The sequence below is a fragment of the Pseudomonas sp. P1_C12 genome, assembly GCF_056406435.1.
Genome location: NZ_JBFUAE010000008.1, coordinates 1 through 114,897 on the forward strand (window position 1 = coordinate 1; position 114,897 = coordinate 114,897).

At 59.8% G+C, this 114,897-nt stretch carries 100 protein-coding genes, 1 tRNA gene, 2 rRNA genes and 2 pseudogenes (1 of these 105 only partly in view); 62 read left to right on the top strand and 43 right to left on the bottom strand.

The genetic code is table 11. From position 1 onward, the window contains the following. Together rrf (AC1D19_RS15445) and rrf (AC1D19_RS15450) are read left to right on the top strand one after the other, a co-directional pair. Positions 1-109 (top strand): 5S ribosomal RNA (gene rrf, locus AC1D19_RS15445); the annotation flags it as partial. 108 nt (positions 110-217) lie between these two features. Beyond that, positions 218-333 (top strand): 5S ribosomal RNA (gene rrf / locus AC1D19_RS15450). Positions 334-438: 105 nt separating this feature from the next. On the opposite strand, the gene AC1D19_RS15455 is transcribed toward rrf (AC1D19_RS15450), so the two are convergent. The 5 genes from AC1D19_RS15455 to AC1D19_RS15475 all read right to left on the bottom strand — a co-directional run bounded on the left by AC1D19_RS15455 (position 439) and on the right by AC1D19_RS15475 (position 7,506). Beyond that, positions 439-906: an SRPBCC family protein gene (locus AC1D19_RS15455; protein WP_477763711.1), complete on the bottom strand. Its 468-nt coding sequence runs from the start codon at positions 904-906 to the stop codon at positions 439-441. 23 nt (positions 907-929) lie between these two features. After that, positions 930-4,349 (bottom strand): non-ribosomal peptide synthetase, encoded by a 3,420-nt coding sequence (locus AC1D19_RS15460; protein WP_477763712.1) that lies wholly within the window; start codon positions 4,347-4,349, stop codon positions 930-932. A 13-nt stretch (positions 4,350-4,362) separates the two neighbouring features. Further along, a complete protein-coding gene (locus AC1D19_RS15465; RefSeq protein WP_477763713.1) occupies positions 4,363-5,292 on the bottom strand; it encodes a diiron oxygenase in 930 nt (309 codons plus the stop codon). After that, positions 5,289-6,065 (bottom strand): DUF3050 domain-containing protein, encoded by a 777-nt coding sequence (locus AC1D19_RS15470; RefSeq protein ID WP_477755375.1) that lies wholly within the window; start codon positions 6,063-6,065, stop codon positions 5,289-5,291. The genes AC1D19_RS15465 and AC1D19_RS15470 overlap by 4 nt, the downstream gene beginning before the upstream one ends. A gap of 730 nt (positions 6,066-6,795) precedes the next feature. Next, positions 6,796-7,506 carry a GntR family transcriptional regulator gene (locus AC1D19_RS15475; protein ID WP_477763714.1) on the bottom strand — a complete coding sequence of 237 codons (711 nt, stop codon included), beginning with the start codon at positions 7,504-7,506 and terminating at the stop codon, positions 6,796-6,798. 195 nt (positions 7,507-7,701) lie between these two features. On the opposite strand from AC1D19_RS15475, the gene lapG reads away from it, so the two are divergent. Both lapG and lapD read left to right on the top strand, forming a co-directional pair. Beyond that, positions 7,702-8,394 carry a cysteine protease LapG gene (gene lapG / locus AC1D19_RS15480; RefSeq protein WP_477755373.1) on the top strand — a complete coding sequence of 231 codons (693 nt, stop codon included), beginning with the start codon at positions 7,702-7,704 and terminating at the stop codon, positions 8,392-8,394. A gap of 14 nt (positions 8,395-8,408) precedes the next feature. Next, positions 8,409-10,355: a cyclic di-GMP receptor LapD gene (gene lapD / locus AC1D19_RS15485; RefSeq protein WP_477763715.1), complete on the top strand. Its 1,947-nt coding sequence runs from the start codon at positions 8,409-8,411 to the stop codon at positions 10,353-10,355. Between the two features lie 56 nt (positions 10,356-10,411). Here the strand turns inward: lapD and AC1D19_RS15490 are convergent, their stop codons facing one another. Next, entirely contained in the window at positions 10,412-10,750 is a 339-nt protein-coding gene (locus AC1D19_RS15490; protein WP_477763716.1) for a tryptophan synthase subunit beta, read from the bottom strand. Continuing rightward, a complete protein-coding gene (locus AC1D19_RS15495) occupies positions 10,653-10,949 on the bottom strand; it encodes a hypothetical protein (protein WP_477763717.1) in 297 nt (98 codons plus the stop codon). The genes AC1D19_RS15490 and AC1D19_RS15495 overlap by 98 nt, the downstream gene beginning before the upstream one ends. Here AC1D19_RS15495 and AC1D19_RS15500 point away from each other — a divergent pair. From AC1D19_RS15500 to AC1D19_RS15545, 10 genes and pseudogenes are all read left to right on the top strand, one after another. Next, a pseudogene (locus tag AC1D19_RS15500) lies at positions 10,905-11,264 on the top strand (HlyD family type I secretion periplasmic adaptor subunit); the annotation flags it as partial. The gene AC1D19_RS15495 and the pseudogene AC1D19_RS15500 overlap by 45 nt on opposite strands. A gap of 506 nt (positions 11,265-11,770) precedes the next feature. Then, positions 11,771-12,658, top strand: coding sequence for a TauD/TfdA dioxygenase family protein (locus AC1D19_RS15505; RefSeq protein ID WP_477763718.1), 888 nt, complete (start codon positions 11,771-11,773; stop codon positions 12,656-12,658). Positions 12,659-12,676: 18 nt separating this feature from the next. Then, complete coding sequence (locus AC1D19_RS15510) at positions 12,677-13,702, top strand: ABC transporter substrate-binding protein (protein ID WP_477759885.1); 1,026 nt, start codon at positions 12,677-12,679, stop codon at positions 13,700-13,702. A 5-nt stretch (positions 13,703-13,707) separates the two neighbouring features. Continuing rightward, the gene (locus AC1D19_RS15515; RefSeq protein ID WP_477763719.1) at positions 13,708-14,568 is read left to right on the top strand and encodes an ABC transporter ATP-binding protein; all 861 of its coding nucleotides are present in this window, start codon (positions 13,708-13,710) and stop codon (positions 14,566-14,568) included. Between the two features lie 21 nt (positions 14,569-14,589). Beyond that, a complete protein-coding gene (locus tag AC1D19_RS15520; protein ID WP_477763720.1) occupies positions 14,590-15,456 on the top strand; it encodes an ABC transporter permease in 867 nt (288 codons plus the stop codon). Between the two features lie 52 nt (positions 15,457-15,508). Continuing rightward, positions 15,509-16,429 carry a LysR family transcriptional regulator gene (locus tag AC1D19_RS15525; protein ID WP_477763721.1) on the top strand — a complete coding sequence of 307 codons (921 nt, stop codon included), beginning with the start codon at positions 15,509-15,511 and terminating at the stop codon, positions 16,427-16,429. Between the two features lie 220 nt (positions 16,430-16,649). After that, complete coding sequence (locus AC1D19_RS15530; protein ID WP_477763722.1) at positions 16,650-18,182, top strand: MFS transporter; 1,533 nt, start codon at positions 16,650-16,652, stop codon at positions 18,180-18,182. A 26-nt stretch (positions 18,183-18,208) separates the two neighbouring features. Further along, positions 18,209-19,273, top strand: coding sequence for an HlyD family secretion protein (locus tag AC1D19_RS15535; protein ID WP_477763723.1), 1,065 nt, complete (start codon positions 18,209-18,211; stop codon positions 19,271-19,273). Then, positions 19,270-20,853, top strand: coding sequence for an efflux transporter outer membrane subunit (locus AC1D19_RS15540; RefSeq protein WP_477763724.1), 1,584 nt, complete (start codon positions 19,270-19,272; stop codon positions 20,851-20,853). Before AC1D19_RS15535 ends, AC1D19_RS15540 begins: the two co-directional genes overlap by 4 nt. 117 nt (positions 20,854-20,970) lie before the next feature. Then, a complete protein-coding gene (locus AC1D19_RS15545; protein WP_477759882.1) occupies positions 20,971-22,554 on the top strand; it encodes a glycosyltransferase family 39 protein in 1,584 nt (527 codons plus the stop codon). A gap of 18 nt (positions 22,555-22,572) precedes the next feature. Here AC1D19_RS15545 and AC1D19_RS15550 read toward each other — a convergent pair whose 3' ends face one another. Continuing rightward, entirely contained in the window at positions 22,573-23,331 is a 759-nt protein-coding gene (locus AC1D19_RS15550) for a slipin family protein (RefSeq protein ID WP_477759881.1), read from the bottom strand. A 2-nt stretch (positions 23,332-23,333) separates the two neighbouring features. Continuing rightward, the gene (locus tag AC1D19_RS15555; protein WP_477755334.1) at positions 23,334-23,867 is read right to left on the bottom strand and encodes an NfeD family protein; all 534 of its coding nucleotides are present in this window, start codon (positions 23,865-23,867) and stop codon (positions 23,334-23,336) included. A gap of 199 nt (positions 23,868-24,066) precedes the next feature. On the opposite strand from AC1D19_RS15555, the gene AC1D19_RS15560 reads away from it, so the two are divergent. Together AC1D19_RS15560 and AC1D19_RS15565 are read left to right on the top strand one after the other, a co-directional pair. After that, the gene (locus AC1D19_RS15560) at positions 24,067-24,528 is read left to right on the top strand and encodes an aminoacyl-tRNA deacylase (RefSeq protein ID WP_046040686.1); all 462 of its coding nucleotides are present in this window, start codon (positions 24,067-24,069) and stop codon (positions 24,526-24,528) included. A gap of 131 nt (positions 24,529-24,659) precedes the next feature. Continuing rightward, complete coding sequence (locus AC1D19_RS15565; RefSeq protein ID WP_150716084.1) at positions 24,660-24,905, top strand: DUF2789 domain-containing protein; 246 nt, start codon at positions 24,660-24,662, stop codon at positions 24,903-24,905. Between the two features lie 4 nt (positions 24,906-24,909). On the opposite strand, the gene AC1D19_RS15570 is transcribed toward AC1D19_RS15565, so the two are convergent. Continuing rightward, positions 24,910-25,191, bottom strand: coding sequence for a type II toxin-antitoxin system RelE/ParE family toxin (locus AC1D19_RS15570; RefSeq protein ID WP_477763725.1), 282 nt, complete (start codon positions 25,189-25,191; stop codon positions 24,910-24,912). Then, positions 25,188-25,466 carry an antitoxin of toxin-antitoxin stability system gene (locus tag AC1D19_RS15575; protein ID WP_477763726.1) on the bottom strand — a complete coding sequence of 93 codons (279 nt, stop codon included), beginning with the start codon at positions 25,464-25,466 and terminating at the stop codon, positions 25,188-25,190. The genes AC1D19_RS15570 and AC1D19_RS15575 overlap by 4 nt, the downstream gene beginning before the upstream one ends. A gap of 199 nt (positions 25,467-25,665) precedes the next feature. On the opposite strand from AC1D19_RS15575, the gene AC1D19_RS15580 reads away from it, so the two are divergent. The 7 genes from AC1D19_RS15580 to AC1D19_RS15610 all read left to right on the top strand — a co-directional run bounded on the left by AC1D19_RS15580 (position 25,666) and on the right by AC1D19_RS15610 (position 33,212). Next, positions 25,666-26,094, top strand: a complete 429-nt coding sequence (locus tag AC1D19_RS15580) for a MarR family winged helix-turn-helix transcriptional regulator (RefSeq protein WP_095945024.1) — start codon at positions 25,666-25,668, stop codon at positions 26,092-26,094. Beyond that, positions 26,091-28,163, top strand: a complete 2,073-nt coding sequence (locus AC1D19_RS15585) for an FUSC family protein (protein ID WP_477763727.1) — start codon at positions 26,091-26,093, stop codon at positions 28,161-28,163. Before AC1D19_RS15580 ends, AC1D19_RS15585 begins: the two co-directional genes overlap by 4 nt. After that, positions 28,160-28,369: a DUF1656 domain-containing protein gene (locus AC1D19_RS15590; RefSeq protein ID WP_046040693.1), complete on the top strand. Its 210-nt coding sequence runs from the start codon at positions 28,160-28,162 to the stop codon at positions 28,367-28,369. Before AC1D19_RS15585 ends, AC1D19_RS15590 begins: the two co-directional genes overlap by 4 nt. Continuing rightward, entirely contained in the window at positions 28,366-29,253 is an 888-nt protein-coding gene (locus AC1D19_RS15595) for an efflux RND transporter periplasmic adaptor subunit (RefSeq protein ID WP_008002380.1), read from the top strand. Before AC1D19_RS15590 ends, AC1D19_RS15595 begins: the two co-directional genes overlap by 4 nt. Beyond that, positions 29,250-30,698 carry an efflux transporter outer membrane subunit gene (locus tag AC1D19_RS15600; protein ID WP_477763728.1) on the top strand — a complete coding sequence of 483 codons (1,449 nt, stop codon included), beginning with the start codon at positions 29,250-29,252 and terminating at the stop codon, positions 30,696-30,698. The genes AC1D19_RS15595 and AC1D19_RS15600 overlap by 4 nt, the downstream gene beginning before the upstream one ends. 92 nt (positions 30,699-30,790) lie before the next feature. After that, positions 30,791-31,426 carry an NADH:ubiquinone oxidoreductase subunit N gene (locus tag AC1D19_RS15605; RefSeq protein WP_116264423.1) on the top strand — a complete coding sequence of 212 codons (636 nt, stop codon included), beginning with the start codon at positions 30,791-30,793 and terminating at the stop codon, positions 31,424-31,426. Between the two features lie 280 nt (positions 31,427-31,706). Further along, positions 31,707-33,212, top strand: a complete 1,506-nt coding sequence (locus AC1D19_RS15610; protein ID WP_477763729.1) for a YdgA family protein — start codon at positions 31,707-31,709, stop codon at positions 33,210-33,212. A gap of 72 nt (positions 33,213-33,284) precedes the next feature. Here AC1D19_RS15610 and AC1D19_RS15615 read toward each other — a convergent pair whose 3' ends face one another. Beyond that, positions 33,285-34,814 (bottom strand): FAD-dependent oxidoreductase, encoded by a 1,530-nt coding sequence (locus tag AC1D19_RS15615; protein WP_477763730.1) that lies wholly within the window; start codon positions 34,812-34,814, stop codon positions 33,285-33,287. A 140-nt stretch (positions 34,815-34,954) separates the two neighbouring features. Here AC1D19_RS15615 and AC1D19_RS15620 point away from each other — a divergent pair, with 140 nt between their 5' ends. From AC1D19_RS15620 to AC1D19_RS15635, 4 genes are all read left to right on the top strand, one after another. Then, entirely contained in the window at positions 34,955-35,515 is a 561-nt protein-coding gene (locus AC1D19_RS15620; RefSeq protein ID WP_477763731.1) for a YbhB/YbcL family Raf kinase inhibitor-like protein, read from the top strand. 55 nt (positions 35,516-35,570) lie between these two features. Then, positions 35,571-35,840 carry a hypothetical protein gene (locus AC1D19_RS15625; RefSeq protein ID WP_223457256.1) on the top strand — a complete coding sequence of 90 codons (270 nt, stop codon included), beginning with the start codon at positions 35,571-35,573 and terminating at the stop codon, positions 35,838-35,840. A 118-nt stretch (positions 35,841-35,958) separates the two neighbouring features. Then, positions 35,959-36,258, top strand: a complete 300-nt coding sequence (locus AC1D19_RS15630) for a type II toxin-antitoxin system prevent-host-death family antitoxin (protein WP_223550123.1) — start codon at positions 35,959-35,961, stop codon at positions 36,256-36,258. Further along, positions 36,255-36,563, top strand: coding sequence for a type II toxin-antitoxin system RelE/ParE family toxin (locus tag AC1D19_RS15635; RefSeq protein WP_477763732.1), 309 nt, complete (start codon positions 36,255-36,257; stop codon positions 36,561-36,563). The genes AC1D19_RS15630 and AC1D19_RS15635 overlap by 4 nt, the downstream gene beginning before the upstream one ends. A gap of 71 nt (positions 36,564-36,634) precedes the next feature. Here the strand turns inward: AC1D19_RS15635 and AC1D19_RS15640 are convergent. Then, a tRNA-Arg gene (locus AC1D19_RS15640) sits at positions 36,635-36,711 on the bottom strand. A gap of 349 nt (positions 36,712-37,060) precedes the next feature. Between AC1D19_RS15640 and gabD the strand changes: the two genes are divergently transcribed. From gabD to AC1D19_RS15655, 3 genes and pseudogenes are all read left to right on the top strand, one after another. Further along, a complete protein-coding gene (gabD, locus tag AC1D19_RS15645; RefSeq protein WP_218429539.1) occupies positions 37,061-38,503 on the top strand; it encodes an NADP-dependent succinate-semialdehyde dehydrogenase in 1,443 nt (480 codons plus the stop codon). A 189-nt stretch (positions 38,504-38,692) separates the two neighbouring features. Continuing rightward, complete coding sequence (gene gabT, locus AC1D19_RS15650; RefSeq protein ID WP_007899625.1) at positions 38,693-39,970, top strand: 4-aminobutyrate--2-oxoglutarate transaminase; 1,278 nt, start codon at positions 38,693-38,695, stop codon at positions 39,968-39,970. Between the two features lie 127 nt (positions 39,971-40,097). Beyond that, positions 40,098-41,313: pseudogene (locus tag AC1D19_RS15655) on the top strand (HDOD domain-containing protein). A 100-nt stretch (positions 41,314-41,413) separates the two neighbouring features. Here AC1D19_RS15655 and AC1D19_RS15660 read toward each other — a convergent pair. After that, positions 41,414-42,403 carry a GGDEF domain-containing protein gene (locus AC1D19_RS15660; RefSeq protein ID WP_477754286.1) on the bottom strand — a complete coding sequence of 330 codons (990 nt, stop codon included), beginning with the start codon at positions 42,401-42,403 and terminating at the stop codon, positions 41,414-41,416. 231 nt (positions 42,404-42,634) lie between these two features. Next, positions 42,635-43,819: a delta-9 fatty acid desaturase DesA gene (gene desA / locus AC1D19_RS15665; RefSeq protein ID WP_223550135.1), complete on the bottom strand. Its 1,185-nt coding sequence runs from the start codon at positions 43,817-43,819 to the stop codon at positions 42,635-42,637. A gap of 146 nt (positions 43,820-43,965) precedes the next feature. Here desA and AC1D19_RS15670 point away from each other — a divergent pair, with 146 nt between their 5' ends. The 6 genes from AC1D19_RS15670 (at position 43,966) to AC1D19_RS15695 (ending at position 49,597) form a co-directional block, all read left to right on the top strand. Next, positions 43,966-45,204 (top strand): putative bifunctional diguanylate cyclase/phosphodiesterase, encoded by a 1,239-nt coding sequence (locus AC1D19_RS15670; protein ID WP_477763733.1) that lies wholly within the window; start codon positions 43,966-43,968, stop codon positions 45,202-45,204. 290 nt (positions 45,205-45,494) lie between these two features. Beyond that, complete coding sequence (gene oscA / locus AC1D19_RS15675) at positions 45,495-45,677, top strand: sulfur starvation response protein OscA (protein WP_007975618.1); 183 nt, start codon at positions 45,495-45,497, stop codon at positions 45,675-45,677. Between the two features lie 143 nt (positions 45,678-45,820). After that, complete coding sequence (locus tag AC1D19_RS15680; RefSeq protein WP_223463259.1) at positions 45,821-46,834, top strand: sulfate ABC transporter substrate-binding protein; 1,014 nt, start codon at positions 45,821-45,823, stop codon at positions 46,832-46,834. 69 nt (positions 46,835-46,903) lie between these two features. Further along, positions 46,904-47,722 (top strand): sulfate ABC transporter permease subunit CysT, encoded by an 819-nt coding sequence (cysT, locus tag AC1D19_RS15685; RefSeq protein ID WP_007972956.1) that lies wholly within the window; start codon positions 46,904-46,906, stop codon positions 47,720-47,722. Positions 47,723-47,734: 12 nt separating this feature from the next. Next, positions 47,735-48,604: a sulfate ABC transporter permease subunit CysW gene (gene cysW / locus AC1D19_RS15690; protein ID WP_150726413.1), complete on the top strand. Its 870-nt coding sequence runs from the start codon at positions 47,735-47,737 to the stop codon at positions 48,602-48,604. Between the two features lie 3 nt (positions 48,605-48,607). Further along, positions 48,608-49,597, top strand: coding sequence for a sulfate/molybdate ABC transporter ATP-binding protein (locus AC1D19_RS15695; RefSeq protein WP_085717793.1), 990 nt, complete (start codon positions 48,608-48,610; stop codon positions 49,595-49,597). A gap of 115 nt (positions 49,598-49,712) precedes the next feature. Here the strand turns inward: AC1D19_RS15695 and AC1D19_RS15700 are convergent, their stop codons facing one another. Next, positions 49,713-50,237 carry an Mpo1 family 2-hydroxy fatty acid dioxygenase gene (locus tag AC1D19_RS15700; RefSeq protein ID WP_477763734.1) on the bottom strand — a complete coding sequence of 175 codons (525 nt, stop codon included), beginning with the start codon at positions 50,235-50,237 and terminating at the stop codon, positions 49,713-49,715. Positions 50,238-50,320: 83 nt separating this feature from the next. Here AC1D19_RS15700 and AC1D19_RS15705 point away from each other — a divergent pair, with 83 nt between their 5' ends. The 3 genes from AC1D19_RS15705 to AC1D19_RS15715 all read left to right on the top strand — a co-directional run bounded on the left by AC1D19_RS15705 (position 50,321) and on the right by AC1D19_RS15715 (position 52,596). Next, on the top strand, positions 50,321-51,007 hold the full coding sequence (locus tag AC1D19_RS15705; protein WP_477754291.1) for a Crp/Fnr family transcriptional regulator: 687 nt from the start codon (positions 50,321-50,323) through the stop codon (positions 51,005-51,007). 115 nt (positions 51,008-51,122) lie between these two features. After that, positions 51,123-51,371, top strand: a complete 249-nt coding sequence (locus AC1D19_RS15710; protein WP_477754292.1) for a helix-turn-helix domain-containing protein — start codon at positions 51,123-51,125, stop codon at positions 51,369-51,371. Next, entirely contained in the window at positions 51,364-52,596 is a 1,233-nt protein-coding gene (locus AC1D19_RS15715) for a type II toxin-antitoxin system HipA family toxin (RefSeq protein WP_477763735.1), read from the top strand. The genes AC1D19_RS15710 and AC1D19_RS15715 overlap by 8 nt, the downstream gene beginning before the upstream one ends. Before the next feature lies 1 nt (position 52,597). Here the strand turns inward: AC1D19_RS15715 and AC1D19_RS15720 are convergent, their stop codons facing one another. Continuing rightward, positions 52,598-53,602, bottom strand: coding sequence for an AraC family transcriptional regulator (locus AC1D19_RS15720; RefSeq protein ID WP_477754294.1), 1,005 nt, complete (start codon positions 53,600-53,602; stop codon positions 52,598-52,600). A 100-nt stretch (positions 53,603-53,702) separates the two neighbouring features. Between AC1D19_RS15720 and AC1D19_RS15725 the strand changes: the two genes are divergently transcribed. After that, positions 53,703-54,776 (top strand): fatty acid desaturase, encoded by a 1,074-nt coding sequence (locus tag AC1D19_RS15725; RefSeq protein WP_477763736.1) that lies wholly within the window; start codon positions 53,703-53,705, stop codon positions 54,774-54,776. A gap of 90 nt (positions 54,777-54,866) precedes the next feature. Here AC1D19_RS15725 and AC1D19_RS15730 read toward each other — a convergent pair whose 3' ends face one another. The 3 genes from AC1D19_RS15730 to AC1D19_RS15740 are packed head-to-tail and all read right to left on the bottom strand — an operon-like array spanning position 54,867 to position 58,903. After that, the gene (locus AC1D19_RS15730; protein ID WP_477763737.1) at positions 54,867-56,477 is read right to left on the bottom strand and encodes an arylsulfatase; all 1,611 of its coding nucleotides are present in this window, start codon (positions 56,475-56,477) and stop codon (positions 54,867-54,869) included. 15 nt (positions 56,478-56,492) lie between these two features. Then, positions 56,493-57,308, bottom strand: coding sequence for an ABC transporter ATP-binding protein (locus tag AC1D19_RS15735; RefSeq protein WP_477759877.1), 816 nt, complete (start codon positions 57,306-57,308; stop codon positions 56,493-56,495). Beyond that, positions 57,305-58,903, bottom strand: coding sequence for an ABC transporter permease (locus tag AC1D19_RS15740; RefSeq protein WP_477763738.1), 1,599 nt, complete (start codon positions 58,901-58,903; stop codon positions 57,305-57,307). The genes AC1D19_RS15735 and AC1D19_RS15740 overlap by 4 nt, the downstream gene beginning before the upstream one ends. A gap of 393 nt (positions 58,904-59,296) precedes the next feature. Here AC1D19_RS15740 and AC1D19_RS15745 point away from each other — a divergent pair, with 393 nt between their 5' ends. Beyond that, positions 59,297-60,310 (top strand): ABC transporter substrate-binding protein, encoded by a 1,014-nt coding sequence (locus tag AC1D19_RS15745; protein WP_477763739.1) that lies wholly within the window; start codon positions 59,297-59,299, stop codon positions 60,308-60,310. Between the two features lie 78 nt (positions 60,311-60,388). Here the strand turns inward: AC1D19_RS15745 and AC1D19_RS15750 are convergent, their stop codons facing one another. Further along, positions 60,389-61,309: a LysR family transcriptional regulator gene (locus AC1D19_RS15750; protein ID WP_477763740.1), complete on the bottom strand. Its 921-nt coding sequence runs from the start codon at positions 61,307-61,309 to the stop codon at positions 60,389-60,391. A gap of 183 nt (positions 61,310-61,492) precedes the next feature. Here AC1D19_RS15750 and AC1D19_RS15755 point away from each other — a divergent pair, with 183 nt between their 5' ends. The 10 genes from AC1D19_RS15755 (at position 61,493) to AC1D19_RS15800 (ending at position 75,708) form a co-directional block, all read left to right on the top strand. Then, entirely contained in the window at positions 61,493-62,413 is a 921-nt protein-coding gene (locus AC1D19_RS15755; protein WP_477763741.1) for a TauD/TfdA dioxygenase family protein, read from the top strand. Between the two features lie 134 nt (positions 62,414-62,547). After that, positions 62,548-64,908, top strand: coding sequence for a TonB-dependent receptor (locus AC1D19_RS15760; RefSeq protein ID WP_477763742.1), 2,361 nt, complete (start codon positions 62,548-62,550; stop codon positions 64,906-64,908). A gap of 18 nt (positions 64,909-64,926) precedes the next feature. Next, positions 64,927-65,742, top strand: a complete 816-nt coding sequence (locus AC1D19_RS15765; protein WP_477763743.1) for an energy transducer TonB — start codon at positions 64,927-64,929, stop codon at positions 65,740-65,742. Positions 65,743-65,786: 44 nt separating this feature from the next. Next, complete coding sequence (locus AC1D19_RS15770) at positions 65,787-66,512, top strand: MotA/TolQ/ExbB proton channel family protein (RefSeq protein WP_477763744.1); 726 nt, start codon at positions 65,787-65,789, stop codon at positions 66,510-66,512. 1 nt (position 66,513) lies between these two features. Next, positions 66,514-66,915, top strand: a complete 402-nt coding sequence (locus tag AC1D19_RS15775) for an ExbD/TolR family protein (protein ID WP_477755164.1) — start codon at positions 66,514-66,516, stop codon at positions 66,913-66,915. Positions 66,916-67,184: 269 nt separating this feature from the next. Next, positions 67,185-67,766, top strand: coding sequence for an alpha/beta hydrolase (locus AC1D19_RS15780; protein ID WP_477755163.1), 582 nt, complete (start codon positions 67,185-67,187; stop codon positions 67,764-67,766). Between the two features lie 55 nt (positions 67,767-67,821). Then, positions 67,822-68,748, top strand: coding sequence for a sigma 54-interacting transcriptional regulator (locus AC1D19_RS15785; RefSeq protein ID WP_477755162.1), 927 nt, complete (start codon positions 67,822-67,824; stop codon positions 68,746-68,748). A 195-nt stretch (positions 68,749-68,943) separates the two neighbouring features. Then, positions 68,944-70,008, top strand: coding sequence for a hypothetical protein (locus tag AC1D19_RS15790; protein ID WP_477763745.1), 1,065 nt, complete (start codon positions 68,944-68,946; stop codon positions 70,006-70,008). 32 nt (positions 70,009-70,040) lie between these two features. Beyond that, positions 70,041-74,747: an RHS repeat domain-containing protein gene (locus AC1D19_RS15795; protein ID WP_477763746.1), complete on the top strand. Its 4,707-nt coding sequence runs from the start codon at positions 70,041-70,043 to the stop codon at positions 74,745-74,747. A gap of 178 nt (positions 74,748-74,925) precedes the next feature. Beyond that, complete coding sequence (locus AC1D19_RS15800; protein WP_477755447.1) at positions 74,926-75,708, top strand: MetQ/NlpA family ABC transporter substrate-binding protein; 783 nt, start codon at positions 74,926-74,928, stop codon at positions 75,706-75,708. Positions 75,709-75,820: 112 nt separating this feature from the next. Here the strand turns inward: AC1D19_RS15800 and AC1D19_RS15805 are convergent, their stop codons facing one another. After that, complete coding sequence (locus AC1D19_RS15805) at positions 75,821-77,017, bottom strand: AAA family ATPase (protein WP_477763747.1); 1,197 nt, start codon at positions 77,015-77,017, stop codon at positions 75,821-75,823. A 175-nt stretch (positions 77,018-77,192) separates the two neighbouring features. Between AC1D19_RS15805 and AC1D19_RS15810 the strand changes: the two genes are divergently transcribed. The 3 genes from AC1D19_RS15810 to AC1D19_RS15820 are packed head-to-tail and all read left to right on the top strand — an operon-like array spanning position 77,193 to position 82,404. Then, positions 77,193-78,296 carry an efflux RND transporter periplasmic adaptor subunit gene (locus AC1D19_RS15810; RefSeq protein WP_477763748.1) on the top strand — a complete coding sequence of 368 codons (1,104 nt, stop codon included), beginning with the start codon at positions 77,193-77,195 and terminating at the stop codon, positions 78,294-78,296. Beyond that, the gene (locus AC1D19_RS15815; RefSeq protein ID WP_477763749.1) at positions 78,293-79,357 is read left to right on the top strand and encodes an efflux RND transporter periplasmic adaptor subunit; all 1,065 of its coding nucleotides are present in this window, start codon (positions 78,293-78,295) and stop codon (positions 79,355-79,357) included. Before AC1D19_RS15810 ends, AC1D19_RS15815 begins: the two co-directional genes overlap by 4 nt. Continuing rightward, on the top strand, positions 79,354-82,404 hold the full coding sequence (locus tag AC1D19_RS15820; protein WP_477763750.1) for an efflux RND transporter permease subunit: 3,051 nt from the start codon (positions 79,354-79,356) through the stop codon (positions 82,402-82,404). The genes AC1D19_RS15815 and AC1D19_RS15820 overlap by 4 nt, the downstream gene beginning before the upstream one ends. A gap of 205 nt (positions 82,405-82,609) precedes the next feature. Here the strand turns inward: AC1D19_RS15820 and AC1D19_RS15825 are convergent, their stop codons facing one another. Together AC1D19_RS15825 and AC1D19_RS15830 are read right to left on the bottom strand one after the other, a co-directional pair. Next, complete coding sequence (locus tag AC1D19_RS15825) at positions 82,610-83,239, bottom strand: class I SAM-dependent methyltransferase (protein WP_477763751.1); 630 nt, start codon at positions 83,237-83,239, stop codon at positions 82,610-82,612. Positions 83,240-83,412: 173 nt separating this feature from the next. Next, a complete protein-coding gene (locus tag AC1D19_RS15830; RefSeq protein WP_477763752.1) occupies positions 83,413-83,769 on the bottom strand; it encodes a DUF6124 family protein in 357 nt (118 codons plus the stop codon). Positions 83,770-84,275: 506 nt separating this feature from the next. Between AC1D19_RS15830 and AC1D19_RS15835 the strand changes: the two genes are divergently transcribed. After that, complete coding sequence (locus AC1D19_RS15835) at positions 84,276-86,936, top strand: RHS repeat domain-containing protein (RefSeq protein ID WP_477763753.1); 2,661 nt, start codon at positions 84,276-84,278, stop codon at positions 86,934-86,936. On the opposite strand, the gene AC1D19_RS15840 is transcribed toward AC1D19_RS15835, so the two are convergent. From AC1D19_RS15840 to AC1D19_RS15890, 11 genes are all read right to left on the bottom strand, one after another. Continuing rightward, positions 86,933-87,577 (bottom strand): methionine ABC transporter permease, encoded by a 645-nt coding sequence (locus tag AC1D19_RS15840; protein ID WP_108216106.1) that lies wholly within the window; start codon positions 87,575-87,577, stop codon positions 86,933-86,935. The two genes, AC1D19_RS15835 and AC1D19_RS15840, sit on opposite strands and share 4 nt — an antisense overlap. Further along, entirely contained in the window at positions 87,567-88,688 is a 1,122-nt protein-coding gene (locus AC1D19_RS15845; RefSeq protein WP_477763754.1) for a methionine ABC transporter ATP-binding protein, read from the bottom strand. Before AC1D19_RS15845 ends, AC1D19_RS15840 begins: the two co-directional genes overlap by 11 nt. Before the next feature lie 2 nt (positions 88,689-88,690). Then, complete coding sequence (locus AC1D19_RS15850; protein WP_477763755.1) at positions 88,691-89,500, bottom strand: MetQ/NlpA family ABC transporter substrate-binding protein; 810 nt, start codon at positions 89,498-89,500, stop codon at positions 88,691-88,693. A gap of 119 nt (positions 89,501-89,619) precedes the next feature. Beyond that, positions 89,620-90,972, bottom strand: coding sequence for an LLM class flavin-dependent oxidoreductase (locus AC1D19_RS15855; RefSeq protein WP_477763756.1), 1,353 nt, complete (start codon positions 90,970-90,972; stop codon positions 89,620-89,622). Then, positions 90,972-92,165, bottom strand: a complete 1,194-nt coding sequence (locus AC1D19_RS15860; RefSeq protein ID WP_477763757.1) for an SfnB family sulfur acquisition oxidoreductase — start codon at positions 92,163-92,165, stop codon at positions 90,972-90,974. The genes AC1D19_RS15855 and AC1D19_RS15860 overlap by 1 nt, the downstream gene beginning before the upstream one ends. A 23-nt stretch (positions 92,166-92,188) precedes the next feature. After that, complete coding sequence (locus tag AC1D19_RS15865; RefSeq protein WP_477763758.1) at positions 92,189-93,421, bottom strand: SfnB family sulfur acquisition oxidoreductase; 1,233 nt, start codon at positions 93,419-93,421, stop codon at positions 92,189-92,191. A 295-nt stretch (positions 93,422-93,716) separates the two neighbouring features. Then, on the bottom strand, positions 93,717-94,481 hold the full coding sequence (locus tag AC1D19_RS15870) for a hypothetical protein (protein WP_477763759.1): 765 nt from the start codon (positions 94,479-94,481) through the stop codon (positions 93,717-93,719). A gap of 490 nt (positions 94,482-94,971) precedes the next feature. Further along, the gene (gene tcyN, locus AC1D19_RS15875) at positions 94,972-95,727 is read right to left on the bottom strand and encodes an L-cystine ABC transporter ATP-binding protein TcyN (RefSeq protein ID WP_477753105.1); all 756 of its coding nucleotides are present in this window, start codon (positions 95,725-95,727) and stop codon (positions 94,972-94,974) included. Positions 95,728-95,731: 4 nt separating this feature from the next. Further along, a complete protein-coding gene (gene tcyL, locus AC1D19_RS15880; RefSeq protein WP_046040764.1) occupies positions 95,732-96,397 on the bottom strand; it encodes a cystine ABC transporter permease in 666 nt (221 codons plus the stop codon). Continuing rightward, complete coding sequence (gene tcyJ / locus AC1D19_RS15885) at positions 96,397-97,197, bottom strand: cystine ABC transporter substrate-binding protein (protein ID WP_223457337.1); 801 nt, start codon at positions 97,195-97,197, stop codon at positions 96,397-96,399. The genes tcyL and tcyJ overlap by 1 nt, the downstream gene beginning before the upstream one ends. A 296-nt stretch (positions 97,198-97,493) precedes the next feature. Next, entirely contained in the window at positions 97,494-98,486 is a 993-nt protein-coding gene (locus tag AC1D19_RS15890) for a D-cysteine desulfhydrase (RefSeq protein WP_477763760.1), read from the bottom strand. 190 nt (positions 98,487-98,676) lie between these two features. On the opposite strand from AC1D19_RS15890, the gene epsC reads away from it, so the two are divergent. Then, positions 98,677-99,603, top strand: coding sequence for a serine O-acetyltransferase EpsC (gene epsC, locus AC1D19_RS15895; protein ID WP_477753107.1), 927 nt, complete (start codon positions 98,677-98,679; stop codon positions 99,601-99,603). A gap of 377 nt (positions 99,604-99,980) precedes the next feature. After that, positions 99,981-101,936: a choline transporter BetT gene (gene betT / locus AC1D19_RS15900; protein WP_477763832.1), complete on the top strand. Its 1,956-nt coding sequence runs from the start codon at positions 99,981-99,983 to the stop codon at positions 101,934-101,936. A 24-nt stretch (positions 101,937-101,960) separates the two neighbouring features. On the opposite strand, the gene AC1D19_RS15905 is transcribed toward betT, so the two are convergent. After that, positions 101,961-102,221, bottom strand: coding sequence for a hypothetical protein (locus AC1D19_RS15905; RefSeq protein WP_477753108.1), 261 nt, complete (start codon positions 102,219-102,221; stop codon positions 101,961-101,963). A gap of 215 nt (positions 102,222-102,436) precedes the next feature. Between AC1D19_RS15905 and AC1D19_RS15910 the strand changes: the two genes are divergently transcribed. The 3 genes from AC1D19_RS15910 (at position 102,437) to mgrA (ending at position 104,276) form a co-directional block, all read left to right on the top strand. Beyond that, complete coding sequence (locus AC1D19_RS15910) at positions 102,437-102,619, top strand: type II toxin-antitoxin system HicA family toxin (protein WP_477763761.1); 183 nt, start codon at positions 102,437-102,439, stop codon at positions 102,617-102,619. Then, entirely contained in the window at positions 102,616-103,080 is a 465-nt protein-coding gene (locus tag AC1D19_RS15915) for a type II toxin-antitoxin system HicB family antitoxin (RefSeq protein ID WP_477753109.1), read from the top strand. Before AC1D19_RS15910 ends, AC1D19_RS15915 begins: the two co-directional genes overlap by 4 nt. A 158-nt stretch (positions 103,081-103,238) precedes the next feature. Next, positions 103,239-104,276: an L-glyceraldehyde 3-phosphate reductase gene (gene mgrA / locus AC1D19_RS15920; protein WP_477763762.1), complete on the top strand. Its 1,038-nt coding sequence runs from the start codon at positions 103,239-103,241 to the stop codon at positions 104,274-104,276. A 117-nt stretch (positions 104,277-104,393) separates the two neighbouring features. Here mgrA and tauD read toward each other — a convergent pair whose 3' ends face one another. The 7 genes from tauD to AC1D19_RS15955 all read right to left on the bottom strand — a co-directional run bounded on the left by tauD (position 104,394) and on the right by AC1D19_RS15955 (position 112,730). Next, a complete protein-coding gene (gene tauD / locus AC1D19_RS15925) occupies positions 104,394-105,230 on the bottom strand; it encodes a taurine dioxygenase (RefSeq protein ID WP_477763763.1) in 837 nt (278 codons plus the stop codon). Positions 105,231-105,362: 132 nt separating this feature from the next. Further along, a complete protein-coding gene (gene tauC, locus AC1D19_RS15930; protein ID WP_477763764.1) occupies positions 105,363-106,196 on the bottom strand; it encodes a taurine ABC transporter permease TauC in 834 nt (277 codons plus the stop codon). Then, positions 106,193-106,987 (bottom strand): taurine ABC transporter ATP-binding subunit, encoded by a 795-nt coding sequence (tauB, locus tag AC1D19_RS15935; protein WP_477763765.1) that lies wholly within the window; start codon positions 106,985-106,987, stop codon positions 106,193-106,195. Before tauB ends, tauC begins: the two co-directional genes overlap by 4 nt. Before the next feature lie 15 nt (positions 106,988-107,002). Further along, positions 107,003-107,980, bottom strand: coding sequence for a taurine ABC transporter substrate-binding protein (gene tauA, locus AC1D19_RS15940; RefSeq protein ID WP_477753114.1), 978 nt, complete (start codon positions 107,978-107,980; stop codon positions 107,003-107,005). Positions 107,981-108,206: 226 nt separating this feature from the next. Then, complete coding sequence (gene gshA / locus AC1D19_RS15945) at positions 108,207-109,790, bottom strand: glutamate--cysteine ligase (protein ID WP_477753115.1); 1,584 nt, start codon at positions 109,788-109,790, stop codon at positions 108,207-108,209. Positions 109,791-110,022: 232 nt separating this feature from the next. Continuing rightward, on the bottom strand, positions 110,023-110,406 hold the full coding sequence (locus AC1D19_RS15950; protein ID WP_477753116.1) for a PaaI family thioesterase: 384 nt from the start codon (positions 110,404-110,406) through the stop codon (positions 110,023-110,025). After that, positions 110,406-112,730 (bottom strand): Tex family protein, encoded by a 2,325-nt coding sequence (locus tag AC1D19_RS15955; RefSeq protein WP_477763766.1) that lies wholly within the window; start codon positions 112,728-112,730, stop codon positions 110,406-110,408. Before AC1D19_RS15955 ends, AC1D19_RS15950 begins: the two co-directional genes overlap by 1 nt. 362 nt (positions 112,731-113,092) lie before the next feature. Between AC1D19_RS15955 and ompR the strand changes: the two genes are divergently transcribed. Together ompR and AC1D19_RS15965 are read left to right on the top strand one after the other, a co-directional pair. Next, entirely contained in the window at positions 113,093-113,833 is a 741-nt protein-coding gene (ompR, locus tag AC1D19_RS15960) for an osmolarity response regulator transcription factor OmpR (protein WP_007972873.1), read from the top strand. Between the two features lie 115 nt (positions 113,834-113,948). Continuing rightward, positions 113,949-114,897, top strand: partial view of an ATP-binding protein gene (locus AC1D19_RS15965; protein WP_414876977.1) — the 5' portion only. 365 nt of this gene lie beyond the right edge of the window; the window shows 949 of its 1,314 coding nt (coding positions 1-949); its start codon is at positions 113,949-113,951; the stop codon falls past the right edge of the window.

Consider the following 114,897-nt stretch of genomic DNA (forward strand, 5'->3'; position numbering starts at 1 on the left):
ACCATAGAGCATTGGAACCACCTGATCCCATCCCGAACTCAGCAGTGAAACGATGCATCGCCGATGGTAGTGTGGGGTTTCCCCATGTGAGAGTAGGTCATCGTCAAGATTAAATTCCGAAACCCCTATCTGCGCATGCAGGTAGGGGTTTTGTTTTAGTAGAAGTCACCAATTTTCACTGGCGCGTTGGAGTTTTAACGGGCTGGTCACAGAATTTCTTGACGACCATAGAGCATTGGAACCACCTGATCCCATCCCGAACTCAGCAGTGAAACGATGCATCGCCGATGGTAGTGTGGGGTTTCCCCATGTGAGAGTAGGTCATCGTCAAGATCGAATTCCGAAACCCCTGTCTGCTAACGCAGACAGGGGTTTCGTCGTTTCAGGGGTACTGAAAAGCCCGTTGCGGAGCCTCTCCACAACGGGCTTTTTCACGTCTTACGCAAACAGTTTCAGTACATTGTTCATCGCATCATCGGCAAAACCCTGTACGAAATCCTTGAATGCCGGCAGCACCTCGGCGCCACCCTGTGCCGGGTCGGCAATGATGGTCCAGGTTGCTCGGGACTTGCCCGCATACAGTGGTTCAACACTCATCGCTGCCCACAGATTGGCCACACCCAGGGTGTTGTAGAGGGTGGTCCAGGTCATGTGCCGTGCCTGGTCGTCCCGAGAGTTGAGTTGTTCGACCACCAGGTTGCCGTCCTTGAAAAACTTTTTACGAAGCGATGACACGCCTTCACCGGTCATTTCGATGTGCGACAGTGCCGGGATGAAGCGATCGAAGCGGGCAAAGTTACCGACTACGGCCCATACCTGCGCAGCGTCGGCGGGAACGTCCACCGAGGACACCACGTGGCAGCCTTGAGGGTTTTTGATCAGTGTATCGGGTTGCAGAGTACTCATGGTTTTGCTCCGTTGGGGTTGAGTCAGATGAAGTTGATTTCTTTGAGGTAGTCGCAGCCGCGACGCAGCAGCGCCGGGGACTTTTGCGGGTAGTGCGCACCCATCAGCCGAACGCCGGCCTGGGCGTTGTCGTGCCCGATCATCGAGATGTCGCCGATGTCCTCCTCAAAGCCGTTGAGGTAGAACCCCAGCACGCCGAACAACGCGTTGTCGCTGTCGACCCGACCCAGTTGCTGTTGCCAGTCGGCGACGCTGACCATCGCGAACTCACGCCCTGCCTCGCGGAAGGACGCCACGTAGTTGTCCCAGCTCAGGGGCTCGGGGTTGTGCAGGTTGAACACAGCCTGTTCCGGTTGATAACGACTGGCGTGGAAGGCGATGAATCGGGCGAGAAAGTCCACCGGCATCAGGTCGAAGTTCAAGGCGAATTCCGGCACCTGGCCAAGCTGGATCGAGCCCTTGAGCATCAGCATCAGGCGGTTCTTGTGCGGCTGGCACACACCCGTGAGGCTGTTGAAGCTGATGTTGCCGGGACGGTAGAGATTGACCCGAACCCCAAGCCCCCGCGCCCGTTCGAGGATTCGCTCGCCGACCCATTTGGACAGGTTGTAGCCGTTCTTGATGTAGATGGGTGGTGTCGGGGCGGCTGGCAACTCAAGCACTCGGCCTTCGGCGGATATCGTGCTGGAGGCTGAGAGCGTCGAGACGAAATTGAAGATTTTTTTGCTGCGCCCTTCGCACAGGCGCAAACATTCGAAAATCGGCTCGACGTTGTCCCGCGCCAGCGACTCGTAATCGAGGACGTGATTGACGTTGGCCGCGTTGTGCACCAGTGCGCCAAATTCTCGATCCAGTCGCTGGTAAGCCTCGGGCGCCAAACCGAGTTGCGGCCGCGTTATGTCCGCCGCGTAAACCCTCACCCGGCTCATCTCCAGATGCTCCAGACGGTTCTCCCGCAGCGCCTGGGCAAAGCGTTCGTCCGCCGATTGCCCATTGCCGTCACGAACCAGGCAGGCGACTTCGCTGGCCCCCCAGGCCAGCAACGCCTCGACGATATGTACACCGACAAAACTGTTGGCGCCGGTGACGATCACCTTGTGCACATCGCCCATGCGGCTGATGGGCAACGGCTGAATATCCAGTTCGCGGAAGGCATCGCGCAGGGCCTGTTCGCTCAGTACCTCTTCACTGCCGGAGCCGCGCACCAGAGTCGCCAGTTTGGTGATGGTGGGCAGTTCGATAAAGCGGTTGATCGATATGCTGCGCCCGAATTCCTCGCGCAGTCGCAGGAGCATGCGCGACAGCAGGATCGAGTGCCCGCCCAGATTGAAGAAGCTTTCGTCGGTGGAAATGTCGCTCGCCGGCAGCTCCAGCAACTTGGCCCAGATGTCCAGCAGCAGGGCCTCATCGGCGTTGACGGGCAGGCGCCGTGAAGGGTTATCGGTGACGCTCACGGGCAGATCCAGCAACGCCTTGCGGTCGACCTTGCCATTGCTGGCGTAAGGCATGCTTGCCAGCTCGGTCCATGCAACGGGGTGCATGTAGTCCGGCAGGTGCTGTGTCGCGTGGGCCTTCAACGCTTGGCGAGCGGTGCCGGGGAGGTCTTCCTGAGGTTGGGCAAGGAAGGCCAGAATCCGTCGCTGGCTATCGATGACCACGGCAACCTGGCGGTACAACTGGCTGTCGCGCAGACAGCGCTCAATCTCTTCCGGCTCGACCCTGAAGCCGCGAATCTTCACCTGATTATCACGCCGACCGCAGAGTTCGATCCCATCAGCCGTCCACTTCGCCATGTCCCCGGTGCGATAGACGCGCAGGGTCCGGCCGTCAGGCAAGTTCAGGTCCAGATAGCGCTCGGCGGTTTGCTGCGGGTTGTTCAGGTAACCCAGGCACACACCCGGGCCGGCGATGTACAACTCACCGACGGTCTGTTCGGCCACCGGTTGAAAGTCATCATCGAGAATCAACACCTGGCTGTTGGCGATCGGCGCACCCAGCGAGCGGTTGTTGTCGCCCGCCTGGAGCCGCCGCGCGGTAATCAGCACCGTGGCTTCGGTCGGCCCGTAGAGGTTGTAGAGCTTGCCCTGACGGCTCAGTTGCTCGATGACCCACGGCTCGCAGACATCGCCGCCGGTCATCACATGATCCAGGCACTGCAACTGCTCCAGTGGCAGGATGCTCAACAAGGCGGGCGGTAAAAAGGCGTGGGACAGTTGTCGATGACGAATCAGTTCCACAAGTTGCAGCGGATCGCGGCGTTGGTCATCACCGGGCACGATCAGCTCGGCGCCTTGTAACAAGGTCGGGAAGATGTCGATCAGCGATGAGTCGAAACTCAACGAAGAAAACTGCAACACCCGGCTCTGTCCGGTCAACTGCATATAGTCGGCGTACCAGTGGGTGAAGTGCGCGAGGTTGGCCTGGCTGAGCAGCACGCCCTTCGGATGGCCGGTGGTGCCCGAGGTGTAGAGCGCCACGCAGGGTGCATCGAGGTCGGGGCGTTGGCGCATCAACGGTTGAGTGAGGTCTGCGTCATAGACGTCGATACTGCTGATGTCCAGCCCTGGCATCTCGCTCGCCAAGGGATGCTCGCCGTCATGCAGCAACAACACCGCGCCGGCGTTCGACAGGATGTACTGCTGACGCTGCATCGGATGGCTCGGCTCCAGCGGCAAGTACACCGCGCCACTGCCCAGGATCGCCAGGATTCCCGCATACAGCGCACTGCATTTGGGCAGGCAGATTCCGATGACTACCGGGCCTTGATGCTGATCCAGCAGCGGTCGCAAACGTTGCTCGATGGCGCGGCTATGGGCGTGTAGCTGGCGATACTCGAGGGTATTGCCAGCGATGCTCAAGGCCGGGTGGTCGGCGCTCTGGATGAATTGTTGTTCCAGCCTTTCGATCATCGGCGTTTGCGCCAGTTGCTGCAGCCGTGGGTCGGCGGTGCCATTGAGGCGATGCACGAACGCAAGGCTGTCCAGGAACCGCAGGCTCTCGATGCGCTCGAAGCGGGCGGGTACGGCGGGTACGGCGGGTACGGCATGTCGAAAATAGTCGGCATCGCGCGAGTAGCGGCTGACCAGCAGCGCCACGTGGTCAACCAGTGCTGTCATCGCCTGCATACGCAAAACCTGACCGTTACCCGACGGTTCATCGGCAATGGGTACACGGGTCAGCAGCGTTGAGCCGTGGCAGCACAACACGTCCAGCGATGGCAGACCGGAGGCCTGTGGCAGGCCGAGACCCAATTGCAATGTCAGTCGTTGCGCATCCCCGATGTACTGAAACGGTGTGCCATCGTCGATCAGCAGATCAGCCTGTCCAGGCATATCGTCGAGCGCGCAGATCCGCGTCAGTGAGTGACCGTGTTGTTCGAGTTCCAGCGCCAGGTCGGTCAGGGCCTGGCTTTTTCCGGTGAGCAAAATGTCGAGACGTCTCATGATGGGCTCCTCGTCAAACCAGATAGTCGCTGAGGGCGGTTTGTACGCACGGCGAATCGAGCAGCGAACTGCTGTGGAAAAACCGCACAATGTTGGCCACCAGCGGGTGATGGCGATTGATCGGGAAGGCCATTGCCGACACTTCGCTCTTGAGTGCGTGACGCGCCGCGTCGTTGATCTGCAGTGCGTCGATCAATCGGAAGTCGAAGGATTTCTGGATGTCGTTGGTCAGGTAATGGCCAATGAATACCGGCAGGATCTGCGCGATGTACTGGCGGTCATCTGCACTTGCGGTATGCCAGTAGATGCGTACCAGTCGCGCCCAAAAACCGGAGTGACGGCCCTCGTCCAGCAGGTGATCGGCCATCAGGCCCTTGATCGATTGCTTGACCGTGTCGTCCTTGGCGAACGCAGCGACATCACCGGTCACGGTGTTTTCGGCGATGGCCACGCAGATCAGCTCTACAGCGCTGCGCAGGTGCTCCGGTGCTAGCGCCACGGCCGCCGGTATCGCCCGGCTCAGCTCGATCTCATCCGGCAATTCAATGGGGGGGATGCCGGTCAACGCGATGGTCTGTTGCATGAAATCCATCGCCACCAGTGCGTGGTAATCCTCGTCCACCACGACCGTCATGGCGTCGTAGCGGCAGGCGAACGGGAACTCGAACGCGAAGCGATTCTTGGCGATGCTGCGGGCGGTTTTGTCGACGATCTCGGTTTCGAAAATCACCACATCGTTGATGAACTTGTAGAGCGTCTGCACCAGGGCGAAGTCGCGCTGTTCCGGGCATTCGCGCAGAAAGGTTTCGCTCAGCACCAGCGGTTGGCGGCTCAAGGGGTAGATCAGTTTGTCGTCGTTCTCCAGAACGCGGCGCGGGCGAGTGCGGATGGTCGCGCGACTTTCCCAGGCGTCGGCGAAGGATTGGTAGTCGGCGGCGTTCATGCGCTCACCTCCGTGACGGATTCGTTCATGCTCAGGCGCAACCCGTCCCACAGGGCGATACGACTTTCCACGGCAGCGATGGCGCTGGCGTACACGTCTTCCTGCCGTTGCGGGTCGCTATCGACCAATCGCGACAGGAGCTTTTCCGCTGCCGGGCCGTGGTCCTCGGAGTCGACTTCTATGTGTCGTTCGAGGTAGTAACGGAAGGTCGGCGCCTGCTCGATGCCGATGCCCCAATCGTCGAGGATGCGCTGGAACATCCGCGGGATAACGCTCTCGCGACCGTGCAGAAACGCCGCCGCCACACTGTGACCCGGCGCATGCAGTGCTGTGTGTAGCGTATGGCGAACGAAATTTGCGGCCGCCGGATCGACGTTGACGCTCTGCAAGGCCACGTCGTAGCTCACGCCTTCTTGCTGCAGGGTCACGAAGCGTTCGATGGCAACGGTGCAGGCGCCGACCTCGCGCATTGCATCCAGGTACAACTCGAAGTGGCTGTAATGACCTTGGGCCGGGCGGTCATCCGACTCCTCACCCAGCACGATCTCGTTGATCAACCGCGCTGCCTGGGGATCCTGTGGCGGCAACCAGGGCAGTTGCACGCAAGTCAGCTCCTGTTGCAGGCGCTTGGTCAGCGACATGAAGTCCCATACGGCAAACACGTGGGTTTCCATGAAGCGTCGCAGGACCGCAAGCGAATGTATTTCAGAGAAAATCGGATGTTCGCTAAGTTCGGATTTTTTTTGAAGCAGACGTTCTTTAGTTGGTTTCATGGATGAGCCTGTAAGTGATCTGAGGTGAGAAGTAATCAAGCACTGAAGTTCGCTGGAAGTTTTCTCCTGGCGAACGGGTACCTCAAACGAATTGATCTTTTTCAGTGCTATAGATGCCGAGTAACCAAGGCATTGCTGTCACTTGTGGCTGGCGGCGAAGAAAAACTAATACACATATAAAGTGTTGATCAAGTTGTTTTGCTATTATTTTAATATTCAACTTTTTGAAAGATGACAAGTTCCAATAAAACTTTTTATATTGGTTTTATTTGAGCGTAGTTACTCCTTCCAATCTATATAAGTCAGAATTGAATAAAGAGTGAATGCCTCACTCGAAGTAACTTTTTATCGGGCGTCGTTGGGGGTGTCTGAGGGGGTGGAAGCAGGTCGCGAGTGATGCCGATCCTTCCGTTCCCGTAATGAGGCTCCTTCCTTCGCTTCTTGGGGCGGGGGCTACGCCATTCGCACGGCGAGTCCCCCGTTTTATTTTGTCTTGGTTACCCAGAGTGGGCGCAAATCAAGGCGGCCGCCATTACTGAGGCATCACGCAATCGTTGCGATGGTCAGGTTTGAAGGTGGCAAGGCATTGGGTTGCGGTATGGCGTCGCGAGGGTGGTGTGGTATGAGCACAGGGGGGGTTGTAATCAAATTATTCGCATGCACATTCGGAGGAATGTGCGGCAAGCGAGGCGAACCTTTCGGTGTGCCTCCCCGGGCTTGCCACTGCAGGTTACTTCGACGTGTTTTTGGTCTGTACTTCAGGGCTGTTGAGGTAGCGCGTAATGACCTCGACCCCTCGGTTCAGGTGATGTTCGAGCAGTTTCATCGAGCGTTCGACGTCCCGGTCTTCGGCGGCCCGCAACAGTGCCCGGTGGTCGTCCTGGGACAATTTGCCCAGGCCCATGGCTTCCAGGTTGAAACGCAGGAACCGCTCTTCTTCGATCAGGCCGTCTTCGACCAGTTTCAACAGCCGGCGATTGGGCGCCCGGCTGTAAAGCGCCATGTGGAACAGGCGATTGAGCCGTCCGATTTCGGTGTAGTCGTTTTGCGTTTCGAGTTCGTCGATGTAACGGGCAGCCTGTTCGAGATCTCTGTCCTGGAGCAGTGGCACCGAGAGACGCAGGGCTTCGGATTCCAGCAGGATGCGCAGCGCGTAGGTTTCCACGGCGTCGCCCTGGACCAGCGGCGCGACCACGGCGCCCTTGTGGGCAATCACGTTGAGCAACGATTGAGCTTCGAGCTGGCGCAAGGCTTCGCGTACGGGCATGCGGCTGACGCCGAACAGGTCGGCGAGGTCTTGCTGGCGCAGGGCCGCACCGCAAGGAATGCGCCCGTCGAGTATGGCTGCGCGCAGGGTTTCTTCGATCACCGAGCGTGCCATATGAGCGGGAATCGGCCCGTTGACCTTGATACTGCTGAGAGGGTTGGGCTTTTGTGTCACTAAACGCACCCTGATTGATGGAATTTTTTGGATCCAAGCGACACTAGTAATTGACTGACGGCTTGTCAAACAAGTTCACGAGTGCCTTTCTTGCAGTTTAGCGCGCCGCCAGTGATTGCAATGTGCCATTGTCTTTTTCCGGTCTAACCTGCACCATTCAAATGACTCCCTCCTGCCTATCCAGGATGCCTCGCATTGGCGGCAAGTTTAACGATCCCGCGGATTTTACGCTGGCTGTGCAGCGCATTGCTGCTGGCTGGCGTGATGCTGGGCAGCTTGAGCGCCGATTGGGACTTTTCCCTGATCAGCCGGCGGGCGCAGGCATTGTACGGACCTTTGGGAGAAGGTCAGCAGCGCATTAATGATTGGCAACACTTGTTGGCCAGCCAGAAGCAGATCGGCGAGTTGGAACAACTCAATGTGGTCAATCGCTTCTTCAATAAACAACTGCGATACGTCGAAGACATCGACCTGTGGCACGAAGTCGATTACTGGGAAACCCCGATCGAAGCCCTTTGGAAAGGCGCCGGAGACTGTGAAGACTACGCGATTGCCAAGTACTTTAGCCTGCGTCACCTCGGTGTAGCCAGTGAAAAGCTGCGCATTACCTATGTCAAGGCACTGACCCGGAATCGCGCGCACATGGTGCTGACCTACTACTCAAGTCCGGAAGCAGAGCCCCTGGTGCTCGACAGCCTGATTGATGCAATCAAGCCGGCCAGCCAGCGAAAGGATTTGCTGCCGGTCTACTCTTTCAATGCGGAAGGGGTGTGGCTGCCGGACGCCAAGGGCAATAAAAAGGTCGGCGATACCAAACGCCTTTCGCGTTGGCAGGATCTGCTGAAAAAGATGCAGGCCGAAGGATTCCCGGTCGAGACGACCAACTAGGAGCACACGCTCAGATGTCTTTGTTCAAACAGCTGTTGATTGCTATCTGTCTGTTCCTGGTGGTCGCCTTCACCGGCAGTTTCATGGTCAGTCTGGAGAGCTCGCGCACACAGTACGTCAACCAGTTGCGCTCCCATGCCCAGGACGCCGCGACGGCGCTGGCACTTTCCCTGACACCGAATATCGACGACCCGGCGATGGTCGAGTTGCTGGTCAGCTCGATTTTCGACAGCGGTTACTACGCGAGCATCCGCGTGGTCGATCTCAAGACCGGCCAGACCCTGGTTGAGCGCACGGGTATCCCGGCGGTGAACAACGTTCCGGACTGGTTCGTCAAACTGATCGGCCTGGAACCCGCCGGTGGTGACGCGATCGTCAGCCGCGGCTGGGAGCAGGCTGCCCGGGTCGAGGTGGTCAGCCACCCGATGTTCGCGCTGGCCAAGTTGTGGCAAAGCGCTTTGGGCAGCCTGGGCTGGTTGCTGCTATGTGGCGCGGTCAGTGCGGTACTCGGCGCGCTGTTGCTGCGTCAGCAATTGAGGCCACTGGATTACATGGTCCAACAATCCCACGCCATCGCCCGGCGGGAATTCCTCAGCCTGCCGGAACTGCCGCGCACCCCCGAACTTCGCCGGGTCGTGCAGGCCATGAACCAGATGGTCGAGAAGCTCAAGGCGCTGTTCCAGGAGCAGGCCGAGCGCAGTGAAAAACTACGGGTCGAGTCCTATCAGGACTCATTGACCGGGTTGGCGAACCGGCGTTATTTCGAGATGCAACTGAATGCGCGGGTGAGCAACCCGGAGCAGGCCAGTTCGGGTTACCTGCTGCTGTTGCGGGTCAAGGATCTGGCCGGTCTCAACCAGCGCCTCGGCGGCCAGCGCACCGATGAAGTGCTCAAGGCCGTCGGTGAGCAACTGTCTCGCGAGTGCGCCAAATATCCGGAAACCCAGAACCTGGTGACCCGTATCCGCGGTGGCGAATTTGCCGTGCTTGCGCCGGGGCTGGTACGTGAAGAGGCGCTGCAACTGGCACAGAACCTCGATAGTGCCTTGGCCAGTCTGCACGCTACCGGCGCCACCGATGTGGCTGCCGTGGCGTCTATCGGCCTGGCGCCTTTTGCTCACCGCGACTCGCCGCAAGCCGTGCTCAGCCTCGGCGATCAGGCGCTGGCGCAGGCCGAAGGTCAGGGCGAGCAGAACTGGGCCTGTATCGAACACAGCCTCTCGGCCAGTGTCGGCGACGATCACCACGCCTGGCATCGCATGCTCGACCAGGCGCTGACTCAGCAACGTTTCGAGCTGTATTTCCAACCGGTAGTGGCCGCCCAGGACACGCAACTGGTACTGCATTACAAAGTACTGTCGCGACTGCTCGACGAACACGGCCAGACCATCCCCGCCGGGCATTTTCTGCCATGGCTGGAGCGCTTCGGCTGGACTGCGCGTCTGGATCGGCTGATGCTCGAACGGGTGTTGGAGCAAATGAGCGAGCATGAGGAGTCTCTGGCGCTGAATCTGTCGTCGGCGACCCTGGGCGACCCGCAGGCGCAAAACAAAATCTTCGAGATACTGCGTGCGCATTCCAACCTGGGCCCGCGCCTGACCCTGGAGATTGGCGAAGAGCAACTGCCTGACCAGGCGGTGCTCGAGCAGTTGACCCGGCGCCTGCGCGAACTCGGCTTCTCCCTGAGCCTGCAACGTTTTGGTGGCCGCTTCAGCATGATCGGCAACCTGGCACGGCTGGGGCTGGCGTACCTGAAGATCGATGGCAGCTACATTCGGTCGATTGATCTGGAGAGCGACAAACGCCTGTTCATCGAGGCGATCCAGCGAGCGGCGCACAGCATTGATTTGCCGCTGATTGCCGAGCGGGTCGAGACTGAAGGCGAGTTGTCGGTGATTCGCGAGATGGGGCTGTACGGTGTGCAGGGCCAGTTGTTCGGCGAGCCCAGGCCCTGGAAGTAACTCTTTAGAGCTGGGTTGCCCGCGATGAGGTTGGAACAGTCACTGAAGATCAATGATCAGATCAACCCGGTCTCTTCATCATCGATCAATTGGCTCAAGCCACCCAAGGCTTCACGGGCCAGGTTACGGTCCATGAGCTTGGCCTGGGCCGCCGTTGGCAGGTCGGTGACGCGGATCACGCCTTTCTGGGTCAGCACCTGAATCAAGTCATCGAGTACCCGGATCATTTCCAGGTCACTTTGCTTGAGCTGCTTGAGGCTGTTCTCCACAGCCGCGTTGGCAAACCAGGTCTGGATTTCATGATGGTCGGCCGGCAGCGTTTCCGTGGCCTCGGCGTAGGCGGCGGGTTCCACGCGTACCAACAGACCCTGCGCATCGCGTTGCACGTAAAACATTGAGCACCCCTCGGATTTGAGCCAGCGTCATGCTGTCAGCAGCATAGGTCAACTGCACGCCAGTATGTGGCCCGGTGACGAAATCGTCACCGGGCAGTGGATGCAAACGTGACGGCCACCCCATCAGCGTGTCGTTGCCAGTGCCGCCGAGCAGGATGTCATTGCCCGCACCTCCAAGCAGGCGCAGTATCGCCAGCAATTGGGCTTCCAGCGTCAGGAAATCAGCATGTCCGAGCCGTTGGTGGCCCAGGGCGCGGTATCGCCGGTGGAAGTCCTGCGGCTAAGGCGTGCCGAAGCGGAGACCCATGGTCGGCTCGACGCCACCACCCTGGCGATTCCGCGAGCCGAATCGGCAATCAAGGAAATGCAGCGCAAGGTCGATGAAACCCGTGGCAAATTCCGTAGCGAAGCCCTGACCCAACTCAACGAAGCACGCACCGAGCTGAACAAGGCCCAGGCCACCGGCAAGGCCTTGGAAGACCGGGTCAGCCGGACGCTGGTCACTTCGCCGGTCTGGAAACCGTACTACCAGAGCTATCTGACCAGAGGCCTAAAAGGCACTCAAGCCTTGGTTATCCTGGCACGCAAGCTGGCCAGAGTGATGTTCGCGCTGATGAAAAACCAAAGTGAATACAGGCCAGATTCTATGCTTGGGGTTCCCCCCAAACATAGAATCTCCCACATTGGATTTTTGCTGGAGCACAATCTTGTGCCCAACGGAGAACCCCTGTGGTAGCGAGCTTGCTCCGGGCGGCGTTCCGACGATGGTGTCAGTGGAAACACTCAATCCACATCAATAAGTGACATAAAACGTCACTCATCATCCCCGACCATTCCTGATCAATCGCCATATCGTTATTCATTAACGGTATTTAAATTTCAATTCTTATATCTATAAAGTCAATCTCCTGCGTACCTGCCGATCAATCGGCGCGCCGCACGACACGAACCAACACGGGATCTCCGTGAGTTTCTGATCGACGCGCGCGCCTTTGAGCGTGCCGTGCGTGGGAGTGATTTATGTCTGCAGCTTCAGCTTCGCCAAGCATCGCGCCACAGTTCTTTGAAATCCGCCCGTTCAGCGGTGCGGTGGGGGCCGAAATCATCGGCCTCGACCTGTCCCGTCCGATCAATGATCAGGACTTCGCACGCATTCACCGCGCGCATCTGGACCATCATGTGGTGGTGTTCCGCGACCAGCGCATCACCCCCGAACAGCACATCGACTTCAGCCATCGTTTTGGTGTGTTGCAGATTCACGTGCTCAAGCAGTTCCTGCTGGCAGGGCATCCGGAAATCCTCATCGTTTCCAACATCGTCGAGAACGGCCAGAACATCGGCTTGGGCGACGCCGGCAAGTTCTGGCATTCAGATCTCTCCTACAAAGAACTGCCGAGCCTTGGCTCGATGCTGCATGCCCAAGAGCTGCCAGCGGAGGGCGGCGACACGCTGTTCGCCGATATGCACAAAGCCTGGGACAGCCTGCCCGACGCGTTGCGCAAAGCGGTGGAAGGTCGATCGGCGGCACATTCCTACACGGCGCGTTACAGCGAGACCAAATTCGAAGGCAACTGGCGCCCGACCCTGACCCCGGAGCAACTCGCCCAGGTCGCCGAAGTGGTGCATCCGGTGGTGCGCACCCACCCGGAAAACGGTCGCAAGGCGTTGTTCGTCAGCGAAGGGTTCACCACCCGTATCGTTGGTCTGCCGGAGGACGAGAGCCAGCAACTGCTGACCGAGCTATATGCCCACAGCGTGCTGCCGCAAAACATCTATCGCCACCAATGGCAAGCCCATGACCTGGTGTTCTGGGACAACCGTTCGCTGATCCACCTCGCTGCTGGATGCCCCAGCCATCTGCGCCGCAAGCTGTATCGCACCACCATCCAGGGCGACACGCCTTTCTGATTTGTCGGAGATTTGATCATGTCCAAACGTCTTCCATTCGCGCCGCTGGCCGCAGCCATCGGCCTGGGTTTCAGCCTGATCGCCGGCAGCCTGGTGGCGCCGACCGTGGCCCACGCCGAAGGTGAAATCCGCATCGCCGAACAGTTCGGCATCGTCTACCTGCTGCTCAATGTGGTGCGCGATCAGAACCTGATCGAGAAATACGGCAAGCAGGAAGGTATCGACATCAAGGTCGACTGGACCCAGCTCTCCGGCGGTGCAGCGGTCAACGATGCGTTGCTGTCGGGCTCGATCGACATTGCCGGCGCAGGCGTCGGCCCGCTGCTGACCATCTGGGACCGCACCCATGGCAAGCAGAACGTCAAGGCCGTGGCTTCCCTGGGCAACTTTCCGTACTACCTGGTGAGCAATAACCCCAAGGTTAAAACCATCGCTGACTTCACCGAGAAGGACCGCATCGCGGTGCCGGCGGTGGGCGTGTCGGTGCAGTCGCGCTTCCTGCAATACGCGGCGGCCAAACAGTGGGGTGACAAGGACTTCAATCGCCTCGACAAGTACACCATCGCCGTTCCACATCCTGATGCCACGGCTGCGCTGGTGGCCGGCGGCACCGAGCTGAGCGGGCACTTTTCCAACCCGCCATTCCAGGATCAGGAACTGGCCAATCCCAATGTGCACGTGGTGCTGAACACCTATGACTTGCTCGGTCCGAACTCGCCGACGGTGCTGTTCGCCACCGAGAAATTCCGCGACGAGAACCCGAAAACCTACAAGGCATTCATTGATGCGCTGACCGAAGCGGCCGCGTTCGCCCAGAACGACAAAGGCGCGGCGGCGGACACTTACATCCGCGTTACCAAGGCCAAAATCGACCGCGCCGCATTGCTGAAAATCATCGACAACCCGCAGTTCGAATTCAGCGTCACGCCGAAAAACACTTACCCGTTGGCCGAGTTCCTCTACCGCGTCGGCGCGATCAAAAACAAACCGGATTCATGGAAGGACTACTTCTTCCAGGACGCCAAGCCGCTGCAAGGGAGCTGACCGAAATGAACGCCCCTTTGCAAGGCCACACGGTCAGCAAACCGATCGCGGCAGCCCAGGCGCTGCTGTCGGTCGATAACGTCAGCCTCGAATACCGCACGCCGCAGCGTGTGGTGCGGGCGACCCATCAAGTCAGTTTCGAGATCGATCCGGCGGACCGCTTTGTCCTGCTTGGGCCGTCCGGCTGTGGCAAGTCTACGTTGCTCAAGGCCGCCGCCGGCTTAATCCAGCCCGTGGAAGGCGAGATCCGTCTGCAAGGTCAGCGCGTCGATGCGCCGGGACCGGACCGGATCGTGGTGTTCCAGGAGTTCGATCAACTGCCGCCGTGGAAAACCGTGAAACAGAACGTGATGTTCCCGCTGCTGGCCTCGAAAACCCTCAAGCGCAAAGAGGCCGAAGAGCGGGCGCTGCACTATCTGGAGAAGGTCGGTCTGGCGGCGTTTGCCGATGCTTATCCGCATACCCTGTCGGGCGGGATGAAGGCGCGGGTTGCTATTGCCCGGGCACTGGCGATGCAGCCGAAAATCCTCCTCATGGACGAACCCTTCGCCGCCCTCGATGCGCTGACCCGACGCAAGATGCAGGAAGAGTTGCTGCTGCTCTGGGAGGAAGTGCGTTTCACGCTGCTGTTCGTCACGCACTCTATCGAAGAGGCGCTGGTGGTGGGTAACCGCATTCTGTTGCTGTCACCCCATCCGGGCCGGGTGAGGGCGGAAGTCCACAGCCACCAATACGATTTGCACAGCCTTGGCGGTGTGGCGTTTCAGGAGTCGGCGCGACGTATTCACCGGCTATTGTTCGACGAAGGTCAATCACCGCAAGCCGAGCAGGAACTGGATTTCGCCGACATCCGCATCGCTTATTGAGCCAGTTGAGAGGAGGGCCCGATGAGCCATTTATCATCCCCGCGTGAAGAGTTTGAAACGGTTTTGCAGCCACTGACCAGCGTGCCGCTGGAGCGGGAGCTACCCCTAGGCCAAAGACTGTGGCAGCAAGGTTGGCTGCGCAAAAGCCTGATCCTGATTCTTCTCGCGGTACTGTGGGAAGCCATTGCTCGCTATCAGAACAACGACCTGCTGTTGCCGAGTTTTGTACAGACCGCTCACGCACTGTATGACGGCCTGCTCAGCGGTGAATTGCTGGGCAAGGTGTGGATATCACTGGTGGTGTTGCTCAAGGGGTACCTGATCGGCATCGTCCTGGCGTTTGCCCTGACGACGTTGGCGGTGTCGACACAATTCGGTCGAGATCTGCTCAGTACCCTGACCTCGATGTTCAACCCCTTGCCAGCCATCGCCCTGCTGCCGCTGGCGCTGCTGTGGTTTGGATTGGGCCAGAACAGCCTGATTTTCGTGCTGGTGCATTCGGTGCTCTGGGCACTGGCGCTGAACACTTACGCTGGCTTCCTCGGTGTCTCGGAAACCCTGCACATGGCCGGGCGCAACTACGGCCTCAAGGGCATTCGCTTTGTGCTGTTCATTCTGATTCCGGCGGCGCTGCCGTCGATTCTCGCCGGGCTGAAAATCGGCTGGGCGTTTGCCTGGCGTACGTTGATTGCTGCTGAGTTGGTGTTTGGGGCTACCAGTGGCAAAGGTGGGTTGGGGTGGTACATCTTTCAGAATCGCAATGAGCTGTATACCGACAAGGTGTTTGCCGGGTTGGCGGTAGTGATTCTGATTGGGTTGCTGGTGGAAAATCTGGTGTTTGATTCGTTGGAGCGGGTGACGGTGAAACGGTGGGGGATGGTTCGGTGATGTTTGCTAGCATTGCGTCTGAATCAACCCTGATCAGACACGAGTGCTCGCAATGCAATTGCCAGACATGAACCTGTTGTTCGCCCTTGACGCCTTGCTCGACGAGGGCAGTGTGGTGGGCGCGGCGCGGCGGATGAACCTGAGCCCGGCGGCCATGAGCCGGACGTTGACACGTATCCGCGAAGCCCTTGGCGATCCGATTCTGGTGCGCGCCGGCCGGGGCCTGGTGCCGACCCCCAAGGCGCTGGCGTTGCGTGAGCAGGTGCGCAGTGTGGTGGAGCAGGCCGGGTTGCTGTTTCGTTCGGCCGATACGGTGGAACTGAGCTCGCTGCGGCGGCGGTTCAGTATTCGCGCCAACGATTTTTTTGTCGGCGTCTACGGCGGCAAGCTGTTCGACACCCTTGACCGGCAGGCACCGCACTGCGAATTACGTTTCGTCCCGGAAGGCGATGGCGATGATGAGGCGTTGCGCGAAGGGCGGATCGATCTGAGCGTCAGCAACACCCGGCCGTTGACCCCAGAAGTGAAGATTCAGAACCTGTTTTCCACCCACTTCGTTGGCCTGGTGCGTGAGGATCATCCGCTGCTGGACGAAGAGATCACGGCAGAGCGCTATGCCGGTTATTCCCATATCAGCATGTCCCGGCGCGGCATTGCCCGAGGTCCGATCGATACCGCACTCAATGCCCTGGGGCTGGAGCGGCGGGTGGCGGTGATCGCGCCCAGCTTTCATGCGGCAATGTTTGCCTTGCCCGATTCCGACCTGATTCTGCCGGTGCCCAAAGAGGCGCTGCTGAGCGTGCGACGGCTCGGGCTGAAGCTGCGCTCGTTCGACCTGCCGATCCCTTTGCCGACCCTGATGCTGACCCAAGCCTGGCATCCGCGTTTCGACAAGGACCCGGCACATCGCTGGTTGCGTGAAACCCTCAAGGCCTGTTGCGATGAAACCTGGCTGGCTGCGCAACCGGACTGAAGTCGAACGCATTTCCCTGTGGGAGCGAGCCTGCTCGCGATGGCGGCGGCCCAGTCGAAGTAGATGTCGAGTCTGTCGGCCTCATCGCGAGCAGGCTCGATCCCACAGAGGCCTCTCATCATTGCGTATAACGCACTTATAACCTGTCAATAAGTTGATTTTCGTCAGGCATCACGCGTCCTAGAATGCTTCGGTCTTTCCACGACGGAGCTTGCAGTACATGACTTCCCTTACGGTCACGGCACCTGTTGCTGCGGCCAGCCCGGCAGCCGCTCCACCCGTCTTCGGCCCGCGGATCATCATCGGCCTGGTGGGCGTGCTGCTGGCGGTGCTGGTGTCGGGCCTGAACGAGATGGTGACCAAAGTCGCCCTGGCTGACATCCGTGGTGCGTTGGCCATCGGCTACGACGAAGGCACCTGGCTGGTCGCCTGTTACACCGCGACTTCGGTGGCGGCCATGGCGTTCGCACCGTGGTGTGCGGTGACGTTCTCGTTGCGGCGTTTCACCCTGTGCGCCATCAGCCTGTTCACCCTGCTGGGCGTGTTGTGTCCCTTCGCCCCGAATTACGAAAGCCTGTTGTTGCTGCGCACCTTGCAAGGCCTGGCGGGCGGCGCATTGCCGCCGATGCTGATGACCGTGGCCCTGCGGTTTTTGCCGGCCAATGTGAAGTTGTATGGCCTGGCCGGTTATGCCCTGACGGCGACGTTCGGCCCGGGCCTGGGCACGCCATTGGCCGGGTTGTGGACCGAGTATGTCGGCTGGCAATGGACCTTCTGGCAAATCATCGCGCCGTGCCTGATTGCCATGGCTGCGGTGGCGTATGGCTTACCCCGGGACCCGCTACGTCTGGAGCGCTTCAAGTCCTTCAACTGGCGTGGTGTGTTGCTGGGCTTTCCCGCCATCTGCATGCTGGTGATCGGCATTCTGCAGGGCAATCGCCTGGACTGGTTCGAGTCGAACCTGATCTGCGGATTGCTCGGTGGCGGGCTGTTGCTGCTGGTGCTGTTTTTGAGCGGCGAGTGGTCGCAGCCGATGCCGTTTTTCAAGATGCAGATGCTCGGCATCCGTAACCTGTCTTTCGCCCTGCTGACCCTGGCGGGTGTGCTGGTGGTGTTGCAGGCGGTGATCATTATTCCGTCCAGCTACCTGGCGCAGGTCCAGGGTTATCGTCCGGTGCAGACCGCGCCGATCATGCTGCTGGCGGCGCTGCCGCAATTGATTGCGCTGCCGTTGGTGGCGGCGCTGTGCAACTTTCGCTGGGTCGATTGCCGCTGGGTGTTGGGCATCGGCCTGAGCATGCTGGCGCTGTCGTGCGTCGGCGGCTCGCAACTGACCTCCGCGTGGATTCGCGACGATTTCTATGTGCTGCAATGGTTGCAGATTTTCGGTCAGCCCATGGCGGTGTTGCCGCTGCTGATGCTGTCCACCGGCAGCATCAACCCGATGGAGGGGCCGTTCGCATCGGCCTGGTTCAACACCGTCAAAGGCCTGTCGGCGGTCATCGCCACCGGGGTGATCGAAGCACTGACCACGGCACGTTTGCATTTTCATTCGACCATGCTGGTCGACCGCCTCGGCAACTCGCCGCTGGCCGAGCGCGACAGCGCAAGCCTCGCTCATCGTCTGCATGAGCAAGCGGTGGTGCTCACTTCCTCTGATCTTTACCTGTGCATGGCCGGTATCGCCGTGACCTTGATCCTGCTGATTTTCTGGCTGCCGACGCGGATCTATCCGCCGCGCGCACCGACCTGAATGCTCCACTGATACAGAAGGTTTTTATGAACACTCAAGCAAAGCAGAAAGTCGCGGTTGCCGTGGCCGCCGCAGTGGCCGTCGGCGTATTGCTGTACCTGGCGATGCCCGGCCTGTTCGGCAAGCGCACCCAACAGAACACCAACGATGCTTATGTCTCGGCGGATTTCACCCTGGTCGTGCCGCGGGTCGCCGGGTTTATCAAGCAAGTGCTGGTCGAGGACAACCAGCAGGTCAAGGCCGGGCAGTTGCTGGCACTTATCGATGACCGGGATTTGCGCGCAGCCGCCCAGGCCGCCGATGCCGAAACGCTGGTGGCCATGGCGCAACTGCAAAACGCCCGGGCGACCCTGGAGCGCCAGGCGTCGGTGATTGCCCAGGCGCAATCCTCGGTGGTCTCGGCCAAGGCGGAAATGGCGTTTGCCGAACATGAGTTGAACCGTTACAACCACCTCGCCGGAGTGGGCGCCGGCACAGTGCAAAATGCGCAGCAGGCGCAAACGCGCATCGACCAGGCCTCCGCGCGGCTGGCCAACGCCACTGCAGTACTGGCGGCGGAACGCAAGCAGGTGGAGATCCTCACGGCCCAGCGCGATGCCGCCGAAGGCGGTCTGAAACGGGCGCAAGCGAAGCTGGAAATGGCCAGCTATGAGTTGTCCTATACGAGGATTGTCGCGCCACAGGACGGTATGGTCGGCGAACGCGCGGTGCGGGTCGGCGCCTACGTCACTCCGGGCAGCAAAATCCTCGCAGTGGTGCCGCTGGCGCAGGCTTATGTGATGGCCAATTTCCAGGAAACCCAGCTGACGGATGTGCAGCCGGGGCAGGCTGTACAAGTGCGCGTTGACAGTCTGGGCGGTGCGGCACTCAAAGGTCGTGTCGAAAGCATTGCGCCGGCTACCGGGGTGACGTTCGCCGCGGTCAAACCGGACAACGCCACCGGCAACTTCACCAAAGTGGTGCAGCGGATTCCGGTGAAGATCGTGCTTGAGCCGGGGCAGTCGCTGGCCGAGCGCTTGCGGGTGGGGATGTCGGTGGAGGCGAGCATCGATACCGCAAGTGATGTATTGCGTGAGGTGACTCAGCGATGAGCGTGGGCCAATCCTCATCCCTGTGGCGAGGGAGCTTGCTCCCGCTGGGCCGCGAAGCGGACCCAAAATGGACGAGCGCTGCGCGCTCGAACGGGACGGTGCGGCGATCCGAGAAGCTCCCTCGCCACAGGTACTGCATTCGGACATTTGCTGTCGGGCTGGGTTTGCTTTCATTGAGCGCCTGCACCGTCGGCCCGGACTTTCAAAAACCTCAGGCCACACAAATCACCGAATGGGCAAAACCGGCCAAATCCGCCGCCAGCCAGGCCGTCGCCGAAACAATGGCCGAGCGCTGGTGGGAGGTGTTCCACGACCCGAAACTCTCGGCCCTGAGCCAGCGCGCCCTGACCGACAACCTCGACCTGAAACTGGCCGGCAGCCGCTTGCAGCAAAGTCGTGCCGTGCGTCAGATCATCACCGCCGAGCGCTACCCCAACACGGCTGCCAGCGGCCGTTACGGACGCAACCGTAACAGTAGTGAAGGCCTGAACGACCCGTCAGGACACAACGGTCAGTCCGCCTTCAACCTGTGGGATGCCGGCTTTTCCGCCTCCTGGGAGCTGGATTTCTGGGGTCGTGTGCGTCGGGAAACCGAAGCGGCCGACGCCAACCTGGAAGTCGCCGAGAACGACCGGCGCGGTGTGCTGCTGTCGGTGCTGGCCGAAACCGCCCAGGACTACATTCAACTGCGCGGTGTGCAGAACACCCGGCTCGTCACCGAACAGAATCTCGACGTTGCCCGCCATAGCCTGAAGCTCTCGCAGTTGCGCCTGGCCGACGGCGTCGCGACGGACCTGGATGTCGCCGAAGCCGCCGCACAAGTGGCGGCCATCGAATCGCGCCTGCCCGCACTGGAGCAGCGCCAGTGGCAACTGATCAACGCCTTGAGTCTGTTGATGGGCGAACCGCCCCAGGCATTGGCGGCGGAGTTATCCACAGACGCACCGGTGCCACAAACGCCGCGCCAGGTCGCCATCGGCTTGCCCTCGCAACTGGCTGCACGTCGGCCGGACATTCGCCAGGCCGAAGCACGGCTGTATGCCGCCACGGCCAGCATTGGCGTGGCCAAGGGCGATTTCTATCCGCGAATCACCCTGTCGGGGAACATCGGTTCCCAGGCCATGCAACTGAGCGATTTCGGCTCCTGGGGTTCGCGTTCGTTCGGCATCGGCCCGCAATTCACTTTGCCGTTGTTCGACGGCGGCCGCTTGCGTGGCGTGCTCGAGTTGCGTGAAGCACAGCAGCAGGAAGCCGCTATCGCCTATCAGCAAACCGTGTTGCGCGCCTGGCATGAAATCGATGACCAATTGACCGCCTACAACGCCAGCCAGTTGCGCCGCGACAGCCTGGCCGAAGCCGTGCGCCAGAACCGCATTGCGCTGGACACCGCGCAACAGCAGTACGTTGAGGGCGTGGTGGATTTCGTCACCGTACTCACCGTGCAAGGGGCGTTGCTGGCGACGCAGGAGCAGTGGGTCGAGAGTTCGACCGGCGTGTCGCTGGCGGCCGTCGGGTTGTACAAGGCGTTGGGAGGGGGGTGGGAGTCGGTGTATCCGTTGGTTGAGACGGCGCAGCGCTGACGGTGCAGCCGCCGGCTATCGCTTCATTATCGGGTCAGCATCGACGTTGCTCGGCTTGAAGGGCTAAAGTGATGCACAAACAATCTGGCTCTTCACTCAACGTCGCAAGGGGAGGCAATGGAGGCGCGCAGAGAAACGCCGATGGGCGACACTCAGGGACCGCACGCCAATCCTGGTTTCGCCAGGGGCGCGCAACCGTTGATCCGCTGGGCGCGAGAGCATTGGCTGGTGCCGATTCTGGTATTGGCCGCGCTGGTGCGCTTTTACGATCTGACCGCTGCCGCGATTTGGGGCGACGAGGGTTCCAGCCTGCTGCTGGCCCGTTACTCATTACCTGATATCTGGGTGCACGCCGCCTACGACGTGCACCCGCCGCTGTATTTCATACTGCTGCACGGCTGGATCGCGATGTTTGGCGACGGCATATTGTCGATCCGCTGCCTCAGTGTCCTGCCGGGGATTGCCTCGGTCGGGCTCGGTGTGTGGCTGGTCGATCGGCTCGCCACCCGCCGTGCCGCGATCTTCGCCGGCCTCCTGCTGGCCCTGCTGCCCACGGCGGTGCGCTACAGCCAGGAAGTGCGAATGTATTCGCTGCTGGGACTGTGGTTGCTGGGGGCAACCATTGCGCTGGTGTACTGGATCCGCAAGCCACAGCGTCGGCGCTATCTGGTGATCTATGTCGTGCTGATGAGCGCGGCGTTTTACACCCATTACTTCACGGCCCTGTGCGTGCTCTGCCATTGGTTGTACCTGGGGATCATCCGCGTGCAGCCGGGGCATCGTCTGCGGCACATCCAGCGGGGTGACTGGTGGCTGGCCAATGTGGCTATCGTGGCGCTGTATCTGCCGTGGCTGCCGGGGTTTGTCGACCTGCTACGGCACCTGGACCAACTGAAGGCCAATGGCGATGTTGGCTGGGAACTGCCCGTCAGCCTGGATTCCTTACCGTCGATGGTCTGGTCGTTGCTGACCCAGGACGACGGAGAAACCCTGCCTCCCCTGGTGTTTATTGCCTTGCCGGTGACCTTGCCGGTGTTGGCGTGGGTGGCGCTGGCACGTGATCGCAGTGTGTTCCGTGGCAGCGCGTTGCTCGCGATCTACACCTTTGTCCCGATGCTGCTGGTGTTTGCGGTGTCGTTTTTTTCGCCGATATTCATCGAGCGCTACCTCACCGCGTATGCCCTTGGCCTGCCGCTGTTGGCAGCATTGGCAATCGACCGCTTGTACTCCGGTTCCCGGGTGCTGGCCCTGACGGTGCTGGTCCTGTTTGTCGGTGTTGAACTGGTGGGCCTGAAAAACAACGCGACGGTGGACGTCCATGATCAGGTCAACGTCCTGGTGGAAGACGTCAATCTGCATTTTCAGCCGGGGGACCGGATCGTTACCAGTGACATGCTCTGGTACTTGAGTTACGTCTACTACAACCGCACCAGTACCCAGCCCCTGCTCTACACCCCGCCACGGGCCGATGGCACTTCGAGCCGGCCGAACGACTATGGTTTCGGTACCTTGACGATGCCAGACGTGTATCTGGACCACTTGAGCGACCTGCCAAAGGGCACGGGACGAACCTGGCTGATCAGTACCGCCGACGTACCTGACGAGTTCGCACCGTTGCCGGCGCAATGGCAGATCGCTCGTCAGATGAAGGCTGGTGGTGTTGCCGCGAGGTTGTACCTGTCCGGCAATACCGGACAATGAGTGGCGTCATCGCAACCTTCAAGGTTTCGACGACAAGTCCGCCATGCCCTTGAGCAACTCGATTGGCAGCGGAAAGACGATGGTCGAACTCTTGTCGCCGGCAATCGAACTCAGGGTCTGCATGTAGCGCAGCTGCATGGCCCCCGGTTGGCGGCCAAGCATTTCGGCGGCCTGCATGAGTTTTTCCGAGGCCTGCAATTCGCCTTCGGCGTGGATCACCTTGGCTCGCCGTTCCCGTTCGGCCTCGGCCTGCTTGGCAATGGCGCGGATCATCGATTCGTTGAGGTCCACATGTTTGATCTCGACGTTGGCAACCTTGATGCCCCAGGCGTCGGTCTGGGCGTCGAGCACTTGCTGGATGTCCAGGTTCAACCGTTCGCGTTCGGCCAGCAGTTCGTCCAGTTCGTGTTTACCCAGCACCGCCCGCAACGTGGTTTGCGCCAATTGGCTGGTGGCCATTAGAAAGTCTTCGACCTGGATGATGGCCTTTTGCGGATCGAGCACACGGAAATACAGCACCGCGTTGACCTTGACCGACACGTTGTCGCGGGTGATCACGTCTTGCGGCGGAACGTCCAGCACCACGGTGCGCAAATCGACCCTGACCATTTGCTGGACCACCGGAATCAGCAGGATCAGGCCGGGTCCCTTGACCTGCCAGAAGCGCCCGAGCTGGAACACTACGCCGCGCTCGTACTCGCGCAGGATGCGAAACGTCGCCCCCGCCAGCGCGATGAGCAATAGCAGTAGCGCGACAAGACCCAATTGCAAACCCATGACTATTCTCCGCCCGACGCCGCGTCAGCCGCGGCCACTTGCAGCAGCAAACCCTTGCGCCCCACCACCCGTACCCGTTGTCCGGGTTGCAGTGGCGTCGCGCTGAGCACTTGCCATCGTTCTCCTTGCAGATGAACCCAGCCGCCATAGGCGTTGCCGAGCTGCACTGACGTGACCGGCGTTTCGCTGCCGACCAGCCCGGCATCACCGCTGACGGTGTGGCGCGGTCGGGTCTTCAGGGCGTGAAACACCAGGTAGATCAGCAACAGCGCGCTGACCAGTCCCAGGCCGATCATTAGCGGCTCGGGCACATCGGTATTGGTCAGGATCACCGCGCCGATCACGAACATCACGATGCCGCCCAGGCCGATCACACCGTAATTGGGCAAGGCAGCCTCGGCGATCAGAAACGCGAGGCCGAAGGTGATCAGCCAGATCCCGATGGGGTTGGGCACCAGCAACACAACCGTGTCGGCGGCGCAGGCCGATCCGCTCAACGCCAACAGCAACGCAACTGCACACCAACGCGTGTTCACTTGACCCTCCGGGAGAGTCGTGGAGTGGCTCTGCATACAGTTTAGTTGAGCCTTGGCCGGTATGAATTTTGCTCAACTGCCGTCGACATCCGATGGGCGGATTTCCCGCCGGATCGCGCGGACGGGCCTAGACTTTTACTACGCAAGCAAAACTTTAACCATCGTCCGCCGGCGGTCATGGCGGACACCGAGGTGCATCATGCGTATGGCAAGAACCGTGCAGCGAAGCCTGGAAAAGGCTCAATGCGAGTATGACATCGTCAGCCACCCACACTCGGCCAGCAGCCTCGAAACGGCACGGGTCGCAGGTATTCCTGCCGAACGGGTGGCCAAATCGGTGATCCTCGACGATCACCATGGGCATTACCTGATGGCCGTGCTGCCCGCCAGCCGTCACCTGGACCTGAGTAAAGTCCGCAGCAGCGGTGAGTGGCAGGTTTCCCGCGAAAGCAACCTGGCGCACCTGTTCGATGATTGCGAACGCGGTGCCGTACCGGCGCTGGGTGAGTCCTATGGGTTGGAGGTGGTGATCGATCCGATGCTGACCCGGCAGAAAGACATCTATCTGGAGGCCGGCAACCACGTCAATCTGGTGCGCATGGACATGCCCGAGTTTCTGAAAATGGTGCCGCATGCCGAGGTGCGGGAGTTGAGTCATTGAGTTTTGTTTCGTCAATGCTGCCGTCTTCGCGGGCAAGCCCGCTCCCACAGGGACTGCGATTAACCTGTGGGAGCGGGCTTGCCCGCGAATGACCGCGTAGCGGTCCCTAAATTGGTCATCAGGAGTTCGTCATGGAAAACCCGACCCACAACCTTCCATCCCTGTTCAAGCAACTTGGCCTGCCGGACGATGCCGAAAGCATTGATAAATTCATCGCCACCCATTCACCGCTCAAACCGGAGCTGCACCTTGCGGATGCATTTTTCTGGAACCCCAGTCAGGCGGAGCTTCTGCGTGAGGAGATACTCGATGACGCGGACTGGGCCGAAGTGGTGGATCAGCTGGATGTGCTGTTGAGGAAGGGGCGGGGGGTGTGAATCGTCATCGTCCGGGCGGCCACTGTCGGGAGGTATGGACCAAGGCGAGTATCCAGATGGCGTCCAGTCCCTGTTCATAAACAATGCGGTAACTCTGATGTGGGATCAGCTCGCGAGTGCCTGAAATGATCCCGGCAGGGCCGCTTTCCGGGTATTGGGCAAGCCGGGATAGCGCATCGCTGAACCGGTAGTCCATGTCGATGGCTGCTTTTGGGTTAACGGCATGCAGGTAATCCCAAATGTCTGCACGGTCCTGTGCTGCTTCTTTCGTCCATATTATTTTCATTCCTGTAGTTCGGCCCGCCTGCGCCTGGCAGCGAACTCTGCCTCGATTTCATCATTTGTCAGCCCGTCGCCGGCGCGCATCGAAGCGCGTGCGGTGTCGACCTTGCGCTGCAGGAATGCTTCGTACTCGCGAGCCTCCCGCTGCGTTTGAACAAACTGACGCATCATTTCCCGAACGATTTGCGAGGCGGGGCGATGAGCGGCTTCTGCCTCTGCCATGAACTGTTCACGCAATTCAGACTCAAGTTTCATTGTAAAAACGGCTGGTTTCGACATGGCTGCCTTCTCGGTTGTAATACTGACAAAGTATATACATCTTCAGTACGGTGGCTGGTTCACCCCCTATGGCTTCGCGACGGATGGAAGCCAATATGTTTCAAAACTTGACGGAAAATCCTCTCCAATGCCATATTGATAGTTAGCAAACTAACAGTGTGTGTTTTCCCTCGTGCCGAATAACCTCGACGTTCTCCAGATGAACATCAGCAGCGCCATGGTGGTGGCCGCCAGGCATTGGCGCAAAATCTGCCAGACCACGCTGGCCAACTATGGAATCTCCGAAGCCTGCGCCGTTCCGCTGCTGATGATCGGGCGTCTGGGCGAGGGTGTGCGCCAGGTGACGGTGGCCCAGGCAGCAGGGATGGAGAGCCCGTCGCTGGTACGCTTGCTCGATCAGTTGTGTCATGGCGGCTACGTTTGCCGCACCGAAGATGCACAGGATCGCCGCGCCAAATGCCTGAGCCTGACCGAAACCGGTCGGGAGCTGGTGCAGGCGGTCGAAGTGGAACTGGTGCGCTTGCGCCACGAAGTACTCGAAGGCATTGCCCCGAGTGATCTGGAAGCTACGCTGCGGGTACTGAGAGCTTTTGAAGCGGCCACGCCGCCATCGGTGGCCAACTCTTGAACGGATTTTTCTCTGGCATGCCCACGGCGCGGGACTGGTTCTACGGAGTCCGCACTTTCGCCGCATCGATGATCGCGCTGTACATCGCCCTGCTCATGCAAATGCCGCGTCCGTACTGGGCGATGGCCACGGTGTACATCGTTTCCAGTCCGTTTCTCGGCCCTACCAGTTCCAAGGCGTTGTACCGGGCGGTTGGCACCTTTATCGGCGCTGCGGCGGCGGTTCTGTTTGTGCCAATGTTCGTGCAGAGCCCCTACGTGCTGGTGGTGGTGATTGCGCTGTGGACCGGGACGCTGCTGTTTCTGTCCCTGCATTTGCGCACGGCCAACAACTACGCGTTGATGCTCGCCGGTTACACCTTGCCGTTGATCGCCCTGCCGGTGGTGAATAACCCGCTGGGGGTGTGGGACGTGGCCGAAGCGCGGACCGAAGAAATCTTACTCGGCATCGCTGTGGCGGCGGTGGTCGGTGCGATGTTCTGGCCCCGGCGCCTGGCGCCGGTGTTCAATGATTCGGTGAGCAAATGGTTTGCCGATGCCTCGACCTACAGCCTGCGCTTCCTCAGCCGCAACGTGCAGCCTGAAGAGGTCAGCGCGTTGCGGGCATCGATGGTCGCCACGTTCAACTCCCTGGAGTTGATGATCGGTCAGTTGCCCCACGAAGGCTCGCGTCCGCAGACAGTGCGCAATACCAAGGAATTGCGCGGACGGATGATTCACCTGTTGCCAGTGATCGATGCCCTCGACGACGCGCTTTACGCCCTGGAACGGCGCACCCCCGAGCTTGTGGACAAGTTCGCGCCATTGCTGACGGCCACCACCGAATGGCTCGAACACAAGGATGCCGATCTCGTCCGCTGGCAAGCCCTTAAGTATCAACTTGAGGCCCTGCAACCGGCTCCCGAAGCGCTGGATGACCGCAAGCAACTGCTGTTCTCCAACGCCATTTACCGTCTCGGCGAGTGGATCGATTTGTGGCAAGACTGCCGCAGCCTGCAATACGCCATTCAGTGCGAAAGCCAGGACAGCTGGCGCGCGATGTATCGGCACTGGCGGCTGGGACGGCTATCCCCTTTTCTGGATCGCGGCCTGATGTTCTATTCCGCTGCTTCCACCGTCACCGCGATAATCGTCGCTTCGGTGTTGTGGATTCTGCTCGGCTGGACCGATGGCGGCAGCGCCGTGATCCTGGCGGCGGTGGCGTGCAGCTTCTTTGCCTCGATGGACGACCCGGCGCCGCAGATTTACCGGTTCTTTTTCTGGACGGCGATGTCGGTGGTGTTCGCCAGCCTTTATCTGTTTCTGGTGCTGCCCAACCTGCATGACTTTCCGATGCTGGTGCTGGCGTTTGCCGTGCCTTTCATTTGCGTCGGCACCCTGACGGTCAAGCCGCAGTTTTACCTGGGCATGCTGCTGACCCTGGTCAACACCTCGTCCTTCATCAGCATTCAGGGCGCTTACGACGCGGACTTCCTCAGTTTCGCCAACTCCAATCTGGCCGGCCCCATGGGTTTGCTGTTCGCATTCATCTGGACCCTGATCGCCCGGCCGTTCGGTGCCGAACTGGCAGCCAAGCGCCTGACCCGTTTCAGCTGGCGTGACATCGTCAGCCTCTCCGAGCCGGCGACGTTGTCCGAGCATCGGCTTCTGGGCATACGGATGCTCGATCGGCTGATGCAGCATCTGCCGCGCCTGGCCATGACCGGCCAGGACTCCGGCGTGGCGCTGCGGGAAGTGCGGGTGGCGCTGAATCTGTTGGACCTGCTCGCGTATACGCCGCGGGTCCTCGGTGTGCCGCAGGTGCTGCTGCGCCAGGTGGTGGCCGAGGTTGGCGAGTACTTCAAGGCCTGTCTCAAGGCCGGTGAGCGCTTGCAGGCACCGAGCCCGTTGCTGATGACCCTCGACCGCACGCGTCGTGCCCTCAGCGGTGCCGGCGATGATGAAACCCGTCGGCATTTGCTGCACGCCCTGAGCGGCCTGCGCCTGGCATTGTTGCCCGGCGTCGAATTCGTTGGTGCCGCCGAGCCCGAAGAACCGCTTCCCCATGGCATTGATGGAGCACCTTTATGATCGGTGACCTGGATATGAGCGGGGTGTTCCTGCCCACGCTGCTGGTGCTGATGGGCATTACGTATGTGTTGTACCTGTTGGTGCACGGGGTGCTGACGCGCCTGCACTTTTACCGTCTGGTCTGGCACCGGGCATTGTTCAACGTGGCCCTCTACGCCCTGCTGCTTGGCGCCGTGGACTCACTCAGTCGATACCTGATGACATGAAAAAACCGTTTCTAACCCTGGGTCGCGTGGTGTTGACCCTGCTGATCGTGAGCTTCGCCGTTGTCGTGGTCTGGCGCATGGTGATGTATTACATGTTCGCGCCCTGGACCCGCGACGGGCACATCCGTGCCGACATCGTGCAAATAGCGCCGGACGTGTCCGGGCTGATCCAGCAAGTGGAGGTGCGCGACAACCAGTTGGTCAAGCGCGGCCAGGTGCTGTTCAGCATCGATCCTGACCGCTTCAAGCTGGCCCTGCGCCAGGCGAAAGCAGCAGTCGCCGACCGCGAAGAAACCCTGGCCCAGGCCCAGCGCGAGGCCAAGCGGAACAAGGGTCTTGGCAACCTGGTGCCGGGTGAGCAACTGGAAGAAAGCCAATCGAAAGTGGCCCGCGCCCAAGTGGCGTTGATGGAAGCCCAGGTGGCGGTGGACAGTGCGCAGCTCAACCTCGACCGCTCGGTGATCCGCAGCCCGGTGGACGGTTACGTCAACGACCGCGCGCCGCGGGCCCAGGAGTTCGTCAGTGCCGGGCGACCAGTGTTGTCAGTAGTCGACAGCAACTCGTTCCACATCGATGGTTATTTCGAAGAAACCAAACTGAACGGCATCCATATCGGTCAGAGCGTCGACATCCGGGTGATTGGCGACAATGCGCGCCTGCGCGGGCATGTGGAGAGCATCGTTGCCGGTATCGAAGACCGCGACCGCACCAGCGGCAACAACCTGTTGCCCAACGTCAACCCGGCATTCAGCTGGGTGCGGCTGGCCCAGCGGATTCCGGTGCGCATCGCCTTCGATGACGTGCCGGAAGACTTCCGCATGATCGCCGGGCGCACCGCCACGGTATCGATCATCGACGACCAACAACGGGAGCCGGCGCAATGAGCAAGGCCTCGGGTTTGGCGGTCGCCGGATTAGGTTTGCTGCTGTCGGCGTGTCAGATGGTCGGGCCGGATTATCATTTGCCCGAAGAGGCGGCGGTCCATCGTCCAGACTTCCAGGGCGATCTGGCGGTCGACGGCAAAACGGTGGTTTCCGCACCGGTGCCGGCCGATTGGTGGCGCCTGTATAAGGACCCGCGACTCGACCAGCTGGTGCAGCAGGCCATGGCCTCCAACACCGATTTGCGCGTGGCGGCGGCCAGTCTGTCGCGGTCTCGCGCTCAGGTCGATGAGGCGCAAGCGGCGGGCGGCTGGAGCGGCGGCGTGCAGATGGGGGCCCAGCGCTTGCAGGAGTCCGGCCAGGCGTTCCTGCTGCCGGAAAAAGTGCCAGTGGCCAACATCGGTGATATCGGCATCAGCGCGTCGTACCAGTTCGACTTGTTCGGCACTTTGCAACGTGGCATCGAAGCGGCCAAGGCCAATGCCGATGCGACGCAGGCCGCCGCCGATACTGCACGCATCACCGTGGTGGCCGATGTAGTTCGCGCCTACACACAAGTGTGTGCGGCCAATGAAGAGCGGGAAATCGCCCAGCATTCCCTCGATCTGCAAGCCCAGAGCACCACGCTGATCCAGCGCCTGCGCGATGCCGGACGTGGCGATGAAACCCAGGTCACCCGCTCGCAAACCCAATTCAAATCCCTGCGCGCCGACATGCCGCGTTATGAGGCCGCGCGTCAGGCCGGGCTGTACCGCTTGTCGATGTTGCTGGCCAAACCGGTGGATCAACTGCCGGCCGGCACCGCCACCTGCGACGAGCTGCCGAAAATCGCGCAATTGATCCCGGTCGGCGATGGCGCAGCATTGCTCAAGCGTCGTCCCGATGTGCGGCAGGCCGAACGTCGGCTGGCGGCCGCGACGGCCGGTATCGGCGTCGCCACTGGCGAGCTGTACCCGAACATCAGCATCGGTGCGACCATCGGTACCGTCGGTATCCTGGACGATCTCGGCGACCCGTCTACCAACCGCTGGGGCTTCGGCCCGTCGCTGACCTGGAAGGTGCCGACCAACGGCGCCCGGGCGCGCATCCGCGAGGCCGAGGCGGTGACCCAGGCGACGCTGGCGCATTTCGATGGGGTGGTGCTCAACGCCATTCGTGAAACCCAGACCGGCCTCGCCCAATACACCGCGTTATTGCAACGTCGCGATGCCTTGGCGGACGCCGAGCAATCGGCGAAACTGGCGGCCGACCAGACCCACCGCTTCTTCCAGGCCGGACGCGCCTCGTTCCTGGCCGACCTGCAAGCCACCCGCACCTACATCGACGTCACGGCGCAATTGGCTGCTGCCAACACCCAGGTTGCCGCCAGTCAGATCGATTTGTTCCTCGCCTTGGGCGGCGGTTGGGAAAGCGGACGAACGCAAGCGTCGAACTCCGGCAAACCCTGAGGCCGTTGCTATGCTTTGAAGTGTTGGACGGGCGCCCGTGCAAAGCGCCCTTTCTTCGCACAAGGCACGCGCAGGTCAGGGGGAAACCAAGAATGAAAAACCCTTATGCTCTCGGCTTCTGGTGCGCCATCGTGGCATTAGTGCTGCTGTCGGCCACCTATTTCTACGGCATCATGCTGGCCCACCAGATCGACAAGGCTCTGGCGTTCCTCGACAGTGCCGTCGCGCTGATTGCCGTGATGTCCATTGCGGTGGTGGCCTGGGCCTCGGTCCAGAATCAACGCATCAAGAAAAGACAACTCGAACAAGGCAAGACCCTGGTCCTGATCTGGGACACCAAGGTGGCATTGCGTCGTGTCGAAACGGTGTTCGACCGTTATTTCTGGGGCAGTTACTGGCAACCGGGGCGCACGTTTCAGGAAGTCATGGGCGAATTGACCGGCACGCCACTGGAAAAAAGCCTCGAGAGCCTTAAAAAACAATGCCTGGCGCTGGACCGGCAGGTGGCTGACGACGGTCGGCACTGGCTCAGCAATGCTCGGGAGCTGGCCGATGTCGCCACGGCCATGGCCCGCGAACGTTATCAACTGGATGTCTGCGACCCGCGTGCGGAAGTGACGGGCGGGGCGGTGATCAACCGCGACTTCGAAGTGCTGGTGTACACCTGGACTGCGCGGCTCAAAAGCTTCGATCATCAGCTTGATGAGATCGAGGTCCAGTATTCCTGATTTAGTGGTGGCAAGACTGACGCCTTCGCTGGCAAGCCAGCTCCTACGGTACAAGGTGATCCCTGTAGGAGCTGGCTTGCCAGCGAACGCAATAGTATGACCGCCGAAAATCTTGAACCGTGCGAACTACCCCAAGACACTCTTTCACCTTTAATCATTGGGCCGTTCGTCGCGCCCGGTGCTAACCTGCATTCCACTTTCAGCACAGTCGAGCTGCAATCCGTCATGGGTTCAGGGAAGACGACCTCACTTTCAACAACGGACATTGAACGGGTCATACATGAATAAATCAGCAGGCGTGCTACTGGGAATCGTTGTCGCAATCGGTGCCATCAGCGCAGGCGGAGCCTGGTTCACCGGCACCAGGCTCGAAGGTGTGTTGAACACCTCGATTGCCAATGCCAACAAGGAATTGCAGGCGGCCATGGTCGGTTCCAACGGCACAGCGTCGCTGGAGCTGGTATCGCTGGAACGTCATGTATTCAGCAGCACCGCGCACTACCGCCTCAAGGGCGAAGGCGAAATGTTCGGCGAAGCGCCGGTCGAGTTGCTGTTTGTCGATCATATCGAACACGGCCCGTTGCCGTTCTCGCGGCTGATGTCGCTGAAGTGGTTGCCAGTCTTGGCGACCAGTCACTATGAACTGGAAAAGACCCCGTCCACCGAGAAGTGGTTTGCCGCCGCCAAGGACAAATCCCCGCTGACCGGCGTGGTCAACATCGGCTATGACAACGCTACCAATGGCACCTTCGAGTTGCAGCCGCTGGAAATGGCGCTGGATGACAAGTCGAGCATGAAGTTCTCCGGCTTGAGCATGGACGTCGATGCCAGCGCCCAGGCGCAGAAGGTCAAGGCCAACGGTTACATGGACAGCCTGAAAGTGACCACCGTGTCCGAAGACCAGGCACCGGTGCAGGTTGAATTGAACGGCCTGACCCTGGCCAGCAACCTGACAAAAAGTACCTACGGTTTCTACACCGGCGAGAACGTCCTTGAACTGGCCAGCGGCAAATCGACCTTTGGCGCCAAGCAGTCGGTGCTGGACTTCAAGAAATTCGAGATGAAAAACCTGACCGGAGAATCGGGCAGCAACGCCTCCGGGCGTGCCGATTACAAGGTTGGCGAAGTGTCCCTGAACGGCAAGACCATCGGTTCCGGTGCGCTGGCCATGAGCCTGAAGAACCTCGACATTCCGGCCACCCTGTCGTTGATGCAGGTTTATCAGAGCAAACTGCAGCCGTATGAAAGGGCGGCAGCGGAAGCGACGGCGGCCGGGCTGCCGGCACCGGAGCTGAAACTGACCGAAGCCGAAGAAGCACTGCTCAAGTCCAGCCTGGAAAAACTGCTGGCGGCCGGTCCGCAAGTGGCCCTGGAAAACCTGTCGTTCAACACCGTCAACGGTGAGAGCCGCGCCAATATGGTGCTCGACCTGACCAAGCCGCAAGCCATCGATCTGCCGACCGATCAGTTGGTCAGGCAGCTGATTGCGCTGCTGGACTTCAAACTGCAAGTGTCCAAGCCCATGCTGGTCGATGTGCTTACCGTGCAATCGCAAATCGACGGTCAGACCGATGCCAAGCTGATTGCCGACCAGGCCACGGCCACCGCAGACATGTTCAGCAGCATGGCGGTCGGCAGCCAACTGGCAAAACTGGACGGCAACAACATCGTCACCAACTTGCATTACGCCAACGATCAGGTGGACTTCAACGGCCAGAAAATGACCGTCGAAGAGTTTGCCGGTTTTGTGATGAGCAAGTTCGCGGGGGCTAATGCCACCGAATAACGGTGGTCGTGTACCCGGCAACGCCCGGCCTTTGCATCGTGCAGACGCCGGGCGTTTTGCTGTCCGGCATCCCTAGGGAACATCACGGATCAGTCGCCATGCCTCTTCCCATGGCAACGGCTGTTTCATCCGCTCGGCGAGCATCGCCATGGCCCGGTCCATCTCGCAGGCGACCGCCGCCGACACCACGCCGTTTTTTCCAAACAGGCCAATGAAGGGCGGATCGCAAGGGTCGCCCTTGAACTCGACTTCGTCCCAGTTCTCGGCGTGACCGAGGTAGTCGTAGGTTTTACCGAAATGCCAGGTCCAGAAAAATGGCACGTCGAGGTAATGCTCGTCACCACCCAGCATATTCGCCGCGGCGATCCGCGCTTGCTGCTGGGCCAGTCGCCAGTGTTCGATGCGCAGGTATTGGTTGTTCAGCGGGAACGTGGCGATATCGCCAGCCGCCCAGAGGCCGTCGGCCACGCGCATTGCGCCGTCGACACGCAGCGAGTGATCCTGCTCTTTCGGCAGCCCGGTGAAGGCGGCAGTGGCGGGTGTGACGCCAATGCCGACCAGCACCAGATCGGCCGCCAGGCGTTGGCCGTTGTCCAGGCGCACGGCTTCGACCTTGTCCGTTCCTTCGATCTGTACCGCATTGCCCTGGGTGTGAAACACGACGCCATTGGCTTCATGCCGCGCGCGAATGGCCTTGCCGACCGTGTCACCGAACTGCTTGGCAAACGGCACTTCGTGGCGGGCCAGCACTGTCACATTCAGGCCAAGCTGGCGCAGGGACGAGGCGGACTCCATGGCAATGAAACTGTCGCCGATGATCACGACTCGCTGGCCGGCGCTGGCGCTGTCCAGAATCTGTTGCGCATGGGCTTTGGAGCGTAAGACGAACACTTGCGGCAGGTCGGCGCCCGGCAGCGTCAGCGGGTTGGGCACGCCGCCGGTGGCCAACAGCGCGGCGTCGTATGTCAGTGTTTGGCCGTCAGTCAGCCGCAGCGTCCTGTTTGGCGCATCCAGGCTTGCCACTTCGCCTCGCAGGCGCTCGATCCGCTGCTCGCGGTAAAAATCCTCGTCGCGCAGCGGCGGGACTTCGTCCAGCGGCATCTCCCCGGCGATCACGTATTTGCTCAGCGCGGTACGGTCGTATCCAGCTTCGGCTTCGCGGTCGATCAACAGTAACCGGCCGCCGAAACCTTTCTCGCGCAAACACGCTGCCGCCGCCGTGCCTGCCGCGCCAGCGCCGACAATGATGAAGGTTCGTGGATCGTCGGCCGGTGGCGTGTGGGCGTCCGGCAACGGCTGGTCGCCGACCCAGATGTCGCCGTCACGGACTTCGAGGGGATAGCGCTTGAGACTGTCCAGGGCTGGTGGTTCACACAGCCCGCCATCCTCGATCCGAAACTGCGCCTTGTGCCACGGGCAGGTCAGGCGCCCATTGCATACCGCACCGTCGGCCAGCGGGGCGCCGGCATGCGGGCATTCGGCCTGATAAGCGCGCAGTTGTTCACCGGCCCGCAACAGCAGAATCTTGCTGTCCTGGACCTGCACTTCCAGACCCCGGTCTTCGGGCACATTGGCGACACGCGCAACGCGATGCAGAGTCATGATTGCTCTCCAGACAGACGTTTCACTTATGAGTCTGGCGCTTATCGCGAGGTTCAGCCAATTCCCCCCTGCCACGGCGTGAACGGTCCGGCTATAGTTTGCACGCCGACGACGGCCCAACACGCACAAGGTGCTCCGGTATGACCCGATTGACCTCAATCAACACTTGGCTCGCGGCCTTGGCAGTCGCCCTTTGCGTGCAGTTCCCGGCGCAGGCCCAGGAACGTTTCACACTGAACATTCCCGGTGTCTCCGATGACCGCCTGTTCACGTCCGCCGCTGCCGGCGATTCCGCGGGCTGTGGCGGACATAACATTTCCCCGGCATTGAACTGGAACGCCGGCCCGGCAGCCACCCAAAGCTACGCCATCGTCATGCACGACCCGGACGGCCAGAAAGGCCAGGGCGTCGATAATTGGGTGCATTACGGCATCAAGGCCGCTACCCACCAGATCCCGGCCGGTGCCGGGACCAAACCAGGCCTCGAGGGCGTCAGCGGTACCAACAGCAAGGCAACCACCGGCTACATTGGCCCTTGCCCGCCCGTTGGCGACAGCGCGCACCACTACATCATCCAGATCTACGCCCTGGACCTGGCCCCGGACGCCTTGCCCGCCGGCCTGACCCGTGCGCAGCTGTTGGAAAAAATCAAAGGCCACGTCCTGAGAAACAGCAGCGTGGTGCGGCGCTATCACCGCTAAGGCTGATCGCCTCAGCAGATTTGCAGAAAACTGAAGTGCGCGGCATTCCGGGGATTTGGCATCCACCCCCGAAAGCGCGCACTATCAGGCTATAGCCGATGCGTTGGAGGATGCCGTGGCAAAAAAAATCGACCGCATCGCCCAAATGCTCAACTGCCCGCAAAAGGGTGAGGAACTGCGGCGAGCAATTACCGAGAGTCGCAAGGATTTTCTGCTGAACCAGCCGGAAGAGGACATTGTTGAAGACGACGACCTTGAAGAGGAGTTCTTCGAGGACGACGAGGACGATGATGAGTACGACGAGTTTGACTGGACCACAGAATGAAAAAAACCGCTTCGGCGGTTTTTTTGTGGGCCAGGGCAGCACCTGTCGGAGATTCGTTGACCCTCATGCAGGGAATGGAGCACTATAAGGTACTTTTTTTCGTACCTTTGGAGCCGTCATGGAGCAGCTACTTGCCAGCCGTTCGGTCAGTATCACCGAGCTCAAGCGCAGCCCGAGCACTGTCATCGAGCAAGCGGGTTCCGAGCCTGTTGCCGTGCTCAACCACAATCGCCCTGCCGCCTATCTTTTACCGCACGCGGCCTATCAACAGCTGCTGGATCGGCTGCAGGCTGCCGAACTTCGTGAAGCCATTGCTGCCAGCCGCAACGATCCGCGTCCGGCCATTGCTGCCGATACCGTGTTTGCCGAGCTTGATGCGCTGATTGATGAGGTAGCCGCAGAGCAAAACCGTCCATGAGGCAATTGCTTTTCTCTGCATTGGCACGGGACGATCTACTGCAAGTCGCTCGTTTTATCGCTCGAGACAACCCTGAACGAGCCCGGACGTTTGTGGGCGAGCTACGCATGCAGTGCACACGATTGATCGAACAACCGAGTTTGGGTGTTTCAAGAGACGATTGCGCCAAGGGATTGCGAATGCTTCCCCATGGCCGATATCTGGTTTTCTACTGTTTGGTGGACGACGGGATCAAGGTCGAACGTGTGCTGCATAGCGCGAGAGACATTGGCCGGCTGTTTGAAAAAAACAGCATTGATCATTAGGCGCTTAGCCTTCAAACACCCACAAAAAAGCCCCAGACCCATAAGACCTGAGGCTTTCTCGTTACAGCGTATGGTGCACCAGGCGGGATTCGAACCCACGACCCCTGCCTTCGGAGGGCAGTACTCTATCCAGCTGAGCTACTGGTGCAATGCGGGCGCCATGATACTCATATGCACTGCGGGCGTCCATGCTGCTGATTCGCCTGCGTTTATTACAAGCGTAACGGACGTTTGCTACGTTGATCAGAAAAAATAGGCAAAAGCGTCGTTTTCGTTCTTTTTTTCGAACAGGCTATTGTCCTTTACCCCCTTTGATCCTAGGATTCGTTTGAGATTTCAAACGCTCTTGTCTGGGTGCTGAACCGCACGATTTGAATCAGTGCGCTATTTATGTGCTTCAGCCCGGTGAATGATTTCCCTGACGGCAGCCTATCGAGGCGCCTTTCTACAATCATAATTTGCTCCGCGCGTGCGCGGTGCTGTTAAGGAAAGCCGACATGCAGCTTAAAGACACCCAGTTGTTCCGCCAGCAAGCCTTCATCGATGGCGCGTGGGTTGATGCGGACAATGGTCAGACGATCAAGGTCAACAACCCGGCAACGGGCGAAATTCTGGGCACCGTGCCGAAAATGGGTGCTGCCGAAACCCGCCGTGCGATCGAAGCTGCTGACAAAGCGCTGCCGGCCTGGCGTGCACTGACCGCCAAAGAACGTGCGACCAAGCTGCGTCGCTGGTTCGAGCTGATCATCGAGAACCAGGACGACCTGGCTCGCCTGATGACCCTGGAGCAAGGCAAGCCATTGGCCGAAGCCAAGGGTGAAATCGTTTACGCCGCTTCCTTCATCGAGTGGTTCGCCGAAGAGGCCAAGCGCATCTACGGTGACGTGATTCCGGGCCACCAGCCAGACAAGCGCCTGATCGTGATCAAGCAGCCAATCGGCGTGACCGCTGCCATCACCCCGTGGAACTTCCCGGCTGCAATGATCACCCGTAAAGCCGGCCCGGCCCTGGCCGCCGGTTGCACCATGGTGCTCAAGCCTGCTTCGCAAACTCCGTTTTCCGCCTTCGCCCTGGCCGAACTGGCCCAGCGTGCCGGCATCCCGGCTGGCGTGTTCAGCGTTGTTTCCGGTAGCGCCGGCGACATCGGCAGCGAGCTGACCAGCAACCCGATCGTGCGCAAGCTGTCCTTCACCGGTTCGACTGAAATCGGTCGTCAACTGATGTCGGAATGCGCCAAGGACATCAAGAAAGTGTCCCTGGAACTGGGCGGCAACGCTCCGTTCATCGTGTTCGACGACGCGGACCTGGATAAGGCCGTCGAAGGCGCGATCATTTCCAAGTATCGCAACAACGGTCAGACCTGCGTCTGCGCCAACCGCCTGTACATTCAGGATTCGGTCTACGACGCGTTCGCCGAGAAGCTGAAAGTGGCTGTGGCCAAGCTCAAGATCGGTAACGGTCTGGAAGCAGGCACCACCACTGGCCCGCTGATCGACGAAAAAGCCGTGGCCAAGGTGCAAGAGCACATTGCCGACGCCGTTTCCAAAGGCGCCACCGTGCTGTCCGGCGGCAAGTCGATGGAAGGTAACTTCTTCGAGCCGACCATTCTGACCAACGTGCCGAATAACGCTGCCGTGGCCAAGGAAGAAACCTTCGGTCCATTGGCTCCACTGTTCCGCTTCAAAGACGAAGCCGATGTGATCGCGATGTCCAACGACACCGAGTTCGGTCTGGCCTCGTACTTCTATGCCCGCGACCTGGGCCGTGTGTTCCGTGTGGCTGAAGCTCTGGAATACGGCATGGTCGGCGTCAACACCGGGTTGATCTCCAACGAAGTCGCGCCGTTCGGCGGCATCAAGGCATCGGGCCTGGGCCGTGAAGGCTCCAAGTACGGCATCGAAGATTACCTGGAAATCAAATACCTCTGCCTGGGTATCTAAGCTCGGCCTGGCAAGGCATTGCTTCAAACGCAAAGGGCACGAGAGCGCTGTCCCTTTGCGACGCTTCAAACGGAATTTTCTCTGTGGCCGGGAAAGCTGTGGCAGTCGATCATCGCATGCTGCCGTAGTTGCCTCCCCGCCGCATTTTCCTTGAACCACACCGCCCGATGAGCGGTGAATGAGGACACTATGAGCAAGACTAACGCTTCCCTGATGAAACGCCGCGAAGCCGCTGTACCGCGCGGTGTTGGCCAGATTCACCCGATCTTCGCCGAGTCCGCGAAGAACGCCACCGTGACCGACGTTGAAGGTCGCGAGTTCATCGACTTCGCCGGCGGCATCGCTGTGCTGAACACCGGTCACGTGCATCCGAAAATCATCGCGGCCGTGACCGAGCAGCTGAACAAGCTGACCCACACCTGCTTCCAGGTACTGGCCTACGAGCCGTACGTAGAAGTGTGCGAGAAAATCAACGCCAAGGTGCCGGGTGATTTCGCCAAGAAAACCCTTCTGGTGACCACCGGTTCCGAAGCTGTGGAAAACTCCATCAAGATCGCCCGCGCCGCCACTGGCCGTGCCGGCGTGATCGCGTTCACCGGCGCTTACCACGGTCGCACCATGATGACTCTGGGCCTGACCGGTAAAGTCGTGCCTTACTCGGCCGGCATGGGCCTGATGCCAGGCGGCATCTTCCGCGCGCTGTACCCGAACGAACTGCACGGTGTAAGCATCGACGATTCGATCGCCAGCATCGAACGCATCTTCAAGAACGACGCCGAGCCGCGTGACATCGCTGCCATCATTATCGAGCCGGTTCAGGGCGAAGGTGGTTTCTACGTCGCGCCTAAAGAGTTCATGAAGCGTCTGCGCGCCCTGTGCGACCAGCACGGCATTCTGTTGATCGCTGACGAAGTGCAGACTGGCGCTGGCCGTACCGGCACTTTCTTCGCCATGGAACAGATGGGCGTTGCTGCCGACCTGACCACCTTCGCCAAATCCATCGCCGGCGGCTTCCCGTTGGCCGGTGTGTGCGGCAAGGCCGAATACATGGACGCCATCGCTCCGGGCGGTCTGGGCGGCACTTACGCCGGTAGCCCGATCGCTTGCGCCGCGGCCCTGGCCGTGATGGAAGTGTTCGAAGAAGAGCACCTGCTGGATCGCTGCAAAGCGGTCGGCGAGCGTCTGGTGACTGGCCTGAAGGCCATCCAGGCCAAGTACCCGGTCATCGGCGAAGTGCGTGCCCTGGGCGCTATGATCGCGGTCGAGCTGTTCGTCGACGGCGACAGCCACAAGCCGAACGCTGCTGCCGTGGCATCGGTGGTGGCCAAGGCGCGCGACAAGGGCCTGATTCTGCTGTCGTGCGGCACCTACGGCAACGTTCTGCGCGTGCTGGTACCGCTGACCTCGCCGGACGAGCAACTGGACAAAGGTCTGGCGATCATCGAAGAGTGCTTCTCCGAGCTCTGATCACCCAGTGTGACCTGATCCACAAAAAACCCGCTTCGGCGGGTTTTTTCATGTCCCTGGAAACCCATTAGCGCTGTATCGAATGGTCAGCATTGGCTAAGGTTCCTGCATCGCCAGGGAGAGCTGTATGACAACCGTCATTTTACCCGCCGTTCCAAGAGTCCTGATCGCCGAGGCCGACCCCTGGTCCCGGGATTTGCTCAAGGAAGTGTTGTTGAACGTACGCTGCGATGCGCGGCTGGATTTGTGCGCCGATGGCCAGCAAGCGCTGGAGCTATTGGCTGCCAACCCCTATGACCTGGTGATCGCCGACTGGGAGTTGCCCGGTGTCGATGGCCTGAATGTCCTGCGCAATATACGACAGCGCAAACGCAATCCGCCGCTGCCGTTCATTCTGATGAGCAGCCGCAACGACAGTGCCAGCGTGCGCGAGGTCTTGCCGCTGGCACCGGCCGCTTACTTGACCAAGCCCCTGAATATGGAAAGCCTGACCCATCGGTTGCAGGGGTTGCTGCTGAATGCTGGCGAAGAAGTCTCGTGCGAAGTGCCGTCGCTGGCACCGGGCATGACGCTGTCGGTGTTTCTGGAGCGTCGCCGGGAATTGGCCGACGGCGCGCCGCTGATGACCGACGTGCAAGTGGCGGTCAAACGCAGCCTCAATCCCAATGGCCTCGACCTGACGGTGCTGGAAGACGAAGTCCGCACCGATCCGCAGGTCACGGCCGTGTTGATCGCCGCTGCCAGCAGCGCGGCCCAGCACCACGGCGCCGCTGTGCAAACCCGGTGCCCAGGCGCTGCATCGCCTGGGCACCGGGCAGAGCATGAACCTGATTCTCGGGCTGGCGCTCAAGCGCAGTGCCCGGCTCAGCGATCCGCAACTGGCCGACTATGCCGAGCGATACTGGGATCTGTCCCTGCATACCGCCGAATACGCGCGAACCCTGGCGCGCTTGCTCGATCTGGATCAGGAGCGCTGCTATTGCGCCGGCATGTTGCACCGTCTCGGCGATCTGGCGTTGCTGCGCTGTTTGCAGGAATGGAAGCAGGCCGGTGGTGAACTGGACGAGCTGGAGGAAGTGGGCGAAGCGCTGGTTGAATTTGGCGCGGCCTATGGTTCGGCCCTGCGCACGCGCTGGCGCCTGCCACTGGAGTTGCGGGAGCTGATTGCGGCGGCCTACCAGCTCGGTGGCGGGGTTTATTCCCGCGAAGCGCTGGTGATGAACATGGCGGCGCAGATGGCGCGCCTGACTGAGCATGAGGGCATCGAGGAACTGGCGAAGAGCCGGACGGCGCGGTTGCTCAAGATTGGCTTGCCGGAGTTGATGCGCCTGCGCAAAAAATAAGACCGACGAAAAACCCGTAGGAGCTGGCTTGCCAGCGAATCCAGGCAACGAGGTGTGTCAGATACACCGCCTTCGCTGGCAAGCCAGCTCCTACAGGGCCTTAGGCAGTGACAATCCGGTTCTTGCCCTCGCGCTTGGCCTGGTACATCGCGGCATCCGCGCGGGAAAACAGGTTTTCCACGTTTTCGTCCGCGGCGGTCAGGCTGGTCAGGCCCTGGCTGACGGTGATGCCGAACGTCTGGCCTTCATGGGTGAAACGCAATCGCTGAATCTGCTGTTGCAAGCGTTCAGCCACTTGCAGGGCCATCTGCGGCGTACAGCCGGGAAATACCGCTGCGAATTCCTCACCGCCAATGCGCCCGAACAGGTCGCCACGGCGCAACGCTGCGCGGCCGCTATCGGCGATGCGTTGCAACACGTTGTCGCCTTCCTGGTGACCGTAGGTGTCGTTGATTATTTTGAAGTCATCGATGTCCAGCATCAGGAACGACAGCGGCTCGCCTCGTTGCCGGGCGTGTGCGAACTCGCGGTGGGCGCATTCGAAGAAATGCCGGCGATTGCTGCTCTGGGTCAGGGCGTCGGTGGTGGCCAGGCGGTGCAGCTCGCTTTCCATCCGCTTCTTGTCGGTGATGTCTTCGGCAATGCCGACGATGATCACCGGTTGCCCCGGCTCGGCCTGGCGGTTGATGTAGCATTTATCGCTGAGCCAGCGCACCTGTCCGTCGGCGGCAATGATTCGATACTCGCGGTCTTCGACGGCGCCTTTGTCCAGCACTTCGGCCAGGCTGCGTTCGGCATAGTCCAGGTCGTCGGGATAGATGCTGTCGCGCCATTGATCGCAGTCGGCCAGCAGTAGATCGGCCGAACGGCCAAAGATCCGCTCATAGGCCGGGCTGACGTAAAGCACCCGGCGGGTTTCCCAATCGAATGCCCACAGCACCGCGTTGACGCTCATCAGCAGGGTGTTGAACAGCTGTTCGCGTTCGCTCAGGCGTGCGACTTCGCCTTGGGCGTGCATGAGCGCCATCAGGGTCTGCGCGGCCTCGGGCCAATGGGACGGAGATGAGTCTTGCAGGTTTTTTTCGTCCATCGACACAAATCTCAAAGGGCATGCCGCGTGCGATCGCGGCCAACATCAAGCCCGCCGGGGATGGCGAAGTGTCTTTGAGATAGGGCTTTTCAGATGAAGTTCCCGCCTTTTGTGGCGAGTGAGCTGGCTCCCGCCGGGCGGTACTGGCGACGCGATTTTTTCAGTCAGGCGATAAACCAATGTGGGAGCGAGCAGGCTCGCTCCCACAGGTTTTGCGGCTGCGCGCTGCAATCAGACAGCGGCAGGACGCAGGGAGTAGGTTTTCAACTGGTCGGCGAAGTCACGCAGGGACTGAATCCCGCTGGCTTCAGCTTCGTGTACCCAGTCCTTGATGGCCGCCAGCATGTCGTGACCATTTGAGCTGGTCTTGACCCAGATCTGCTGCAGGGCCAGGCGTTTCTCGTAAATTACCTTCAGCGCCTGGCTGTGCTCGAGCATGTTCTGGATGCGTACATGGTGTTTGTCATCCAGCAGGCTGGTCTCCCGCGAAAGCAGGCGTTTGGCTCGGTGGAACTGGTGACGTACCGAGTGATCGACCTTTTCCAACTCTTGCTTGACCAGCGGGCCGATCACCAATTTGCGGTACTGGGCCATGATCTGGAAGCGGTTGTTGAGGATCGCCATGGCGGTGTCCATGTCCAGGTTGCCCTTGCCTTCGACGCGATGGGCAATCGGCGCAACCCGCTGGACCTTGGCCAGGCGCAGGAAACTGAAGACTTGAATCCACGCCCAGCCCAGGTCGAATTCCCACTTCTTCACCGACAGTTTTGCCGAGTTAGGGTAGGTGTGATGGTTGTTATGCAGTTCTTCGCCGCCAATCAGGATGCCCCAAGGCACCAGGTTGGTCGCCGCATCGCGGCATTCGAAGTTGCGGTAGCCGATGGCATGGCCCAGGCCATTGACCACGCCGGCGGCCCACACCGGGATCCACATCATCTGGATGGCCCAGATGGTGATGCCGATGGTGCCGAACAGCAGCAGGTCGATAACGCCCATGATCGCGATGCCCAGCAGCGGGTAGCGGCTGTAGAGGTTGCGCTCGATCCAGTCTTCGGGGCAGTTCTTGCCGTAGATGCGCAGGGTCTCGGGGTTTTCCGCTTCGGCGCGGTACAGCTCGGCGCCTTTGCGCAGCACCGTGGACAAACCCTTGATGACCGGGCTGTGCGGGTCATCGACGGTTTCGCATTTGGCGTGATGCTTGCGGTGGATGGCGGTCCACTCGCGGGTGTTCTGCGCCGTGGTCAGCCACAGCCAGAAACGGAAGAAATGCTTGAGGCCCCCATTCAGCTCCAGGGAGCGATGGGCCGAGTAACGATGCAGATAGACCGTGACGGCGATGATTGTGACATGGGTCATCAGCAGGGTGACTGCCACCAGCGACCAGGGCGACAAGCCAAGAAAACCTTCGTACCACATAGGCTGTAGGGCCCTCGATAAAGAAAAAACAGCCGTTGCATTATCACTAAGCCCACGCAGAAAACCAGTCGCCCTTTCAGATAAGAGTGGCTGGATGTGTCTTTAAACCATCATTCCAACCTTTTTGTAGGGACATGGATCGCCGGATGTCTGCCACCTATCGCGATGCCTTGCGCGCAGCGCTGCTCTATCTGTTGCTTTCTGCGGTTTGGCTGCAGGTCAGTGGCTATTTATTAAACAGTTTCTTCGATAGCTCTGCCGAGCGACTGCGATGGCAACTGATCAACGGTTATGTCTGGGGGCTGTTCAGCGCCGGTTTGATCTTCATTGCCCGAGCGCGGCTGCTGCGGTGCTTGGGGGGCGGCGACAAATTGCGTGAGCGCGATGCCGACCGCATGCACCTGGCGCACCACGATCCGCTGACCGGCCTGCCGAACCGCCTGTTGTTCACCGACCGCGCCAACACCAGCATCGGCATCAGCCTGTTCCCCGGCGATGCCTTGAGCGTCGAGCAACTGCTGCGTAATGCCGACTCTGCACTGTTCAAGGCCAAGAGCACGGGACGCAATGATTATGCCCTGTACACCGAAGAGCTGACGGCCCACGCCCAGCAACGGGTCGAGATCGCCTTCGAATTGCGCCGCGCCCTGGATCGGCAAGAGCTGCGGGTTTATTACCAACCGGTTCACGACCTCAAGACCCGTCGCCTGATTGGCGTCGAGGCGCTGGTGCGTTGGCAGCACCCGCAGCGGGGCCTGGTGTCGCCGGCGGAATTCATTCCGGTCGCCGAACGAACCGGTCTGATTGCTGAAATCGATGCCTGGGTCATGGCGCAGGCATGTCGGCAGATGTGCCAGTGGCAGCAGGGCGGGGTGGTGCTGTCGTTCGTCGCGGTCAACGTTTCTTCGCGTCTGTTCGCCCGTCGTGAGTTGTATCAGCAGGTGGCGCAGGTCCTGCGCGAAACCGGGCTGGAGCCGGCGTTTCTCGAGCTGGAAGTGACCGAAAGCGCGGTGATGGAGGACCCGGAAGTCGCGCTGGAGCAAATGCATCGCCTGCGCGAGTTGGGGGTGCGCCTGGCCATCGACGACTTCGGCACGGGTTATTCATCGCTGCTGCGGCTCAAGCGTCTGCCTGTGCAGAAGCTGAAAATTGACCAGGGCTTCGTCGCCGGATTGCCGTGGGATGAGGACGATGCGGCGATTTCACGGGTGATCATTGCCCTGGCCCAGAGCATGGGCATGCGGGTGCATGCCGAAGGGGTCGAACAGGCTGAGCAAGCGGCGTTTCTGCTCGAGCACGATTGCGATCTGGGTCAGGGCTACTGGTTCGGGCGGCCGGTGCCGGCGACGCAGCTCGATTGGACTCATGCCCCGGTCATCACCTGATTTACACAAAACCTGTGGGAGCGAGCCTGCTCGCGATAGCGGAATATCAGTCGACATCTCTGGTGACTGACACTCCCTCATCGCGAGCAGGCTCGCTCCCACAGGGTTTTTTGGTGTGCCTGAAAGAGGGCTGTTCACCTCAAGCCCTTGTCCCTTCAAGTAATCTCTTTTGGTTATATAAACATTCTCAAATAGTCTTTTTAAGAATATCTATACCTCTCTAGTATTGCTCTCACGCCGCAAGCAGTGCCGACACTGCGAGGCAACCTCTCAGTTGAAGGAGCAGCAATATGAGCGCATCCCTGCGTAGCGTCGACGGTCAAGACGAAGCCACCATCCTGCGTGAAATCCAGAGTGCCCTGCGCGACCTGCGCTTTGGCGCCGTGGAAATCACCGTGCACAACGCCCAGGTGGTGCAGATCGAGCGCAAAGAAAAATTCCGTTTGCAGCAGCCGGGCAACAAGCCGGGCTGAAGAAGATCGCAGCCTGCGGCAGCTCCTACAGAAGCACGCGATCACCTGTAGGAGCTGCCGCAGGCTGCGATCTTTGAACTGGCAACGCGATTCCAGAAATCCATAAAAAAGCCAACAAACCAAGAATTCCAGGAGCTTTCACCATGTCGTCGATTCGCCACTTCGCTTTGGCCGCCCTGGCCAGCGCCCTTTTTGCCGGTTCCGCGGTAGCCAAGGATTACGAGTTGCTCAACGTGTCGTACGACCCGACCCGCGAGCTGTACCAGGACTACAACGCTGAGTTCATCAAGTTCTGGCAGAAAGATCACGCCGGCGACACCGTGAAGGTCCAGCAATCCCACGGCGGTTCGGGCAAGCAAGGTCGGGCGGTGATCGATGGCCTGCGTGCCGACGTCGTGACCCTGGCCCTGGCCGGTGACATCGACGAAATCGCCAAACTCGGCAAAACCCTGCCAGCCGACTGGCAAAAACGCCTGCCGGACGCCAGCACGCCGTACACCTCGACCATCGTGTTCCTGGTGCGCAAGGGCAACCCCAAAGGCATCAAGGACTGGGGCGACCTGGTCAAGAATGACGTCTCGGTGATCACGCCGAACCCGAAAACCTCCGGCGGTGCACGCTGGAACTTCCTCGCGGCCTGGGCCTATGGCCTCAAAGCCAATGGCGGCGACGAAGCCAAGGCCAAGGAATACGTACAGACCCTGTTCAAGCACGTGCCAGTGCTGGACACCGGCGCTCGCGGCTCGACCATTACCTTCGTCAACAACGGTCAGGGCGACGTATTGCTGGCCTGGGAAAACGAAGCCTTTCTGGCCCTGAAAGAAGAGGGCGGCGCCGACAAGTTCGACATCGTCGTGCCTTCGCTGTCGATTCTCGCCGAGCCACCGGTGGCGGTGGTCGACAAGAACGCCGAGAAAAAGGGCAACGAGCAGATCGCCGAAGCCTACCTCAAGCACCTGTACAGCCCGGCCGGCCAGGAAATCGCGGCGAAGAACTTCTATCGTCCACGTGACAAGGACGTGGCGGCCAAGTACGCCCAGCAGTTCCCGAAACTGGAACTGGTGAGCATCGACAAGGACTTCGGCGGCTGGAAAGCCGCACAGCCGAAATTCTTCAATGACGGGGGCGTGTTCGACCAGATCTATCAGGCGCAGTAATATTAAATAGCCATCAACGAGCCCCGGATTCACCTCCGGGGCTCAGTGCGTTCTCAACCAAGGACTTTTATGTCGCGTCGTATCTCCCCCGTCATACCCGGCTTCGGGCTGACGCTGGGCTACACCTTGGTGTACCTCAGCCTGATTGTGCTCATACCACTGGCGGCGATGTTCGTGCATGCCGCTCAACTCACCTGGGATCAGTTCTGGGCAATCATCTCGGCACCACGGGTGCTGGCGGCGCTGAAGCTCAGCTTCGGCACCGCCCTGTGTGCCGCGATCATCAACGGCATCATCGGCACGCTGCTGGCCTGGGTATTAGTGCGCTATACCTTCCCTGGACGAAAAGTGATCGATGCAATGATCGACTTGCCGTTCGCGTTGCCCACGGCGGTCGCCGGTATTGCGCTGACGGCGTTGTACACGCCTACCGGCCTGGTGGGTCAGTTTGCAGCGGATCTGGGTTTCAAGATCGCCTACACCCCCCTGGGCATCACCCTTGCCCTCACTTTCGTGACACTTCCATTCGTGGTACGTACCGTACAGCCAGTATTGGCGGATATTCCTCGTGAAGTGGAAGAAGCGGCGGCGTGCCTGGGTGCAAAACCCTTGCAGGTTTTCCGCCATATCCTGCTGCCGGCACTGCTTCCGGCATGGCTTACCGGTTTCGCTTTGGCCTTTGCCCGCGGGGTCGGCGAGTATGGTTCGGTGATATTCATCGCCGGCAACATGCCGATGAAAACCGAGATTCTGCCGCTGCTGATCATGGTCAAGCTCGACCAATACGATTACACCGGCGCTACCTCCATTGGTGTACTGATGCTGGTGGTTTCCTTCGTCCTGTTGCTGCTGATCAACTTGTTGCAGCGGCGCATCGAAACCCCATAAGGAGGCGCACCCATGTCCCAATCGTCTATTGCTGCCGCTTCCTCGAACGCTGCCCGCCGTGGCAGTGCGACTTCGCGGCGAATCCTGATTGGCCTTGGCTGGCTGATTTTTGCGCTGTTCCTGCTGCTGCCGCTGTTCATCGTGGTGTCCCAAGGGCTGAAGCTCGGCCTCGGGGCGTTTTTCACAGCGATCTTTGAACCGGACGCGCTGTCGGCACTGAAACTCACGGTCATCGCCGTGCTGATTTCGGTGCCGCTGAACCTGGTGTTCGGCGTCAGCGCCGCCTGGTGCGTGAGCAAGTACTCGTTCCGCGGCAAGAGCATGCTGGTGACCCTGATCGACCTGCCGTTCTCGGTGTCGCCGGTGATTGCCGGTCTGGTGTACGTGCTGATGTTCGGCGCCCAGGGCCTGTTTGGCCCTTGGCTTTCGGACCACGACATCCAGATCGTTTTCGCCCTGCCGGGCATCGTGCTGGCGACGATTTTCGTCACCGTGCCGTTCGTGGCGCGGGAGCTGATCCCGCTGATGCAGGAGCAAGGCACCCAGGAAGAGGAGGCCGCGCGCCTGCTCGGAGCCAACGGCTGGCAGATGTTCTGGCACGTCACTGTGCCCAACATCAAATGGGGCCTGATCTACGGCGTGGTGTTGTGTACCGCGCGGGCCATGGGGGAGTTCGGTGCGGTGTCGGTGGTTTCCGGGCACATTCGCGGGGTGACCAACACCCTGCCGTTGCACGTCGAGATCCTCTACAACGAATACAACCACGTGGCCGCGTTCGCCGTGGCGAGCCTGTTGCTGATCCTGGCGCTCTTCATCCTGCTGCTCAAGCAGTGGAGCGAAAACCGTATTAACCGCCTGCGCGCCAGCGCCGCGGAGGAATAATTCATGTCGATCGAAGTGCGTAACGTCAGCAAGAACTTCCATGCCTTCAAGGCGCTGGACAACATCAGCCTGGACATCCAGAGCGGCGAACTCGTCGCACTGCTCGGCCCGTCCGGTTGCGGCAAGACCACGCTGCTGCGGATCATCGCCGGCCTGGAAACCCCGGACCAGGGCAACATCGTGTTCCACGGTGAAGACGTTTCCGGCCACGACGTACGGGATCGCAACGTCGGTTTCGTGTTCCAGCACTACGCCCTGTTCCGTCACATGACGGTGTTCGACAACGTCGCGTTCGGCCTGCGCATGAAGCCGAAAAACCAGCGCCCGAGCGAAAGCCAGATCGCCACCAAAGTTCACGAACTGTTGAACATGGTGCAGCTGGACTGGCTGTCGGATCGCTACCCGGAACAACTCTCCGGCGGTCAGCGCCAGCGCATTGCGTTGGCCCGAGCGCTGGCGGTGGAGCCGAAAGTGCTGCTGCTCGACGAACCCTTCGGCGCCCTCGATGCCAAGGTCCGTAAAGAACTGCGCCGCTGGTTGGCGCGTCTGCACGAAGATATCAACCTGACCTCGGTGTTCGTGACCCATGACCAGGAAGAAGCGATGGAAGTCGCCGACCGCATCGTGGTGATGAACAAGGGAGTGATCGAGCAGATCGGCTCACCGGGCGACGTCTACGAAAACCCGGCCAGCGATTTCGTTTATCACTTCCTCGGTGATTCGAACCGTCTGCATCTGGGCGAGGATAAACACGTGCTGTTCCGTCCGCACGAGGTGTCGCTGTCGCGCCATGAACTGGAAGACCATCACGCGGCTGAAGTGCGGGACATTCGGCCACTGGGGGCGACGACCCGGGTGACCCTGAAGGTCGAAGGGCAGAGCGATCTGATCGAAGCCGAAGTGGTGAAGGATCACGACAGCCTGATCGGTCTGGCGAAGGGCGAGACGCTGTTCTTCAAGCCGAAGGTCTGGCAGAAGGTTGCCAACATCTAAGGTCAAAAGATCGCAGCCTGCGGCAGCTCCTACAGAGATTTCGGTTGGCTACAATGTTGTGACCGACGTCAAGCCGTTGTAGGAGCTGCCGCAGGCTGCGATCTTTTAAAGCGGTTTAAGCCGCTGCATTTTTGCGATTGACCCGCACACCACCCGCCCGCGCCTCGATCTGCTCTTTGAGCTCATGCCGCATCCCCAGCATGAACGCCAGCTCCGCCACCACAAACAACGGCCCGACAATCAGCCCCATCACATCATCGACAAAGGCCGGTTTGCGTCCTTCGTAGTGATGCCCGACAAACTGAATCGCCCAGCCCACCACAAACATGCCGATGCCGCTGGCGAGCCAGACGAATGTGCTTTGCTGCGCCAGCGCATGACCGGCCCAGACACTCAGCCCGAGCAACACGGTCATCAACACGCCCAGGCGCAACTCCAGGCGCAGGTAAAACCACGCCGATGCCAGCGAGACAAGCACCGCCGGTGACAGCCACACGCCGCCCAGCGACCACTGCGGCCGCGACAGCAACACCGCAACGGCCACCACGATCAGCGGGATACCGATAAAGTGCGATGCGATGTTGCGCGGGTCACGATGGTAGGCAGCGTATTGACTGAGGTGGTCGACGAGGCTTTTCATTGTTGTTCTCCTGTGGGGTGATTGATCATGCCCCGGGTTCATTTCCCGCTCTGTCAGCCAGGCGACAATCTCTAGGAGTTTTCATGGATATGCAGGTCTGGCGTCCACGCCTGATGAGCGGTCAGTGGTTCAGCCATTTGCCTGATTCCCTACAGGATAGTCTGCTGTCGGCGGCCAGGTTGCGGCGCCTGTCGCCGGGCCAGCGGCTGTTCAAGCGCGGTGATCCGCCCTGTGGCCTGTACGCGGTACTTGAAGGCGCGGTGCGCGTCGGTGCCGTGAGCGAGCAGGGCAAGGAAGCCTTGTTGAGCCTGGTGGAGCCGCCGCACTGGTTCGGCGAAATCTGCCTGTTCGATGGCCAGCCACGCACCCACGATGCCTACGGCGTCGGCCAGTGCACACTGCTGAATATTCCCCAAAATACGTTGCTGGCACTGCTCGACGAGCATCCGCAGCACTGGCGGCAACTGGCGTTGCTGATGAGCCAGAAATTGCGCATGACCTTCATCAACCTCGAACAGTTGAGCCTGTTGCCGGCCCCGGCACGGCTGGCGCACCGCTTGTTGATGATCGCCGAAGGTTATGGCGAGACCGCCCCCCCGCGTCGCGTCCTGCAACTGCCCCAGGAGCAGTTGGCATCGATGCTGTCGCTGTCGCGCCAGACCACCAACCAGATCCTCAAGGATTTGCAGGGGCAGGGAATCATCGGGCTGAGTTACGGCGAAATCGAAATTATCGATGCCGCGCGGTTGCGGGTGTTGGCGATGGTTTGATGCCTGATTAGGGCGTCAGCAAATGTAGCTGGACTTCGATCAAAATCTGCACTAAATACAATGCATAGTTGTTAATTTGACAATATATGCACTGTATGTAATGCATGGTGATGATATGGAAAACCTTGGCGAACTGATCCGAACCTTGCGCAAGGAGAGAAAACTCTCTCAGCAAGACGTGGCACAGAAGTACGGAATGAGCCGTGCAACAATCTCCGGCATCGAAAACAACACCATTTCCGAAATTGGTCTGCGCAAGGTCGAGGCGATACTCAACGGCTTCGGTTATGAGCTGACCGCCGTGCCGCGACAATCGAAGCGGCCGACGCTGGACACCCTGAAAAAGGTGGATTTCCATGGATGAGCCGCAGGAAAAGGATCGACTGGCTATCAGCGTTTCCAACAGTGCGGTCGGAATCCTCGGTCGTGGCCAGCCTCCCATCGACACCGTGTTTGCCTACGCCGAAAACGCGCCCGAACAAAACGCCGTCTCGTTGACCATGCCGGTGCGTCTGGAGAGTTACGCGTGGGAACCAGGTGTCCCACCGGTTTTTGAAATGAATCTGCCTGAGGGAGCCCTGCGCGATGAATTGACACGACGCTTCAGCAAGGCCGTTCGAGGGTTTGACGATTTTTCGATGCTGGCCATCGTCGGCCCGCACCAGCTCGGAAGAGTCGGCATTTCAAAGGCGCAGGATCCGGGCGACCAGCCACCTGAAACCAGCCTGGCGGACCTTCTTGTACATGATGGTGCGCAAGGTTTGTTCGAGGACCTCTTGCAGACCTATGGCCAGTATTCAGGCGTTTCCGGTGTACAGCCGAAGGTACTGGTGCGTGACAGCGCGTCAACCATCGATCGGCTGTCCCATCGGGGGGCGACGCATCTGGTCAAAGCCTTTCGTCCAGAGCAATACCCGGAACTCGCTGCCAATGAATACTTCTGCATGCGGGCGGCGTTACATTCGGGGCTTGAGGTACCGAAGTTTCAGCTCAGTGAACACGGTAAATTTCTGATCGTTGAACGCTTCGACCTGAATGAAAAAGGTTACTTGGGGTTCGAGGACTTCTGCGTGCTCAATGCGTGGCCTTCAAAAGCCAAATACGATGGTTCATACGAAGGTGCGGCCAAGCAGATCAAGGCCTTTGTTTCTCCTCCTTTGCTCAATCAGGCACTTGAGTCGTTTTTCAAAATCGTCGCGCTTTCATCGGGTCTGAAAAATGGCGACGCGCACCTCAAGAATTTTGGCGTTCTCTACGAAGATTGTGGTGTCGATGCGCCAATCAGCCTGGCACCTGCCTACGACATCATCACCACTTCGATCTACATCAAGACCGATAGCATGGCGTTGTTATTGGGCGGATCGAAGGCGTGGCCCAAGTACAAAATGCTGATGCGATTTGGTCGCTCCGCCTGCAATTTGACCGAGGGGCGCTGCAACGAATTGCTGCAACAAGTCATCCATGGGATGGAAATGGCGATGGGCGAGATGGGCCAACACATAAAGGCAAACAGTGCCTTTGCCGAGATTGGAGAGGCAATGCTGGAGCAGTGGAACGAGGGTATGGTACGCAGTCTGGTCAAAGGCTAGATCAGCGCAACCCATCCCGAAACTGCCCCGGTGTCATCCCGGTCCAGCGCTTGAACGCACGACTGAAGCTGCTGGTGTCGGCAAACCCGAGCAGATAACTGATTTCGCTCAACGAGCATTGTGGATCGCGCAGGTGCAGCAACGCCAGGTTCTCACGGCTTTCGTTGAGCAGCGTATCGAACCGGCAGCCTTCATCGGCCAGGTGCCGTTGCAGGCTGCGCAGGCTCAGGTGCAGGGCCTTGGCGATGTGTTCGGCGCTGGGTTCGCCTTCGGGCAGTTGTTCTTCAATTGCATCGCGGACCTTGCGTTCCCACGTCAGCGGCTGGAGTTGTGCCAGGGTGCGCTTGAGCACCGTTTCATTGTGTTCGGCCAGTTCCGGGTTGGCGTCATCCAGGTGGCTGTCGAAGTCGACGAGGGCGAATTCCAGTCGATCCTCGTCGGCGCCGAAGTGCACGGGCGAGCGAAAGACTTTATGCCATTGATGCGCGTCTGCCGGCTCCGGACGGCGCAGGTAGGTCGCCAGCGGTGCATAGTCGCGGCCCAGGCGATTGCGGCAGGTGCGCACGTAAATCGCCATGAACGCATCGATGGCCTCGAAGGCCGGAGCCGGGTTGCCGGCAGGGATTTTCAGGCGGAAACAGTAGTGATCTTCGGTGCGGGTCAGTTCCAGTTCCAGGGCATCGCTGACCACCTGGTGATAGCGCACGATGCGCTCGAACACTTCCCGCAGGCTGCCGCTGGCGACCAGCGCATAACCCAGCGCATGGAAGGTGGTCGGGCTGACGAAACGCGAAACCCGCAAACCAATCGCCGGGTCACCGCTGGCCTGCACCGCCAGACTCCACAGGTGCGTGGTGCCCGACAGCGGGTAGCGCGCGTTCGGGTCGTCCATCAGTTGCGGGTCGAGCCCCGCTTGCTGGCACAGGGCGGTGCTGTCGATGCCCAGGGCATCGAGTTGCTTGCGCAGGGCGCGGGTCCAGCTGGCGAGGGAGGTCGGTTCAGTCATGCTGATTGGCGCTTCCGGTCAACAGGTTGGCGTTCTTGGCTACCGCATTGCGAATGTCCGCAAGGCAGGATGCAACCATCAATAACCAGAGGATGGAAGCATGAGCGGTACTTCTGCAAGCCCCCAGCGACTGAATGCATCACAGCGATCAGCGCATATCCGTGAAGTGGTACTGGCCAAAGGCGTCGAGTTGCGCGAGCGCTATCCGATTCTCAGGCATCAGGACGCCATGGGCGCGGGCATTCTGGCCTTCGCCCTGGCCGGTATGGTCGGTTCGGCCGCGCTCTACATAACCGGGCACATCGCCTGGTGGGCGTGCCTGTTGCTCAATGCGTTTTTCGCCTCGTTGACCCATGAGCTGGAACACGACCTGATCCATAGCATGTACTTCCGCAAGCAGAAAGTGCCGCACAACCTGATGATGGGCCTGGTGTGGTTGGCGCGGCCGAGCACCATCAATCCGTGGATTCGCCGACACCTGCACCTCAATCACCACAAGGTCTCCGGCTCCGAAGCCGACATGGAAGAACGCGCCATCACCAATGGCGAGCCATGGGGATTCGCACGGTTTCTGATGATTGGCGACAACATCATGTCGTCGTTAATCCGCATGCTGCGGGCCAAGACCTTGGCCATGAAGTTCAGCATCATTTACCGCACGCTGAAGGTCTACGCACCGCTGGCGCTGATGCATTGGGGTGCGTGGTACGTGTTTCTCGGCTTCCACGCAGCGAACGGCGTTGCGCATCTGATGGGCGCACCGATCGAGTGGTCCGCGACCACGTTGTCGGTGATGCAGGTGATCGACATCGCGGCGGTCGTGATCATCGGCCCGAACGTGTTGCGCACGTTCTGCCTGCACTTCATCAGCTCGAACATGCATTACTACGGAGACGTGGAGCCGGGCAACGTGATGCAGCAAACGCAAGTACTGAACGCGTGGTGGTTGTGGCCGTTGCAGGCGTTCTGCTTCAACTTCGGCAGCAGCCACGGGATCCATCACTTTGTGGTGAAGGAGCCGTTTTACATCCGCCAGTTGACCGTGCCGGTGGGGCACAAGGTGATGCGCGAGATGGGTGTGCGGTTCAATGATTTCGGAACGTTTGCGCGGGCTAACCGGTTTGAGCGCCGGGAAGAAGTTCAGGGGCAGGCTGTGGAGGGTGCGCGCGCCTGATGGCCTCTTCGCTGGCAAGCCAGCTCCTACAAAGGCCGCGCATAACCTGTAGGAGCTGGCTTGCCAGCGATGGCGGTGGTTCAGGCTGAATCAATCCGGTTGAAACGGCGACTCACTCAGGATCACCCCAGTCTCATCCACATACCGCTGCCAATGTTCGATCAAGGCACCAAGCTTGTGCGGGTGGCTCGACGCCAGGTCATGAATCTCCCCCGGATCACTACCCAGGTCATACAGCTGCCAGGTCGCCGGCCCCACCGGTCCCGGAATGTACACCGCCTTCCATTGCCCCTGTCGAATCGCTCGCCGACCGAACAGTTCCCACCCGGTGACAGTCTGCTCGTCATGCACTTGCGCCGTCTCGCCCGACAGAAACCCCAGCCACGACTTGCCGCGAACTTCCGCAACGGGTTTGCCATGCCACTGCTTGCCCGGATGGCGCACACCGGCGAGGTCGAGAATGGTCGGCGTGATGTCCATCACCGTGCCGAAACCGTGGCTGATCTGTCCCTTGAGCGGCAGTTGCGGGTAATGCACCAGCGCCGGCACGCGAATCCCGCCTTCGGTGGTGAAGGCCTTGAACAGCCGCGATGGCGCGGTCGCCACTTGCGCCCAGTTCGGCCCGTACCAGACGTAGGAGTTGGCGCGGCCGATGTTGTCCAGGCTGTTGTCGTAATGCTGGTTGAGATAGGTCAGCAACTGCGGGCCGAATTTCGGGAAGGCCTCCAGCAATGCCCCTTCGGCGCCGTTATCGGACATGAACAGGATGAACGTATTGTCCAGTTGCCCTTGCTGGCGCAGATAGTCAACGACACGCCCGATGTTCCAGTCCATGCGCTCGACCATCGCCGCATAAACCTCCATGGCCCGCGCGGAGATCTGTCGTTGCTCGTCGCTCAGGGCATCCCATTGTGCAGTCAGCTGGATCAACGGATGCGGCTCGACATCGGCCTCGATCAGCCCCAGTTTTTTGAGTTTTTCCAGGCGCTCGAGGCGCAGTACTTCAGGGCCGGCGTCATAGCGCCCATGGTATTTCTCCACCACCTCGGCCGGCGCCTGCAATGGCCAGTGTGGTGCGGAAAACGGCAGATAGGCGAAGAACGGCCGGGTCTGGTCGCGCTCCTTGAGGTATTGCAGCAGCTTGTCGCCAAAGGCGTCGGAGGAGTAGAAATCCTTGGGCAGTTCATCAATGAAGGTGTCGTCTTCGGTGTACAGCGCCGGCGTGGATTTCAGCAGCCGTGGCGTCGTTTCATCGTAGGTCGGCTCGAACCCGTAGTGGTTGGCCGCGCCGGGCAACAGCGAAAACGAACGCTCGAAACCCCGGGCATGGGGCGCCAGTTCTGCGGTCAGGCCCAAGTGCCATTTGCCGCTCATCAAGGTCTGGTAGCCGGCCTCGCGCAGCAGTTCGGGCAGGGCGACCACGCGGTCGTTCAAGTGCCCTTCGTAACCGGGTTTACCGATCAGATCCGGGGTCAACGCTTCGGCCATGGTGCCGATGCCGGCGATGTGGTGATCGGTGCCGGTGAGCAGCATCGAACGGGTCGGCGAGCAGGTTGGTGCGGTGTGAAAATCGGTCAGGCGCAAGCCATTGTTGGCCAATGCATCGAGGTTCGGCGTGTTGATTTCGCCACCGAAGGCGCCGAGGTCGGAAAAGCCCAGGTCATCGGCCAGGATCACTAGAAAGTTGGGACGTTGCGGCATCAAGCATTTCCTTTTTCAGTAGGCTATGAAGGACAGCGGCAGATCGCGGACCTGCACCGGCACGGGGGGCTGGTAGTGATCGTCGCTGGTGAGTTCGTGCAGCAGTTCTTCGCGCAGCTGGTGGAAGTCGAAACTGCTGCGCTGGCGCGGATGGGGCAGGGCAACGTCGACCACTTGCTTGATCCGCCCCGGACGCGGCTCCATCACCACCACGCGGTCGGCGAGGAAGATCGCTTCCTCGACGTCGTGGGTGACCAGCACCGTGGTGATTTTTGCCCGCGCGCGGATCGCTAGCAGTTCGTCCTGCATCTGTTGGCGGGTCAGCGCATCGAGGGCGCCGAAGGGCTCATCCAGCAGCAGAATCCGTGGGCTGGCCACCAGGCCGCGAGCAATGGCCACGCGCTGCGCCATGCCGCCGGAGAGCTGGTGCGGATAGGCGCGAGCGAAGTCGCTCAAGCCCACCAATTCGATGAAATCGCTGATGCGCTTTTGCTTTTGCACAGCGCTCAATGGCTCGTTGACCAGGCCCAGGCCGATGTTGTCGGCCACGCTCAGCCACGGGAACAAGCGGTGTTCCTGAAAGACGATGCCGCGCTCGCCGCCGATGCCGGTGACGGCTTTGCCGTCCACACGGATCTGCCCGCGAAATTGTGTGTCGAGGCCCACCAGCAGCCGTAGCAAAGTGGATTTGCCGCAACCGCTGGAACCGACGATGGCGACGAACTCGCCCTCGGCAATCTCCAGGTTGAATTCTCGAATGGCCTCCAGTTCGAATCCGTCGACATCGAAGGTTTTGCCCACGTGATTGAAGCTGACAATTGATGCGTTCATGCGTGTCTCCAGCGAGTGACGCGGATTTCCAGGCGTTGGCCAATGAGGTTGAGCAGGGCACCGGTCAGGCCCACCAGCAGCATGCCGGCCATGATCAGGTCCATGCGCAGCAGTTGTTGGGCGCCGATCATCTGGCTGCCGATGCCGCCGTTGGACGGCATGAAATATTCGGCGCCGATGGTGCCGAGCCAGGCGTAGATCAGGCTCAGCCTGAGCCCGGCGAAAATTCCCGGCGCCGCGCCCGGTAGCACCAGTCGACCGAGGCGCTGGCGCAGATTCAGGCGCAACACCTGCGCGGCTTCGTTCAGTTGCGGCGACAGGTGCGCGACGCTGCGTTGGGTGGCGATAAACAGCGGGAAAAAGGCGGCGAGGGCAACGAACACCCACTTGGCCAGTTCCCCCAGACCGAACCACGCGGTGAGCAGCGGCACCCAGGCGAATATGGCGATCTGGCGGAGGGCGGCGAGGGTTGGGCCGAGCACGCGTTCACTGGTGTGCGACAGCCCGAGCAGTAATCCCAAGGCAAACCCGAGCCCGCCACCGAGCAGTAACCCGCCAAGGGTTCGGCCCAGGCTCAGGGCCATGCTGCCAATCAAAGTGCCGTCGAACAAACCATCCCGGGTTGTCTGCAGGACGGCCAGCGGGCTGACCAGAATGCTCGCGTCAATCCACTGCTGATCCGAGGTCAGTTGCCACAACGCCAGAAGCACCAATGGCAGCAGCCACGGTTGCAGACGTTGCCAGCCTTGATAATGCGGCCCGCGACGGATTTCGGCGGTGGCCGGGTGCGGCCAGTGCACCAGTTTCCTGTCCAGCAGACCGATGCCGCGATCCATCGCCACGCCGATCAGGCCGATCACCACGATGCACACGAAGACGATGTCGAGCATGAACAGCTGTCGCGCCCAGACCATCAGGTAACCGATGCCTTCGCTGGACGCGAGCAGTTCGACAGCCAGCAGCGAGGTCCAACCGGCAGCCAGCGCGAGGCGTACACCGGCCATGAATGCCGGCAGTGCGGCAGGCAGCACCAAGCGTCGGATCAACAGATGCCTGGGCAAGCGCAACACGGCGGCGGCCTCGCGCAGCTTTGGTTGTGCATCGCGCACACCGACCAGTGTATGCAAGGTCACTGGCACCACGATGGCCTTGATCAGCACCACCAGTTTCAGCACTTCGCCAATGCCGAAAAACACCATGAACAATGGAATCCAGGCCAAGGTCGGAACTTGCGCCAACCCGGCGAAGGTCGGAAACACCAGGCGCTCCAGTCGACGACTGAAACCCAGTGCCGCACCCAAAACAGCACCAGCGCTGATACCGGCCAGCAGCCCCCAGAACAAGCGTTGCAGGCTGATCCACAAATGACTCCACAACTCGCCTTGGGACAATTCCAGCGCGCTGTTCCAGACCAGGCTCGGTGCCGGCAGGATCTGCTCGCTCATCCAGTGCTGGCGGCTGGCGAGCCACCACAATGCAAACAGGCTGAGGGGCAAAAGCCAGGGCAAGAGCCGCTGGCTCAGCGTCGGCCAGAGTCGTCGACCTTCAAGCTGAGGTGCGGCCAGTGGCAGATCGAGAAGTGAAACACGGGTCATGAGGTGACCTCCGTTGTCGGAATGGACGCGTCATCAAAAACACACGGTCTCTTGTAGGAGCTGGCTTGCCAGCGAAGGCGGTGTATCTGATAGACCGGGTTGTCTGAATTCGCTGGCAAGCCAGCTCCTACAGTTATTCGTTATTGATCTATAAATGTATAAAAATAAGCTATTAAGAAATAATAAGGGTCATTTAAGGCATCACCGCCGACCCGCATCCAATGCATTCGAAGAATATTTTCGATGCCGTTCCTGCATACCCGGGCAAGAGGCCCGGAAGTGTTGATATAGATCTAAATGGTCTAAAAATGTGAATTTATAGTATTTAAGTGTTGGTTCCACTTCGGCCTACTTTCGGCTCCTCAACGCCCGTTGCCCCAAGGAGCCGCACCCATGAACCTTCCCTTCAAACGTGTCATCAGCCTGTTCGCCGCACCGGCCCTGGCGGGTCTGCTGGCCTTCACGGCCAACGCTAGCGAACTCAAGGAAATCCGCATTGCCGTGCCGGACCTGAGTGCCGGTACCCAGCACAGTGGCGGCGGTGTCGTGGATGTGCTGCGCGATCAGCAGATCTTCGAAAAGGCTTTCGCCGATCAAGGCATCAAGATTCAGTGGAGCTTCTTCAAGGGCGCAGGCCCGGTGATCAACGAGGCATTCGCCAACGGTCAGGTTGACCTGGCCTACCTCGGCGATCTGGCGGCCATCATCGGCAAGTCCAATGGTCTGGATACGCGACTGCTCAGTGCCTCTGCGCGCGGGGTGAAGCATTACCTCGGCGTGGTACCGGGTTCGGGGATCAAGACCCTGCAGGACCTCAAGGGCAAACGCGTGGCCATCTTCCGTGGCACCGCCAGCCAGTTGTCCTTCGATGCGGCGCTGGCCAGCCAGGGGTTGAGCGAGAAGGACGTGAAAGTCATCAACCTCGACTTCAACGCGGCGGTCGCGGCGCTGGCGGCGAAGCAGATCGATGCCTCGTGGGGCGGTTCCGGGCTCACGGCGTTACAGGCCAAGGGGCTGGCCGAGTTGCCGCTCAATACCAAGGATCTGGGCGGTGCCGGCAGCGTGCAGGCGGTGCTGATAGGGACCGGGAAGTTTGTCGATGCACATCCGGAGGCGGTGGCGAAACTGCTCAAGGCCCAACAGCAGGCCGTTGAGTGGCTGACCCAGGACAGCAACAAGGACGCCTACATTCAGTTGGTGTCGGGGCTGGCGAGTTATCCACCGGTGATTCTTTCTCAGGATTTGAAGGATCAGAAACTGAGTGAGGTTTTCCCGTCGACGCTTGACCCGGTGTTCCTTGGCAAGTTGCAGGATGCCGTGGATCTGGCTTCGCAGCAGAAGCTGATTCGCAAGTCGTTCAAGGTCAGTGACTGGGTGGCGCCGGAGTTGGCTGCGGCCAGGCTTTAAATCTCAAAAGATCGCAGCCTTCGGCAGCTCCTACATCGATCAGTGTAGGAGCTGCCGAAGGCTGCGATCTCTTGATCTTCAAACAGCAACGGCCATCTGCTGCCTGTCCACCGCCACCAACGTCTCGATCATCGCCCGCGCCGCCGGTGACAACCGAAACCCCGTGCGGCTGACGATCCCGCATCGCGCATTCATGCTCTCGATGTTATGCGGCAAGTTGCGCCAATGCAGTAGCACCAGCGAACCTTGGGCAATGTCCTCGATAAACGCCTCCTCGGTGCCGACGCCAATCGCATTCGATTGCAGCACCACTTTCACCAGCGCCGGGAAATGTTCGGTCTCGATGCTCGGCGAAAAATCCACTCGGCCACTGAGGTTCGCCAGCAGTTTGCGAATGCCTGGCGGGATCATCGTGGTCGCCAGCGGGTAATCGAACATGTCGTTGGTCGACAGGCTCTCCTTGGCCAGCAGTGGATGCCCGGGGCGGCAGAAAAACACGCCGCGCTTGGGCGTCAAAGCCTGGGTCTGGAAGTTCGGATCGGACTCGAAATGGCGGATGTCGGCGATGAAGAATTCGATCTCTTCACGGCTCAGGGCGCGGCTGAGTTTTTCCCAGTTATCCACCTCGAAACAGGTGCGCACTTTCGGGTGCGCGTTGATGAATTGCGCCACTGCATCCGGCACCAGTTTCACCGCCGGTGCCGGGCCGCAGCCGAAACGCAGCTCACCGGCATCGAGCTTGGTCATCTGCGTCACTTCGGCATTCAAGAGGGCCGCGCCTTGCACCAGGCTGCGGGCATGTTGCAGCACCACCAGGCCTTCGGGGGTGGGGCGCAAATCCTTGTTGCCGCGGTCCACCAGGACGCAGCCGAACTCGTGCTCCAGCCCCTGAATGCTGCGGCTGAAGGCGGGCTGGGTGATGCCCATGGCCTCGGCCGCGCGCACGAAACTGCGGTGTTCGTCGAGGGCGATGAAGTAACGCAACTGGCGAAGATCCATATGCTTTTCCGGCATCCTAAAAATAGCTCGAAGGCATTTGCGACGAGGGTTGACTGAGGTTTTAAATGCAACCTCTTATTCCGTCAACGAAGCATGTAGATATCTATTAGATCTAAATTGAATATAGATAGAGCAGTGTTTCGCGGCCGGTTCAACCGCAAGCAGTCTGATGAGGGTCTACCCATGAGCAATGCCGCTTTCGCAGTACAACCCGCTGTTCACGCGCTTGAAATCCACCCGGTGGCTGGTCGCATCGGTGCCGAAATTCGTGGCGTACAGCTTTCGGGCGAGCTGGATGCCGCCACTGTTGAAGCCATTCAACAGGCGCTGCTGCAATACAAAGTGATCTTCTTCCGCGAGCAGACCCAACTCGACGATCAGCGCCAGGAGGCGTTCGCCCACCTGCTCGGCGAGCCGGTGGCACACCCGACCGTACCGGTGCGCGAGGGCACGCGTTTTCTGTTGGAACTGGACGGTGCCGAGGGCCAGCGAGCCAGCTCCTGGCACACTGACGTGACCTTCGTCGAGGCCTACCCCAAAGCTTCGATCCTGCGCTCGGTGGTGGCCCCGGCTTTCGGCGGCGACACCCTGTGGGCCAACACTGCCACCGCCTACGACGGGTTGTCGGTGGAGCTGCGTGAGCTGGCCGACAAACTGGTCGCCGTGCACAGCAACGAATACGACTACGCCGGTACCAGGCCAGACGTCTCGGCCGAGAAACTGGAGCGCTATCGCAAGATCTTCACTTCGACCGTCTACGAAACCGAACACCCGGTGGTCCGCGTGCACCCGATCAGCGGTGAGAAGAGCCTGTTGCTGGGGCATTTCGTCAAACGCATCAAGGGCTATTCCCAGGCCGATTCGGCGCATCTGTTCGGACTGCTGCAAAGCCATGTGATCCGCCAGGAAAACATCGTGCGCTGGCGCTGGAAGGCTGGCGATGTGGCGATCTGGGACAACCGCTCCACTCAGCATTACGCGGTGGATGACTACGGGACTCAAGACCGGATCGTGCGGCGGGTGACGCTCAAGGGAGAAGTGCCGGTGGGTGTGAATGGGCAGGTCAGTCAGACCGTGAAAGGGCCGGATATCGGCGGCGTCTGAGCCGACGCCTTCGCGGGCAAGCCCGCTCCCACACTGACCGTGTGAACACTGGAGATCCCCTGTGGGAGCGAGCCTGCTCGCGATGGCGGCCTGGCAAGCAATAAAGCATTTCTTTTGATCGGGAACCCCGCCTTATGAGTCCGTTGTACCTCGCCCCAACGTCGTCACCCCAACGGCTCAAACGCCTGCCTCTGGCCCTGCTGCTGGCAGGAAGCGCCGGTTGGACCCAAGGCTATGCGGCCGACAGCACCACCCCTGAAACCACCCCCGCAAAAACCGCCACGGCCGACAATGCACAACTGGAAACCGTGACCGTAACCACCCGCCGCCGCGAAGAAAGCGCGCAGGATGTGCCGACGCCCATGAGCGTGGTCAGCGGCCAGACCCTGGAAATCCAGCGGGTCTATCGCATCCAGGATTTGCAGCAACTGGTGCCCAGCGTCAACGTCGCCTACATGCATGCGCGTCAGTCCAGCGTGTCGATTCGAGGCCTGGGCAACAACCCGGCCAGCGATGGCCTGGAGGGCAGTGTCGGGCTGTACATCGACAATGTTTATCTCGGTCGGCCGGGCATGGCCGTGTTCGACCTGATGGACATCGAGCAGCTCGAAGTGCTGCGCGGTCCGCAAGGCACTTTGTTCGGCAAGAACACCACGGCGGGCGTGATCAACATCAGCACCCGTGCGCCGACTTTTACCCCGGAGCGCAGCATCGAATCTTCGGTCGGCGAGGACGGATACTTCCAGACCAAGGGCACGATTTCCGGCCCGCTCAATGACGAACTGGCCGGACGCTTTTCTGCGTACCGCACCCGCAGCGACGGTGATATCAAGAACGAATTCGACGGCCACGATTTGAACGGCGGCTCCCGCGATGGCTTCCGTGGCCAGTTGCTGTTCAAACCCAACGAGTCATTCAACCTGCGCTGGATCGGCGACTACAACGAAGAAGATTCCAGCGCCGGCACCCGCGTGTTGTTCAGCACCGGGCCGACCATCAATGGCACCAACCTTTACCAGCGTCGGGCCAATGCGGCGGGTGCGACACTGGTTGACGGCACGCACCGCAAGGTCAATCTGAACAGCGACCAGCACGTCACCGTGCACCAGGGCGGCACGTCGGTCGAGGCCAACTGGACGCTGCCGAGCGACTTCACCCTGACCTCCATCAGCGCCTATCGCTGGTGGAATTTCACCCCACGCAATGATGATGGCCTGAACGTATCCGTCTTCCACAACGCTGGCGTTTCGGTGGAGGATAAGCAGTATTCCCAAGAGTTTCGCCTGGCCTCGCCTACCGGTGGATTCTTCGATTACGTGCTCGGCGCCTATTACTTCGGTTCCGACCTGGACAACAAATCCTTCACCTTTTACGGCCCGCAAGCGGACATCTGGAACGGCACGCCGAACGGGGCGCTGAACAACATCGACAGTGTCGGCAACGGTCATATCGAAACCAACAGCTTCGCGCTGTTCGCCCAAGGCACCTGGCACCTGACCGAGCGCCTGGATTTCACCGCCGGGTTGCGCGGCACCTATGAAGAGAAAAACGCCAGGGTGACCCGTGATGCGCCGGCCGGTGGTGCCGCGGTCACCGGTGCGGCGGCCGCGGCACGACGCGCTCGTGCGGGGGTCTTCGATTCCGGTGATCTTAACCAGTACAGTTCCAGTCCCTCGGGCCTGTTGAACCTCAGCTACCGCCTCACCGACGACCTGCTCACCTACGCCACGTTGTCCCACGGCGAAAAATCCGGCGGGGTCAATCTGGCTGTCGGCACCGCGCCGGTGGCCGGCGCCGATTCGCTGCTGATTGGCACCGAGCGCGCCAACAACGCCGAACTCGGTTTCAAGAGCACCCTGTGGGACCGTCGCCTGCAACTGAATGCCAACGTGTTCTGGACCCAGGTCAACGGCTATCAGACCAACGCCTTCGACGAAGTCAACCGCGTGCAGTTCCTGACCAACGCCGGCTCGGTGCGCTCCCGTGGCGTGGAATTCGAAAGCACCCTGCTTGCGTTGCGCGGCCTGACGCTGAACATCAATGGCTCGTACAACGACGTGAGCTACCTCTCGTACAAAGATGCACCCTGCCCACCGGAAGTCAGCCTGGCGCCGGGCGCTCCGGCATCCTGCGACCTCAGCGGGCATCAAGTGGTGGGCGCTTCGAAATGGATCGGCAACGCTAACGGCGAATACAAGTGGAACCTGAGCAACGGCTTCGAAGAGTACGTCACTGCCAGCTATGCGTTCCGCTCCAAAGCGGTGGGCACGGTGGAAGATTCCGACTTCGGGCAGATCCCGAGTTATGCAGTGGTCAACCTGTCCACCGGCCTTCGCGGCGACTTCAACCAGGGGCAGTGGGACGTTTCGTTATGGCTGAAAAACGCTTTCGACAAAACCTACTACACGACGCTGTGGACGGCTGCGAATGGCGGTTATGAAGGCCTGCTCGGCACGCCACGAACGCTGGGCGTGACCGGTCGATACGACTTCTAAGAAGGGGGGGGGTCAGCAATGGGCAATGTCCAGACCGCTGCCAGTGCGCATGAAGTGTTGTGGCGCCAGGCACCTGGTGGCGAGTTGGTCGACCTCGGCCAACCGCACCGCGTGCCCTTGGGCCAGTTGCGTTTGCAGCGTTCGCCCAAGGGCATTTTGAGCCGAAGGGAAACGATCCTGCTCGGCGTGCTGGCGCTGCTGGTACATGGCGCGGTGATTTATTGGGTCAATCAGCAACCGACCCCAGTGCTGCCGATCGTGCCGCCGGAAATTCCGCCGATGACCATCGAGTTCTCGCGGCCGGCGCCACCGGTGGTCGAACCACTGCCACCACAACCCGTGCCGCCAGTGGTTGAGCCGCCTCCGCCCGTGGAAGACGAACTGGCCGTGAAACCACCGCCACCGAAGCCGGTTCCCAAGCCTAAACCGGTGGCCAAACCGATACCGATACCGAAACCGGCGCCCAAGGCGGTTGAGCAACCACCTGCGCCTGTGACACCGGCAACGCCCGTCGCCGCCCCGGCATCACCTGCACTGCCGGCGCCCGCGCCTGTGACACCGGCCTCCGCAACGGCCGGCTACTTGAAAAACCCGGTGCCGGAATACCCGTCGCTGGCCCAGCGTCGCGGCTGGGAAGGCACGGTGTTGTTGCGCGTGCACGTGCTGGCCAGCGGCAAGCCCGGCGAGATCCAGATCCAGAAAAGCAGCGGTCGTGATGCACTCGACGAGGCCGCGCTGAACGCGGTGAAACGCTGGAGTTTCGTGCCGGCCAAGCAAGGTGATGTCGCCCGGGACGGCTGGGTCAGCGTGCCCATCGATTTCAAGATTCATTAAACCGAAACCAAATTCGCGCGAAACGTTTATACGAGGAATACACCATGACTTTACTGGCATCTCCACTTGAATCCATCGAAAGCGCGGTGATCTGGCTGCTGGTGGTTTTTTCCGTCGTGACCTGGGGTCTGGCATTGCTCAAGGGCGTGCAGTTCGGTCGCCTCAAGGCACAGGATCGAAAGTTTCATCAACAGTTCTGGGCTGCGTCGAGCCTCGACTCGGCGGCCGAACTGAGCGAAACACGGCCCGGTGCCGCGGCCCGTGTCGCGCAGGCCGGTTATGCGGCCATCCAGGTGGGCGAGGCGCCGCAAGCGGCGGATTTGAGTCAGGCGATCAACCATCAGGATCGCCTGGAGCGGGCCTTGCGTCAGCAGATCGTGCGCGAGCGCCGGTCGCTGGAAACCGGGTTGGCGGTGCTCGCGAGCATTGGCAGTACCTCGCCGTTCATTGGTTTGTTCGGCACGGTGTGGGGAATCATGGAAGCGTTGAGAGGCATCAGTGCGGCGGGCTCGGCAAGCCTGGAAACGGTTGCCGGACCGATTGGCGCGGCACTGGTCGCCACCGGTGTGGGGATCGCCGTCGCGGTGCCGGCGGTGCTGGTGTACAACTATTTTTTGCGCCGTTTGAAACTGACGGCGGCGGACCTGGATGACTTCGCCCATGACTTCTACAGCCTGGCGCAGAAGAGTTCGTTCCGTGTGCTGATCCACCCGAAGGCGCACAAGGTGGCAGCCCAGGACAATGCGCAGAAAGTGAAGGAGGCGTCCTGATATGGCTTTCTCCACGCAAGACTCTGATGAGGTGCTGAGCGAGATCAACGTGACGCCACTGGTGGATGTGATGCTGGTGTTGCTGGTGGTGTTCATCGTCACCGCGCCGCTGCTGACCAACGCAATTCCGATCAACCTGCCCAAGACCGAAGCGGTGGCGCCGGTGGAGCAGAAAGATCCGTTGGTGGTGAGCATCGACGGTGCCGGCAAACTGTTTATCAACAAGGACGAGATACAACCGGACTTGCTGGAGTTCAACCTCAAGTCGGTGAAGGCCAAGGACCCCGAGGTGCGCGTGCAGTTGCAGGCCGACAATGGTGTGAATTACGGCGAGGTGGCGCGGGCCATGGCGTCGATTGAGCGGGCAGGGATTACCAAACTGTCGGTGATTACTGCGCGTTAACGGATTTTCGTTTTCCGGGGCCGTCTCCTTGGCAGGGAGCGGCCCTTTTTTTATTCCCGAAACAGAATTGACCCCTGTAGGAGCTGCCGCAGGCTGCGATCCTTTGATCTTGTTTTTTTAAAATCAAAAGATCGCAGCCTGCGGCAGCTCCTACAGAGATGGTTGTATATTCTATGTTGGTCTTAATAAATAGCTTCTTATTCCTTAACGAATATAAATCCTCTCCCTATACTCGACCGAGAACAGACACGCAGCAGGAGAGCTCCCCCATGCGCAACGAATCAATTCGCTACCTGATTGTGCCGGGCTGGCAAGGATCGCCGGAAGATCATTGGCAAAGCCACTGGCAGAACAGCCTGCCGAACAGTGCGCGGGTGGAGCAGGCCGACTGGCTGACGCCACGTCGCGAAGACTGGGTCGCGGCGCTGGCCGAGGCGATTGCCGCCGACAGCACGCCGGTCATCCTGATCGCCCACAGCCTGGGTTGCATCACCGTCGCCCATTGGGCAGCGAGCGCCCCCGTGCAGTTTTTGCGTCAAGTACGCGGTGCCTTGCTCGTCGCGCCGGCAGATGTCGAACGCCCGGCCTGCGTGCCGGCCTTGCGTAACTTCGCGCCGATTCCGACGGACCTGCTGCCATTCCCGAGCCAGGTTGTCAGCTCCGACAACGACAGCGCCGTCAGTGCACCGCGTGCCCTGGAACTGGCGCGTCATTGGGGGGCCGAGGCGGGGATTCTGGCGGGGGCGGGGCATATCAACGTCAAGTCCGGTCACCAGCGCTGGGAGCAGGGTTTTGCCTATCTCTATCGCTTGCAGAACCGCATGGAACACCACGCCCTGCGTCGCGCTTGAACACTTTCTTTATTTAACGCCCCCGTCTCCCGGCGGTTTTGGGCGGGAGTCTGCCATGAGCTTTGAAACCTTCGGTCAGCCGCTGCTGACCTTTCCCGATGCCGAAAAAAGTCCCCTGAGCATCCGCGCCAAGGCGCTAGTGTTTGTCGATCCGCGTTCGCGGCAATTGCGTGAAGACCTGGAGCAACTGGCCACGCGTTCAGTGTCAGTGCTGATCCGTGGCGAAACCGGCACCGGCAAGGAATTGCTGGCGCGGCATATCCATCGCGCCAGTGATCGCGGCGGGTTATTCGTCTCGGTCAACTGCGGCGCCATCAGCCCGACTTACGCCGACGCCGAGTTGTTCGGCTATGCGGCGGGCAGTTACAGCGGCTCGGCGAGCAGTCGTGCCGGGTGGTTCGGTTCGGCTAACGGCGGCACGCTGTACCTGGACGAAATCGGCGACCTGCCGCTGCCGATCCAGATCAAGCTGCTTGCCGCACTGGAAAACCACGAAGTCACCCGCGTCGGTGCCCAGCAGCCGAGCCCGGTGGATGTGCGGCTGGTAGCGGCCACCAGCATCGATCTGGCCCAGGCGGTTGCCGCCGGAAAATTCCATGAACGGCTCTATCACTACCTCAGCGAAGGCCCGCTCGAATTGCCGGCGTTGCGTGAGAGGGTGGGGGATATCCTCTCGCTGGCGGAGTACTTCCTCGGCATCTACAGCCAACGCCTGGACCTGCCGGTACCGCTGATCAGCGAGGAGGCGCAACAAGTGTTGGAACGGCACAGTTGGCCGGGCAATACCAGGGAGCTGGAGAACGTCATTCACTTTGCATTGCTGGTCAGTACGGGTGACGAAATATTGCCGGAACATTTGAATCTGTCGGTTGCCCGGCCATCTGCGGTTCTTATACAAGGATGGATAGATCAACTTGTTCAACAAGGAGATGTCGCTGAAGTCCGGGCGCTGAAAAAACATTTCACAAGCATCAATATATAAACTCATTGATTATATTTATAACGAAACCAGGCAATTGATTGTTGCTTGGTTTTTTTGTGGGGGCTGATCCTTGTTTTATATTTTGTAATATTTGCAGTGTGGTTGTGACAATTTTGCGTTTTGCAGGCCGATGGCGTTTGATATATCTTTTAACTTCTCTTGGATACATTGATATCCGTCATTGTTAAATATCATATGAAAAAGGATTTTTCTGTGAGGCTTGTTGAAAATAATGCTGCGATAGCCCCTGGTGCCGACGATGAGTTGGAAGATATCAATCCTCTTGTCGAGGGTCATATGCCCGCTGATCCGGGGATGGCACCCTTGTCTTTTCAAGAGGCTGATTCTCCTGAGTGGATAGACCTCAAACGATTTCAAGTCTTCTCGACTTCGGGCGGAGATACAATTTACGCCAATGGGTATCAGCAGTTGAAATTGATGGTAGTTGTGCAAGCTGTAGGCGATGGGGAAAAGGTAGTAGGAATTTCCCAAAGCGAGTTCGACAGCATTCAACTGCTGGATGCCTATTCCGGCATAGCCCTGCCGATAGACAACATTCGAGACGGCGAGGAACGGGCGTGGAAGTGCACGCTGGAACGACGCTTACCCTACGAGCCGTTTCCTCACACGGGTGAACTGCATGGCCCGGTTGTGCGGGGGAAAGCCATCTTTCTCAAGGAGTTCTACGTCAGCAGCAACTCTCCCGAGCCCATCAAGCTGATTGCAGCCATTACCCGTTCGGACGGGGAGGCGTTCTATTCGGAAGAAACCTCGGAATTCGGTGAAATAAGCCTGAGGACCGTTCCACCGCCGATCTATCGAAAAGAACAGTTCAGGGTCAAACACCTATCCGGCAACTGTGAACTGACAGAGAACGTTGCCAAGGTTGATCGATATGTTCTGGACCTGTTAGTGGATCAGCACCATATAAAATTCGTCAATTGCTCGATTACCGGCGTGTTGCAGGCACGCAGTGAGCATCCCGACTATCTCGGGTATTACGCCGTTGGCTATTTTAAAGGGCTCAAGGCTGATCATGGCGCAGCGGTATTGTGGGAAACAGCCGATCAACTTGCGATCTACCATGATGAGCAAGGCAAAGTCACTTTCTTGATGCACTTTGCCAGAAATGGCGGAACGTCCCAGGTTCGATATGATCATTTGTTGGTGAAGATGTTTGTTCGGGATATGTATGGGAACAGGCATGAAGTCGACGTCGCAATGAACACCCGAAATCCTTCGATGATCGAAGTTGTTTAATTTTACTGTGTCTGCAAAGTCAAGGAATGATGATGAGTACAGCAGTGCCAGAAGTGGAGTCCAACGCATTCAATTTTTCTGAGTTTATCCAGTCTGGAGTTGATGTCCGTACCGGCTCTTATAGTACCAGCATTAATCTCGCGGGGTGGGTGGCTAACAATATCAACGGTCCGCAGGTATCCTTTAGTATTTCATTCGATAGTTTCCGCACAACAGATCTCGGTTGGGGACGCGGTTGGTCATTGGGTTTGAGCTCCTACAATCGGAAGACCCGTAAACTGACCCTTGCAAGCGGAGTTTCTTATCGTGTCTACATCAGCCGAGGGCGGCTCGTCGTCAAGGATAAAAAGCTTCAAGACACCCGGGTCACGCTCGACGGCGACAATCTGGTTGTCAGCCATAAAAACGGTCTGATCGAGAGGTTGGTCAGGCCGGATGAAACGTATGACGAATGGATGCCCGAACAGGTTCACTCCAACGAAGGGCGCTCGATCAGTCTGAAATACATGTTGGTACGGGGCCGCCGCGTCCTGCACGAAATTCACGATCAGCAACACCGTGTCGTGGCCCTGAGTTATGAAACGAAAGATCAACCCGCCAGCATTACCGTATGGCCTGATCATCCGCAAAGACGCTTGAAGTTTGTTTTGCGGGTTCGCGATGGATGGCTCCGGCAGATAACCCTTGATCACGGTCCCGCCGAGCACCTTGCATGGTCATTCGATTACCAATTACTCAATGGTTTTCTGGTCATGACGGATGTCCGCGCGCCGGGTGGCAGTGTCGAGAGTATTGAGTACGATCCTCAGAAGCATCGGTTACCGCTCGGGGCACCAATCAATGCTTTGCCGGCTGTGCTGCGCAGTGTTCTGGTGCCGGGTACAGGGTTGCCGACGATCACCCGTGCCTATGAATACTCCGACAAAAACTTCCTCGGCTATCAATCGGGACTTCGTTGGGCGCAGGATGGGGACCATCTGCATGGGCACAAAGGGCCTTATACCTACTCCTGTACCGAATGCCTGGTTACGGGTGTGGGCGACAAGACAGTTGAACTGAGTCGCATCGAAAGAACCTACAACCGCTTCCACCTGATGATCTCGGAAAAGTCCGCTTCCGACGGGAAGGTGCAGCAAAGAACGATTATCTATCACGATATTGACAGTCTGGACTTCTCCGATCAGCCCGCCCATTTTCAACTGCAGAAAACATCTGTCGTCAGTTATTTCGATACTTCTACGAACGCCGCGCCCCGAACCGAAACCACCCATACGACCTATGATGAATCCGGCAATCTGCTAACGCAGATAAATCCGAGCGGAGCCCGGGAGGAATACGTCTATTATCCGGCAGAAGGTGCCGAGGGTTGCCCCCCCAACCCACTGGGTTTCGTCACGGCATTGAAGGAGCGATCGGTCACGCCTTCACCTGATTTTGCCCCGGCGCCGACGGTCATTGTCCGTTTTTCCTACATTGACTTGCCCTCCATGCGCGAAGACGGTCACCGGTTCTTGTTGCCTCAAAGCGAAAAGCTGTTTGAAGGGGAGAATGAAAAGCCATGCGTGGATACTCGATTCGAGTACATCGATGATGCCAGCGATACGTTTTACGGACGCCTCAAGAGTCGCTCGCAAGCCGAGCACAACGGCAACCGCCGTCTCGAATTCAAATATTCAATTGATGGGGATTGGGTAGAAACCCGTCAACAATTGTACGTGGGTAGCGAAAGGCATGATCGCAAAGTCTGGCATGACCGATTTATCGGACAGGAAGTCAAGCTTCGGGATGGGGGCGGCAGTGAGTTGTTGAAGAAGTACGACAATCTGAACCGTGTCGTTCGCGAGACAGCGGCATTCGATGGAACGGATATCGCGTCACGCATCACTGAATTCTACGGCGAAAGCCAGTCAGAGGACGGCGCAACCATCGGCATCACTAACATACGGGGTGTGCTGAGCAAGATTTGGCTCGACGGGGTCGGGCGCACGACCAAAGTCAAAGTTCAGGATGTCGATTCACCCGAAAAGCCAATGCGTTTGAGCTATGAGGCCCACTACGACAATTTTGGTCGACTGGTGAGCGAAGTCAGCCAGGATTGGTGCGATGACAAGGCCACTGCGTCAACCACGACCTACAGCCACGACGGCTGGGGGCGCGTATGCAGAACGGTAGGTCCTGATGGTGTCGCGGTGAACGATGTGTTTGACCCGGTTTCATTGACTCGAACATGCTGGTGCGACGGCGCTGGAAAAACCCGTTCTGTATTGAACGTGTTCGGTAAGCCAGATCGGGAAGAACGCATCGATTCCGAAGATGTGGTCACTATTACCGCGACTTTTTCCTATGACGGACTTGGGCGTTGCCTGACGCAAACCAACGAGGCAGGATTCGAAACGCGCTTGCGTTATGACCTTTTCGGTCGTCTGATCGAGACGGTTCTGCCGGATGGTACTTCGATAAAAAAAAAGTATGACCCTCTGAGCACGGGTGATCATCCGATCGAAATCAGTGCCGATGACTACGTGTTGGGCACCCGGACTTATGACGGTTTATTACGTGTCACCCGTACGACCGTCGGCGGCAGAACCGAAAAAAGGACCTATGAAGGTGGTGGCGCTCAAGCTGTGCAGCAAGTGACGGCGGCGGGCGATATTTTCAGGTTCACTCTTGATCCCATGCTCAACGGGGCCGTGACCGCGCGGATGGGCAGCCACGCTCAATCAGCCAGATATCGATTTGATCCATTGACCGGGCAACTCGTCGAAACCTCCAGCCCTGCCATCCAGCGCCGGGTTGAGTACGCCAGGTCGGGCAAAGAGAAGTCCCAGGAGTGGATCTCCAGAGAAGGCCGCTTCGGCACCGCCACTACCCGTTCATTGAATGGGCTGCCCATCAGCTTTACCGATGTTAACGATGTAGAAACTACTTATGTCTATGACACTGCGGCGCGGCCCGTAGAAATTAAGCAGGGACCGGTTCTGGCGAAGTACACCTACGGTGCCCGGGGCCAGTTGCTGACATTGAGTGTCGAGGACACCGCCTCGAAACGTTCGCTGACGACCACCTTGATTCACGATGAGTTCGGTCGTGAGATCCAGCGTATTTCGCAGTTCGGCGACGGATCTCGCCTGGAAATCCTTCAAGTGTTTGGGGTCGATGACAAACTTCAACAGCGATCGTTGGTGTCCGGTACGCAATCACGTACAGAAACCTTCGCCTACGACAGGCGCGGGCGCCTGAAGCGCTATGACTGTGAGGGCACGCAGGCACCGATCGATGCCTGGGGAAAACGCATTGATTTTCAGGAATTCACCTACGACTACCTCGATAACCTGTTGACGGTGCGTACGGGGTTCGATGGGGAGGTGAACCTGTGCAGGTTTTCCTACGATCGCCCTGATAAAACCCAGTTGAGTTCACTGACTCACAGTCACGCGCACTATCAACCCGGGCAAGTGAGCTTCGAATACGATGCCAACGGTAATCTGCTCAACGATAACCAAGGGCGCACGTTCAGATATGACACGCTGAGTCGGCTCGAAAGTGTGGCCAGCGCTGGCGGTCGTGCGCATTATCAATTCGACGGCGAAGATCAATTGCATGCGGTGGCTGCCGAATCCGGAGAGCTGATCAGGCTTTTCTATAGCGAGCATGCACTGTGCAGCGAAGTGGCCGGTAACCACCGACGCAGTCTGTTGTCAGGCGACGGCAAGTCCTTGGCCGAGCAGCAAGGTGACGACGTTGTCTTGTTTGTCACTGATGGTCAGGGCACGGCCCTTGCGCGCCTTGGATCTCAAGACGAATCTGTTTTGTCTTGTCTTCCTTATGGTGATCGCCCCGCATCGAGCGGACTTGGCGCCCTGCTGGGGTTTCAGGGTGAGCGACTGGACCCGTCAACCGGGTGCTATCTGCTCGGCAGGGGTTATCGGGCCTACAACCCCCGATTGATGCGATTTCACAGCCCCGACAGTTGGAGCCCCTTTGAGGAAGGTGGCATCAATGCCTATGCCTATTGTCTGGGAGATCCGGTCAATCTCAAGGATCCCACCGGGCATATCTCGACCTTGGGGTGGGTGAAAATCGGTGTGACCGCCGCCCTGGCCGCCGCCGCGATTGCCCTGACAGTCGTTACCGTGGGCGCAACCGCACCACTCGTGCCGATCTCGGCTAACGCCTTCGCCTTGTTAACACTGGAGGTCATTTCCGCGACGGTTTCAATTGCCTCGGCGGTTGTCGATGAGCTGGCCCCGGATACCGTTGGCGCCCAGCTATTGACCTACTCGTCGATAGCGCTGGGAGTGGTGTCGCTCGGGGCCACCGCGGTTGCAAAAATTGGCAGTAAAGGCATTGGCTTTGCGTTGACGAAAAGTGTGGGCTCCCTGGCGGACGTGGTGACTGCACAGCGAGGGGGCGCGCGCGTGGCGGTGGGGCAGCGTCTATACGGTGCTGTTTCCACGGCAAATGAGGCATTGAGAAGTACAGTCAAATTGCAGAGCCGGCTCAACAACGTGTTGACGGCAAAAACGGTAACCAGTGGGGTGAGTATCGCTTCTACATCAGCATTCATGGTCGCGAATTCGCAAAAGTACGCCGCCAAAGTCGACGAATTTCTTCAAGATCACTGGCCATCACTGGCTGAGGATTTCAGTGCTCAGAAGTTTCGAAGCGATGCAGCGGACGCTCTGGAGTCATTCACCCATGAGATTGGCGAGCGGATCGCTACGTTGCGTGGCACTTGAGCAATGATGACCAGAGATTTGAATGCTTTCAAAATGGAATATCAAAGCGAATAAAAGTTATTGTCCGGGAATAAAAAATCTCGGTATTGTCCGCTTCACACCAGCGATAGCACTTCACTGGCACTCTCGTTTTCAAGCCGTCGCCACAAGCGACTGTGATTTTCGATAAGGACACTGCATGAAAAAGGTTCTGTTGTTCACCGCACTGGCGGCTGCCCTGACCGCGGGCCTGGCCCAGGCTGGCGAGAAACTGGTGGTTGCCGCGACCCCGGTCCCACACGCCGAGATTCTCGAGCTGATCAAGCCAACCCTCGCCAAAGAAGGCGTGGACCTGGAAATCAAAGTCTTCACCGACTACGTTCAGCCGAACGTGCAGGTCGACCAGAAGCGTCTGGACGCCAACTACTTCCAGACCCTGCCGTACCTGAAGAGCTTCAACGAAGGCAAAGGCACTCACCTTGAAACCGTGATTGGCGTGCACGTTGAACCTTTCGGCGGCTACTCGAAGAAAGTCAAAACCCTGGCTGAGCTCAAAGATGGCGCGACCATTGCCATCCCGAACGAAGGCAGCAACAGCGGCCGTGCCCTGATCCTGCTGCAGAAGGCTGGCCTGATCGAGTTGAAAGACCCGAAAAACGCCGTGTCGACCCCGAAAGACATCGCCAAGAACCCGCACAACTTCAAGTTCAAGGAGCTTGAGTCCGCGATGTTGCCGCGTGTGCTGGATCAGGTTGACCTGGACATGATCAACACCAACTACGCACTGGAAGCGGGTCTGAACCCGGCTAAAGACGCCCTGGTAATCGAAGGTGCCGATTCGCCTTACGTGAACTTCCTGGTGGCCCGTCCGGACAACAAGGACAGCGTTGCCATCCAGAAACTGGCCAAGGCCCTGACCAGCCCGCAAGTGAAAGCATTCATCGAGAAGAAGTACAGCGGCGCGGTACTGCCGGCGTTCTGATTCGCGAAGCAAACCCCTTTAAGGTTTCAAACGCCGACGGCTGATTTAGCGTCGGCGTTTTTTTGGGGGCGATGGATTGCTCAGACTGGCGTCCCGGCAAATCACGCGTCGTTCAATCCGGCCAATACCATGCCGGTTCATCCAGCATGCGCTGGCCGACAATTGCGGTCTGGCCAAGATCTTTCTCCAGCACGATGCAGTTGCAGTCGGGGTCTTGCTGCAATGCCGAAATCAATCGCCGGGCATGGGACACCACCCACACCTGGCACTGCCCGGAGGCGCGGATGATCAAGCGCGCCAGCGCCGGCAGCAGATCCGGATGCAGGCTGGTTTCCGGCTCGTTCAACACCATGAGTGTCGGCGGCCGTGGTGTCAGCAGTGCGGCGACCAGCAGCAAATAGCGCAACGTCCCGTCCGACAACTCCGCCGCAGACAACGGCCGCAACAACCCCTCCTGATGAAACTCGATGGCGAAGCGCCCGCCCGGCAGCGGTTCGATAGCCAGCCTGGCGCCAGGAAACGCGTCGCTGATCGCGGCTCGCAATGCCTCGGGATCGCCGATTTCGATGATCGTTTGCAAGGCCGCCGCCAGGTCGCGTCCGTCGTGGTGCAGCACCGGCGTGCGGGTGCCCAGTTGCGGCTGGCGCACCGGGGCGTCGGTGTCGCTGCGAAAGTGATCGTAAAAGCGCCAGCGGCGGATGAACTCGCGCATCTCCAGCACTTCCGGCGAACTGCGCAAGCTGCCGACCTGATCGAACAGACTGTCGAACATCGGCGTGTGCTGCGCCAGCACATCCCACTTGCGATCGGCGCGGGCGCGGATCATTGGGCCATCACGATCGACCAGCAGACTGGCCGGACGATAGAACGCTCCAGCCCAGAGGCATTCGCGCTTGATCTGCGGGTCGAGGCCGAAGCGTGACGGTATGGGCGAACTGTGCCCGGGGAGCATGAAATGGCCATTGGAATCGGGCAGGCCCAGGCTGATCGAGTAGCCAAAATCTTCCCCGGCAAACCCCAGCCGCAGGCGTTTGACGCCCTGGCGCACCGTGGCCTCGACGGGCACTTCGCTATTGCGCATACGCCGGGTGATGGTTTCCGGGCCCGCCCAGAAGGTCGAATTCAGCCCACCTTCGCGGGCCAGCGCATTGACCACGCCGCCCTGAGCGGTTTCCGCCAGCAGGCGCAGTGCACGGTAAAGGTTGGATTTACCGCTGCCATTAGGGCCGGTGATCAGATTCAGCCGGCCCAAGGGGATCACCAATTTGTTGATCGAGCGGTAATTGGCCACCGCGAGGGTCTTGAGCATATGGGTTCCTGAGGCGAGATCGAGCGGGCTCATTTTCAGGTACGTGCAGGCGTCTATGACACGTGTTTTTGGGGGAAAACGTTATGAATTGTTTCTTCATAAAGGGAGCGTGCGCCGTTGAAATCCTGTTCTAAGCTCTCTGTCGAGTTGTCCATAAAAAGGCCAAGGAGTTTGCATGGCGGTTCCCGGATTGAAAGTAGTCATGGCCTTGAGTGTCGTCACCCTGCTAACGGCTTGCGAGGAGAAAAAGCCCGTACAGGAATACCTGCCACGGGTGTTCGTGCAGGTCGTCAAGCCAGCGGATTACGCGGCCTCGGTCACCCTCACCGGTGATATCCAGGCGCGGGTACAGACGGAGCTGTCTTTCCGCGTCGGTGGCAAGATCATCCAGCGCTCGGTTGACGTCGGTGATCGTGTGACCGCCAAGCAAGTGCTCGCCCGGCTCGATCCCAAGGATCTGCAGACCAATGTCGACTCGGCCCAGGCACAAGTGGTCGCCGAACAGGCGCGGGTGAAGCAGAGCGAGCTGGCGTTCGTACGTCAGCAAAAACTCTTGCCCAAGGGCTACACCAGCCAGAGCGAATATGACTCTGCTCAGGCCGCCTTGCACAGCAGCCAGAGCGCCCTGAGCGCGGCCCAGGCGCAGTTGGCCAATGCCAGGGATCAGTTGAGCTATACGGCGCTGATTGCCGATGCGCCGGGGATCATTACCGAGCGTCAGGCGGAAGTCGGCCAGGTGGTGCAGGCGACGATGCCGATCTTCAGACTGGCCCGGGACGGCGACCGCGATGCGGTGTTCAACGTTTATGAATCGCTGCTGGCCGAGAAGCCGAAGGATCAAACCATCGTCCTGAGTCTGCTCGACAACCCGGCAATCAAAACCACTGGCACTGTACGTGAAGTCACCCCGTCGGTGTCGGCGCAATCCGGCACCGTGCAGGTCAAGGTCGGTCTCGACAGCCTGCCCGACGGCATGCAATTGGGCTCGGTGGTGAGTGCCACGGGCAAGGGGTCGGGCAAGTCGGTTATCGAGTTGCCGTGGTCGGCGCTGACCAAAAACATCAGCAATCCTGCTGTCTGGATTGTCGACGACAAGGGCAAGGCGCAATTGCATTCGGTGACGGTCAGCCGCTACCTGACGGGCAAGGTCATCATCAGTGGCGGGTTGAAGGACGGGGACAAAGTCATCATCGCGGGCGGGCAACTGTTGCACCCGGACATGGAAGTCGAGATTGCCGAAAACACTTACAAGGACCTGACGTGGGGAGCAAAGCCATGAAGCCTTTATGGGCGTTGTCCATCGGGCTGGTGCTGAGCGCCTGTTCCAAGAGCGAACCGCCGCCGGCGCCGGTACGGCCGGTGCTATCGATCAAGGTCCAGGCCTTGAGCGAAGAGGATCTGGGCCGCTTCGCCGGCAGTATCCAGGCTCGCTATGAAAGCAATACCGGGTTCCGCGTGGGCGGGCGAATCGCCAGTCGTAACGTCGATGTCGGCACCGAAGTCGAGAAGGGCACATTGCTCGCCACCCTCGATCCTTCAGATCAGCAGAACCAATTGCGCTCGGCCCAGGGCGATCTGGCGAAAATCCAGGCGCAACTGATCAACGCCAAGGCCACTGCCCAGCGTCAGCAAGCCTTGTTTGACCGCGGGGTCGGCGCGCAAGCGCAACTCGATGAGGCCAACACGGACCTGAAAACCACCCAGGCCTCCCTCGATCAGGCCCGGGCAGCCGTCAACCAGAGCAAGGACCAACTGGGCTACACCGAGTTGCGTGTCGACCATAAAGCCGTGGTCACCGCGTGGAGCGCCGAGGCCGGGCAAGTGGTGACGGCCGGTCAGCAAGTGGTGACCCTGGCGCAGCCGGACATCAAGGAAGCGGTGATCGACCTGCCCGATACCCTGGTCGATCAACTGCCCAGCGATGTGGTGTTCCTGGTCGCCGCGCAACTCGATCCGAGCATCAATACCACCGCCATCATCCGTGAAATCGAACCTCAGGCCCAAAGCGCCACACGCACCCGTCGTGCCCGCCTGACCCTGGCCGAAACGCCACAGGGCTTCCGCTTGGGTACGGCCATCAGCGTCACCCTGAGCTCGGCGATCAAGCCGCGCATCGAGTTGCCGCTCACCGCGCTGCAGGAGGTCGATGGCAAGCCACGCATCTGGGTGATCGATGCACAGAGTAAAACCGTCTCTCCCCGTGACGTCACCGTGATCAGCCGCACCGAAAGCACTGTGGTGCTGGCCGACGGCGTGAAGAACGGCGAGCGAGTGGTCAGTGCCGGTGTGAACAGCCTCAAACCGGGGCAACAAGTGAAAATCGACGAGGACAGTCAATGAAAGGGCCTTTCAACCTCTCGGAATGGGCCCTCAAGCATCAGTCGTTCATCTGGTATCTGATGTTCGTTGCGTTGCTGATGGGTGTGTTCTCGTACTTCAACCTGGGGCGCGAAGAAGACCCTTCGTTCACCATCAAAACCATGGTGATCCAGAGCAAATGGCCGGGGGCGACCCAGGAGGAAACCCTCAAACAGATCACTGACCGGATCGAGAAAAAGCTCGAAGAGCTCGACTCCCTCGACTACGTGAAAAGCTACACGCGCCCCGGCGAATCGACGGTGTACGTGTACCTGCGCGACACCACCAGTGCCAAGGACATCCCGGAGATCTGGTACCAGGTGCGCAAGAAGATCAACGACATCAAATACCAGTTCCCGCAAGGCATACAGGGGCCGTCATTCAACGATGAGTTCGGTGACGTCTTCGGCTCGATCTACGCCTTCACCGCCGACGGCCTGACGCTGCGTCAGTTGCGCGACTACGTGGAACAGGCGCGCATGGAAATTCGCGGTGTGCCGGGGTTGGGCAAGATCGAAATGGTCGGCCAGCAGGACGAAGTGCTGTACCTGAACTTCTCCACGCGCAAACTCGCAGCGCTGGGCATCGATGAGCGTCAGGTGGTGCAGAGCCTGCAAACCCAGAACGCCGTGACCCCGGCGGGTGTCATCGAGGCCGGGCCGGAGCGGATATCGGTGCGCACTTCAGGGAAGTTCGCTTCGGAGAAAGACCTGGCCGAGGTCAACCTCAAGCTCAACGACCGTTACTATCGTCTGGCCGACATTGCCGAAATCAGCCGTGGCTACGTCGATCCGGCCTCGCCGGAATTCCGCTACAACGGCAAACAGGCCATTGGCCTGGCGATCGCCATGCAGAAGGGTGGCAACGTCCAGGCATTCGGCAAGGCTTTGCACACCCGTATCGACGAGTTGACCGCCGACCTGCCGGTCGGTGTCGGCATTTACAACGTCTCCGACCAGGCCGTGGTGGTGGAGGAAGCCGTCGGCGGCTTTACCAGCGCGTTGTTTGAAGCAGTGGTGATCGTGCTGCTGGTCAGCTTCGTCAGCCTCGGTGTGCGCGCCGGGCTGGTGGTGGCGTGCTCGATCCCGTTGGTGCTGGCGATGGTGTTCGTGTTCATGGAATACAGCGGCATCACCATGCAGCGGATTTCCCTTGGTGCACTGATCATCGCCCTCGGCCTGCTGGTGGACGATGCGATGATCACCGTGGAAATGATGGTTACCCGTCTGGAGTTGGGCGAGACCAAGGAGCAGGCGGCGACCTTCGCCTACACCTCCACGGCGTTCCCGATGCTTACCGGTACGCTGGTGACGGTGGCGGGCTTCGTGCCGATCGGCTTGAACGCCAGCTCCGCCGGTGAATACACCTACACCCTGTTTGCGGTGATTGCCTGTGCGATGCTGGTGTCGTGGGTGGTGGCGGTGCTGTTTGCGCCGGTGATCGGCGTGCACATCCTCAGCACCAACGTGAAGCCCCACGAAGGCGAACCCGGGCGCATCGGCAAGGCGTTCAACGGCGGGCTGCTGTGGTGCATGCGCAATCGCTGGTGGGCCATTGGCATTACGGTGCTGTGTTTTGTGCTGGCGCTGTTCAGCATGCGCTACGTGCAGAACCAGTTCTTCCCGTCTTCGGATCGTCCTGAAATCCTGGTGGACCTGAACCTGCCGCAAAACGCCTCGCTCGACGAAACCCGCCGGGCCGTCGATCGACTCGAGGCCACGCTCAAGGACGATCCGGACATCGTGCGCTGGAGCACCTATGTCGGTCAGGGCGCGATCCGTTTCTATCTGCCACTGGACCAACAACTGCAAAACCCGTTCTACGCGCAGTTGGTGATCGTCAGCAAAGGCCATACCCGTGAGGCCATGATGCAGAAGCTTCGCGAGCGCTTGCGCAACGACTTCGTCGGCATCGGCAGTTATGTCCAGGCACTGGAAATGGGCCCGCCGGTAGGGCGTCCGATCCAGTACCGGGTCAGCGGCAAAGACGTCGATCAGGTGCGCCGCCATGCCATCGATCTGGCCACCGAGCTGGACAAGAACCCGCACGTTGGCGAGATCATCTACGACTGGAACGAACCGGGCAAAGTCCTGCGCATCGACATCGCCCAGGACAAGGCGCGGCAGTTGGGGTTGTCTTCCGAGGATGTGGCCAACCTGATGAACGGCATCGTCAGTGGCCAGGCGGTGACCCAGGTCGACGACGACATCTACCTGATCAACGTGGTCGGTCGCGCGGTAGATTCCGAACGCGGTACGCCGGAAACCCTGCAGAACCTGCAAATCGTCACGCCTAGCGGCACGTCGATTCCGTTGCTGGCGTTCGCCACGGTGCGCTACGAACTGGAGCAGCCGTTGGTATGGCGTAGGGATCGCCTGCCGACCATCACCATCAAGGCGGCGATACGCGACGAGATCCAGCCGACGGACCTGGTGAAAATCCTCAAGCCGTCCATCGACGCTTTCGCTGCCAAACTGCCGGCGGGTTACAAGGTCGCCACCGGTGGTACGGTGGAGGAAAGCGGCAAGGCCCAGGGGCCGATTGCCAAGGTTGTGCCGCTGATGCTGTTCTTGATGGCGACCTTCCTGATGATCCAGTTGCACAGCGTGCAGAAGCTGTTCCTGGTGGCCAGCGTCGCGCCGCTGGGGCTGATCGGCGTGGTGATCGCGCTGGTGCCTACCGGTACGCCAATGGGCTTCGTGGCGATCCTCGGGATTCTGGCGTTGATCGGTATCATCATCCGTAACTCGGTGATCCTGGTGACCCAGATCGAAGAGTACGAGCAGAAGGGCTACGCGCCGTGGGATGCGGTGGTGCAGGCCACCGAGCATCGACGTCGGCCGATCCTGCTGACCGCGGCGGCGGCGAGCATGGGGATGATCCCGATTGCCCGGGAAGTGTTCTGGGGGCCGATGGCCTACGCAATGATCGGCGGGATCGTCATCGCCACCTTGTTGACGCTGCTGTTTTTGCCGGCGCTGTATGTGGCCTGGTACAAGATTCGCGAGCCGAAGAAAGAGGCGCAGTAAGGGCGAGCGCTTCGCGCTCTATTCGCGGGCAAGCCCGCTCCCACAGGGATTGCGCTGAACCCTGTGGGAGCGGCGGTGCGGCGATCCGACTTGCTCGCGAAGACATCTGCTCTGGCAACAAAAGCAAAAGATCGCAGCCTTCGGCAGCTCCTACATCCCACCTACTGTAGGAGCTGCCGAAGGCTGCGATCTTTTGATCTGCGCTTTAGTCAGCGCGCCGCCAGACACTCGCCAACCAAGGCTGCTGCTCCCGCGGCAGCCCTGCCGGCCGGTAGTAATGCTCCAGCTCCACAAACCCCGCCTCGATCAACAATTGCTGCCAGGCCGCCAGGTCGTGGTACGACCCATAACGCGGTCCGTTCCAGCCTTCCTGATTCTCGCCACGTGGATTGGAACTGAACAACACCCCACCCGGTTTCAGCGCTCCCCACAACTGTTTCAACACCCGCGGTAATTCCTGACGCGGAACATGAAACAGCACCGCGTTGGCAAAAATCCCGTCGAAACGCTCGGCCGGCAGATCAAGCTTCAGGAAGTCCTGCTGCCACACCTCGCAACCGCTGTCCTCACGGGCCATCTGCGCGAATTTTTCCGAACCGTCGAGGCCGACCGCCTTGTGGCCCATACGGGTGAAGGTCTGCAAATCGCGACCCGGCCCGCAGCCAAAATCGAGAATGTCGAAAGGCGCCTCACCCTGAATATGCCGCAACAGGGCATCGATGTTCTGGCTGACATCGTGATCGCGCGTGCCTTCTCGGAAACTTTCCGCCGTCGAGTTGTAGTGGCCCAGGGTCGTGGCGGTGATCTGTTCGAGGTCGTCGGGTGTTTGCTTCATGGTCGGCTGCGCAGGTCATTGGGATCTGCCGAATATACGCCATCAGATCTGGGGCTGCTTTGCAGCCCATCGCGGGCAAGCCCGCTCCCACAGGATTGCGCGGTGGTTCAAACGCCACGATACCTGTGGGAGCGGGCTTGCCCGCGATGGCTATCTAAAAGACAAAGAGAGTGTCAGCCCTTTTTCATCCCCAAACACTCAATGGAGTGATCCACCATCGCCTTGGCAATCTCCAGCAAATGCCAGATCGAGTACACCATCGCCCGGTCGGCGCCCTTGAGTTGATCGCCACACTGATACGCCGTGACTGACGCGCATCGCAGCAGGTCGGCGACATAGAGTTGGGTGTCTTCAAAACTCACGTCTTTGCTGACGTTGTAGAAACGCATTTCATCGGTTGGTGCGGGTTGTTTACCGGTGAGGTAGAAATCGATGGCGCGATAGAGCGCTGATCGATCCCTGAGCGGGTCTTCAGTGCTGGTTTCGTTGTCGGGATTTTCGGGAGGCGGATCGGGAACGGATTTCTTCATTGGTAAAACTCCTGGAATTAATTGGAGCCAACCGATATCGCGACTAAACGAACAGGGGTGGCGGCTGCACGCAGGTTAGTCGACCGGTCACCAGGAAACCCGGCGCACCCAAGGGTGCCCTGCGCACAGCCACCATAACTTTCAGGTAATAAAAAACACCTGACATGAGGTGGCGCTGTACGCCTGGTAAGATCCGGGCGACTAAACCCGATCACTGATGAGCAGTGACGGACCGAGACTAGCCACGGAATTCGGCAGGCGCAAGCGAGCGAAATGATCTAGGAAATGTCCTGCAAAAGAAAGGGAACAGACCTGCAAAACCGCTGATTTTCCTGTACGAAAACTTCCCTCTGGAAGTCTGTGATCACCTGTGGCGAGCGAGCCTGCTCCGGGCGGCGTTCCGACGATGGCCATTTCACGGACATCGACCTGTTACTTCTTACAGTTTCGGTCCGGCCAAAAAAAGCCCAGTCTTTCCTCAGTCAAAGCGAAGGACCGTCAATGCCGTGAACGCTCATCACCACACCGCGACACCGACGCTGTCGGTCATCGATCCACGCGCCCTGACGGTTCGCAGCGTCGGCTATTGCCGCCATCCCGACAGCCCGGTGATTGATCCACGCATCACCCGGCAACGCTTCGACGCGGCGGGGCGGTTGTTCGAGTCGTGGGACCCACGTTTGTGGGGCACGGCGCCGATGCCGAACCTGACCACGCTCTACGGCTTGAACGGGCAACCGTTGTTGACGGACAGCGTCGATGCCGGGTGGCAGTTGAGTGTGCTGGATCAGGCGGGTTCGCCCTGTTCATTCTGGGATGCACGAGGCAGTCAGCGTCACACCGAGTTCGACGAACAACAGCGGCCCGTCACCGTCACGGAACAGGCCGTGGGGGAACGACCTCGCGTGGTGGAGCGCTTGACCTATGGCGGTTCCGAACCCGCGTACGCAGCGCACAACCAGTGCGGACAGATGATCCGCCATGACCACCCGGCAGGCACTCAATGGGCTGCCGACTACGGGCTCGTCAGTTCAACACTGGTTGAAGAGCAACGCTTTCTCGCTGACCTCGAAACCCCTGATTGGCCCTTGGATATCAATGACCGAGAGGCGTGGCTGGAAGATCAATCGTTCATCACCCGCCACACCTTCAACCCCGGCGGCGAGCTTCAGCGGCAAACCGATGCCATGAGCAACGTTAGAACCTTTGGCTACGACGTGGCCGGTAAGTTGAGTGAGGCCTGGCTGCACATGGCCGGCGAGGGCAGGCGAGCGCAACGGCTGGTCAGCGACATTCATTACAACGCGCTGGATCAGGTCGAACGTGAAACTACCGGCAATGGCGTGCTGACCCGCGCCGAGTACGCCGCCGATGACGGACGGCTGATTCGGCTGACGGTGGCGGTCGGTAACCAGAACCCCTTGCAGGATCTGCACTACGTCTACGACCCGGTGGGCAACATCGTCGAACTGCACGACCTGTCCCAGCCCGTCAGCCATTTCAACAACCAGCGCATTGAGCCGATCAACCGCTACCGCTACGACAGCCTCTATCAATTGGTCGAAGCCCAAGGCTGGGAGGTCAGCCAGCCGAGCCATGGTCCAGCTCTGCCGACACTGCTGCCCACGCCGCTGGACCCCAACCAACGGCGCAATTACGCCCAGTGCTTCGAGTACGACCGGGCCGGGAACTTGATCACCCGCCACCACAGCGGCGCGCCCGGGTTTTCGATGTTTACCTCGGAACGAAGCAACCGCAGCCTCGGGCAACGGGGCGACGGTTCGCTGCCAGGCGAGTCTGAAGTCGCCTCGGGTTTCGATGCCTGCGGCAACCAGTTGGAACTGCAACGCGGGCAAGCCATGGTCTGGGACATCCGCAATCAATTGCATCAGGTCACCTTGGTCAAACGCGAAACCGAGCCCGACGACTACGAATGCTACCGCTACGACCACCCCGGCCGCCGCTTGCGCAAAATGGGATTCGCCCAAAGCAGCGGCCGCACCCTGCGCACCGAAGTCCGTTACCTCCCCGGTCTGGAAATCCACCGCCAGGCCGATGGCGAAGAACACCACGTCATCAGCGTCGAAGCCGGACGCAGCAACGTGCGGGCGCTGCACTGGCCCCAAGGTGCTCATGACGATCACTTGCACTACAGCCTTAGCGATCACCTCGGCTCCAGCACCCTGGAACTGGATGACGAGGCGGGCGTACTGACCCAGGAACACTATTACCCCTTTGGCGGCACGGCGTGCTGGGCGGGGAAAAGTACGCTGGTGGCGCAGTACAAGACTATTCGCTATTCGGGTAAAGAGCGGGATGCGACCGGGCTTTATTACTATGGCTACCGGTATTACGCGCCGTGGTTGCAACGCTGGATAAGCCCGGATCCGCTTGCTGCAATCGACGGTTTGAATTTCTATCGAGCACTTAGGAACTCGCCAATCACCCTGCGAGAAAAGTTTGGACTCGTCCCCGTACATCCTGACGATGTACATCAAAATGAACGAATAGCAGTCAACTCCGAAGAAGAACAAATTTCAAATGAGTTTTCAGTTGGCGAGTTAGCTGTTGCAAATGCGCTGCCCGTGGCGGAATCCTTGTCGGATCGAATTGCCACTTATTTTGAGTTGAATTCTGCTCGTATAGAGAAAATGAATAAAATGTTCAGACATCAACCATTGAGCGATACGAAGATTCAGTCCGGCAGAATGGTAATTCCAGACGAAGGCGGAACGGCTTTGGTGGATGAATTTATCAACGAATATCTTCCATCCGGCACCTGGATTTTTCGGACTAACTACAAACGTACAAATACCAAAGATTTTTTTGCGAGCGATGTTCAGCTTGTTCAGGTGGCTTTACTAGGTATTTCTGATTATCCCAATATCATTGTCCGGAATGAGGTTAAAAATGAACAGACACTTGAGCTGACCAGTAAGTTTGAAAGTGGCACGGAAGAGCTAAAAAATGCTTTTTTTATGACTCCGAATGGGAAAAATACAGCACAGATACTAAAAGCTTTGGCCTTAGACGCAATCAGTGTGACGAGATCTACTAATAAAGGGGCAGATTTCCCCAGTTTTTACGTCAAGGTACGTCCGCAGTTAGCTTATAAAAAAAGAGGATCCTCCGCCCAAGCAGCCGAACGAACGAATCTGCCTTCTTAACGCTTGTTCAACCCCCGCGCCAACCGATCCCCACCGAGTTGAATCACCGCCACCAACGCCACCAGCAGCACAATCACCGTCAGCATGATCTGGCTATCAAACCGCTGATACCCATACCGGTAGGCAATGTCCCCCAACCCGCCTGCACCAATCGCCCCGGCCATGGCCGATGAGTTGATCATGGTCACCAGCGTAATCGTGAACCCGCCGACAATCCCCGGCAGCGCTTCCGGCAACAACACGTGCCAGACGATGTGCCAGCGCCGGCAACCCATGGCTTGCGCCGCTTCGATCAGTCCATGGTCGACCTCGCGCAAGCTGACTTCGGCAATGCGCGCAAAGAACGGTGTAGCCGCGATGGTCAGCGGCACCACGGCCGCCCATACGCCATAGGTGGTACCGACGATCAATCGGGTGAACGGAATCAGCGCCACCATCAGAATCAAAAACGGGACTGAGCGGAATAAATTCACGAATGCGCCCAAAGCACGGTTCAACGCTGGCGCTTCGTAGATGCCGCCTCTGGAGCTGGTGACGAGAATGACCGCCAGCGGAATGCCCGCCAACAGCGCGATCAACGACGAGACGCCGACCATCAGGAACGTGTCGATGAAACCCTGCAGCAAGCGATCAAACCACATAGCCCAATACCTCCACCTGTTGCGCCCAATGGGAGGCGCGTTGACGCAACTCTTCGGCACCGAGAGTCGAGCCTGTCACCGCCAGCAGCAGTTGCCCAAGCGCATGACCCTGAATCCGTTCCACGCCACCCTGCAACAGCCGCACGCGGCCACCGAGGGCGCTGAACAGCGCGGCCAGGTCCGGTTCGTCACGTTGACTGCCGGTAAACTGCAAACGCAGGACCACAGCGGCATCGTGGGACTTCGCTTGCGCCAACAGACGGTTTTGCAGCTCTTTCGGCAATGCGTGTTGCAACGGCGCCAGCAATGTCTTGCTGACCTCGTGCTGCGGATTGCCGAACACTTCCCACACCGGCCCTTGCTCGACGATGCGCCCGTGTTCCAGGACAACCACGCGATCACAGATCTCACGGATCACTGCCATCTCGTGGGTGATCAGCACAATGGTCAGGCCCAGGCGCTGATTTATCTCGCGCAACAGGCCGAGGATCGACTGCGTGGTCTCCGGGTCGAGCGCCGAGGTGGCCTCATCACACAGCAGAATCTCCGGGTCATGCACCAGCGCCCGGGCAATGCCCACGCGCTGTTTCTGCCCGCCCGACAACTGCGCCGGGTAAGCCTTGTGTTTGGCCTGCAAACCCACCAGTTCCAGAAGTTCACGGACTTTCTGCTCGCGTTGTTCCTTGGGCACGCCAGCGACTTTCAACGGCAGTTCGACGTTCTGCCAAACGGTCTTGGCCGACATCAAATTGAAGTGCTGGAAGATCATGCCGATGCGCCGACGCAGCGCCACCAGGCGGTCTTCCTCGAACTCGCCGATGTCGACCTGATCGATCAGCACCCGACCGCTGCTCGGTTGTTCCAGGCGGTTGATGGTGCGGATCAGCGACGACTTGCCGGCGCCGCTGCGGCCGATGATGCCGAACACTTCGCCGCGCTGGATCGCCAGGTCGATACCGTGCAGGGCGGCCACCGGCCCTTGCTGGCCGTTGTAGGTTTTGCCCAGGCCGATGAAGCGGACGTGGGCACGATTGAGCTCGGGATGCAGCTCGGTTTGTTCAGCACGTTGAGGCTCTGGAATCTCCAGTCGCCGTTGGAAGGCGGCGGTCATGCTCAGCTTTCCCAGCCGGCTTGATAGAGCTTGCCGTGGGCTTTATCCAACGCGGCGCGCACAGCGGGTGAGTGCTGGTAGATGTCGACGAACTTGATCAGGCGCGGGTCGGTTTTGCTCTTGGGCTGGATCACGAACTGAATCACGTACTCCTTGTGATCGAGGCCGTCGAACAGCAGCGCGGAGCCCGCATCGAAGGTTTTCGACAAGCGAATGTAGGCCGGGTAGCCCTGCACCAGATCGGCATCGTCATAGGCACGTACCAGTTGCACGGCTTCGACCTGGAGGATCTTGATGTGCTTCGGGTTGGCGATGATGTCTTCTTCGGTGGCCTTGTAGCCGACGCCGGGCTTGAGGGTGATCAGGCCAGCCTTGGCCAGCAGCTGCAAGCCGCGCCCACTGTTGATCGGATCGTTGGCGATGGCCACGCTGGCGCCTTGCGGCAGTTCGTCGAAGCTTTTGTATTTCTTCGAGTAGAGGCCGACGTTGTTGATGATCCCCGGCGCGAATGGCACCAGGTCGAACCCTGACGCAGCCTTGGCGTTTTCCAGGAACGGGATGTGCTGGAAGTAGTTCACGTCGATGTCGCCAGCGGCGAGGCTGACGTTCGGCGCGATCCAGTCGGTGAACTCCACCAGTTCGACTTTCAGTCCTTGTTTGGAGGCCTCTTCGACAGCTGCTTCAAGGGGAATGGCGAAAGCGGCGGTGGTGCCAATTTTCAGGGGGGCGTCGGCGGCGAAGGTCACCGAGCTGAACAGACCGAAGGCCAGGGCCAGTGCTTTGACTGGGTGGGAGAGGTAGTGCTTTTTCATGATGAGTAATCCAGTCAGTGCATAGAATTTGTGGTGTTTGGTCGGGCCTCTTCGCTGGCAAGCCTGCTCCTACAAGGGCCTGCGATCCCCTGTAGGAGCAGGCTTGCCAGCGAAGCTTTTTAGCGGCGATAGGTCGAGCCGGTATGTTGCTCAGGCAAATGCGCCTCCCGCTGAAACAGCTTTTCGCGCAAGGTGCCGCTGTCGTACGCGGTCTTGTACGAGCCCCGCCGTTGCAACTCGGGAATCACCAAATCAATGAAATCCACATAGCTTTCCGGCGTAACAATGCGGGTCAGGTTGAAGCCATCCAGACCCGTCTCGGCGATCCACGATTCCAGTTCATCGGCTACCTGCTCAGGCGAGCCAACCACCGTGATGTAACGACCGCCGAGAGCGTGCTGCTCCAGCAATTTGCGCCGGGTCCAGTCGTTGTTTTGCAGGTGTTTGGTGGCGGACTGGATGGCGTTGCTCTTCACGTACTGGATCGGCTCGTCGATTTCATATTGAGAAAAATCGATCCCGGTGGACGCCGAAAAGTGCGCCACGCCGGCCTCTGCACTGGCGTAGCTCAGGTATTCGGCGTGCTTGGCCCAGGCCAGCTCTTCGGTGGCGCCAACGATCACGTTCAGGCCCATGAACACCTTGATGTCCTCGGGATTGCGCCCGGCTTCGACGGCACTGGCGCGCACCTTGTCCACTTGGGCCTTGGTCGATGCCTTGGTCTGACCACTGATGAACACGCACTCGGCATGTCGCCCGGCGAACAGCAAACCGCGATCCGAGCTGCCGGCCTGGAACAGTACCGGCGTGCGCTGCGGCGAAGGCTCACAGAGGTGATAACCCTCGACCTGATAGAACTCGCCCTTGTGCTCGACCTTGTGCACTTTGTCCGGCTGCGCGTAGATCCGTTGCTGCGGATCGTTGAGTACCGCGCCGTTTTCCCAACTGCCTTCCAGGAGTTTGTAGAGCACCTCCAGGTACTCGTCGGCCTGGTCGTAGCGGCGGTCATGCTCGACCTGTTCGCTCAGGCCCATGGCCTTGGCGGCGCTGTCGAGGTAGCCGGTGACGATGTTCCAGCCGACCCGCCCACGGCTCAGGTGATCCAGGGTCGACAGGCGGCGGGCGAACAGGTACGGCGCTTCGTAGGTGAGGTTGGCGGTCAGGCCGAAGCCGAGGTTTTTCGTCACTGCCGCCATCGCTGAAACCAGCAGCAGCGGATCGTTGACCGGCAACTGGATCGACTCTTTCAACGGCACGTCCACCGAGTTCTGGTAGACGTCGTAGACCCCGACGATGTCGGCGATGAACAGGCCGTCGAACAACCCGCGCTCCAGCAACTGCGCCAGTTCGGTCCAGTATTCGATCGTGTTGTAGCGGGTGGATGTGTCGCGCGGGTGCGCCCACAAACCGTGGTTGATGTGCCCGATGCAATTCATGTTGAAGGCATTCAGCAGAATTTTCTTCTTGGCCATCAGATGGTCCCCCGCAGTGGCGGGTTTTCATCGTTGAGGTAGTAATTGCCGACGGCGTGATATTTCCAGCGTACCGGGTCGTGCAGGGTATGCACCCGGGCGTTGCGCCAGTGGCGGTCGAGGCCGTGTTCAATCAGGGTCGCCTGGCTGCCGGCCAGTTCGAACAGCGTGCTGCCGGCGGCCAGGGAGATTTCTGTGCTGAGGGCGCGGGCTTCGGCAACGGCAATCGACGCGGCCGCGACGGTCTCGGCATGGGTGTCGGCCTGGGCCTTGTCGAGGTATTCACCGGCACGTTCCAGCAGTGCCTCGGCAGCGTGCAGGCGAATGCTCAGGTGGCCGAAGCTCTTGAGGGTCAGTGGATCGTCCGTGGCTTTTTCGTGGGTGGCGTCGATCCACGGCCGGGTTTTGGTGCGCACGAAGTGCAGCGCATCTTCATACGCGGCGCGGGCGATGCCGGTGTCGATGGCGGCATGAAGTATCTGCGCCAGCGGACCGACCGGAGTCGGGCGCTCGAAAGCGCTTTGAAAGGGGATCACATCTTCGGCGGCAACAAAGACATCTTCGAACACCACCGAACCGCTGCCGGTGGTGCGCTGGCCGAAGCCGCTCCAGTCGTCGATCACCGTCAGGCCCTTGCTGTTGCGCGGGACGAACGCCAGTTGCTGCACGCCGTTTTCATCCACCACCGAGGTGGGAATGCGCTGGGCGTAAATCGCACCCGTGGCGTAGAACTTGCGACCATTGATGCGATAGCCGCTGCCGTCGCGAGTCAGGCTGGTGACGCGATCGTGTGCGGTTTTGGTGCCGAGTTCGGCCAACGCATTGCCGAAGCGCTGGCCGGCCAAGACTTCGGCGTACAGGCGTTGCTTCTGCTCGTGGCTGCCGTTCACCCGCAGTACTTCGAGTGCATAGAAATGGTTCTGCGGGATCTGCCCCAGGGAGCCATCGGCCCGGGCAATCAGAGCGATGACTTTCGCCAGGGTCACGTTGGATACACCGGCGCCGCCGTATTCCTTTGGCACGCTGATGCCCCAAAGACCCGAGCGGGAAAAAACCTCCAGTTCCGGATGTGGCAAACGGCGCTCGCGGTCGCGTGTGGCGCTGTCGCGTTTGAAATCTTCGGCCAGGTCGCTGGCGACTATCAGGGCTTGTTCATCGCTGGTAATGACCGCGACGTGCTGAGAACTTGTCATGTGTTTCTCCAGATGTCTGGTCGTCAGATCCAGGAATGGCGATTAGGCAGCGTGCTATTGAGGCGATAGGCGCCAACCGCGTGATACTTCCAGCGCACCGGGTCGTGCAGGGTGTGCACCCGGGCGTTGCGCCAGTGGCGGTCGAGGTTGAATTCGGCGAGGGTCGCGCGGCTGCCGGCCAGTTCGAGCAGCTTTTCGCTGGCCAGCAACGAGATCTCGGTGGTCAGCACTTTGGCTTCGGCCACGACAATCGAGGCGCGGGCGGCAGACTCGGCGGTGAATGGTGCGGCGCTGACGTCATCGAGTACTTGCCCTGCTTTGCGCAGCAGCGCTTCGGCAGCGTGCAGTTCGATTTTCAACTTGCCGATATCGGCGATCACGTACAGGTCATCGCTGGCTCGCTCGACCTTGGCGTCGATCCACGGCCGGGCGCGGGTTTTCACGAAGTCGATGGCGTCGTCGATGGCGCCTCGGGCGATACCGGCGTCGATGGCTGCTTGAATCAGTTGCGAGACGGCACCCTGAATGTTCGGCGTGTCGTTGATCCGCCAGTTATCCACCACCAGTTCGGGATCGACCTGCACGTTGTTAAGCAAAATCGTGCCGCTGGCGGTGGTGCGCTGACCAAAACCGGACCAGTCATCGACGATGCGCAAGCCCGGTGTGCCGCGACGGATGAATGCCAGCACTTGTTTGCCATCGTCGTTCAACGCTTTGACCGCGACCCAATGGGCGAACAGTGCTCCCGTGGAATAGAACTTCTGGCCATTGAGGACGCCGTCAGCGGTGATGCGCGCCTTCAGCTCCAGGGTATTTTTGCTGCCGCGTTCCGGCCCGGCATTGCCGATGCGCCAGCCATCGAGGACGCTTTTGAACAGTTGCCTTTTCTGCGCTTCGGTGGCGCTGCCGAGCACCAGGTTGAGAATGCCGAACTGGTTTTGCGGGATCTGCCCAAGCGCCGGGTCTGCCGCGGAAATGATCGCGAAGACCTCGGCCAGGGTGACGAACGAAACCTGCGGGCCTCCGTACTCGCGGGGGATGGAAATGCTGCCCAGGCCGCTGCGGGTGAACTGTTCGATTTCAGACCACGGGAGCTTGCGCTGCCGGTCACGTTTGGCCGCTTGCAGACGGGCGACTTGCGCCAGTTCGTGGGCCGCCTTGATGGCTTGAGCATCGTTGCTCAAGACTTGTGCGGGCAACAACGGGGGGGCGATGTCCAGGTCACTCTGGACGATTGCATCTGCCAGACTGGACATCAGTGCCGCTCCTTGGCTGCACGCAATGCCCTGGCGATCTGCACTGGGGTGATTGTGTTCCGGACCATACCTACCTCACATCTTATGGAAGCGCTGCTTGTGGCGGCGCATGAAAACAAGGATGTCCGGTGGTCCGGTGTATATACCCTAAACGCGTATAAATATTTTATGAACTAACTTTTAGGAATATGCATAGAAGGTCAAAAGATCGCAGCCTGCGGCAGCTCCTACAGGGTTGACGACGATGCGCGTAGGAGCTGCCGCAGGCTGCGATCCTTTGATTTCAAGCCAGGACTCATTGCTTGCGGGATTCGGCAGCCTTGAGCACTTTTTTCGGGAGGACTTTCAGATAAGAATTGGCACAACCGATCTTCAGCGTGCGAGCCGGCGCCCAGCGGGAGTTATTACCCACCCTGTCGAGAATGCAGTACGTCACTTCCAGCCGCAGGTCTTCGCCGGCTTCGAGGATGATGGCCGGCGGTATCCAGACCTGGATCGGCTGGCCCACATCGGCGGACTTGAGCCGTGGCAGATCCATGCGCACATCGCCCCAGCGCAGGGTGATTTCGTCGTCGACGGCCATGTTCAGGTACGGCTCGATGGTCAAGGGAACACCGCGTTTGACCTGGCTCGGATTGACCCCCTGACGACGAATCGCCTCGGGAATGCCCACCGGTGCCAGGCACTGGTTTTCATCGCCGCACAGCGCGGAGGGTTGGCCGCCTGGACAGTCGAGTTTGATCTGCACGTTTCGGCTGGCCGATATCGTCGGGCCCCGGCCAACCTGCATGACCCGGTAGTGAATGCGCGAAGTACCGTTGGCGACAAAACTTTCAGGCACCCGCAGTTGCACCGGTTGGCCGACATTGCAGGTCGTCAGCACGCGGGAGGCCACGTAGCAGTTGTCCCAGAACAGTTCGATCAGGTCGCCTTCGTCCATGGCGGGGTAGGGCGCGACCTCGATCAGCAGGTGCGCCGCGCAAGTGACGTTGATGCCGGTCTTGTTGGATTGCGCCAGGGTCGGGGCCACAAGCCCGGATTTGTTCGAGGTGCTGTTCATGAAGTCTCCTTGAAGTCTTGCAACGAAGTCCGTTTCTGGAATATCAAAAACTAATAATCTCGCAAAAAAACGATTAATTACTTTGGGCTTAAATAATGATTAAAGCGTGATGTGTGTCGCTGGCTGGAGACTAGATAAGAGTCAGGAAGATCAGGTGTCAATAAGATTTGTTAGTGATGAGTGATGAGTGATGTGTGCGGTTATTCAGAAAACTCCTACGATCCCAAGTAAGTAAACCATGTCTTTGCGTCGAATTTGTCTGCTGAAAGAGGAGGAGTATGGGTGAATTGGTGCAAATCATCGGCTCGGTCTTGCGATAGAGGATCTGATCGAATTGGCACTGTTTAATTGTTGTGATGATTGTATTTGTAGCGTGCGCGCGTACAGGATTTGCATGTTAAATAGATGAGTTTAGTTTGGTATTAATGAGGCGTATTTCGAGGAGGGGTCACTTCCATCCATGGAAGTTTACCGTTGTTGCGCAGGGTTGTTAGTTGTGGGCGTTATTCAGGAACTTACTCAGGAATTGCTTGGTTCGTTCTTCTTTCGGGTTGGCAAACAACGCCTTCGCTTCGCCTTGCTCGACGATCACGCCCTTGTCGAAAAACACCACACGGTTGGCCACGTCCCGGGCAAAGCCCATTTCGTGGGTGACGATCACCATGGTGCGCTTCTCTTCGGCCAGGCCGCGGATGGTCGCCAATACCTCACCCACCAGCTCCGGGTCGAGGGCCGAGGTCGGTTCATCGAACAGGATCACTTCCGGTTCCATCGCCAGCGCCCGGGCAATCGCCACGCGCTGTTGCTGGCCACCGGAGAGGCGACGCGGGTAAGCGTCTTCCTTGCCCGCCAGGCCAACCTTGGCCAACAGCTTTTTACCCAGGGCAACGGCATCGGCGTGCGGGATCTTCTTGACGATGATCGGGCCTTCGATAACGTTTTCCAGAGCGGTGCGATGGGGGAACAGGTTGAAGTTCTGGAAAACGAAGCCCACATGCTGGCGCAAACGCCGCACCAGGCTCTGCTGCTGGTTCAGGGGACGGCTGGTATCGACCTCGATATCGCCGACCTTGATCCGGCCGCTGGTGGGTTCTTCCAGAAAGTTCAGGCAGCGCAGGAAGGTGGTCTTGCCCGAACCGCTAGGGCCGATGATCGCGACCACCTCGCCTTCCTTGACCTCAAGATCGATGCCGTTGAGCACGACTTGACCCTTGAACTGCTTTGTCAGTTTTTCCACGACAATCATTGGGTCAGGACTCCTGGTCGTGCCGATTGACCCGCGCTTCCAACTGGTTCTGCAGGTGCGAAAGCACCGTGGCCAGGACCCAGTAGATCAGTGCCGCGGCAAGATACATGGTGAAGATTTCGAAGGTGCGGGCGGTGATCAGCTGTGCCTGGCGGAACAGTTCCGGCACCTGGATGGTGGCGGCCAGCGCGGTGTCCTTGACCAGCGAAATGAAGCTGTTGCCCAGCGGCGGCAATGCGGTGCGCATCGCCTGCGGCAGGATGGCCCGGCGCAGGGTCTGCGCGCGGGTCATGCCGATACTGGCAGCCGCTTCCCACTGGCCACGCTCGATGGAACTGATCGCGGCACGCAGGATTTCACAGGCGTAGGCGGCCATGTTCAGCGAGAAGCCGATCAGGGCCGCCGGCAGCGGATCCAGTTCCAGACCCAATTGCGGCAAGCCGTAATAGATCACGAACAGTTGCACCAGCAACGGCGTGCCGCGAAAGAACGACACGTAGATGCGGGCGATCCAGCTCACCAGCTTGAAGCGCGACAGGCGCATCAGCGCCAGGCCGAAGCCCATCACCAGGCCGAAGAACATCCCGCCGAGGCTGAGGATCACCGTGTAGTACGCGCCCTTGAGCAGAAAGGGCGCGGAGTCCAGTGCGAGTTGGAAAGCTTCTCCCATTATTGAGTGACGTCTGCGTTGAAGTATTTTTCCGAGAGCTTTTTCAGGGTGCCATCGGCGCGCAGCTTATCGATGGCCTTGTTCACCGCGGCCAGCAGTTCAGGCTCGCCTTTGCGCAGGGCAATGCCGGCTTCCTGACGGGAGAACGCATCACCGGCGGCGGTGGTGTCCTTGGCCTTTTTGGCGTATTCCAGCGCGGCGAGGCGGTCGATCAGAATGGCGTCGATACGGCCGACACGCAGGTCCTGGAACTTGGTCGGATCATCTTCGTAGGTGCGGATGTCAGCGGTCGGCACATTGGCTTTCACCCACTCTTCGTAGTTGGTGCCCAGGCCTACGCCGACTTTCTTGCCAGACAGGTCGGCGGCGGACTTGATGTTCAGCTCGGCGGCCTTCTTCGTCAGCACCAGCGCCTGAATACCGGAAACGGTGTAGGGCTCGGAGAAGTCATACTTCTTCTTGCGCTCTTCGGAGATGGTTACCTGGTTGATCACTGCGTCCAGGCGCTTGGATTCCAGGGCGGCGAGGATGCCGTCCCATTTGGTCGGTTGCAGTTTGACTTTGACACCCAGCTCTTTGGCCAGGGCTTCGGAGAACTCGACTTCGAAGCCGGTCAGTTTGCCGTCGGCGTCGACGAAACTGAACGGTGGGTAGGTGCCTTCCAGGCCAACGTTGATCACGCCGGCGTCTTTGATTTTTTGCAGTTGCTCACCGGCAACCGCCTGGCCAATCAGGCCGGCGCTCAGTGCCAGGCCCAGCGATCCCACCAGCAGATTGCGACGTAGTGCGGAAAAATTCATGACAAGCCCCTGTGTTTTCTTATGGAAGACGCTTAAGGAAAGTTGGCAAATTCGGGATTCGGACGACTGCAATATCCTGCCTTAATGCAGCTTATGCGTCTCCTTGCAAATTCGCCTGCGGCGTGACTATAAGACGACACAGTTAGATAATAAAATAATAAATATTCTATTTGTTATTCGTTAATTGAATATTCGGTGCCATAGGAAAAGATCGCAGCCTGCGGCAGCTCCTACAGGTGCATGCCGATCCATGTAGGAGCTGCCGCAGGCTGCGATCTTTTGATCTTCTGAATCGCTTACAGAAAATCCTTATAGGCAAACAACGCCGGCGCCCCACCGGTGTGCAGGAAGATAATCGGGCCTTCGTCGAAACGCTGACGCCCGATCCCATCCAGCAACCCCGCCATGGCCTTGCCAGTGTAGACCGGGTCCAGCAGCAAGCCTTCCTGACCTGCCAGCAGCTTCACCGCCGCCAGTGTCCCGGCGTTCGGTTCGCCATAACGCGGGGCGAAATACTCGTCCCACAACTCGACTTTGAAAGCGTCCGGCAGGTTCACGCCCAGCAGCTCGGCGGTGCGTTCGGCCAGGCCTTGAACCTTTGGCCGCTGATCTTCATCGCTGCGCGAAACCGTCACGCCGATCACTGGCAGATCCGGCAGTGCTTCACTCAAGGCCAGCGCCAGTCCGCTGTGAGTGCCGGCGCTGCCCGAGGCCAGGACCACGGCGGCGAACTGCAGGCCGGTGTCCTTGATCTGTTCGGCCAGTTCCAGCCCGGCGCGCACGTAGCCCAGGGCGCCCAGCGCATTTGAACCACCGATCGGCACCAGATAGGGCTTCTTGCCGTTGCTGCGCAGTCTGTCAGCCAGGGCTTGCAGTTGTTCGTCGGCGTTGTCGAGGTTTTCCACCAATTCGACCTTGGCATCGAACAGGTCAAGCAGCAGGCGGTTGCCGTTGCCGGTGTAATTGCTGTCGTTAGTGCCGAGAGGGTTTTCCAGAAGGGCTACGCAGCCCAGACCCAACTTGGCGGCAATGGCGGCCGTCTGGCGTACATGGTTCGATTGCAACGCGCCGGCGGTGATCAAGGTGTCGGCACCCTGGGCCAAGGCATCGGCGGCCAGATACTCGAGTTTGCGCAGCTTGTTGCCGCCCATCGCCAGCGGCGTCAGGTCATCGCGCTTGACGTACACGTCGCGGCCCAACCAGGTCGACAGGCGTTCGAGTTTTTCCAGGGCGGTGGGCTGACCGAGCAGGTCGAGGCGGTTAAAGCGGGCGAGTTGTTGTTTGATCATGGGTCCGTACTGGCCGTGGAAGATCTCAGGACTATAGGCAGGCCCCAAAGCCTGGGCAACCGTCAATCGCTTATAGCCAATCGAACTGAGCACAGCACTATTGGTTCTTAATTTGCCTCGTGACCCTTGCCGTAAAGTAATCGCCGTCAGTGCGGCCAGACAGTCCGGTCGCCCGTGAGGAGTTTTTACCGTGAGTGAGCGTTCCAGCCATTGGCAATTGCAGACCATCGTCAGTCAGCTGCGCACGGCACGTGAGCAGTGGCGTGCACAAAACGGCCGGGCCAGCGGCGAGCAGGGCGGTCGCGAACTGCCCTCCCGGGCGGCCATGGCAGAGATTCTCGAAGCCCTGTGCGGCGCGCTGTTCCCGATGCGCCTGGGGCCGGTGGACTTGCGTGAGGAGAGTGAAGACTTCTACGTCGGTCATACGCTGGATGTGGCGCTGAATGCGCTGTTGGCCCAGGCGCGACTCGAATTGCGCTACGCCGCGCGCCACAGCGCCCAGGCCGATACCGAGGTCGAAGCCAAAACCATCCAGATCATTCAGGACTTCGCCCTCGCTTTGCCTGGGTTGCGCAGCCTGTTGGACACCGACGTGCTCGCGGCCTATCACGGTGACCCGGCGGCCCGCAGTGTCGATGAAGTGCTGTTGTGCTACCCGGGGATTCTGGCGGTGATTCACCACCGGCTGGCCCACCATTTGTACCGTGCCGGGCTGCCGTTGCTGGCGCGGATCAGCGCGGAAATCGCCCACTCGGCCACCGGCATCGACATTCACCCCGGCGCGCAGATCGGCCGCAGTTTCTTTATCGACCACGGTACCGGCGTGGTGATCGGCGAAACCGCGATCATCGGCGAGCGCGTGCGGATTTATCAGGCGGTGACTTTGGGCGCCAAGCGCTTCCCGGCGGACGAAGACGGTCAGTTGCAGAAGGGCCAGCCACGGCATCCGATTGTCGAGAATGACGTGGTGATTTATGCCGGGGCGACGATTCTTGGCCGGATCACCATCGGTCAGGGTTCGACCATCGGCGGCAATGTCTGGCTAACCCGTAGCGTGCCGGCGGGCAGCAACCTGACCCAGGCGAATCTGCAGTTGGATGATGGGGCGCAGAAGTAATGCCCCGGCTTTTTGGTGAGAGATAGTTTTCGCTGGCTGTAGGAGCTGTCGAGTGAAACGAGGCTGCGATCTTTTCAAGTGCACTGCAAAAGTCAAAAGATCGCAGCCTGCGGCAGCTCCTACAGAATCCCCCCAATCCCCGCGTCATCCCCTTCCTTAAGCTCGTGTAGGAAAGCTACCGCCGAGCCCTGCGATTAGTCCTTAGCCCCCTATCCATGTTTAACTTGAACGCTCATTCAAGTTAAACCGGCGGTTCGCTGCCCGCTCACAACAGGAGGCTTGCCTTTGCTGAGTCCGATTTCTACAGCCACGATTTTCCCCTCCGAGGTGCACCGAACGTGAGTGCATCGTCCATCCCTCCAAGCGGCCTGATCCGCATGAATCCGCCGGTGTTCTGGTTCTCGGCGAGTTTCATTCTGTTGTTTGGTGTCGTTGTCATCGCCATGCCCGAGCAGGCCGGTGCCTGGTTGCTGGCGGCGCAAAACTGGGCGGCCAACACGGTCGGCTGGTATTACCTGCTGGCGATGACCCTGTATCTGGTCTTCGTGGTGGTCACCGCCTTGTCCGGCTACGGCAAGATCAAGCTCGGTGCCGACCACGACGAACCCGAATTCAGTTATTTGTCCTGGGCCGGCATGCTGTTCGCCGCCGGGATCAGCATCACTCTATTTTTCTTCTGTGTGTCCGAGCCGCTGACCCACATGCTGCAACCGCCCCAAGGCGAGGCCGGTACGGCGGAGGCGGCGCGCCAGGCGATGCAGATTCTGTTTCTGCACTGGGGCCTGCATGGCTGGGGCGTGTTCGCCTTTGTCGGCATGGCGCTGGCCTACTTTGCCTACCGGCATAACCTGCCACTGGCCCTGCGCTCGGCGCTGTATCCGCTGATCGGCAAGCGCATCAATGGCCCCATCGGTTATGCGGTGGATGGCTTCGGCATCATCGCCACGGTGTTCGGCCTCGGCGCAGACATGGGCTTCGGCGTGTTGCACCTCAACTCGGGCCTGGACTACCTGTTCGGCATCGCCCACACCCAATGGGTTCAGGTCGGCCTGATCACCTTGATGATGGGCGCTGCGATCATTGTTGCCGTATCCGGCGTCGACAAGGGTGTGCGGGTGATGTCCGACATCAACATGCTGCTGGCCTGTGCGCTGTTGCTGTTTGTGTTGTTCGCCGGCCCCACGCAGCACTTGCTCAACACGCTGATCCAGAACGTCGGCGACTATCTCGGCGCCTTGCCGATGAAGAGTTTTGATCTGTACGCCTACGGCAAACCCAGCGACTGGCTGGGCGGCTGGACGGTGTTCTACTGGGCCTGGTGGATCGCATGGTCGCCGTTCGTGGGCCTGTTCATCGCACGGATTTCCCGTGGCCGGACCATCCGTGAATTTGTCTTCGGCGTGCTGTTGATTCCGCTCGGCTTCACCCTGGCGTGGATGTCGATCTTCGGCAACAGCGCCATCGATCAAGTGCTCAACCACGGCATGAGCGCGCTCGGCATGTCGGCCATCGACAATCCGTCGATGACGCTCTATCTGCTGCTGGAAACCTACCCGTGGAGCAAAACCGTCATCGCGGTCACGGTGTTCATCAGCTTCGTGTTCTTCGTCACCTCCGCCGACTCCGGCACCGTGGTGCTCTCGACGCTGTCCGCCAAGGGCGGCAACCCGGATGAAGACGGGCCGAAATGGCTGCGGGTGTTCTGGGGGGCGATGACCGCACTGGTGACCAGTGCTTTGCTGTTTTCCGGCAGCATCGATGCGTTGAAGTCGGCGGTGGTCCTGACCTCGCTGCCGTTCTCGTTGATTCTGCTGTTGATGATGTGGGGGCTGCACAAGGCGTTTTATCTGGAATCGCAGAAGCAGATTGCGCAGATGCATTCATTGGCACCGGTGTCCGGTTCACGGCGGGGTGGTTGGCGCCAGCGCCTGAGTCAGGCGGTGCATTTCCCGTCGCGGGATGAGGTCTATCGCTTCCTCGACACAACGGTGCGCCCGGCGATTGAAGAAGTGTCTGCCGTGTTCCGGGAGAAGGGCTTGCATGTGGTGACGCATCCCGATCCGGCGACTGACAGCGTCAGCCTGGAGATCGGCCACGGCGATCAACATCCGTTCGTTTATCAGGTGCAAATGCGCGGTTACTTCACGCCATCGTTTGCCCGTGGCGGCATGGGTTCCAAGCAACTCAACAATCGCCGTTACTACCGGGCCGAAGTGCATTTGAGCGAGGGAAGTCAGGACTACGACCTGGTGGGCTACACCAAGGAGCAGATCATCAACGACATGCTCGATCAGTACGAACGGCACATGCAGTTCCTGCATCTGGTGCGTTGATCGCGGGCAGGGCGCCGGGGCTTTTCAGGTCTCGGCGCTCAGCACCATGAACAACACCAGCGCCGCCACCGGAATGCTGAACACCATCGTACCGATCCCCAGTTCCGTACTCAACGCCTGTCCGGCGGTCACCACGCCGATGGCGCCGTTGATCACTGTCAACGCCAGCCACAGGATCACGAAACTGTAGGTGAGTGTCTGACGGCTGAAGCCGAGTTTCTCGCCGATGAACAGCATCATCGCGAGCAGGACCAGGCCGAAGGTGATGATGATCGTGGTGTGCATGGCTTGCTCCATCCTTGCGATAGTTATCGCTTCTTCGTTGCTTCGGCGACTTTGTTCCTGCCGAGCCTGATTGCGCAAGTGCGCCGTCAGTCTGAGAGAGGAAGTCAGTCTCGCCATGATCGTCTAATATTTTTCTGAGTGTGTATGGTGTGTATTGTTATCGCGCTTCGCCGCTTAAAGTACGCAGCCATTGCTGTCGAAAAAAGGCGAAGGACATGCGCAGCCGGGAAATGATCAGGATGATCGAAGACGATGGTTGGTATCTGGTGGCTGTAAAAGGTAGCCATCATCAGTACAAGCATTTGTGCAAGGCGGGAAGAGTGACGATCAAACACCCCGACTCGGATCTTCCTAAAGGAACGATCAACAGCATATTGAAACAGGCGGGTCTGAAATGAAGCCCGTCATCGGATACGAAAGTCCCAATGAGGACACATCACAGGAAGGATTTATCCACATGCAATTTCCGGTCGTTCTGCACAAGGATGCCGACTCAGAGTACGGCGTAATCGTCCCGGATGTGCCGGGATGTTTCTCGGCTGGTAGCACTGTGGCGCAGGCACTCGAAAGCGTGAAAGAGGCGTTGTCCCTGCATTACGAGGGGCTGGTCGCCGATGGCGATGCATTGCCGCAGGTCCGTGAGATCGATGCTCATCTCGATAACCCCGATTACGCCGGCGGTGTGTGGGCAGTAGTCGAATTCGATATCACGCCCTATTTCGGCAAGTCGGTGCGCTTCAATGCCACGCTGCCTGAGCAATTGCTTGAGCGAATCGACCAAACGGTCAGGCGGGATCAGCGATACAGTTCCAGATCAGGATTTTTGGCTGCTGCCGCCTTGCGCGAACTGTCAGCGTAAAGGGGCGGATTTGGTCGAAACGTCGGGGCCGATTAAATAAAATCTGAAACGTTTCAGCAATTCATCGAGTCTCAGGTTTTCTGGCGTTTGTCCGGGCGTATGCTGGGCGACTGGCAAAGCAGTCGAGACCAGATTCAAGACCGACAAGAGAGGATTCGATGACTTACACCGCTGCCGAAAACCGCTACGACTCCATCCCTTACCGCCGCGTAGGCCGCAGCGGTCTGGTGCTGCCGGCGCTGTCGTTGGGCCTGTGGCACAACTTCGGCGACAGCACGCCGATCGATACCCAGCGCGCGTTATTGCGCACGGCATTCGACCTGGGCATCAACCACTTCGACCTGGCCAACAACTACGGCCCTCCGTACGGCAGCGCGGAGATCAACTTCGGCCGTTTACTGCGCGAAGACTTCAAGCAGTACCGCGACGAGCTGATCATTTCCAGCAAGGCCGGTTGGGACATGTGGCCCGGCCCTTACGGTCAGGGCGGCGGTTCACGCAAGTACGTGCTGGCCAGCCTCGACCAGAGCCTGCAACGCCTGGGCGTGGACTACGTCGACATCTTCTACTCCCACCGTTTTGATCCGGATACGCCGCTTGAAGAAACCGCCAGCGCACTCGCGACAGCGGTGCAACAGGGCAAGGCACTGTACATCGGCATCTCGTCCTATTCCGGGGTGAAAACCCGCGAAATGGCGACGCTGCTCAAAGAGTGGAAAGTGCCGCTGCTGATTCACCAGCCGGCCTACAACCTGCTCAATCGCTGGGTGGAAAAAGACCTGCTGGATACCACCGACGAACTCGGCACCGGCGTGATTGCCTTCACCCCGTTGGCCCAGGGTCTGCTGACCGACAAATACCTCAACGGCGTGCCGGCGGATGCGCGGGTCAACCGTCCGGGCGGTGGTTCGTTGCAGGCATCGCATTTGTCCGAGGCCAACATCGCCCAAGTGCGGGCACTCAACGAAATCGCCAGGCGTCGTGGACAGAGCCTGGCGCAACTGGCACTGGCCTGGACCCTGCGCGATCCACGGGTCACGTCGGCATTGATTGGTGCGAGCCGGCCGGAGCAGATCGTCGAGAACGTCGGGGCGTTGAAGAACCTGAGCTTCAGTGCAGAGGAACTGGCGGAGATTGACCGGTTTGCCCGGGAGGGCGGGGTCAATCTTTGGGAGAAGCCTTCTACGGCGGAGTAACCCTGAAAAGCAAAAGATCGCAGCCTTCGGCAGCTCCTACAGGATCAATGTTCGACCGTAATATTTGCGGCGAACGCAGTCAATGTAGGAGCTGCCGAAGGCTGCGATCTTTTGATCTTAAAATGGCACATCCCCCAACACCGTCGCCCGCTGCATCACCCGCCGCGCCGGCCGGTAATCATCCACCGCATAATGCTGGGTCACGCGGTTGTCCCAGAACGCAATGTCGTCCTGCTGCCAGCGCCAGCGAATGGTGAACTCCGGCCGCGTTGAATGGGCGAACAGGAACTTCAGAATCGCCTCGCTCTCGGTTTCCGACAGTTCGTTGATCTTCGAAGTGAAACCTTCGTTGACGAACAGCGAGCGGCGCCCACTCACCGGGTGCGTGCGGATCACCGGGTGCGACAACGGCGGATTCTTGCGTCGTGCCTCTTCCCACTGGACCAGCGCCTCGGGCGTGTTGCCATAGCGCTCCAGCGGGAATGAACGAGTGAAATCGTGGGTGGCAGTCAGCCCTTCGAGCAAGGTTTTCATCGGCGCCGACAGGGCTTCATACGCCGCAATCCCGCTGGCCCACAACGTGTCGCCGCCAAACGCCGGCAGCAACTTGGCGCTGAGCACCGCGCCCATGGCCGGGGTCGGCAGGAAGGTCACGTCGGTGTGCCAGATCGCGTTATCGCGTACGTCGGTGACGGCGGTGTCGAGGATCAGTACCTCTGGTTGTTCTGGCACATTGGGGTAGATCGGATGAATGTGCAGGTCGCCGAAATTCGCGGCGAATCGCGCCTGTTGCTGTGGCGTGATCGGCTGCTCGCGAAAGAACAGGACCTGATGCTTGAGCAGGGCCTGTTCGATGGCATCGCGCTGCTCCAGGTTCAGTGGCTGGCTGATGTCGACGCCGCTGATTTGCGCACCGAGGGCGGAGCTTAAGGGGACGATGGTCAGGTGGCTCATGGTGGTTCTCTTCAATCTGGAGGTGCCAACTGTAGGAGCGAGCCTGCTCGCGATAGCGGTGCATCAGTCAAAGCATTGTTACCTGATAATCAGCAATCGCGAGCAGGCTCGCTCCTACAGGGTTGTCGGTATTCAGTGAGCCTGGCCGTGCCACGGCACCAGCTTTCGTTGCAATGTGCGCAGGCCCAACTCCATCGCGAAGGCGATCAGCGCGATCACCAGAATCCCCAGTACCACCACATCGGTGACCAAAAACTGCGCAGCCGATTGCACCATGAAGCCAAGACCGCTGGTGGCGGCAATCAATTCGGCGGCGACCAGGGTCGACCAACCCACACCGAGGCCAATGCGCACACCGGTCAGGATATCCGGCAAGGCACTCGGCAAAATGACGTGGCGAATCAACTGCACGCGCGTTGCACCGAGCGACTGCGCGGCACGCAATTTGGCCGGGTCGACCGTACGCACACCGGTGGCGGTGGCGATGGCAATCGGGGCGAAGATCGCCAGGTAGATCAGCAGCACTTTCGACAATTCGCCGATGCCGCACCAGATCACGATCAGTGGCAGATAAGCCAGCGGCGGAATCGGCCGGTAGAACTCGATCAGCGGGTCGAGCACACCACGGGCGATACGGTTGGCGCCGATGGCGATGCCCACCGGCACGGCGGTGAGAATCGCAAAGCCGAGGCCCAGGCCGATGCGGCCCAGACTCGCGCCGAGGTGCTGCCACAGGGTTGAATCCATGTAGCCCGAAGTCGCCAGCAGCCAGCCTTTTTGCAGCACGGCGGAAGGTGGCGGCAGGAACAGCGGTTCGATCAAGCTGGTCGCCGTCACGGCCCACCAAATAGCAACGAGAACGAACAGTGTCAGCACACTGATCCAGCGCGTGCTCAAGCTGCGTGGCACCGGAGTCACGGGAGTGCCTGGCTTGATCGCTGCGACGGGAGTTTGGTAACTGCTCATGCGCGCTCCTGCCACTGGGCGGCACTGCGTTGGGAGAACACTTTGGCGAGTACGTGTTCGCGGGTTTCGATAAAGCGTGGGTCGGATTTGATCGAGCGGGCCGATTCACCGGCGGCATAGCGCTGACCGAAATCGAGGCTCAGGCGCTCGACGATTTGCCCCGGGTTTGGTGCCAGCAGAATCAGGTCGGTGGCGAGGAACACGGCTTCTTCGATGTCGTGGGTAATCAGGAACACCGGTTTGGCGGTACGTTGCCAGACTTGCAGCAACAGTTCCTGCATCTGCTCGCGGGTGAAGGCGTCGAGGGCACCGAAAGGCTCATCCATCAGCAACACACGCGGGTCGGCGGCGAGGGCGCGGGCCAGGCCGACACGCTGCTTCTGGCCACCGGAAAGCTGCCAGATGCGGCGCTGTTCAAAACCGGAAAGGTCGACCAGGGCGAGCATTTCCCGGGCGCGGGCTTCGCGTTTGTCCCGTGCGATACCGGCCAGCTCAAGACCGAACCCGACATTGGCCAGTACGTCTTGCCACGGCAGCAACGCGTCGTCCTGGAACACCACGCCACGCTCGGCACTCGGGCCTTTGACGGGCACGCCGTCGAGGGTGATGCGCCCGGCGCTGGGCTCGACGAAACCGGCAATCAGATTCAACAGCGAAGTCTTGCCACTGCCGGACGGGCCGAGGGCGACCAGCAATTGCCGGGGTCCCAGGCTCAGGGAGATATCCGCCAACACCGGTTCCGGATTGCCGGGGTACTGTGCGCTGATGCGCTCCAGCTGTAGCAAGGCCATCGCATTGACTCCCGATCAGTTGGTGATGAACTTGGCGCTGACGTACGGTGCGTAGTCCGGCAGCACCGCCTCGACCTTGCCTTGTTCCTTGAGGAACGCCGCGGTGTCGGTGATGGCTTTGGTGGTTGGCGCGCCGAGGGTGAGCACCTGGTCAGCCGCCAGCGGGTAGACGTTGCCTTGCAGCAGCAACGGAATGTCGCTGGCCTTGGCGCCGGAGAGCTTCACCAGTTTGTCAACGTTGCCCTGGTTGGCGAGCCAGGCTTGCGGGTCTTTGCGGTAATCGGCATAGGCGTCCAGGGTCACTTTGGCGAACGCGGTGACGATTTCCGGATGCTTCTCGGCGAAATCCTTGCGCACGATCCAGGCGTCGAAGGTCGGTGCACCGAACTTGGCCAGTTCGCCGGAGGTGATCAACACCTTGCCGTTTTCCTTGGCGACACCGAGGGCCGGATCCCAGACGTAAGTGGCGTCGATGTCACCGCGTTTCCAGGCGGCAATGATCGCGGGTGGAGCCAGGTTGAGGACGGTGACTTTCGATGGGTCGATGTTCCAGTGCTTGAGCGCAGCGAGCAGGCTGTAGTGACCGGTGGACACAAATGGCACGGCGATTTTCTTGCCGATCAGGTCTTGCGGGGTCTTGATCCCGGAACCGTCGCGGGCGACCAAGGCTTCAGCGGCGCCGATCTGGGTGGCGATGAGGAAGGTTTCTACGGGGACTTTGCGAGTGATGGCGGCGGTCAGAGGGCTGGAACCGAGGTAGCCGATCTGCACGTCGCCGGAGGCGATGGCAGCGATGATATCGGCACCGTTGTCGAATTTGCGCCAGCTGATATCGGCCTTGGTGGCTTTTTCGTAAGCGCCGTCGGCTTGGGCGACTTTCGCCGGATCAACGGTGGTCTGGTAGGCGACGGTGAAGTCGGCCGCCTGGGCAAAAAAACTTGCGGTAACCAAGGAAGCGGCCGCCAGCAAGCGTAGAGGGAAAGTCAGTTTCATCAGAAAGCTCCTTGTCAGGCGACCGAGAGTCGGCGTGAGAAAGAGACTAAATGATCTAAGAATTAGAAAATAAATAACTTTTTAGAATTAGCTTATGAGGGGAACACCCGGTGAATCATTGTGAATGGGCTGGAAACAAAAAGATCGCAGCCTTCGGCAGCTCCTACAGGAAACGCATTCCAATGTAGGAGCTGCCGAAGGCTGCGATCTTTTTTACAGGCGCCGATTAGTTACTGATCGCCAGAATGCTCGCCTGGTACGCCCCGACGAACACATCGAAATCACCGACTTCGTTCTGTTCCAGCTCAGCCTGCTGAGCCAGGGACGAACGTGCCCGCTCTTCAAACTGCGCCTGTTCTTCAGCCGCCAATGGCTCGCTGCGGAAGAACTCGGCATGGGCCTGGCTCTGGCGCAGTGAGAACTGGGTAAAGCTCTCCTTGTGCTCGGCCATCGCTGCCAGCACCTGGGCCGAGGGCGTCAGGGACGGGTCCCGAACCTTGGCCATCTGGGCGTCCAGCGCTTTGCTGTGGGCATCGCCGCCATGGCTCTGGTCGAGCATCGCGGCCAATGGAGCAATTTTCTCCAGCAACTCGCCGGCCCATTCCTTGAGGTCAACCGGCTGGCCATCCCGTTGCAGCTGCAGGCCTGGACGACGACCTTCCTTGACCACGCTGAGGAAGTTCGAGGTCGCGTTGCCGCAATTGGTGTTGGTCAGCAGCGGGCTGTCATTGAGCGCGCAGTACAGCAGGAACGCATCGAGGAAACGCGACTCGGTGAGGTCGATGCCCATCGGCAGGAACGGATTGATGTCCAGGCAGCGCACTTCAATGTACTGGATACCTCGGGCCATCAGTGCCTGGATAGGGCGTTCACCGGTGTAGGTCACGCGTTTCGGGCGGATGTTGGAGTAGTACTCGTTTTCGATCTGCAGGATGTTGGTGTTGAGCTGTACCCACTCGCCATCCTGGTGGGTGCCGACTTCGACATAGGGTGCATACGGCGTGGCCACCGCTTTGCGCAGGCTGTCGGTGTAGCTGTTCAGATCGTTGTAGCACGGCGTCAGGCCGGCCTGGGCGCTGCTCTGATAACCCAGGTCGCTCATGCGCAGGCTGGTGGCGTAAGGCAAGTACAAAGTCTGCGGATCCAGTTGCTCCAGCTGATGCGAACGACCGCGCAGGAAGCCGGCGTCCAGTGCTGGCGAGGCGCCGAACAGGTACATCAGCAGCCAGCTGTAGCGGCGGAAGTTACGGATCAGGGCGATGTAGGACGACGACTGAAAGTCGCGGTCAGTGCCGACAAAACCCTCGGCCTGCCTGAGCAACGGCCAGAGCTTTTCCGGCAAGGAGAAGTTGTAGTGAATGCCGGCAATGCATTGCATGGTCTTGCCGTAACGCAGGGCCAGACCCTTGCGGTAGACGTACTTGAGCTGCCCGATATTGGACGTGCCGTAATAGGCGATCGGGATGTCTTCCTCGGCCGGCAACGGGCACGGCATCGATGGACTCCACAGATACTCGTTGCCGAGCTTGCTGTAGGCAAAGCGGTGAATGCTGTCCAGGCTCGCCAGCGTATCGGCAGGATCGGGCAGGGCCGGGGTGATGAACTCCAGCAGCGACTCGGAATAGTCGGTGGTGATCTGTTCATTGGTCAGCGCGGAACCCAATTCTTCCGGGTGCGGCGTTTGCGCCAGGCGACCTTCATCGGTCACGCGCAGGCATTCACGTTCGATGCCGTGAAGGCACTGTTCGAGCAGAGAGAGGTTAGCGCGCTCGCCGAGCAGAGCCAGGCGGCGGTTGAGAAGTTCGCTCAAGTTGGATTCCTTCACGCGTCAGTCGCCCCAATATGGGGGTGGGCAAGACGGTCTACAAGGGTGAAGTTAAAACTGGCGTTTTCGCCTGGTTTTGTAGGAGCGAGCTAGCTCGCGATGGAGGTTAACGATAACGAGGGGTGCCTGATTGAAAACGGCGCCCTGACGTTCATCGCGAGCAAGCTCGCTCCTACAGGTCATTGCGCCGAAATTAACTCAAATCGGGGAAGACTATCTACAGGACAGCGAACGTGCCTTGTGCTTTTGCGACGAGTTTGTCGCCTTGCATCACGTCGGCTTCGACCACCAGCGTGCGGCGGCCCGGATGGATCACCCGCGCCGTGCACATCACCTCGCCACCTTCGACGGCGCGGATGTAGTTGATTTTGCACTCGATGGTCGCGCTCTGCTGGTCAAAACCGTGGGTGCTGGAACAGGCCAGCCCCATGGCAATGTCCACCAGGCTGAACAAGGCCCCGCCGTGCAGCTTGCCACCGCGATTGCGCAGCTCGGGTTCCAGCGCCAGGGCGACTTGCGCCACCCCGGTTTCCAGACTGTGCAAGCGGCAGCCCAGCAGCTTGAAAAACGCGCTTTCGGTCAGCCCGGCGGGAATGTCCATCAGCGTTTCTTCAACTGCTTGGCATTGGCGAACAACGAAGCCATGGCATTGTTGCCCGGTGCTGCCGCCGTGGTTTCCTTGCGCGGTGCGGTGTTCTGGGACTGGCGTGGAGCCGACCCCGGACGCGCGCCGCGAGCGCCGTCGATTTTCTCGCCCGGGGTGTCGCTCATGCGCATCGACAGGCCCACGCGTTTGCGCGGGATGTCGACTTCCATGACCTTCACTTTCACCACGTCACCGGCCTTCACCGCTTCCCGTGGATCCTTGATGAACTTCTCCGAAAGTGCGGAGATGTGCACCAAACCGTCCTGATGAACGCCGATATCGACGAAGGCACCGAAGTTGGTCACGTTGGTCACCACGCCTTCGAGGATCATGCCCGGTTGCAGGTCCTTGAGGTCTTCGACGCCTTCCTGGAACTCGGCGGTCTTGAACTCGGGACGCGGATCGCGGCCGGGTTTTTCCAGTTCCTGGAGGATGTCGGTGACCGTCGGCAAACCGAAGGTTTCATCGGTGTACTTCTTCGGATCGAGACGCTTGAGGAACGTGGCATCGCCAATCAGCGAGCGGATGTCACGGTCGGTTTCGGCGGCGATGCGCTGAACCAGCGGATAGGCTTCCGGGTGAACCGCCGACGAGTCCAGCGGGTTTTCGCCGTTCATGACGCGCAGGAAGCCGGCGGCCTGTTCGAAGGTTTTTTCACCCAGGCGGGCGACTTTCTTCAGCGCAGCGCGGGTTTTGAACGCGCCGTGCTCGTCGCGGTGGCTGACGATGTTCTGCGCCAGGGTCGCGTTGAGGCCGGAGATCCGTGCCAGCAGCGCCACGGAGGCGGTGTTCACGTCCACGCCGACGGCGTTCACGCAGTCCTCGACCACCGCATCCAGGCCACGGGCCAGTTTCAGCTGCGACACGTCGTGCTGGTACTGGCCGACGCCGATGGATTTCGGATCGATCTTCACCAATTCAGCCAGCGGGTCTTGCAGGCGACGGGCAATCGACACGGCGCCACGGATCGACACGTCGAGGTCCGGGAATTCCTTGGAAGCCAGCTCCGATGCCGAGTAAACCGATGCACCGGCCTCGGACACCATGACCTTGGTCATTTTCATGGCCGGGTATTTTTTGATCAGTTCCGCGGCCAGCTTGTCGGTCTCGCGGCTGGCGGTACCGTTGCCGATGGCGATCAAGTCCACCGAGTGCTTGGCGCACAGGGCGGCGAGCACGGCGAGGGTCTGGTCCCACTTGTTGTGCGGAACGTGCGGGTAAACCGTGGCGTGATCCAGCAGCTTGCCGGTGGAGTCGACCACGGCGACCTTGCAACCGGTGCGCAGGCCCGGGTCGAGGCCCAGAGTGGCGCGCGGGCCGGCCGGGGCCGACAGCAGCAGGTCGTGCAGGTTGTGGGCGAATACGTTGATCGCTTCGGTTTCCGCGCCATCGCGCAGCTCGCCCAGCAGGTCGGTTTCCAGATGGGTGTAGAGCTTGACCTTCCAGGTCCAGCGCACCACTTCGCCCAGCCATTTGTCGGCGGCGCGGTTCTGGTTCTGGATGCCGAATTGCTGGCCGATCATGCCTTCGCACGGGTGCATGGTGCCCGGCAGTTCCTCGCCGACTTTCAGCGCGGAGCTGAGAATGCCTTCGTTGCGGCCGCGGAAAATCGCCAGGGCGCGGTGCGACGGCATGCTTTTGAGCGGTTCGTCGTGTTCGAAGTAGTCGCGGAACTTGGCGCCTTCCTCTTCCTTGCCGGCAATCACGCGGGCACTGAGGGTGGCTTCCTGCTTGAGGTAGTTGCGCAGCTTTTCCAGCAGGCCGGCGTCTTCGGCGAAGCGCTCCATCAGGATGTACTTGGCGCCTTCGAGGGCTGCCTTCACATCGGCCACGCCTTTTTCGGCGTCGATGAAACGTGCGGCTTCGGTTTCCGGGCTCAGGGCCGGGTCGTTGAACAGGCCGTCGGCCAGTTCGCCGAGGCCGGCTTCCAGGGCGATCTGACCCTTGGTGCGGCGCTTCTGCTTGTACGGCAGGTACAAGTCTTCGAGACGGGTCTTGGTGTCGGCGAGCTTGATGTCGCGTTCAAGTTGCGGGGTCAGCTTGCCCTGCTCCTGGATGCTGGCGAGGATGCTGATACGCCGTTCGTCGAGTTCTCGCAGGTAGCGCAGGCGCTCTTCCAGATGACGCAATTGCGTATCGTCGAGGCTGCCGGTCACTTCTTTCCGGTAACGGGCGATGAAGGGAACGGTAGAGCCTTCATCGAGTAGCGCGACGGCCGCTTCGACCTGTTGTGGGCGTACACCGAGTTCCTCGGCGATGCGGCTGTTGATGCTGTCCATAAAACCACCTGAAAAATTGTGAAAGCAGGCTCGCAGGCGCAGAGATAGGGCCTCGGCGAGTCTGGTTGAGCGGCCTGGCCTGCACCGCTACCTGGATCAAAAGGTATCCCGTTGACCCGTGAAATCGAACAATTACTGCCGACGCCATGAAAATAAATGGAGTCCGTCTGTAGTACCTGTCTGATGTTGCCTGACACAAAAGGCCGGGCATTATAACCAGCGTTACGGCATTCGGGGGCATCGCGGGTTGCCGGTGCAATGGCCGGTTTTCTGGCGGTATAGGAAAAATCTGCTAACAATGCACACGGTGCGTATAACGGCAGCTACGCCATAATGCGCGCCGAGATCAAAGGGAGCATCCAATGAGCAGCACTGCACAAACTGCTGAAGGCGAAAAAATTCTTATCGTTGACGACGATCCGGGGCTGAGCAGCCTGCTGGAACGTTTTTTCGTCAGCAAGGGCTACCGCGCCCGCGCCGTACCGAATACCGAGCAAATGGATCGCCTGCTGGCGCGCGAAGTGTTCAACCTGGTCGTCCTCGACCTGATGTTGCCCGGCGAAGACGGCCTGACCGCCTGCCGCCGTCTGCGCAACGCGAACAACCAGATTCCGATCATCATGCTCACCGCCAAGGGCGACGAGCTGAGCCGCATCAAGGGCCTGGAACTGGGCGCCGACGATTACCTGGCCAAGCCGTTCAACCCTGATGAGCTGATGGCTCGCGTCAAGGCGGTATTGCGTCGCCAGTCGGCTCCGGTGCCTGGCGCTCCGGGCAGCGAAGACGAAAGCGTGACCTTCGGTGACTACGAGTTGTCCCTGGCCACCCGCGAGCTCAAGCGCGGCGAAGAAGTGCACATGCTCACCACCGGTGAATTCGCTGTGCTCAAGGCCCTGGTGATGAATGCGCGTCAACCGCTGACCCGCGACAAATTGATGAACCTGGCCCGTGGTCGCGAGTGGGATGCCCTGGAGCGTTCCATCGATGTGCAGATTTCCCGTCTGCGCCGGATGATCGAACCCGACCCCTCCAAACCGCGTTACATCCAGACTGTCTGGGGCGTGGGTTATGTGTTTGTTCCGGATGGTACCGCCACCAAGTGATTGGCGATTTGTAGGAGCGGGTCATGCGGACAACGGATCAATCGATCCTGTCCGCAGACTCGCGATCCGCAATATGCGAGCATCGCTCGCTCCTGCAAGTGTTTAACGGCTATCCATGAAAACCCCCGTTTGGTTTCCCCAGAGCTTCTTTTCTCGCACCCTTTGGCTGGTGCTCATCGTCGTTCTCTTCTCCAAGGCGCTGACCCTGGTTTATCTGCTGATGAACGAAGACGTGCTGGTGGACCGCCAATACAGCCACGGTGTCGCCCTGGTGTTGCGTGCCTACTGGGCGGCTGATGAAGAGAACCGCGCAAAGATTGCCGATAGTGCACCCCTGATCAGGGTAGTGGGCGCCGGTGTCCCGGAAGGCGAGCAACATTGGCCCTACAGTGAGATTTACCAGCGACAGATGCAGACCGAGTTGGGGCCGGACACCGAAGTGCGACTACGCATGCATTCTCCCCCGGCACTGTGGGTTCGTGCTCCGAGCCTGGGTGAAGGTTGGCTGAAAGTGCCGTTGTATCCGCACCCGTTGCGTGGTCAGAAAATCTGGAATGTGCTCGGCTGGTTCCTTGCTATCGGTCTGCTGTCCACGGCGTCTGCGTGGATCTTCGTCAGCCAGCTCAATCAACCTTTGAAGCGTCTGGTGTATGCCGCACGGCAACTCGGCCAGGGTCGCAGCGTGCGCCTGCCGATCAGCGATACGCCGAGTGAGATGACCGAGGTTTACCGCGCCTTCAACCAGATGGCCGAAGACGTCGAGCAGGCCGGTCGCGAACGCGAGTTGATGCTGGCCGGGGTGTCCCACGACTTGCGTACGCCGTTGACCCGCTTGCGGCTGTCCCTGGAGCTGATGGGCGACCACAGTGACCTGACGGACGACATGATCCGTGACATCGAAGACATGGACGCGATTCTTGACCAGTTCCTGGCGTTCATTCGTGACGGACGTGATGAGTCGGTGGAAGAAGTGGACCTGAGCGATCTGGTTCGTGAAGTCGCCGCGCCGTACAACCAGAACGAAGAGAAAGTGCATTTGCGCCTGGAGCCGATCCAGCCGTTCC

Coding starts and splice junctions, on each gene's coding strand:
- AC1D19_RS15455 (WP_477763711.1), bottom strand. CDS start 906: ATGAGTACTCTGCAACCCGATACACTGATCAAAAACCCTCAAGGCTGC.
- AC1D19_RS15460 (WP_477763712.1), bottom strand. CDS start 4,349: ATGAGACGTCTCGACATTTTGCTCACCGGAAAAAGCCAGGCCCTGACC.
- AC1D19_RS15465 (WP_477763713.1), bottom strand. CDS start 5,292: ATGAACGCCGCCGACTACCAATCCTTCGCCGACGCCTGGGAAAGTCGC.
- AC1D19_RS15470 (WP_477755375.1), bottom strand. CDS start 6,065: ATGAAACCAACTAAAGAACGTCTGCTTCAAAAAAAATCCGAACTTAGC.
- lapD (WP_477763715.1), top strand. CDS start 8,409: ATGTCTTTGTTCAAACAGCTGTTGATTGCTATCTGTCTGTTCCTGGTG.
- AC1D19_RS15490 (WP_477763716.1), bottom strand. CDS start 10,750: ATGTTTTACGTGCAACGCGATGCGCAGGGTCTGTTGGTACGCGTGGAA.
- AC1D19_RS15505 (WP_477763718.1), top strand. CDS start 11,771: ATGTCTGCAGCTTCAGCTTCGCCAAGCATCGCGCCACAGTTCTTTGAA.
- AC1D19_RS15510 (WP_477759885.1), top strand. CDS start 12,677: ATGTCCAAACGTCTTCCATTCGCGCCGCTGGCCGCAGCCATCGGCCTG.
- AC1D19_RS15515 (WP_477763719.1), top strand. CDS start 13,708: ATGAACGCCCCTTTGCAAGGCCACACGGTCAGCAAACCGATCGCGGCA.
- AC1D19_RS15520 (WP_477763720.1), top strand. CDS start 14,590: ATGAGCCATTTATCATCCCCGCGTGAAGAGTTTGAAACGGTTTTGCAG.
- AC1D19_RS15525 (WP_477763721.1), top strand. CDS start 15,509: ATGCAATTGCCAGACATGAACCTGTTGTTCGCCCTTGACGCCTTGCTC.
- AC1D19_RS15530 (WP_477763722.1), top strand. CDS start 16,650: ATGACTTCCCTTACGGTCACGGCACCTGTTGCTGCGGCCAGCCCGGCA.
- AC1D19_RS15535 (WP_477763723.1), top strand. CDS start 18,209: ATGAACACTCAAGCAAAGCAGAAAGTCGCGGTTGCCGTGGCCGCCGCA.
- AC1D19_RS15540 (WP_477763724.1), top strand. CDS start 19,270: ATGAGCGTGGGCCAATCCTCATCCCTGTGGCGAGGGAGCTTGCTCCCG.
- AC1D19_RS15545 (WP_477759882.1), top strand. CDS start 20,971: ATGGAGGCGCGCAGAGAAACGCCGATGGGCGACACTCAGGGACCGCAC.
- AC1D19_RS15550 (WP_477759881.1), bottom strand. CDS start 23,331: ATGGGTTTGCAATTGGGTCTTGTCGCGCTACTGCTATTGCTCATCGCG.
- AC1D19_RS15560 (WP_046040686.1), top strand. CDS start 24,067: ATGCGTATGGCAAGAACCGTGCAGCGAAGCCTGGAAAAGGCTCAATGC.
- AC1D19_RS15565 (WP_150716084.1), top strand. CDS start 24,660: ATGGAAAACCCGACCCACAACCTTCCATCCCTGTTCAAGCAACTTGGC.
- AC1D19_RS15570 (WP_477763725.1), bottom strand. CDS start 25,191: ATGAAAATAATATGGACGAAAGAAGCAGCACAGGACCGTGCAGACATT.
- AC1D19_RS15575 (WP_477763726.1), bottom strand. CDS start 25,466: ATGTCGAAACCAGCCGTTTTTACAATGAAACTTGAGTCTGAATTGCGT.
- AC1D19_RS15580 (WP_095945024.1), top strand. CDS start 25,666: ATGAACATCAGCAGCGCCATGGTGGTGGCCGCCAGGCATTGGCGCAAA.
- AC1D19_RS15590 (WP_046040693.1), top strand. CDS start 28,160: ATGATCGGTGACCTGGATATGAGCGGGGTGTTCCTGCCCACGCTGCTG.
- AC1D19_RS15595 (WP_008002380.1), top strand. CDS start 28,366: ATGAAAAAACCGTTTCTAACCCTGGGTCGCGTGGTGTTGACCCTGCTG.
- AC1D19_RS15600 (WP_477763728.1), top strand. CDS start 29,250: ATGAGCAAGGCCTCGGGTTTGGCGGTCGCCGGATTAGGTTTGCTGCTG.
- AC1D19_RS15605 (WP_116264423.1), top strand. CDS start 30,791: ATGAAAAACCCTTATGCTCTCGGCTTCTGGTGCGCCATCGTGGCATTA.
- AC1D19_RS15610 (WP_477763729.1), top strand. CDS start 31,707: ATGAATAAATCAGCAGGCGTGCTACTGGGAATCGTTGTCGCAATCGGT.
- AC1D19_RS15615 (WP_477763730.1), bottom strand. CDS start 34,814: ATGACTCTGCATCGCGTTGCGCGTGTCGCCAATGTGCCCGAAGACCGG.
- AC1D19_RS15620 (WP_477763731.1), top strand. CDS start 34,955: ATGACCCGATTGACCTCAATCAACACTTGGCTCGCGGCCTTGGCAGTC.
- AC1D19_RS15630 (WP_223550123.1), top strand. CDS start 35,959: ATGGAGCAGCTACTTGCCAGCCGTTCGGTCAGTATCACCGAGCTCAAG.
- AC1D19_RS15635 (WP_477763732.1), top strand. CDS start 36,255: ATGAGGCAATTGCTTTTCTCTGCATTGGCACGGGACGATCTACTGCAA.
- gabD (WP_218429539.1), top strand. CDS start 37,061: ATGCAGCTTAAAGACACCCAGTTGTTCCGCCAGCAAGCCTTCATCGAT.
- gabT (WP_007899625.1), top strand. CDS start 38,693: ATGAGCAAGACTAACGCTTCCCTGATGAAACGCCGCGAAGCCGCTGTA.
- AC1D19_RS15660 (WP_477754286.1), bottom strand. CDS start 42,403: ATGGACGAAAAAAACCTGCAAGACTCATCTCCGTCCCATTGGCCCGAG.
- desA (WP_223550135.1), bottom strand. CDS start 43,819: ATGTGGTACGAAGGTTTTCTTGGCTTGTCGCCCTGGTCGCTGGTGGCA.
- AC1D19_RS15670 (WP_477763733.1), top strand. CDS start 43,966: ATGTCTGCCACCTATCGCGATGCCTTGCGCGCAGCGCTGCTCTATCTG.
- oscA (WP_007975618.1), top strand. CDS start 45,495: ATGAGCGCATCCCTGCGTAGCGTCGACGGTCAAGACGAAGCCACCATC.
- AC1D19_RS15680 (WP_223463259.1), top strand. CDS start 45,821: ATGTCGTCGATTCGCCACTTCGCTTTGGCCGCCCTGGCCAGCGCCCTT.
- cysT (WP_007972956.1), top strand. CDS start 46,904: ATGTCGCGTCGTATCTCCCCCGTCATACCCGGCTTCGGGCTGACGCTG.
- cysW (WP_150726413.1), top strand. CDS start 47,735: ATGTCCCAATCGTCTATTGCTGCCGCTTCCTCGAACGCTGCCCGCCGT.
- AC1D19_RS15695 (WP_085717793.1), top strand. CDS start 48,608: ATGTCGATCGAAGTGCGTAACGTCAGCAAGAACTTCCATGCCTTCAAG.
- AC1D19_RS15700 (WP_477763734.1), bottom strand. CDS start 50,237: ATGAAAAGCCTCGTCGACCACCTCAGTCAATACGCTGCCTACCATCGT.
- AC1D19_RS15705 (WP_477754291.1), top strand. CDS start 50,321: ATGGATATGCAGGTCTGGCGTCCACGCCTGATGAGCGGTCAGTGGTTC.
- AC1D19_RS15710 (WP_477754292.1), top strand. CDS start 51,123: ATGGAAAACCTTGGCGAACTGATCCGAACCTTGCGCAAGGAGAGAAAA.
- AC1D19_RS15715 (WP_477763735.1), top strand. CDS start 51,364: ATGGATGAGCCGCAGGAAAAGGATCGACTGGCTATCAGCGTTTCCAAC.
- AC1D19_RS15720 (WP_477754294.1), bottom strand. CDS start 53,602: ATGACTGAACCGACCTCCCTCGCCAGCTGGACCCGCGCCCTGCGCAAG.
- AC1D19_RS15725 (WP_477763736.1), top strand. CDS start 53,703: ATGAGCGGTACTTCTGCAAGCCCCCAGCGACTGAATGCATCACAGCGA.
- AC1D19_RS15730 (WP_477763737.1), bottom strand. CDS start 56,477: ATGCCGCAACGTCCCAACTTTCTAGTGATCCTGGCCGATGACCTGGGC.
- AC1D19_RS15735 (WP_477759877.1), bottom strand. CDS start 57,308: ATGAACGCATCAATTGTCAGCTTCAATCACGTGGGCAAAACCTTCGAT.
- AC1D19_RS15740 (WP_477763738.1), bottom strand. CDS start 58,903: ATGACCCGTGTTTCACTTCTCGATCTGCCACTGGCCGCACCTCAGCTT.
- AC1D19_RS15745 (WP_477763739.1), top strand. CDS start 59,297: ATGAACCTTCCCTTCAAACGTGTCATCAGCCTGTTCGCCGCACCGGCC.
- AC1D19_RS15750 (WP_477763740.1), bottom strand. CDS start 61,309: ATGGATCTTCGCCAGTTGCGTTACTTCATCGCCCTCGACGAACACCGC.
- AC1D19_RS15755 (WP_477763741.1), top strand. CDS start 61,493: ATGAGCAATGCCGCTTTCGCAGTACAACCCGCTGTTCACGCGCTTGAA.
- AC1D19_RS15760 (WP_477763742.1), top strand. CDS start 62,548: ATGAGTCCGTTGTACCTCGCCCCAACGTCGTCACCCCAACGGCTCAAA.
- AC1D19_RS15765 (WP_477763743.1), top strand. CDS start 64,927: ATGGGCAATGTCCAGACCGCTGCCAGTGCGCATGAAGTGTTGTGGCGC.
- AC1D19_RS15770 (WP_477763744.1), top strand. CDS start 65,787: ATGACTTTACTGGCATCTCCACTTGAATCCATCGAAAGCGCGGTGATC.
- AC1D19_RS15775 (WP_477755164.1), top strand. CDS start 66,514: ATGGCTTTCTCCACGCAAGACTCTGATGAGGTGCTGAGCGAGATCAAC.
- AC1D19_RS15780 (WP_477755163.1), top strand. CDS start 67,185: ATGCGCAACGAATCAATTCGCTACCTGATTGTGCCGGGCTGGCAAGGA.
- AC1D19_RS15785 (WP_477755162.1), top strand. CDS start 67,822: ATGAGCTTTGAAACCTTCGGTCAGCCGCTGCTGACCTTTCCCGATGCC.
- AC1D19_RS15790 (WP_477763745.1), top strand. CDS start 68,944: ATGAAAAAGGATTTTTCTGTGAGGCTTGTTGAAAATAATGCTGCGATA.
- AC1D19_RS15795 (WP_477763746.1), top strand. CDS start 70,041: ATGAGTACAGCAGTGCCAGAAGTGGAGTCCAACGCATTCAATTTTTCT.
- AC1D19_RS15800 (WP_477755447.1), top strand. CDS start 74,926: ATGAAAAAGGTTCTGTTGTTCACCGCACTGGCGGCTGCCCTGACCGCG.
- AC1D19_RS15805 (WP_477763747.1), bottom strand. CDS start 77,017: ATGCTCAAGACCCTCGCGGTGGCCAATTACCGCTCGATCAACAAATTG.
- AC1D19_RS15810 (WP_477763748.1), top strand. CDS start 77,193: ATGGCGGTTCCCGGATTGAAAGTAGTCATGGCCTTGAGTGTCGTCACC.
- AC1D19_RS15815 (WP_477763749.1), top strand. CDS start 78,293: ATGAAGCCTTTATGGGCGTTGTCCATCGGGCTGGTGCTGAGCGCCTGT.
- AC1D19_RS15820 (WP_477763750.1), top strand. CDS start 79,354: ATGAAAGGGCCTTTCAACCTCTCGGAATGGGCCCTCAAGCATCAGTCG.
- AC1D19_RS15825 (WP_477763751.1), bottom strand. CDS start 83,239: ATGAAGCAAACACCCGACGACCTCGAACAGATCACCGCCACGACCCTG.
- AC1D19_RS15830 (WP_477763752.1), bottom strand. CDS start 83,769: ATGAAGAAATCCGTTCCCGATCCGCCTCCCGAAAATCCCGACAACGAA.
- AC1D19_RS15840 (WP_108216106.1), bottom strand. CDS start 87,577: ATGTGGTTTGATCGCTTGCTGCAGGGTTTCATCGACACGTTCCTGATG.
- AC1D19_RS15845 (WP_477763754.1), bottom strand. CDS start 88,688: ATGACCGCCGCCTTCCAACGGCGACTGGAGATTCCAGAGCCTCAACGT.
- AC1D19_RS15850 (WP_477763755.1), bottom strand. CDS start 89,500: ATGAAAAAGCACTACCTCTCCCACCCAGTCAAAGCACTGGCCCTGGCC.
- AC1D19_RS15855 (WP_477763756.1), bottom strand. CDS start 90,972: ATGGCCAAGAAGAAAATTCTGCTGAATGCCTTCAACATGAATTGCATC.
- AC1D19_RS15860 (WP_477763757.1), bottom strand. CDS start 92,165: ATGACAAGTTCTCAGCACGTCGCGGTCATTACCAGCGATGAACAAGCC.
- AC1D19_RS15865 (WP_477763758.1), bottom strand. CDS start 93,421: ATGTCCAGTCTGGCAGATGCAATCGTCCAGAGTGACCTGGACATCGCC.
- AC1D19_RS15870 (WP_477763759.1), bottom strand. CDS start 94,481: ATGAACAGCACCTCGAACAAATCCGGGCTTGTGGCCCCGACCCTGGCG.
- tcyN (WP_477753105.1), bottom strand. CDS start 95,727: ATGATTGTCGTGGAAAAACTGACAAAGCAGTTCAAGGGTCAAGTCGTG.
- tcyL (WP_046040764.1), bottom strand. CDS start 96,397: ATGGGAGAAGCTTTCCAACTCGCACTGGACTCCGCGCCCTTTCTGCTC.
- tcyJ (WP_223457337.1), bottom strand. CDS start 97,197: ATGAATTTTTCCGCACTACGTCGCAATCTGCTGGTGGGATCGCTGGGC.
- AC1D19_RS15890 (WP_477763760.1), bottom strand. CDS start 98,486: ATGATCAAACAACAACTCGCCCGCTTTAACCGCCTCGACCTGCTCGGT.
- betT (WP_477763832.1), top strand. CDS start 99,981: ATGAATCCGCCGGTGTTCTGGTTCTCGGCGAGTTTCATTCTGTTGTTT.
- AC1D19_RS15905 (WP_477753108.1), bottom strand. CDS start 102,221: ATGCACACCACGATCATCATCACCTTCGGCCTGGTCCTGCTCGCGATG.
- AC1D19_RS15910 (WP_477763761.1), top strand. CDS start 102,437: ATGCGCAGCCGGGAAATGATCAGGATGATCGAAGACGATGGTTGGTAT.
- AC1D19_RS15915 (WP_477753109.1), top strand. CDS start 102,616: ATGAAGCCCGTCATCGGATACGAAAGTCCCAATGAGGACACATCACAG.
- mgrA (WP_477763762.1), top strand. CDS start 103,239: ATGACTTACACCGCTGCCGAAAACCGCTACGACTCCATCCCTTACCGC.
- tauD (WP_477763763.1), bottom strand. CDS start 105,230: ATGAGCCACCTGACCATCGTCCCCTTAAGCTCCGCCCTCGGTGCGCAA.
- tauC (WP_477763764.1), bottom strand. CDS start 106,196: ATGAGCAGTTACCAAACTCCCGTCGCAGCGATCAAGCCAGGCACTCCC.
- tauB (WP_477763765.1), bottom strand. CDS start 106,987: ATGGCCTTGCTACAGCTGGAGCGCATCAGCGCACAGTACCCCGGCAAT.
- tauA (WP_477753114.1), bottom strand. CDS start 107,980: ATGAAACTGACTTTCCCTCTACGCTTGCTGGCGGCCGCTTCCTTGGTT.
- AC1D19_RS15950 (WP_477753116.1), bottom strand. CDS start 110,406: ATGGACATTCCCGCCGGGCTGACCGAAAGCGCGTTTTTCAAGCTGCTG.
- AC1D19_RS15955 (WP_477763766.1), bottom strand. CDS start 112,730: ATGGACAGCATCAACAGCCGCATCGCCGAGGAACTCGGTGTACGCCCA.
- ompR (WP_007972873.1), top strand. CDS start 113,093: ATGAGCAGCACTGCACAAACTGCTGAAGGCGAAAAAATTCTTATCGTT.